General features: G+C 66.8%; 107 protein-coding genes, 1 tRNA gene, 2 rRNA genes and 2 riboswitches (2 of these 112 running past the window's edge). Of the genes, 42 read left to right on the top strand and 68 right to left on the bottom strand.

Going from position 1 to position 110,090, the window contains the following annotated elements; translation table 11 throughout:
- Positions 1 to 228, bottom strand: partial view of a hypothetical protein gene (locus tag ACSFA8_RS18090; protein ID WP_435480865.1) — the 5' portion only. 1,002 nt of this gene lie to the left of the window's left edge; the window shows 228 of its 1,230 coding nt (coding positions 1–228); its start codon is at positions 226 to 228; its stop codon lies beyond the left edge, outside the window.
- Entirely contained in the window at positions 225 to 890 is a 666-nt protein-coding gene (locus ACSFA8_RS18085) for a sigma-70 family RNA polymerase sigma factor (protein WP_435480864.1), read from the bottom strand. Before ACSFA8_RS18085 ends, ACSFA8_RS18090 begins: the two co-directional genes overlap by 4 nt.
- A 125-nt stretch (positions 891 to 1,015) precedes the next feature.
- Between ACSFA8_RS18085 and ACSFA8_RS18080 the strand changes: the two genes are divergently transcribed.
- Positions 1,016 to 1,092, top strand: a tRNA-Met gene (locus ACSFA8_RS18080).
- Positions 1,093 to 1,214: 122 nt separating this feature from the next.
- On the opposite strand, the gene ACSFA8_RS18075 is transcribed toward ACSFA8_RS18080, so the two are convergent.
- From ACSFA8_RS18075 to ruvB, 3 genes are all read right to left on the bottom strand, one after another.
- Entirely contained in the window at positions 1,215 to 2,081 is an 867-nt protein-coding gene (locus ACSFA8_RS18075; protein ID WP_435480863.1) for a UDP-2,3-diacylglucosamine diphosphatase, read from the bottom strand.
- Positions 2,082 to 2,245: 164 nt separating this feature from the next.
- Entirely contained in the window at positions 2,246 to 3,250 is a 1,005-nt protein-coding gene (gene dmeF / locus ACSFA8_RS18070) for a CDF family Co(II)/Ni(II) efflux transporter DmeF (protein ID WP_435480862.1), read from the bottom strand.
- A gap of 30 nt (positions 3,251 to 3,280) precedes the next feature.
- On the bottom strand, positions 3,281 to 4,336 hold the full coding sequence (gene ruvB, locus ACSFA8_RS18065) for a Holliday junction branch migration DNA helicase RuvB (RefSeq protein ID WP_286539468.1): 1,056 nt from the start codon (positions 4,334 to 4,336) through the stop codon (positions 3,281 to 3,283).
- A gap of 82 nt (positions 4,337 to 4,418) precedes the next feature.
- Here ruvB and ACSFA8_RS18060 point away from each other — a divergent pair, with 82 nt between their 5' ends.
- From ACSFA8_RS18060 to ACSFA8_RS18030, 7 genes are all read left to right on the top strand, one after another.
- The gene (locus tag ACSFA8_RS18060) at positions 4,419 to 5,039 is read left to right on the top strand and encodes a CDP-alcohol phosphatidyltransferase family protein (protein ID WP_435480861.1); all 621 of its coding nucleotides are present in this window, start codon (positions 4,419 to 4,421) and stop codon (positions 5,037 to 5,039) included.
- Positions 5,040 to 5,094: 55 nt separating this feature from the next.
- The gene (locus ACSFA8_RS18055; protein ID WP_435480860.1) at positions 5,095 to 6,855 is read left to right on the top strand and encodes a bifunctional alpha/beta hydrolase/class I SAM-dependent methyltransferase; all 1,761 of its coding nucleotides are present in this window, start codon (positions 5,095 to 5,097) and stop codon (positions 6,853 to 6,855) included.
- A complete protein-coding gene (locus ACSFA8_RS18050; RefSeq protein WP_435480859.1) occupies positions 6,852 to 8,189 on the top strand; it encodes a phosphatase PAP2/dual specificity phosphatase family protein in 1,338 nt (445 codons plus the stop codon). Before ACSFA8_RS18055 ends, ACSFA8_RS18050 begins: the two co-directional genes overlap by 4 nt.
- Positions 8,182 to 8,616, top strand: a complete 435-nt coding sequence (locus ACSFA8_RS18045) for a hypothetical protein (RefSeq protein ID WP_435480858.1) — start codon at positions 8,182 to 8,184, stop codon at positions 8,614 to 8,616. Before ACSFA8_RS18050 ends, ACSFA8_RS18045 begins: the two co-directional genes overlap by 8 nt.
- A gap of 31 nt (positions 8,617 to 8,647) precedes the next feature.
- A complete protein-coding gene (locus ACSFA8_RS18040; protein ID WP_435480857.1) occupies positions 8,648 to 9,337 on the top strand; it encodes a lysophospholipid acyltransferase family protein in 690 nt (229 codons plus the stop codon).
- Positions 9,338 to 9,460: 123 nt separating this feature from the next.
- Positions 9,461 to 10,414 (top strand): phosphatidate cytidylyltransferase, encoded by a 954-nt coding sequence (locus tag ACSFA8_RS18035; RefSeq protein WP_435480856.1) that lies wholly within the window; start codon positions 9,461 to 9,463, stop codon positions 10,412 to 10,414.
- Positions 10,402 to 11,034, top strand: coding sequence for a YdeI/OmpD-associated family protein (locus tag ACSFA8_RS18030; RefSeq protein ID WP_435480855.1), 633 nt, complete (start codon positions 10,402 to 10,404; stop codon positions 11,032 to 11,034). The genes ACSFA8_RS18035 and ACSFA8_RS18030 overlap by 13 nt, the downstream gene beginning before the upstream one ends.
- Before the next feature lie 12 nt (positions 11,035 to 11,046).
- Here the strand turns inward: ACSFA8_RS18030 and ACSFA8_RS18025 are convergent, their stop codons facing one another.
- Positions 11,047 to 11,667 carry a hypothetical protein gene (locus ACSFA8_RS18025; protein WP_435480854.1) on the bottom strand — a complete coding sequence of 207 codons (621 nt, stop codon included), beginning with the start codon at positions 11,665 to 11,667 and terminating at the stop codon, positions 11,047 to 11,049.
- A 26-nt stretch (positions 11,668 to 11,693) separates the two neighbouring features.
- Complete coding sequence (gene ruvA, locus ACSFA8_RS18020) at positions 11,694 to 12,266, bottom strand: Holliday junction branch migration protein RuvA (protein ID WP_435480853.1); 573 nt, start codon at positions 12,264 to 12,266, stop codon at positions 11,694 to 11,696.
- Between the two features lie 42 nt (positions 12,267 to 12,308).
- Between ruvA and ACSFA8_RS18015 the strand changes: the two genes are divergently transcribed.
- Together ACSFA8_RS18015 and ybeY are read left to right on the top strand one after the other, a co-directional pair.
- Positions 12,309 to 13,256: a PhoH family protein gene (locus tag ACSFA8_RS18015; RefSeq protein ID WP_435480852.1), complete on the top strand. Its 948-nt coding sequence runs from the start codon at positions 12,309 to 12,311 to the stop codon at positions 13,254 to 13,256.
- Between the two features lie 8 nt (positions 13,257 to 13,264).
- Positions 13,265 to 13,714: an rRNA maturation RNase YbeY gene (gene ybeY / locus ACSFA8_RS18010; protein WP_435480851.1), complete on the top strand. Its 450-nt coding sequence runs from the start codon at positions 13,265 to 13,267 to the stop codon at positions 13,712 to 13,714.
- A gap of 7 nt (positions 13,715 to 13,721) precedes the next feature.
- Here ybeY and dtd read toward each other — a convergent pair whose 3' ends face one another.
- Positions 13,722 to 14,159, bottom strand: coding sequence for a D-aminoacyl-tRNA deacylase (gene dtd, locus ACSFA8_RS18005; RefSeq protein WP_435480850.1), 438 nt, complete (start codon positions 14,157 to 14,159; stop codon positions 13,722 to 13,724).
- Complete coding sequence (locus tag ACSFA8_RS18000) at positions 14,156 to 15,103, bottom strand: cation diffusion facilitator family transporter (protein WP_435480849.1); 948 nt, start codon at positions 15,101 to 15,103, stop codon at positions 14,156 to 14,158. The genes dtd and ACSFA8_RS18000 overlap by 4 nt, the downstream gene beginning before the upstream one ends.
- Before the next feature lie 86 nt (positions 15,104 to 15,189).
- Here ACSFA8_RS18000 and ACSFA8_RS17995 point away from each other — a divergent pair, with 86 nt between their 5' ends.
- Both ACSFA8_RS17995 and ACSFA8_RS17990 read left to right on the top strand, forming a co-directional pair.
- Positions 15,190 to 15,675 (top strand): FecR family protein, encoded by a 486-nt coding sequence (locus tag ACSFA8_RS17995; RefSeq protein WP_435480848.1) that lies wholly within the window; start codon positions 15,190 to 15,192, stop codon positions 15,673 to 15,675.
- Entirely contained in the window at positions 15,672 to 16,280 is a 609-nt protein-coding gene (locus ACSFA8_RS17990; protein ID WP_435480847.1) for an OmpA family protein, read from the top strand. The genes ACSFA8_RS17995 and ACSFA8_RS17990 overlap by 4 nt, the downstream gene beginning before the upstream one ends.
- A gap of 16 nt (positions 16,281 to 16,296) precedes the next feature.
- On the opposite strand, the gene tyrS is transcribed toward ACSFA8_RS17990, so the two are convergent.
- The gene (gene tyrS / locus ACSFA8_RS17985; protein WP_435480846.1) at positions 16,297 to 17,529 is read right to left on the bottom strand and encodes a tyrosine--tRNA ligase; all 1,233 of its coding nucleotides are present in this window, start codon (positions 17,527 to 17,529) and stop codon (positions 16,297 to 16,299) included.
- Positions 17,530 to 17,686: 157 nt separating this feature from the next.
- On the opposite strand from tyrS, the gene ACSFA8_RS17980 reads away from it, so the two are divergent.
- Both ACSFA8_RS17980 and ACSFA8_RS17975 read left to right on the top strand, forming a co-directional pair.
- On the top strand, positions 17,687 to 19,036 hold the full coding sequence (locus ACSFA8_RS17980; RefSeq protein ID WP_435480845.1) for a peptidoglycan DD-metalloendopeptidase family protein: 1,350 nt from the start codon (positions 17,687 to 17,689) through the stop codon (positions 19,034 to 19,036).
- A gap of 23 nt (positions 19,037 to 19,059) precedes the next feature.
- A complete protein-coding gene (locus tag ACSFA8_RS17975; protein ID WP_435480844.1) occupies positions 19,060 to 20,187 on the top strand; it encodes an anhydro-N-acetylmuramic acid kinase in 1,128 nt (375 codons plus the stop codon).
- A gap of 81 nt (positions 20,188 to 20,268) precedes the next feature.
- On the opposite strand, the gene erpA is transcribed toward ACSFA8_RS17975, so the two are convergent.
- The 3 genes from erpA to rplM all read right to left on the bottom strand — a co-directional run bounded on the left by erpA (position 20,269) and on the right by rplM (position 21,609).
- Positions 20,269 to 20,634: an iron-sulfur cluster insertion protein ErpA gene (erpA, locus tag ACSFA8_RS17970; protein ID WP_213957393.1), complete on the bottom strand. Its 366-nt coding sequence runs from the start codon at positions 20,632 to 20,634 to the stop codon at positions 20,269 to 20,271.
- Positions 20,635 to 20,749: 115 nt separating this feature from the next.
- Positions 20,750 to 21,142 carry a 30S ribosomal protein S9 gene (rpsI, locus tag ACSFA8_RS17965; RefSeq protein ID WP_435480843.1) on the bottom strand — a complete coding sequence of 131 codons (393 nt, stop codon included), beginning with the start codon at positions 21,140 to 21,142 and terminating at the stop codon, positions 20,750 to 20,752.
- Entirely contained in the window at positions 21,139 to 21,609 is a 471-nt protein-coding gene (rplM, locus tag ACSFA8_RS17960; RefSeq protein WP_286539501.1) for a 50S ribosomal protein L13, read from the bottom strand. The genes rpsI and rplM overlap by 4 nt, the downstream gene beginning before the upstream one ends.
- A 163-nt stretch (positions 21,610 to 21,772) precedes the next feature.
- Between rplM and ACSFA8_RS17955 the strand changes: the two genes are divergently transcribed.
- Positions 21,773 to 22,720, top strand: coding sequence for a 23S rRNA (adenine(2030)-N(6))-methyltransferase RlmJ (locus ACSFA8_RS17955; RefSeq protein ID WP_435480842.1), 948 nt, complete (start codon positions 21,773 to 21,775; stop codon positions 22,718 to 22,720).
- Between the two features lies 1 nt (position 22,721).
- Here ACSFA8_RS17955 and ACSFA8_RS17950 read toward each other — a convergent pair whose 3' ends face one another.
- The 4 genes from ACSFA8_RS17950 to ahcY are packed head-to-tail and all read right to left on the bottom strand — an operon-like array spanning position 22,722 to position 26,463.
- Complete coding sequence (locus tag ACSFA8_RS17950) at positions 22,722 to 23,405, bottom strand: septal ring lytic transglycosylase RlpA family protein (protein ID WP_435480841.1); 684 nt, start codon at positions 23,403 to 23,405, stop codon at positions 22,722 to 22,724.
- The gene (gene metF / locus ACSFA8_RS17945) at positions 23,402 to 24,226 is read right to left on the bottom strand and encodes a methylenetetrahydrofolate reductase [NAD(P)H] (protein ID WP_435480840.1); all 825 of its coding nucleotides are present in this window, start codon (positions 24,224 to 24,226) and stop codon (positions 23,402 to 23,404) included. Before metF ends, ACSFA8_RS17950 begins: the two co-directional genes overlap by 4 nt.
- Entirely contained in the window at positions 24,204 to 25,013 is an 810-nt protein-coding gene (locus tag ACSFA8_RS17940; RefSeq protein WP_435480839.1) for a TlyA family RNA methyltransferase, read from the bottom strand. The genes metF and ACSFA8_RS17940 overlap by 23 nt, the downstream gene beginning before the upstream one ends.
- A gap of 10 nt (positions 25,014 to 25,023) precedes the next feature.
- Positions 25,024 to 26,463, bottom strand: coding sequence for an adenosylhomocysteinase (ahcY, locus tag ACSFA8_RS17935; protein WP_435480838.1), 1,440 nt, complete (start codon positions 26,461 to 26,463; stop codon positions 25,024 to 25,026).
- Between the two features lie 80 nt (positions 26,464 to 26,543).
- Positions 26,544 to 26,611: riboswitch (S-adenosyl-L-homocysteine riboswitch) on the bottom strand.
- 118 nt (positions 26,612 to 26,729) lie between these two features.
- On the opposite strand from ahcY, the gene ACSFA8_RS17930 reads away from it, so the two are divergent.
- Complete coding sequence (locus ACSFA8_RS17930) at positions 26,730 to 28,364, top strand: peptide chain release factor 3 (RefSeq protein ID WP_435480837.1); 1,635 nt, start codon at positions 26,730 to 26,732, stop codon at positions 28,362 to 28,364.
- A 343-nt stretch (positions 28,365 to 28,707) separates the two neighbouring features.
- Positions 28,708 to 29,526 carry an HAD-IIB family hydrolase gene (locus tag ACSFA8_RS17925; protein WP_435480889.1) on the top strand — a complete coding sequence of 273 codons (819 nt, stop codon included), beginning with the start codon at positions 28,708 to 28,710 and terminating at the stop codon, positions 29,524 to 29,526.
- Between the two features lie 32 nt (positions 29,527 to 29,558).
- On the opposite strand, the gene ACSFA8_RS17920 is transcribed toward ACSFA8_RS17925, so the two are convergent.
- The 3 genes from ACSFA8_RS17920 to uvrA all read right to left on the bottom strand — a co-directional run bounded on the left by ACSFA8_RS17920 (position 29,559) and on the right by uvrA (position 37,640).
- Entirely contained in the window at positions 29,559 to 30,530 is a 972-nt protein-coding gene (locus ACSFA8_RS17920; RefSeq protein ID WP_435480836.1) for a tripartite tricarboxylate transporter substrate binding protein, read from the bottom strand.
- Between the two features lie 90 nt (positions 30,531 to 30,620).
- A complete protein-coding gene (locus ACSFA8_RS17915) occupies positions 30,621 to 31,664 on the bottom strand; it encodes a histone deacetylase family protein (protein WP_435480835.1) in 1,044 nt (347 codons plus the stop codon).
- 48 nt (positions 31,665 to 31,712) lie between these two features.
- Complete coding sequence (gene uvrA, locus ACSFA8_RS17910) at positions 31,713 to 37,640, bottom strand: excinuclease ABC subunit UvrA (RefSeq protein ID WP_435480834.1); 5,928 nt, start codon at positions 37,638 to 37,640, stop codon at positions 31,713 to 31,715.
- A gap of 185 nt (positions 37,641 to 37,825) precedes the next feature.
- Here uvrA and ACSFA8_RS17905 point away from each other — a divergent pair, with 185 nt between their 5' ends.
- Positions 37,826 to 38,938: an ABC transporter substrate-binding protein gene (locus tag ACSFA8_RS17905; protein ID WP_435480833.1), complete on the top strand. Its 1,113-nt coding sequence runs from the start codon at positions 37,826 to 37,828 to the stop codon at positions 38,936 to 38,938.
- Positions 38,939 to 38,976: 38 nt separating this feature from the next.
- Here the strand turns inward: ACSFA8_RS17905 and ACSFA8_RS17900 are convergent, their stop codons facing one another.
- The 13 genes from ACSFA8_RS17900 to ACSFA8_RS17840 form a co-directional block, all read right to left on the bottom strand.
- Entirely contained in the window at positions 38,977 to 39,138 is a 162-nt protein-coding gene (locus ACSFA8_RS17900) for a hypothetical protein (RefSeq protein ID WP_435480832.1), read from the bottom strand.
- A 163-nt stretch (positions 39,139 to 39,301) separates the two neighbouring features.
- Positions 39,302 to 40,996, bottom strand: coding sequence for an MFS transporter (locus ACSFA8_RS17895; RefSeq protein WP_435480831.1), 1,695 nt, complete (start codon positions 40,994 to 40,996; stop codon positions 39,302 to 39,304).
- A gap of 153 nt (positions 40,997 to 41,149) precedes the next feature.
- Positions 41,150 to 41,791 (bottom strand): 2-hydroxychromene-2-carboxylate isomerase, encoded by a 642-nt coding sequence (locus ACSFA8_RS17890; protein ID WP_435480830.1) that lies wholly within the window; start codon positions 41,789 to 41,791, stop codon positions 41,150 to 41,152.
- Positions 41,788 to 42,021: a DUF1289 domain-containing protein gene (locus ACSFA8_RS17885; RefSeq protein ID WP_435480829.1), complete on the bottom strand. Its 234-nt coding sequence runs from the start codon at positions 42,019 to 42,021 to the stop codon at positions 41,788 to 41,790. The genes ACSFA8_RS17890 and ACSFA8_RS17885 overlap by 4 nt, the downstream gene beginning before the upstream one ends.
- Before the next feature lie 163 nt (positions 42,022 to 42,184).
- Complete coding sequence (locus tag ACSFA8_RS17880) at positions 42,185 to 43,105, bottom strand: hydroxymethylglutaryl-CoA lyase (protein WP_435480828.1); 921 nt, start codon at positions 43,103 to 43,105, stop codon at positions 42,185 to 42,187.
- A gap of 24 nt (positions 43,106 to 43,129) precedes the next feature.
- Positions 43,130 to 44,056, bottom strand: a complete 927-nt coding sequence (locus ACSFA8_RS17875; protein WP_435480827.1) for a 2-hydroxyacid dehydrogenase — start codon at positions 44,054 to 44,056, stop codon at positions 43,130 to 43,132.
- Positions 44,057 to 44,077: 21 nt separating this feature from the next.
- On the bottom strand, positions 44,078 to 46,081 hold the full coding sequence (locus tag ACSFA8_RS17870) for an acetyl/propionyl/methylcrotonyl-CoA carboxylase subunit alpha (RefSeq protein ID WP_435480826.1): 2,004 nt from the start codon (positions 46,079 to 46,081) through the stop codon (positions 44,078 to 44,080).
- A complete protein-coding gene (locus ACSFA8_RS17865; RefSeq protein ID WP_435480825.1) occupies positions 46,074 to 46,745 on the bottom strand; it encodes a DUF4126 domain-containing protein in 672 nt (223 codons plus the stop codon). Before ACSFA8_RS17865 ends, ACSFA8_RS17870 begins: the two co-directional genes overlap by 8 nt.
- A complete protein-coding gene (locus tag ACSFA8_RS17860) occupies positions 46,742 to 47,536 on the bottom strand; it encodes an enoyl-CoA hydratase/isomerase family protein (RefSeq protein ID WP_435480824.1) in 795 nt (264 codons plus the stop codon). The genes ACSFA8_RS17865 and ACSFA8_RS17860 overlap by 4 nt, the downstream gene beginning before the upstream one ends.
- A complete protein-coding gene (locus ACSFA8_RS17855) occupies positions 47,533 to 48,045 on the bottom strand; it encodes a DinB family protein (protein WP_435480823.1) in 513 nt (170 codons plus the stop codon). Before ACSFA8_RS17855 ends, ACSFA8_RS17860 begins: the two co-directional genes overlap by 4 nt.
- A gap of 7 nt (positions 48,046 to 48,052) precedes the next feature.
- A complete protein-coding gene (locus ACSFA8_RS17850) occupies positions 48,053 to 49,672 on the bottom strand; it encodes a carboxyl transferase domain-containing protein (protein ID WP_435480822.1) in 1,620 nt (539 codons plus the stop codon).
- Positions 49,673 to 49,754: 82 nt separating this feature from the next.
- On the bottom strand, positions 49,755 to 51,419 hold the full coding sequence (locus ACSFA8_RS17845) for an AMP-binding protein (RefSeq protein WP_435480821.1): 1,665 nt from the start codon (positions 51,417 to 51,419) through the stop codon (positions 49,755 to 49,757).
- Between the two features lie 10 nt (positions 51,420 to 51,429).
- On the bottom strand, positions 51,430 to 52,602 hold the full coding sequence (locus ACSFA8_RS17840) for an isovaleryl-CoA dehydrogenase (RefSeq protein WP_435480820.1): 1,173 nt from the start codon (positions 52,600 to 52,602) through the stop codon (positions 51,430 to 51,432).
- A 127-nt stretch (positions 52,603 to 52,729) separates the two neighbouring features.
- Here ACSFA8_RS17840 and ACSFA8_RS17835 point away from each other — a divergent pair, with 127 nt between their 5' ends.
- On the top strand, positions 52,730 to 53,794 hold the full coding sequence (locus tag ACSFA8_RS17835; protein WP_435480819.1) for an AraC family transcriptional regulator: 1,065 nt from the start codon (positions 52,730 to 52,732) through the stop codon (positions 53,792 to 53,794).
- On the opposite strand, the gene ACSFA8_RS17830 is transcribed toward ACSFA8_RS17835, so the two are convergent.
- The 4 genes from ACSFA8_RS17830 to ACSFA8_RS17815 form a co-directional block, all read right to left on the bottom strand.
- On the bottom strand, positions 53,749 to 54,213 hold the full coding sequence (locus ACSFA8_RS17830) for a phage tail protein (protein ID WP_435480818.1): 465 nt from the start codon (positions 54,211 to 54,213) through the stop codon (positions 53,749 to 53,751). The genes ACSFA8_RS17835 and ACSFA8_RS17830 overlap by 46 nt on opposite strands.
- Positions 54,210 to 54,659, bottom strand: coding sequence for a phage tail protein (locus tag ACSFA8_RS17825; protein WP_435480817.1), 450 nt, complete (start codon positions 54,657 to 54,659; stop codon positions 54,210 to 54,212). The genes ACSFA8_RS17830 and ACSFA8_RS17825 overlap by 4 nt, the downstream gene beginning before the upstream one ends.
- Positions 54,660 to 54,743: 84 nt before the next feature.
- A complete protein-coding gene (locus tag ACSFA8_RS17820; RefSeq protein ID WP_435480816.1) occupies positions 54,744 to 55,592 on the bottom strand; it encodes a PA4780 family RIO1-like protein kinase in 849 nt (282 codons plus the stop codon).
- A 34-nt stretch (positions 55,593 to 55,626) separates the two neighbouring features.
- The gene (locus tag ACSFA8_RS17815; protein ID WP_435480815.1) at positions 55,627 to 56,271 is read right to left on the bottom strand and encodes a hypothetical protein; all 645 of its coding nucleotides are present in this window, start codon (positions 56,269 to 56,271) and stop codon (positions 55,627 to 55,629) included.
- A gap of 169 nt (positions 56,272 to 56,440) precedes the next feature.
- On the opposite strand from ACSFA8_RS17815, the gene ACSFA8_RS17810 reads away from it, so the two are divergent.
- A complete protein-coding gene (locus ACSFA8_RS17810) occupies positions 56,441 to 56,698 on the top strand; it encodes a hypothetical protein (RefSeq protein WP_435480814.1) in 258 nt (85 codons plus the stop codon).
- A gap of 25 nt (positions 56,699 to 56,723) precedes the next feature.
- Here the strand turns inward: ACSFA8_RS17810 and thiC are convergent, their stop codons facing one another.
- The 11 genes from thiC to ACSFA8_RS17755 form a co-directional block, all read right to left on the bottom strand.
- The gene (thiC, locus tag ACSFA8_RS17805; RefSeq protein ID WP_435480813.1) at positions 56,724 to 58,607 is read right to left on the bottom strand and encodes a phosphomethylpyrimidine synthase ThiC; all 1,884 of its coding nucleotides are present in this window, start codon (positions 58,605 to 58,607) and stop codon (positions 56,724 to 56,726) included.
- Between the two features lie 72 nt (positions 58,608 to 58,679).
- A riboswitch (TPP riboswitch) is annotated at positions 58,680 to 58,792 on the bottom strand.
- A 29-nt stretch (positions 58,793 to 58,821) separates the two neighbouring features.
- Positions 58,822 to 59,523: an HAD family hydrolase gene (locus ACSFA8_RS17800; RefSeq protein WP_435480812.1), complete on the bottom strand. Its 702-nt coding sequence runs from the start codon at positions 59,521 to 59,523 to the stop codon at positions 58,822 to 58,824.
- Positions 59,524 to 59,543: 20 nt separating this feature from the next.
- Positions 59,544 to 60,494 carry a rhodanese-like domain-containing protein gene (locus ACSFA8_RS17795; RefSeq protein ID WP_435480811.1) on the bottom strand — a complete coding sequence of 317 codons (951 nt, stop codon included), beginning with the start codon at positions 60,492 to 60,494 and terminating at the stop codon, positions 59,544 to 59,546.
- A gap of 23 nt (positions 60,495 to 60,517) precedes the next feature.
- The gene (locus ACSFA8_RS17790; RefSeq protein ID WP_435480810.1) at positions 60,518 to 61,312 is read right to left on the bottom strand and encodes a DUF3047 domain-containing protein; all 795 of its coding nucleotides are present in this window, start codon (positions 61,310 to 61,312) and stop codon (positions 60,518 to 60,520) included.
- 154 nt (positions 61,313 to 61,466) lie between these two features.
- Entirely contained in the window at positions 61,467 to 61,889 is a 423-nt protein-coding gene (locus tag ACSFA8_RS17785; protein ID WP_435480809.1) for a YchJ family protein, read from the bottom strand.
- A gap of 7 nt (positions 61,890 to 61,896) precedes the next feature.
- Positions 61,897 to 63,027: an acyl-CoA dehydrogenase family protein gene (locus ACSFA8_RS17780; RefSeq protein WP_435480808.1), complete on the bottom strand. Its 1,131-nt coding sequence runs from the start codon at positions 63,025 to 63,027 to the stop codon at positions 61,897 to 61,899.
- 15 nt (positions 63,028 to 63,042) lie between these two features.
- Positions 63,043 to 64,293 (bottom strand): glutamate carboxypeptidase, encoded by a 1,251-nt coding sequence (locus ACSFA8_RS17775; RefSeq protein WP_435480807.1) that lies wholly within the window; start codon positions 64,291 to 64,293, stop codon positions 63,043 to 63,045.
- Between the two features lie 23 nt (positions 64,294 to 64,316).
- Positions 64,317 to 65,501 carry an acetyl-CoA C-acyltransferase gene (locus ACSFA8_RS17770; protein ID WP_435480806.1) on the bottom strand — a complete coding sequence of 395 codons (1,185 nt, stop codon included), beginning with the start codon at positions 65,499 to 65,501 and terminating at the stop codon, positions 64,317 to 64,319.
- Positions 65,502 to 65,524: 23 nt separating this feature from the next.
- Positions 65,525 to 67,345, bottom strand: coding sequence for a bifunctional isocitrate dehydrogenase kinase/phosphatase (gene aceK / locus ACSFA8_RS17765; RefSeq protein ID WP_435480805.1), 1,821 nt, complete (start codon positions 67,343 to 67,345; stop codon positions 65,525 to 65,527).
- 18 nt (positions 67,346 to 67,363) lie between these two features.
- Positions 67,364 to 68,107 (bottom strand): carbonate dehydratase, encoded by a 744-nt coding sequence (can, locus tag ACSFA8_RS17760; RefSeq protein ID WP_435480804.1) that lies wholly within the window; start codon positions 68,105 to 68,107, stop codon positions 67,364 to 67,366.
- A gap of 41 nt (positions 68,108 to 68,148) precedes the next feature.
- Positions 68,149 to 68,553 (bottom strand): MerR family transcriptional regulator, encoded by a 405-nt coding sequence (locus ACSFA8_RS17755; protein WP_435480803.1) that lies wholly within the window; start codon positions 68,551 to 68,553, stop codon positions 68,149 to 68,151.
- Between the two features lie 103 nt (positions 68,554 to 68,656).
- Between ACSFA8_RS17755 and ACSFA8_RS17750 the strand changes: the two genes are divergently transcribed.
- Complete coding sequence (locus tag ACSFA8_RS17750) at positions 68,657 to 69,721, top strand: MBL fold metallo-hydrolase (protein ID WP_435480802.1); 1,065 nt, start codon at positions 68,657 to 68,659, stop codon at positions 69,719 to 69,721.
- Positions 69,722 to 69,730: 9 nt separating this feature from the next.
- Positions 69,731 to 71,044: a leucine-rich repeat-containing protein kinase family protein gene (locus ACSFA8_RS17745; protein ID WP_435480801.1), complete on the top strand. Its 1,314-nt coding sequence runs from the start codon at positions 69,731 to 69,733 to the stop codon at positions 71,042 to 71,044.
- A gap of 25 nt (positions 71,045 to 71,069) precedes the next feature.
- Here the strand turns inward: ACSFA8_RS17745 and ACSFA8_RS17740 are convergent, their stop codons facing one another.
- On the bottom strand, positions 71,070 to 71,774 hold the full coding sequence (locus tag ACSFA8_RS17740) for a GNAT family N-acetyltransferase (RefSeq protein WP_435480800.1): 705 nt from the start codon (positions 71,772 to 71,774) through the stop codon (positions 71,070 to 71,072).
- Between the two features lie 125 nt (positions 71,775 to 71,899).
- Here ACSFA8_RS17740 and ACSFA8_RS17735 point away from each other — a divergent pair, with 125 nt between their 5' ends.
- From ACSFA8_RS17735 to ACSFA8_RS17725, 3 genes are read left to right on the top strand one after another with little or no spacing between them, the layout of a single operon-like run.
- Positions 71,900 to 72,529: a response regulator gene (locus ACSFA8_RS17735; protein ID WP_435480799.1), complete on the top strand. Its 630-nt coding sequence runs from the start codon at positions 71,900 to 71,902 to the stop codon at positions 72,527 to 72,529.
- Complete coding sequence (locus tag ACSFA8_RS17730; RefSeq protein ID WP_435480798.1) at positions 72,522 to 74,348, top strand: sensor histidine kinase; 1,827 nt, start codon at positions 72,522 to 72,524, stop codon at positions 74,346 to 74,348. The genes ACSFA8_RS17735 and ACSFA8_RS17730 overlap by 8 nt, the downstream gene beginning before the upstream one ends.
- 11 nt (positions 74,349 to 74,359) lie before the next feature.
- Positions 74,360 to 75,943 (top strand): phospholipase D family protein, encoded by a 1,584-nt coding sequence (locus tag ACSFA8_RS17725; RefSeq protein WP_435480797.1) that lies wholly within the window; start codon positions 74,360 to 74,362, stop codon positions 75,941 to 75,943.
- On the opposite strand, the gene ACSFA8_RS17720 is transcribed toward ACSFA8_RS17725, so the two are convergent.
- Genes ACSFA8_RS17720 through ACSFA8_RS17710 form a run of 3 tightly spaced genes read right to left on the bottom strand, consistent with a single transcriptional unit; the run spans position 75,944 to position 77,788 of the window.
- On the bottom strand, positions 75,944 to 76,588 hold the full coding sequence (locus ACSFA8_RS17720) for a YceI family protein (protein WP_435480796.1): 645 nt from the start codon (positions 76,586 to 76,588) through the stop codon (positions 75,944 to 75,946).
- 31 nt (positions 76,589 to 76,619) lie between these two features.
- Entirely contained in the window at positions 76,620 to 77,201 is a 582-nt protein-coding gene (locus ACSFA8_RS17715) for a YceI family protein (protein WP_435480795.1), read from the bottom strand.
- Entirely contained in the window at positions 77,198 to 77,788 is a 591-nt protein-coding gene (locus ACSFA8_RS17710) for a cytochrome b (RefSeq protein WP_435480794.1), read from the bottom strand. The genes ACSFA8_RS17715 and ACSFA8_RS17710 overlap by 4 nt, the downstream gene beginning before the upstream one ends.
- Here ACSFA8_RS17710 and ACSFA8_RS17705 point away from each other — a divergent pair.
- Complete coding sequence (locus ACSFA8_RS17705) at positions 77,787 to 78,776, top strand: LysR family transcriptional regulator (protein ID WP_435480793.1); 990 nt, start codon at positions 77,787 to 77,789, stop codon at positions 78,774 to 78,776. The two genes, ACSFA8_RS17710 and ACSFA8_RS17705, sit on opposite strands and share 2 nt — an antisense overlap.
- On the opposite strand, the gene cuyB is transcribed toward ACSFA8_RS17705, so the two are convergent.
- Both cuyB and ACSFA8_RS17695 read right to left on the bottom strand, forming a co-directional pair.
- Positions 78,773 to 79,522 (bottom strand): cysteate racemase, encoded by a 750-nt coding sequence (cuyB, locus tag ACSFA8_RS17700; protein ID WP_435480792.1) that lies wholly within the window; start codon positions 79,520 to 79,522, stop codon positions 78,773 to 78,775. The two genes, ACSFA8_RS17705 and cuyB, sit on opposite strands and share 4 nt — an antisense overlap.
- Before the next feature lie 5 nt (positions 79,523 to 79,527).
- Complete coding sequence (locus tag ACSFA8_RS17695; protein WP_435480791.1) at positions 79,528 to 80,436, bottom strand: amino acid ABC transporter substrate-binding protein; 909 nt, start codon at positions 80,434 to 80,436, stop codon at positions 79,528 to 79,530.
- Between the two features lie 183 nt (positions 80,437 to 80,619).
- On the opposite strand from ACSFA8_RS17695, the gene ACSFA8_RS17690 reads away from it, so the two are divergent.
- On the top strand, positions 80,620 to 81,390 hold the full coding sequence (locus ACSFA8_RS17690; RefSeq protein WP_435480790.1) for an SDR family oxidoreductase: 771 nt from the start codon (positions 80,620 to 80,622) through the stop codon (positions 81,388 to 81,390).
- Between the two features lie 3 nt (positions 81,391 to 81,393).
- Here ACSFA8_RS17690 and ACSFA8_RS17685 read toward each other — a convergent pair whose 3' ends face one another.
- The 7 genes from ACSFA8_RS17685 to glyQ are packed head-to-tail and all read right to left on the bottom strand — an operon-like array spanning position 81,394 to position 87,581.
- Entirely contained in the window at positions 81,394 to 82,314 is a 921-nt protein-coding gene (locus ACSFA8_RS17685) for a M48 family metallopeptidase (protein WP_435480789.1), read from the bottom strand.
- An 11-nt stretch (positions 82,315 to 82,325) separates the two neighbouring features.
- Positions 82,326 to 83,060 carry a lysophospholipid acyltransferase family protein gene (locus ACSFA8_RS17680; protein ID WP_435480788.1) on the bottom strand — a complete coding sequence of 245 codons (735 nt, stop codon included), beginning with the start codon at positions 83,058 to 83,060 and terminating at the stop codon, positions 82,326 to 82,328.
- A 4-nt stretch (positions 83,061 to 83,064) separates the two neighbouring features.
- Positions 83,065 to 83,649, bottom strand: a complete 585-nt coding sequence (gene gmhB / locus ACSFA8_RS17675; protein ID WP_435480787.1) for a D-glycero-beta-D-manno-heptose 1,7-bisphosphate 7-phosphatase — start codon at positions 83,647 to 83,649, stop codon at positions 83,065 to 83,067.
- Positions 83,646 to 84,179, bottom strand: coding sequence for a DUF6036 family nucleotidyltransferase (locus ACSFA8_RS17670; protein WP_435480786.1), 534 nt, complete (start codon positions 84,177 to 84,179; stop codon positions 83,646 to 83,648). The genes gmhB and ACSFA8_RS17670 overlap by 4 nt, the downstream gene beginning before the upstream one ends.
- Positions 84,176 to 84,505 carry a hypothetical protein gene (locus tag ACSFA8_RS17665; protein WP_435480785.1) on the bottom strand — a complete coding sequence of 110 codons (330 nt, stop codon included), beginning with the start codon at positions 84,503 to 84,505 and terminating at the stop codon, positions 84,176 to 84,178. Before ACSFA8_RS17665 ends, ACSFA8_RS17670 begins: the two co-directional genes overlap by 4 nt.
- A 25-nt stretch (positions 84,506 to 84,530) precedes the next feature.
- Positions 84,531 to 86,663, bottom strand: a complete 2,133-nt coding sequence (glyS, locus tag ACSFA8_RS17660; protein WP_435480888.1) for a glycine--tRNA ligase subunit beta — start codon at positions 86,661 to 86,663, stop codon at positions 84,531 to 84,533.
- Positions 86,664 to 86,672: 9 nt separating this feature from the next.
- Positions 86,673 to 87,581, bottom strand: coding sequence for a glycine--tRNA ligase subunit alpha (gene glyQ / locus ACSFA8_RS17655; RefSeq protein WP_435480784.1), 909 nt, complete (start codon positions 87,579 to 87,581; stop codon positions 86,673 to 86,675).
- A 261-nt stretch (positions 87,582 to 87,842) separates the two neighbouring features.
- Between glyQ and ACSFA8_RS17650 the strand changes: the two genes are divergently transcribed.
- The 3 genes from ACSFA8_RS17650 to ACSFA8_RS17640 are packed head-to-tail and all read left to right on the top strand — an operon-like array spanning position 87,843 to position 90,446.
- Complete coding sequence (locus tag ACSFA8_RS17650) at positions 87,843 to 88,802, top strand: diacylglycerol/lipid kinase family protein (protein WP_435480783.1); 960 nt, start codon at positions 87,843 to 87,845, stop codon at positions 88,800 to 88,802.
- Positions 88,799 to 89,635 carry a metallophosphoesterase family protein gene (locus ACSFA8_RS17645; RefSeq protein WP_435480782.1) on the top strand — a complete coding sequence of 279 codons (837 nt, stop codon included), beginning with the start codon at positions 88,799 to 88,801 and terminating at the stop codon, positions 89,633 to 89,635. Before ACSFA8_RS17650 ends, ACSFA8_RS17645 begins: the two co-directional genes overlap by 4 nt.
- Positions 89,625 to 90,446, top strand: coding sequence for a phosphatase PAP2 family protein (locus ACSFA8_RS17640; RefSeq protein WP_435480781.1), 822 nt, complete (start codon positions 89,625 to 89,627; stop codon positions 90,444 to 90,446). Before ACSFA8_RS17645 ends, ACSFA8_RS17640 begins: the two co-directional genes overlap by 11 nt.
- Before the next feature lie 6 nt (positions 90,447 to 90,452).
- Here ACSFA8_RS17640 and ACSFA8_RS17635 read toward each other — a convergent pair whose 3' ends face one another.
- Positions 90,453 to 91,520 (bottom strand): type II asparaginase, encoded by a 1,068-nt coding sequence (locus ACSFA8_RS17635; protein WP_435480780.1) that lies wholly within the window; start codon positions 91,518 to 91,520, stop codon positions 90,453 to 90,455.
- A 159-nt stretch (positions 91,521 to 91,679) separates the two neighbouring features.
- Here ACSFA8_RS17635 and ACSFA8_RS17630 point away from each other — a divergent pair, with 159 nt between their 5' ends.
- The 9 genes from ACSFA8_RS17630 to ACSFA8_RS17590 all read left to right on the top strand — a co-directional run bounded on the left by ACSFA8_RS17630 (position 91,680) and on the right by ACSFA8_RS17590 (position 100,420).
- Positions 91,680 to 92,363: a TetR family transcriptional regulator C-terminal domain-containing protein gene (locus tag ACSFA8_RS17630; RefSeq protein ID WP_435480779.1), complete on the top strand. Its 684-nt coding sequence runs from the start codon at positions 91,680 to 91,682 to the stop codon at positions 92,361 to 92,363.
- 438 nt (positions 92,364 to 92,801) lie between these two features.
- A complete protein-coding gene (locus tag ACSFA8_RS17625; protein WP_435480778.1) occupies positions 92,802 to 93,389 on the top strand; it encodes an NAD(P)H-dependent oxidoreductase in 588 nt (195 codons plus the stop codon).
- 360 nt (positions 93,390 to 93,749) lie between these two features.
- Positions 93,750 to 95,006: an amidohydrolase family protein gene (locus ACSFA8_RS17620; RefSeq protein WP_435480777.1), complete on the top strand. Its 1,257-nt coding sequence runs from the start codon at positions 93,750 to 93,752 to the stop codon at positions 95,004 to 95,006.
- A gap of 14 nt (positions 95,007 to 95,020) precedes the next feature.
- Positions 95,021 to 95,899 carry a creatininase family protein gene (locus ACSFA8_RS17615; protein ID WP_435480776.1) on the top strand — a complete coding sequence of 293 codons (879 nt, stop codon included), beginning with the start codon at positions 95,021 to 95,023 and terminating at the stop codon, positions 95,897 to 95,899.
- An 80-nt stretch (positions 95,900 to 95,979) separates the two neighbouring features.
- Entirely contained in the window at positions 95,980 to 96,984 is a 1,005-nt protein-coding gene (locus tag ACSFA8_RS17610) for an ABC transporter substrate-binding protein (RefSeq protein ID WP_435480775.1), read from the top strand.
- Positions 96,984 to 97,781 (top strand): ABC transporter ATP-binding protein, encoded by a 798-nt coding sequence (locus ACSFA8_RS17605; RefSeq protein WP_435480774.1) that lies wholly within the window; start codon positions 96,984 to 96,986, stop codon positions 97,779 to 97,781. Before ACSFA8_RS17610 ends, ACSFA8_RS17605 begins: the two co-directional genes overlap by 1 nt.
- A complete protein-coding gene (locus tag ACSFA8_RS17600) occupies positions 97,778 to 98,590 on the top strand; it encodes an ABC transporter permease (protein ID WP_435480773.1) in 813 nt (270 codons plus the stop codon). Before ACSFA8_RS17605 ends, ACSFA8_RS17600 begins: the two co-directional genes overlap by 4 nt.
- A 10-nt stretch (positions 98,591 to 98,600) precedes the next feature.
- Positions 98,601 to 99,962: an FAD-binding oxidoreductase gene (locus tag ACSFA8_RS17595; protein ID WP_435480772.1), complete on the top strand. Its 1,362-nt coding sequence runs from the start codon at positions 98,601 to 98,603 to the stop codon at positions 99,960 to 99,962.
- A complete protein-coding gene (locus tag ACSFA8_RS17590) occupies positions 99,959 to 100,420 on the top strand; it encodes a RidA family protein (RefSeq protein WP_435480771.1) in 462 nt (153 codons plus the stop codon). Before ACSFA8_RS17595 ends, ACSFA8_RS17590 begins: the two co-directional genes overlap by 4 nt.
- Here the strand turns inward: ACSFA8_RS17590 and lnt are convergent.
- From lnt to ACSFA8_RS17570, 4 genes are all read right to left on the bottom strand, one after another.
- A complete protein-coding gene (lnt, locus tag ACSFA8_RS17585) occupies positions 100,405 to 101,976 on the bottom strand; it encodes an apolipoprotein N-acyltransferase (protein ID WP_435480770.1) in 1,572 nt (523 codons plus the stop codon). The genes ACSFA8_RS17590 and lnt overlap by 16 nt on opposite strands.
- Positions 101,973 to 102,851: an HlyC/CorC family transporter gene (locus ACSFA8_RS17580; RefSeq protein WP_435480769.1), complete on the bottom strand. Its 879-nt coding sequence runs from the start codon at positions 102,849 to 102,851 to the stop codon at positions 101,973 to 101,975. The genes lnt and ACSFA8_RS17580 overlap by 4 nt, the downstream gene beginning before the upstream one ends.
- Before the next feature lie 71 nt (positions 102,852 to 102,922).
- Positions 102,923 to 103,651 carry a GNAT family N-acetyltransferase gene (locus ACSFA8_RS17575; protein ID WP_435480768.1) on the bottom strand — a complete coding sequence of 243 codons (729 nt, stop codon included), beginning with the start codon at positions 103,649 to 103,651 and terminating at the stop codon, positions 102,923 to 102,925.
- A 115-nt stretch (positions 103,652 to 103,766) separates the two neighbouring features.
- Positions 103,767 to 104,240, bottom strand: a complete 474-nt coding sequence (locus ACSFA8_RS17570) for an Lrp/AsnC family transcriptional regulator (RefSeq protein ID WP_286539611.1) — start codon at positions 104,238 to 104,240, stop codon at positions 103,767 to 103,769.
- A gap of 219 nt (positions 104,241 to 104,459) precedes the next feature.
- Here ACSFA8_RS17570 and ACSFA8_RS17565 point away from each other — a divergent pair, with 219 nt between their 5' ends.
- From ACSFA8_RS17565 to ACSFA8_RS17555, 3 genes are all read left to right on the top strand, one after another.
- Positions 104,460 to 105,248: a transporter substrate-binding domain-containing protein gene (locus tag ACSFA8_RS17565; protein ID WP_435480767.1), complete on the top strand. Its 789-nt coding sequence runs from the start codon at positions 104,460 to 104,462 to the stop codon at positions 105,246 to 105,248.
- Positions 105,249 to 105,466: 218 nt separating this feature from the next.
- Complete coding sequence (locus ACSFA8_RS17560; protein WP_435480766.1) at positions 105,467 to 107,158, top strand: AMP-binding protein; 1,692 nt, start codon at positions 105,467 to 105,469, stop codon at positions 107,156 to 107,158.
- Between the two features lie 50 nt (positions 107,159 to 107,208).
- Positions 107,209 to 108,078 carry an MBL fold metallo-hydrolase gene (locus ACSFA8_RS17555; RefSeq protein WP_435480765.1) on the top strand — a complete coding sequence of 290 codons (870 nt, stop codon included), beginning with the start codon at positions 107,209 to 107,211 and terminating at the stop codon, positions 108,076 to 108,078.
- Between the two features lie 71 nt (positions 108,079 to 108,149).
- Here ACSFA8_RS17555 and rrf read toward each other — a convergent pair.
- Positions 108,150 to 108,262, bottom strand: a 5S ribosomal RNA gene (rrf, locus tag ACSFA8_RS17550).
- Between the two features lie 142 nt (positions 108,263 to 108,404).
- Positions 108,405 to 110,090: ribosomal RNA gene (locus ACSFA8_RS17545) — 23S ribosomal RNA — on the bottom strand (it continues 1,187 nt past the right edge of the window).

The raw sequence follows: 110,090 nt of genomic DNA, 5'->3' as shown, positions 1-110,090 counted from the left end.
ACCGCTGCCGAACAGCAGACGGTGCCACCAGGGCCGGCCGTCCGGCAACATCGGCAACAAGTCCTGCGCGCCTTCATCGGACGCCACCGCCTGGTGCGCCATGCGGCGGATCGCCTTGCCGATCCGGAAGTCGGGCACGGCGCCGTGATCGGGCGCGTTCTCCAGCGCGCGGCGCAGCGCCGGGTCAGGCCGGTCGTCGTCTTCGGGCGGCAGGACTTTGTCGTTCATGCCCGATGCTCCAACGCTGACAGGTAGCGCTCCATGCAGCCGCGCAGCTTCTGCAAGGCGTAGCGCAGCCGGCTGCGCACGGTTTCGAAGCCAACGTCGAGGCTTTGCGCAATTGCCTCGACGGTGAAACCCTCTTCCTGCTGCAGCAGGAACGCCGCACGCTGCTCGTCGGGCAGTTCGTCCAGGCAGGCGAGCAGGCGGCGGCCCGCGGCGCGCCAGAAGGCCAGCTCTTCGGCCGACGCGTGGCTGGCCTCTGGCCGCAGCAGGCCGCGGCTGAACAGCACCCCGGCCTCGAGCCCGTCGCCGTCTTCGTCGTGCGCGTAGTACGACACCTCGCGCCCGCTCTGGCGCAGCCGATCCATCGCGAGGTTGTGCGCGATCGTGAACGCCCAGGTGCGCCAGCTCGCGCCCTGCGGCGAGAAGCTGGCCCGCGCCTTGATGATGCGTTCCCAGGTTTCCTGGAACACCTCGTCCACCTCGGCCGACAGCCGCACGCCCATCAGCCGCCGCACGAAGCGGAACAGGCCGCCCTCGTGGCGCGCATAGAGCAGATCGAACGCGGCCGTGTCGCCGCCGGCATAGGCAAGCATCAGCTGATCGTCGGGCACGGCGGCGCTGTCGGCAGGGTCGTCGGCAGGGCTGTCGGGAGAGACCGGAGGCATGAAGGGATTTTCACCCGAGGTTGTACGGGCGACGGCGCCGATCGGGGTTAACGAATCCGGCCTTTGCACAGTGGCTCGCCTGGTGAAGATGACGGCGCCAGAGTCCGGGCTATAATCTCGGGCTCGGCTCTTTAGCTCAGTCGGTTAGAGCGATGGAATCATAATCCACAGGTCCGCGGTTCGAATCCGTGAAGAGCCACCAGATCGTTGTTCGCCGCTGCACCGGCGTTCGCAAAACCCGAAGCCCCTGCCGCCTTCAAAGCGCCAGGGGCTTCTTGTTGTCCTGAACTTCGGACACCCACTCCAGGTGCGCACGCCCCGGCCTCAAACCGCTGCCGGCTCCCGCCGCCGCGACAGCACCGGCGTGCGCGCCTCCACCGGCATGTGCTCGCCCCAGTGGATGATTTCGAGCGTGCCGTCGGCCTGCTCTGCGAGCGCGGTCAGGCTCTCGACCCAGTCGCCGTCGTTGCAATACAGGACGCCGTCGATATCGCGCATCTCGGCATGGTGGATGTGGCCGCAGACCACGCCCTGCACCCCGCGCTTGCGGGCTTCGCGTGCCACCGCCACTTCGAAATCGCCGACGTAGCTCACGGCGCGCTTCACCTTCTGCTTGAGGTAGTTCGACAGCGACCAGTACGGCAGCCCCATGCGCGCGCGCAGCGAATTCAGGTGGCGGTTCAGCTTGAGCGTGAATTCGTAGAGCGAGTCGCCGACGTGCGCCAGCCACTTGGCGCACTGGATCACGCCGTCGAACAGGTCGCCGTGGATGATCCACAACTTGCGGCCGTCGGCGGTCTCATGGATCCACTCTTCGGCCACTTCGATGCCGCCGAAATTGTGGTTGAGGTACTTGCGCGCAAACTCGTCGTGGTTGCCCGGGATGAAGATCACGCGGGTGCCGTTGCGCGCCTTGCGCAGGAGCTTCTGCACCACGTCGTTGTGCGCCTGCGGCCAGTACCAGTGCCGCTTGAGCTGCCAGCCGTCGATGATGTCGCCGACCAGGAACAGCGTCTCGCACTCGGTGTGCTTCAGGAAGTCGAGCAGTGCGCGGGCCTGGCAGCCGGGCGTGCCGAGGTGCAGGTCGGAGATCCACAGCGAGCGAAAACGCTGCCGCGGCCGCGTCCCCTCGTCGGTGTCGGGGCCGGCTGTGTCGCGCCATGCGCGGATGAAAGCATCGTCGCGTTGCATGGGCGGATAGGCTCGCAGGGCCCCATGACGGCGGCATGGCAATGGGGTGACACCCGCGTGACCGTGGGCGCGGCACCGGGCCGACCCCAGTCGTCGGGCCGATGCCCTCCACAACATCGGCCTGGGCATGCGCCGAGCGAGTGACCCCGCTGCCGCTGGCGCCACTATGGGTGCTGGGAACCTACTACGTGGCGCAGATGCTCATCGTCCGGCATGCAGCGCTGGATCTCCACGGTGGAGTGCCGGATCTCCTCGTGCATCGAGAAGCAGGCCCGCACCTCGTCGGCGCTCAGCGTCGGTGAGTGGGTGACGACGGTGACGGCGCACGCATAGGCGCCGCGGCCGACGCGCCACACGTGCAGGTCGGCCACGCGCGTTTCCGATGCCGCCAGTCCGCACTCGATGCCGTCGCGGATCTCGCCGACCACCGGATGGTCCATTTCGCGGTCGAGCAGCACGCGGCCCGTCTGGAGCAGCAGCCCCTTCGCCCAGACCGCTACCAGCACCGCGCCGACGATCCCCATTGCCGGGTCGAGCCAGGCCCAACCGTAGAGCCAGCCGCCGGCCAGCGCGACGATCGCAAGCACCGAGGTAGCGGCGTCGGCCAGCACATGCATGTACGCGGACTTGAGGTTCAGGTCTTCACCATGCGCGTGCGGGGCGTCGTGTGCATGCGCATGGTCGTGGTCGTGGTCGTGACCATGTCTGTGCCCGTGCGCCGTGCCCAGCAGGCGGGCGCAGACCAGATTGACGATCAGCCCGAGCACGCCGATCGCCATCGCCTCGCGGTAGTGGATCGGGGCCGGCGACCAGAGCCGTTCGACCGAACCGAACACCATCAGCGCGGCCACGCCGAGCAGGAACAAGGCGCTCGCAAAGCCGCCCAGCACCTCGATCTTCCAGGTGCCGAAGGCGAAGCGCGGGTCGTGCGCATAGCGGCGCGCGGCGGCGTACGCGAAGGCGCTGAGGCCGATCGCCACCGCGTGCGAACTCATGTGCCAGCCGTCGGCCAGCAGCGCCATCGAGTTGAACCACCAGCCGGCGCCGATCTCGACCACCATCGTCACGGCGGTGATCCACATCACGAGCCGCGTGCTCCGCTCGGCGTGCTCGTTCTCCTCGCCGAAGCGATGGTCGTGGCGCCAGGCGCTCAGGTCATGCGTGTGCATTGCAATCTTTCGCGAAGACTGGGGGGGCGCTCATACACCGAACATGTCGCCGTCGCGGTTCGGCGGCGCGATTCCGAGATGGCGGTAGGCGGCCAACGTGGCGATGCGGCCGCGCGGCGTGCGCTGCAGGTAGCCCTGCTGGATCAGGTAAGGCTCGATCACGTCCTCGATTGTGTCGCGCTCCTCGCCGATGCTGGCCGCAATATTGTCGAGGCCGACCGGGCCGCCGTCGAAGCGGTGGATCACGGCTTCGAGCAGCTTGCGGTCCATCAGGTCGAAGCCTTGCGGGTCGACGTCGAGCATCGCCAGCGCCTTGTGCGCCACGTCTTCGGTGATGCGGCCATCACCCTTGACCTCGGCGTAGTCGCGCACCCGGCGCAGCAGCCGGTTGGCGATGCGCGGCGTGCCGCGCGAGCGGCGCGCGATCTCGAAGCCGCCGGCTTCGTCCATCGCGACCTTCAGCAGGCCCGCGCTGCGCCGCACGATGTGGGCCAGTTCGTCGGCCGTGTAGAACTCGAGCCGCGCGACGATGCCGAAGCGGTCGCGCAGCGGGTTGGTCAGCATGCCGGCGCGCGTGGTGGCGCCGACCAGCGTGAAGGGCTGCAGGTCGAGCTTGATGCTGCGCGCGGCCGGGCCCTCGCCGATCATGATGTCGATCTGGTAGTCCTCCAGCGCGGGGTAGAGGATTTCTTCGACCACCGGGCTCAGGCGGTGGATCTCGTCGATGAAAAGCACGTCGTTGCGCTCGAGATTGGTCAGCAGCGCCGCCAGATCCTTCGGCTTCTCGAGGACCGGGCCCGAGGTCTGGCGCAGGTTGACGCCGAGTTCGGCCGCGATGATGTGGGAGAGCGTGGTCTTGCCGAGGCCGGGCGGACCGAACAACAGCACGTGGTCGAGCGCTTCTTCGCGCTTGCGCGCCGCACCGATGAAGATCCCGAGTTGTTCGCGCACCTTGGCCTGCCCCACATACTCCTGCAGCAGCTTGGGGCGCAGCGCCCGCTCGATCGCTTCTTCATTCGGCGAAGCCGGGGCGGCGGAGACCACGCGTTGCGGGGCCGGGGCGAAGTCATCGGTCTGGATGGTCATAGGGCATAGGGCGGATGGGGCAGTTTAGCCATGTGCCCCGCTGGCAGAATGCGGCACCGAAGAAGGGGAAGAGGCCCGCAGCGTGTCGATCTACGAACTGAAACCGCGTTTCCAGGCCCTGCTGCGGCCGATGGTGGTGCGCCTGCACGGCCAGGGCGCAACGGCCAACCAGGTCACGCTGGCGGCCTGCGTCATCTCGGTGGCGCTGGGCCTGTGGCTCTTCTTCGCGCTGCCGGCGCGCGCCGCCTTCGCGCTGATCCCGCTCTGGATGTTCCTGCGCATGGGCCTCAACGCCATCGACGGCATGCTGGCGCGCGAGTTCGGTCAGCAAAGCAGGCTCGGCGCCTTTCTGAACGAGCTGACCGACGTGGTATCCGACGCGGCGCTGTACCTGCCATTTGCGCTGGTTGCGCCGTTCAGCCCGTTCTGGGTCGGCGCCGTGATCGTGCTGGCCGGCCTGAGCGAGTTCGCCGGTGCGCTGGGGCCGACGGTCGGCGCCTCGCGCCGCTACGACGGGCCGCTCGGCAAAAGCGATCGCGCCTTCGTGTTCGGCGCGCTCGGGCTCTACGTGGCGCTCGGCTGGCCGCTGCCGGACTGGTCCGGCTTGCTCATGCCCCTGCTGGCAGCGCTGGTGGCATGGACCATCGTCAACCGCGTTCGCCGCGCGCTGGACGAAGCCGCCGCCACACCGCAGAATTCATAAGAAACCGGCTTGCAGTGCCCGTCCTGCGGGCGCGAGAAGCTATCAAATTCATAGCATGAAAACTTCCCGCATCGCGCACGAGCACCACTTCAGCACGCACGACGAGGTCGCGCTGTTCTATCGGCACTGGCCGGCAACCGGCGAAACACGGCGCGGCGCCATCGTGCTGTTCCACCGCGGCCATGAACACGGCGCGCGCATGGCGCACCTGGTCGACGAGTTGGATCTGCCCGACTTCGACTTCTTCGCCTGGGACGCGCGTGGCCATGGCCAGTCGCCCGGCCAGCGCGGCTACAGCCCCAGCTTTGCGACCTCGGTGCGCGACGTGCAGACCTTCATCGACCACATCGGCACCACGCACGGCGTGCCGCCCGAAGACATTCACGTGATCGCGCAGAGCGTGGGCGCGGTGCTGATCGCGACCTGGGCGCACGACTACGCGCCCAGGGTGCGCGGCCTCACGCTGGCCTCGCCGGCGTTCAAGGTCAAGCTCTACGTGCCGTTCGCGCGGGCCGGCCTGGGGCTGATGCACAAGCTGCGCGGGCTGTTCTTCGTCAACAGCTACGTCAAGGCGAAGTTCCTCACGCACGACCGCGAACGCATTGCGAGCTACGAGAGCGACCCGCTGATTTCGCGGCCGATCGCCGTCAACATCCTGCTCGGGCTCTACGAAGCGGCCGACCGCGTGGTGGCCGACGCCAACGCGATCACGCTGCCGACGCAGTTGCTGATCTCTGGCGCCGACTGGGTGGTGCACCACAAGCCGCAGCACCAGTTCTTCGAGCGGCTCGGCAGCGCAGTGAAGACCAAGATGGAGCTGCCCGGCTTCTTCCACGACACGCTCGGCGAGAAAGACCGCGCACCGGCCGTTGCCGCAATCCGCGCCTTCGTGCTGCAACTGTTCGACGCGCCGCCGGTGCCGGTCGACCGGCGCAGTGCGCACCTGGCCGGCGAAACGGCCGACGAGTCGCGCGCACTCGCCGCGCCGCTCTCGCCGCTGTCGCCGCGCGGCGCCTACTGGGCGATGACGCGCGGCGGCCTGCGCTTCGGCGGGCTGCTGTCGCGCGGCGTCGCACTCGGCCATGCAACGGGTTTCGATTCGGGCAGCACGCTCGACTATGTCTATCGCAACGCACCGCAGGGCATGGGCCCGCTCGGCCGTTCGATCGACAAGACCTATCTCGGCTCGATCGGTTGGCGCGGCATTCGCCAACGCAAGATTCATGTGGAAGAACTGCTGTGCGAGGCGATGGAGCGGCTGGCCGAGCAGCACCGTGAAGTGCGGTTGATGGACATCGCGGCCGGGCATGGCCGCTACGTGCTCGACGCCGTGGTCGCCAGCCCGGTCAAGGCCGCGTCGATCCTGCTGCGCGACTACAGCGAGATCAACGTGCGCGACGGCCGCAGGCTGATCGCCGAAAAGGGCCTCGAAGACGTGGCGCAGTTCGTGCAGGCCGACGCCTTCGATCGCATGAGCCTCGCCAGCGTGTTGCCGCGGCCGACGCTGGCAGTGGTGTCGGGCCTGTACGAACTGTTCCCCGACAACGAGATGGTGAGCCGCTCGCTCGCGGGCGTCGGCGATGCGGTGGAAGACGGCGGCTACCTGGTCTACACCGGCCAGCCCTGGCATCCGCAACTCGAGATGATCGCGCGCGCGCTCACCAGCCACCGCCAGGGCGAGGCATGGGTGATGCGCCGCCGCACGCAGGCCGAGATGGATCAACTGGTCGAAGCCGCGGGCTTCCGCAAGATCGCGCAGCGCGTCGACGAGTGGGGCATCTTCACGGTATCGCTCGCGGTACGGGTCGAGGAATGATCGCTGCATGGTTCGCTCGACGGCCTTGGAAACGCGCAGCCGCCTGGCTCGCGCTGCTCGGGCCGCTGTTCTACGCGACCTACGGTTTTGCCAACTGGTGGGCGACCACGCGTGCCCAGGTGCCGAGTGCGGCCTTCGAATGGGAACGGCAGATTCCGTTCTGGCCCTGGACGATCTTTCCGTACTGGACGATCAATGTGTTCTACGCGCTCTCGCTGTTTCTGGTGTGCAGTAAACACATGGTCGACCGGCATGCCTTGCGCCTCGTCACGGCGACTGCCATCGCCGTCACCTGCTTCGTGCTGTGGCCGCTGCACTTCAGCTTCGGACAGCCACCGGTAGACGGCGCGCCGGCGTTTCTGTTCAATGCGCTGCGCGGTTTCGACCAGCCCTACAACCAGGCGCCCTCGCTGCACATCGCGCTGGCCGTGATCCTCTGGGATTGGTACCGGCGGCTCATCACGGCGCGCTGGGCGCGTGCGGTGATGCACGTGTGGGCGTTCGCGATCTGCGCGTCGGTGCTGACGACATGGCAGCACCATTTCATCGACATCCCGACCGGCGCCCTGCTCGGGATCGTCTGCGTCTGGCTCTGGCCGCTGGAGCGCGTGGTGTCCCTGCCGCGGGCCTGGAAGCTGGCGCGCGATCCGCAGCGCTGGAAGCTCGCCGGCTTCTATGCGGCCGGCGCGGCGCTCTGCCTGGCGCTGGCGCTCGCCATCGGCGGCATCGCGCTCTGGCTGGCCTGGCCGGCGGCGTCGCTCGCTGCCGTGGCGCTCAACTACATCGGCTTCGGTGCGCGCGGCTTCCAGATGGACGCGCGCGGCCGCATGGCCTGGCCGGCGCGCTGGCTACTGATGCCCTACCGCGCCGGCGCCGCCCTGAACGCCTGGCTCTGGACGCGCAAGCTGCCGGCCTCGGTCGAGGTGCTGCCGGGCCTGCGGCTGGGCCGCATTCCGAACGCCGCCGAATGGCAGGCCGCCGGCCGGCCGCGGCTGCTGAGCCTGAGCGCCGAGCTGCAATTGCCACCGGTCGCCGGCGCGCGCTGCGTGCCCATGCTCGACCTTGTGGTGCCGCCACCCGCGCGACTGCGGCGCGCGGCCGCCGTCATCGAAGCGCAGCGCCGCAGCGGCGAAGCCGTCTGGGCCTGCTGCGCACTCGGCTTTTCGCGCAGCGCAGCATCGTTGATCGGCTGGGTCGCGACGCATGGCGACAACGCACCCGCACTGGCCGAGGCGGAGAAGCTGGTGCGGCAGGCACGCCCGCAGATCGTGCTGCGCCCGGCCTGGCACGCGGCGCTCGAACAAGCCACGCGAGGCGTGCGACACCATGAATGACGACGACCGCGCCCTGTGCACCGGCACCGCGAGCCTGCTGCGCGCGAACGGCGTCATCGCCGCCTTCGGCTTCGCGCTGAGCGGCATCGCGCTCGGCGTGCTGGCGTTGACCGCGCGCTCGCTCCCGTTGACCTCGTGCCTAGCCTTCGGCGCGGTCGCGGCACTCGGCGTGCTCGAGCGCTACCTGGCGCTGCGCCTGCAGTTCGACATCGGCCTCTTCGAAGGCCTGGCGAACGGCCGCATCGGCTCGCCGGGCATGCTCGACAACGCGCTGCAGCGGCTCGGCATGCGCAACGCGCCCGACGAGCCGCGCGCACTGGCCGATCGCGTGCTCGGCACGCGTCAATTGATGCAGCGCCACGCCATCGTGGTGGCCTGCCAGATCGCGGTGTTCGTGCTGGCCTTGCTGACAGAGGATTTGCGATGAACAAAAAAAGATTCAGGAGCGAGGCGTTGTCATGAATGCATCCGTGGAAGGCGAAAGCCGCAAGGCCGCCGCCGTCATCTCGGCCTGGCTGATCGTCGGCGCCGCGAAGCTGCTGACCGGCGTGCGAGCGATCTGGAGCGGCACCCAGCCCAAGGCCGAGCAGACGCTCTACTTCGCCAACCACACGAGCCATGGCGACTTCGTGCTGCTGTGGGCCACGCTGCCGGCCGACCTGCGCGCGCTGACGCGGCCGGTCGCCGGGCAGGACTACTGGCTGGCCTCCAAGCTGCGCCGCTTCATCGGCGAAGAGGTGTTCAACGCGCTGATGATCAAGCGGGACGGCTCGGCGGCACCCGGCAGTGAGGCCGACGGTGCAGCTGCCAGCAATCCGGTGCAACAGATGGCCGACGCATTGCAGGCCGGCGACTCGCTCATCATGTTTCCCGAAGGCACGCGCAACATCGGTGACGAGGTGCTGCTGCCGCTGAAGAGCGGGCTCTATCACCTGGCGCGCGCCTGCCCCGACGTGCGGCTGGTGCCGGTGTGGATCGAGAACCTGAAGCGCGTGCTGCCCAAGGGCACGCTGGTGCCGATCCCGCTGGCCTGCACGGTGCGCTACGGCACGCCGATCGTGCTGGCCGAGGGCGAAGACAAGAACACCTTAATGGCGCGTGCCCGCGCCGCGATGCTCGACCTGCAGCCCGAGTACGACAAAGTATGAAGCACACCCCCAGGCTTCGCGCACTTCGTGTCGCTTCGCCCACCCCCTTGCAGGGGGCAACACCAGCGGCCCGGCAGAGCCGGTTCCGCGGTGTTCCGCGAACAATCCCAACCAAGCGCTGATATGAACCTTTCTCCCTTTGCTTGGATCACTTTGCAGCTCTTCGGTGGCGTTTTCGGCGTTCTGCTGCTGGCCTCGGCCATCGGCGCGCTGCTCAAGTGGCGGGTGGCGCAGGGCCAGCCGCATTCGGTGATCGACAACCTCAACTCGCGCGTCAACGCGTGGTGGGTGATGGTGGCAGTCATCGGGCTCGCCTTCGCGTTTGGCAAGGGCGGCGTGATCGTGCTGTTTTATCTGATCTCGTTCTATGCGCTGCGCGAGTTCATCAGCCTGGCCTACACGCGGCGCGGCGATCACCATGCGATTGCGCTCGCGTTCTTCGTGGCGCTGCCGGTGCAGTACTTCCTGATCTGGATTGACTGGTACGGGCTCTATTCGATCTTCATTCCGGTCTATGCGTTTCTGGTGCTGCCGATCCTCGCGGCCGTGGGCGGCGACACGCAGCGCTTTCTGGAGCGCACCTCGAAGATCCAGTGGGGGCTGATGGTGTGCGTGTTCTGCATCAGCCATGTGCCCGCCCTGCTCACCCTGCAGATTCCCGGTTTCGAAGGGCGCAACCTGTTGCTGATCGCCTTCCTGGTGATCGTGGTGCAGGGCAGCGACGTGCTTCAGTACGTGTGGGGCAAGCTGTTCGGCAAACGCAAGGTCGCGCCCGAACTCTCGCCCTCCAAGACCTGGGAAGGCCTGATCGGCGGCGTGGCGAGCGCCACCGCGCTGGGCGCCGCGCTCTCGTGGGCCACGCCGTTCAACGCCTGGCAAGCCGCGCTGATGGCGCTCACGATCTGCCTCATGGGATTCTTCGGCGGCCTGGTGATGTCGGCCATCAAACGCGACCGCGGCGTGAAGGACTGGGGCACCATGATCGAGGGCCATGGCGGCATGCTGGATCGGCTCGACTCGGTGGTCTTCGCGGCGCCGATCTACTTTCACGCGCTGCGCTACTGGTGGGTGCCGTGAGCGCGGGCAGCAGCACGCGCGAAAAAAAGCCCGCAGCCGCCGAGCGCGCCCCGCACAACACGCCGGTCGAATGCACCACCCCCGCCGCATGGGAGCGTTGGCTCAAGCGGCACCATGCCACCGCAGCCGGCGTGTGGCTGCGCATGGCGAAGAAGGCCAGCGGCATCGCCTCCATCGACCATCCCGGGGCGCTCGAAGTCGCGTTGTGCTACGGCTGGATCGACGGCCAGCGCAAGAGCGACGACGCGCAGTATTTCCTGCAGCGCTTCACCCCGCGCACGCCGCGCAGCACCTGGTCGCGGATCAACCGCGCCAAGGCGCTGAAGCTGATCGAGGAAGGCCGCATGCAGCCGGCCGGGCTGGCCGAAGTGGAGCGCGCCCGCGCCGACGGCCGTTGGGAAGCGGCCTACGAAGCCGCGAGCGTGGCGACAGTGCCGCCCGATCTGCAGGCCGCGCTGGACGCGAACAAGAAAGCTGCGAAGTTCTTCGCCACGCTGGATGCGCGCAACCGCTTTGCGGTGCTGTTCCGTACGCAGGGTGCGAAGAAACCTGAAACCCGGGCGCGCCGCATCGAGAAGTTCGTCGAGATGCTGGCCAGGGGCGAGAAGATCCATCCCTGAGCGGCGAGAACGCTACGCGTCCGTTCGCTGGAGTTCGTACTCTACGGGCTTGTAGGGGCCCATGGCCACGCCGATGTCCCACAGCTTCAGCGCACCAGGCAACACGGCCTGGCTGCCAATCTTGGCAACACCGCGTTTTCGGATTTCGCGGTTGAGGCGGGACGAGAAGGACGTGATCCTGCCGAAGTCCCAGGCCTCGACCCCGCCGAGAACGTCCACAGTGTCCGACCACGCCTGTGCACGCTTCATCGAGTTGTGGTTGGTGTGCGAGTTTTCCAGTCGCGCATCGCCCGCGGAGGCCGAGCCCAGGTACAGCTGCACCAGGCCCCAGCCATCGGCGTTGTAGCGGAATGTGGCACCACCGCAAGCCTCCGGGTTCAGCGTCACGCGGCGCGGCACGAAGGCGGGGCCCGCGCCGCGCACATACAGCTGCAGATGCACGGCATGCCACCTCCTGCCGTTGGGATAGCTGCGATCGAACTGCGCCAGCACTTCGGCCGCCGAGCGGAAACATCTCAGCGGTTGCTCGAAGTCAGACGCAAGTTCGTACACCTCGCAGCTTTCTTCGGCGAACAGCCAAGAGAGCAGGCTGTCGTGGTCTTCCTTCGTGGCGTAGAAGTCGCAGTTGGGCATGCCCTCGGTCCCGTGCTTGTTACGGCCTACTTCGCCAGTGCTTTCAGCGCCAGCTTGATGCCTTCACTCACCGTTGCGTCCTTGGGCAGTGCCTTGAGCGCCAGCGCGGCTTCCTTGTCGCTGTATCCCAGCGCGACCAGCGCCTGCAGGATGTCGGCCTGCGCGTCGCTCGCCGCGTGTGTCGGCAGCGCGATGTCGGCGCCGAGCTTGCCCTTGAGTTCGAGCAGCAGCCGTTCGGCGGTCTTCTTGCCGATGCCGGGGATCTTGACCAGGCGCCCGGCGTCCTGCAGCGTGACCACCTGGGCCAGTTCCGCCACGCTCAGGCCCGACAACACGCCGAGCGCCATGCGCGGGCCGACGCCGGAGATCTTGATGAGCTGGCGGAACGCCACGCGTTCTCCGGCGGTGCCGAAGCCGTAGAGGATCTGCGCGTCCTCGCGCACCACGAAATGCGTGAGCAGGGACACGCGTTCGCCGGTGGGCGGCAGGTTGTAGAAAGTGCTCATGGGCACGTCGACCTCGTAGCCGACCCCGTTGCAGTCCACCACCACTTGCGGTGGATTGCGTTCGGCCAGCGTGCCGGTCAACTTGCCTATCATGGGAGCCCTTCTTGTTGTCTTCTTCGAGCCGGAATTATCCCCTTGATCATTCGCCACACCTTCAAGCCGCTCAACAACGCACGCCTTGGCCATCTCTGTGGCCCGCTCGACGAGCATCTGCGCCGCATCGAAGAGGCGCTGGGCGTGACGATCGCGCACCGGCACGAACAGTTCAAGGTCGAGGGGGCCAAGGCCAGGGCGCAGGAGGCGATGGACGTGCTGCAGGCGCTCTACGAAATCGCCGAGCGGCCGATCGACCCGGCCGTAGTCCAGCTCACGCTGGCCAGCGATTCGGGCATGACCGACGACGGCGAAGCCGGCCCGATGCTGGTCACGCGCCGGGCCGACCTGCGCGCCCGCACGCCGACCCAGGCGGCCTACCTCGAGAACATCGCGAACCACGACATCACCTTCGGCATCGGCCCGGCCGGCACCGGCAAGACCTACCTCGCGGTGGCCTGCGCGGTCGATGCGCTGGAGCGCAGCGCGGTGCAGCGCATCGTGCTCACGCGGCCTGCAGTGGAGGCCGGCGAGCGGCTCGGCTTTCTGCCGGGCAACCTGTCTGAAAAGGTCGACCCCTACCTGCGCCCGCTGTACGACGCGCTCTACGACCTTATGGGCTTCGACAAAGTCCAGAAAGCCTTCGAACGCAACGCACTGGAGATCGCGCCGCTGGCCTTCATGCGTGGCCGCACGCTCAACAACGCCTTCGTGATCCTCGACGAAGCGCAGAACACCACGCCCGAGCAGATGAAGATGTTCCTGACGCGCATCGGCTTCGGCGCCAAGGCGGTGGTGACGGGCGACGTAAGCCAGATCGATCTGCCCAAGCACCAGCTCAGCGGACTGATCGACGCCGAGCGCGTGATGAAGCGCGTCCAGGGCATTGCGATCACTCGCTTCACCTCGGCCGACGTGGTGCGGCATCCGCTGGTGGCGCGCATCGTCGACGCCTACGACGGCCAGCGCAAGCGCGCGGACGCGCGGTGAGCCGGGCGATGCTGCCAGCGCTCTCGCTGTCCCTGCAGTTCGGCCGCTTCAAGGGTGTGGAGCGCCACCGTGCGGCGCTGCCGCGCCACAGCGTCGTTCGCTGGATTCGCCATGCGCTGGAATGCGATGGCGAACTGGCCGTGCGCATCGTCGACGCCGACGAAGGCCAGCGCCTGAACCGCGAATTCCGCGGCAAGGACTACCCGACCAACGTGCTTACCTTCGACTATGCACAAAGCCCGCTGGTGATGGCCGACCTGGTGCTGTGCGCACCGGTCATCGCACGCGAGGCGAAGGAGCAGCGCAAGACGCTGGCCGCGCACTACGCGCACATGGTCGTGCACGGCACGCTGCATGCCCAGGGCTGGGATCACGAGACCGGCGAGGCGGACGCCGAAGCGATGGAAGCGCGCGAGATCGAGATCCTCTCCCGGCTCGCCATCCGCAACCCCTACTGAACGGTCATCAGGTTTGCAGCGCGATGGTGACCGGGCCGTCGTTCACCAGGTGCACCTGCATGTCGGCGCCGAACTCGCCGGTCGCCACATCCGGATGTGCGGCACGGGCCTGCGCCACAAAGTAGCCGTACAGCCGCCGCCCTTCGTCCGGGGGCGCAGCCTGCGTAAAGCTCGGCCGGTTGCCGCCGCTGACATCGGCCGCCAGAGTGAACTGGCTCACGATGAGCAGCCCGCCACCGACGTCCTGCACGCTGTGGTTCATCTTGCCGGCCGCGTCGGAAAAGATGCGCAGCTTGAGGATCTTGGCGAGCAGCCTGTCGGCCGCCGCGTCGCTGTCGCCGCGCTCGGCACACACCAGCACCAGCAGCCCGGCGCCGATCCGGCCCACAGTCAGGCCGGCGATGTCGACGCGCGCGTCGCCAACACGCTGCAGTACGGCCTTCATGCGGCCGGCTCCGCGATTTGCGTGGCACGGGCTTCCATGCCGAGCGGCAGCAACTGGATCGTCACGCGCAGGCCGGGCACGGCGTCCATCAGCGACTGCTCGAGCGCGTCACGCAATGACGCGGCACGTTGCAGCGACCAGTCGCCGGGCACGTGCATGTGCAAGTCCGCAAAGCGGCGCTGGCCGGCGCTGCGCGTCACGATGTCGTCAAAGCGCAGCTGCGGGCCCTCGGGCACTGTGGCCTTGAAACGGTCGAGCGTCGCGAGCAGCGCGGCTTGCGATTCGGCATCGAGCGCCGCGTCCATCAACCCCTGCGACGAGCGCCAGACCAGCCGCACGCCCTCGCGCGCGATGTTCAGCGCCACACCGATCGCGAGCACCGGGTCGAGCCAGAGCCAGCCAGTGAAATGCACGGCAATGATGCCGAGCACCACGCCGACCGACGTCCACACATCGGTGACCAGATGCCGCCCGTCGGCCTCGAGCGCAATCGAGCGGTGTTCCCGCGCTGCGCGGAACAGCGCCCAGGCCAGTGCGCCATTGAAAACCGAACTCGCCACCGATAGCGCCAGACCCCAGCCCAACTGCTCGATCGGCTGGGGCGACAGCAGGCGTTGCACCGACACCCAGAGGATCGCGAGCGCCGCACCCACGATCAGGATGCCCTCGAAGCCGGACGAAAAATACTCGGCCTTGTGATGACCGTAAGGATGGTCTTCGTCGGCCGGGCGTGCCGCGATGGTCACCATCGCCAGCGCGAACATGGCGCTGGCGAGGTTGACAAAGGACTCCATCGCGTCCGAAATGAGCCCCATCGAATTGGTCACGTAGCCTGCCAGGCCCTTTAGCACGATGGTGAGCAGCGCGACCGCAATCGACCAGCGCAGCCAGGCCTTGGGGCTCAGCGTGGCGGACTTGCGGGGAACGTGGGAGCGGGGAGGCAACACAAACAACGGCACGAGGCCTCGAAACGAGGTCTGAATTATGGCCGGCGGCCTTGATGCGGCGTGGCTCGCGTACCATCCGAGCCATGAGACTGAAGTTCTGGATGACCTTTGCCGGCTCCTTCTGGGTGGCCACGACCGCGCTGGCGCAAGCACCCGCTGCCACGGCCCCCGCGGCGCCCTCTGCAGAGCATGCGGGCTTTATCAAGATGGTGCGCGGCGACGTCCAACTGCTCAACGCCGGCGGCGTACTCCGGCCTGCCCGCGCGGGTGACGAAGTGGCGCCGATCGAGCGCCTCGTCACCGGCCCCGAGGCGGCGGCCAGCGTCGTGCTGCGCGACGGCAGCACGCTGGTGGTTGGCCCTTCGTCGCGGGTCGACTTGAAAGAATTCAGCTTCGACGCGACCACACAGGACGGCAACATGCTGGTTGGCCTGCTGCGTGGTTCGCTGCGCATGATCACCGGCTTGATCGGCAAGAGACACCCCGACGCGGTGCGCATCGAAACACAAACCGCCACCATCGGCATCCGCGGTACCGACTTCATCGTGCAGGCGGACGCACAGCAGTGACCGCACGTCGCCTCGGCCTTTGCCTCGCTGCCGCCTGCGCGGTGTTGCTCGCTGCCTGCTCCACGCCCGCCACCCGCGTCGTCTTGCTGCCGCAGGAAGATGGCCGCCCTTCGGCCGTGGTGGTGCAGTCCAAGGGCGGCGAGCAGACGCTCTCCAAGCCCTATGCCCGGGCCACTGCCGCCGTCGGCGCCAGCGGCGCGCCGGTCGTCGACCAAGCCGACCCGGCGCAGATCCGGAGAGACAACAAGGCGCTGTTCGAACTCGCCCCGCCTCGTGCGCAGAACTATGCGCTGTACTTCAATGCCGGCGGCACGGCGCTCACCCCTGCCTCAGATCAAACCATGCAGGAGGTGATCGCCGCAGCGCTCGCGCGCAGTGGCGGCGACATCGTCGTGACCGGCCACACCGACACAACCGGCACGCCGTCGCAAAACGACGAGCTGTCGCGCCGGCGCGCGCAGGAGATCCGTCAGATGCTGGTGACACGCGGCTTTCCGGCCGCGCGCATCGAGGCAGTCGGCCGCGGACTGCGCGACCTGGCCGTGCCGACCGGCCCAGACGTGGACGAGCCGCAAAACCGGCGCGTGACGGTCGAGGTTCGCTGAGAGGCCTGCCTGAGCCTCAGTTCAGGGTAACCCGGGCGAACTTCCGCTTGCCGACCTGGAGCACGTAGATGCCGGCTGCAAGCTTCAGGCCCTTGTCGCTGACCACCACCGAATCGATTCGCACGCCGCCGCCGTCTATGAGGCGATTGCCCTCGCCGCTCGACTCCACCAGCCCGGCCTGCTTGAGCAGTTGCCCGATGCCCAGCGGCGCGCCCGCGACGGCACGTTCGGGGATTTCATCGGGCACACCGCCCTTGCTGCGGTTGACGAAGTCCTGCTCGGCCGCGTCGGCTGCCGCCACGCTGTGGAAGCGGGCCGTGATTTCCCGGGCCAGCGCCACCTTGGCATCTTTTGGGTTGCGCCCGGCCTCCACCTCGGCCTTGAGCGCCGCGATCTCTGCCAGCGACTTGAAGCTCAGCAGCGTGTACCAGCGCCACATCAGCACGTCGGAGATCGACAGCACCTTGGCAAACATGGTGGCGGGCGCCTCGCTGATGCCGATGTAGTTGTTCTTGCTCTTCGACATCTTTTCGATGCCGTCGAGCCCCTCCAGCAGAGGCATAGTGAGTATGCACTGCGGCTCCTGACCGTATTCCTGCTGAAGATGGCGGCCGACCAGCAGGTTGAACTTTTGGTCGGTGCCGCCCAGTTCGAGGTCGCTTTTCAGCGCCACGGAGTCGTAGCCCTGCATCAGCGGGTAGAGGAATTCGTGCACCGAGATCGACTGGCCGGCCTTGAAGCGCTTGCTGAAGTCGTCGCGCTCCATCATGCGGGCCACCGTGTATTTGGCCGCCAGTTGGATCATGCCGCGGGCGCCGAGCGGGTCGCTCCACTCCGAGTTGTAGCGAATCTCGGTTCGCGCCGGATCCAGCACCAGGCTGGCCTGCCGGTAGTAGGTCTGGGCGTTGGCCTCGATCTGCTCGCGCGTCAGCGGCGGCCGGGTGCTGTTGCGGCCCGAGGGGTCGCCAATGGTGGTCGTGAAGTCGCCGATCAGGAAGATCACCGTATGGCCGAGATCCTGCAACTGGCGCATCTTGTTCAGCACCACGGTGTGGCCGACATGGATGTCCGGCGCCGTCGGATCGAGCCCGAGCTTGATGCGCAACGGCTGTCCGGTGGCCTCGGAGCGTTGCAGTTTCCTGACCCATTCGTCTCGGGGCAGCAACTCGTCCGCGCCCCGGAGCGATACTTCGAGAGCCCGTCCTACACCATTGGACAGGGTTACGGATGTAACAAATTCGGCATTCATTGGGCTTTTGGCTGGTTTTTCTATGGCCGAAGCTATACTCAAGGCCGACTTTTCATGCGCCGGATTCTAATCGGCGCTTTTTCCGCACCGTCCTGCCCGCCTTCACGCAAGGCCCTTGCAGCGCGGATTTGCCGAACCGATTTGGGAACCGACAGATTTGATTAACGGCATTCTCGCTGCCGAGGAGCTTCTTGCTTCCCGCCTAGCCTACACGTTCCGAACCTACCCGAAGCAGATCAGCACCGCGATCGGCGCGCTGCTGCTGTTCGCAGGCGGCGGCGCCTTCGCCGTGGCCTCCCTGGGGCCCGATGCGGCCGATTTGCCGGTGAAGCAGGTGCTGGAAGCCGTCAGCCCGCTGCCGGTGGCCGCCCAGACCGATGCGTTGGACGCGTTCGGCTTCACGCTGTTTCGCAGCGACCTCACCCGCTCCAGCGACACGGCCGAAGCGCTGCTCAAGCGCCTCGGCATCGCCGATGCAGGCGCGGCCGCCTTCGTGCGCTCCAATGCCGAAGCCCGCGCCGCCCTGCTCAGCCGCCCTGGCCGCAGCGTGACGGCCGAGGCCAGCCACGAAAACCAGCTGCAGAAACTCAGCGCACGCTGGATTCCGGACGGCGACGGCGCTTTCAAGCGCCTGGTGATTGTCAAGACACCCACTGGCTTTGTCGCGCGCTCCGAAGCCGACACGCTGACGCCGGGCACGCGCCTGGCCAGCGGCGTGGTGCGCAGTTCGCTGTTCGCCGCGACCGACGAGGCCCGCATTCCCGACGGCGTCGCCAGTCAGCTGGCCGACATCTTCTCGGGCGATGTCGACTTCCGCCAGCTGCGCAAGGGCGACCGCTTCGCCGTGGTCTACGAAACCTTCGAAGCCGACGGCCAGTCGCTGCGCAGCGGCCGCGTGCTTTCGGCCGAGTTCGAAAGCAACGGAAAGCTGCACCAGGCGCTGTGGTTCCAGGAACCCGGCCAGAAGGGCGGCTACTACCGCCCGACCGGCGACAGCCTGCGCAAGGCCTACCTGAGCTCGCCGGTCGAGTTCTCGCGCATCTCCAGCGGTTTCGCGATGCGCCTGCACCCGATCCTCAACAGCTGGCGCCAGCACAACGGCATCGACTTTGCGGCGCCTACCGGTACCGCAGTGCGCGCCGTGGGTGACGGCGTGGTCGAGTTTGCGGGCACACAGAGCGGCTACGGCAACATCGTCATCGTCAAGCACCGCAACAACCAGAGCACCGCTTACGCGCATTTGAGCCGCATCGACGTCAAGGTCGGTCAGGCCGTCACGCAGAGCCAGTTCATCGGCGCGGTCGGCTCGACCGGCTGGGCCACCGGCCCGCACCTGCACTTCGAATTTCGCGTCAATGGCGAGTACACCGACCCGAGCACCATTGCCCAGCAAGACGGTGGCGCCCCGATCGCAGCCGCGTCACGGCCTGCCTTCGAGCGCATTGCCAAGGCCACTCGCACTGAGTTGGCAGCGGCCTTTTCGGTCGTTCAAGCCAGCGCCGATTGAGCCCGCAGCCGGGCGGTTCAGCCATGGCTAGCGAGCTTTTCATCGGGCTGATGTCGGGTACCTCGCTCGATGGGGTCGACGGCGTGCTGGCCGATTTTTCGGGCGGCCGCATCGCGGTTCTGGCGCATGCAGCAGCCCACTTCCCGGTGACGCTGCGCGCCGAACTGCTGGCCCTTAACACGCCGCACGGCGACAACGAGCTACATCGCGCGGCGCTGGCCGGCAACGGCATTGCGCGCCTCTATGCGGACGTCACCCAGCAATTGCTCGCCGACACCCGCCTTGCCGCGAAGGCGGTGCGCGCCATCGGCGCCCACGGCCAGACCGTGCGGCACCGTCCCGGGGAGTTCGACGATGTGGGCTACACCCTGCAGATCAACAGCCCCGCTGCGCTGGCGGAATGGGCAGGCATCGACGTGGTGGCGGATTTCCGCAGCCGCGACCTCGCCGCGGGCGGCCAAGGCGCGCCCCTGGTTCCGGGATTCCACCGCGCGCTGTTTGGCCAGGCCGACCGTGCGATCGCCGTTCTCAACATCGGTGGCATCGCCAACCTGAGTTTGCTGCCCGCCAGCGGCGACGCCGATCCTGTCGTGCTGGGCTTCGACTGCGGCCCGGGCAACGGACTGATGGACCACTGGTGCCAGAGCCATGTCGGCGAGCCTTTCGATCGCAGCGGCGAATGGGCTGCCAGCGGTCGCGTGCTGCCCGATCTGCTGTCCCGGCTGCAGGCCAGCCCCTGGTTCACCAAGCTGCCGCCCAAGAGCACGGGCCGCGACCTGTTCAACCCCGCATGGCTCGCCTCCCATCTCGGTGCCGCCACCGACGCGGCGCCGGCCGATGTCCAGGCCACGTTGGCCGAATTGACCGCCCGGGCTTGTGCAGAGGACGTGAGACGCTATGGAATTGATAGCAAAGAGCTGATCGTTTGCGGTGGCGGCGCCCTGAACGCCCATCTCATGGCACGGCTGCAGGCGTTGCTGCCGGATCTGGCGGTCGTGTCTTCCGCCGAGCGTGGCCTGCCGCCGCAGCAGGTCGAGGCCGCCGCGTTCGCCTGGCTGGCTCGCGCCACGGTGCGGCGCGAGCATGGCAACCTGGCCAGCGTCACCGGTGCGCAGGGCGGCCGGGTGCTGGGCGCGATTTACCCGGCCTGAAGCAGGCCGAAAGAATGACGGGCAACAAAAAACCGCCCGTAGGCGGTTGTTTCGTGGCGCCGGTACGGCGCAAGAGAGGGATCAGGCGGAGAAGCTCGATCCGCAGCCGCAGGTGCTGGTGGCGTTCGGATTCTTGATCACGAACTGGGCACCCTGCAGATCTTCCTTGTAGTCGATCTCGGCGCCGACCAGGTACTGGTAGCTCATCGCGTCGATCAGCAGCGAGACACCGTTCTTGGTCATGGTGGTGTCGTCTTCGTTGGTGATCTCGTCGAAGGTGAAACCGTACTGGAAGCCCGAGCAGCCCCCGCCCTGCACGAACACGCGCAGCTTGAGATCGGGATTGCCTTCCTCGGCGATCAGGTCGGCCACCTTGGCCGCCGCGCTGTCGGTGAAGACGATCGGGGCGGGCATTTCGGTCTGGATTTGTTCGGCAACAGCGCTCATGGGGAAACTCCATTAGGGCCGAAGAAACGGCCAGTTGAGGGTCATGCTACTGCAAGCAGCAAAAAACCGCCCGAAGGCGGTTCTTTGTCGGTACGGGCCGTAAGCCCAAAACGCCTTAGCGCTTCGAGAACTGCTTGCGGCGGCGTGCAGAGTGCAAACCGACCTTTTTACGCTCGACTTCACGCGCATCGCGCGTCACGAAACCGGCCTGGCTCAACACCGGCTTGAGGGTCGCGTCGTAGTCCAGCAGCGCACGGGTGATGCCGTGGCGGGCCGCGCCTGCCTGGCCCGACTCGCCACCGCCAGCCACGTTGATCATGATGTCGAAGGTTTCGACGTGGTTCGTCAAAAACAGCGGTTGTTTGGCAATCATGATCGACGTTTCGCGGCCAAAGTAGGACTGGATGTCCTTGCCATTGACCGTGATCTTGCCGGTGCCCTTTTTCATGAACACACGGGCGACGCTCGATTTGCGACGGCCGGTGCCATTGTTCCATTCACCGATCATTTGGCGGCCTCCCGTTGGGCGTTGGTGGACAAGCCTGCAATTTCCAGCACCTTGGGTTGCTGGGCGGTATGCGGGTGCTCGGCACCACCGTAAACCTTGAGTTTCTTGATCATCGCGTAGCCGAGCGGGCCCTTGGGCAGCATGCCCTTGACGGCCTTTTCCAGGGCGCGGCCCGGGTGCTTGGCTTGCATGTCGCGGAAGTTGGTCGACGAGATACCGCCCGGGTAGCCCGAGTGACGGTAGTAGATCTTGTCGATCGGCTTGGCGCCGGTGACGCGCAGTTGCGATGCGTTGATGATGACGATGAAGTCACCGGTATCGACGTGAGGCGTGTAAATGGCCTTGTGTTTGCCGCGCAAACGGAGAGCAACTTCGCTGGCTACTCGTCCGAGGACCTTGTCGGTCGCGTCAATCACAAACCACTCGTGCGTCACGTCAGCGGGCTTGGCGCTGAACGTTTTGGTCATGAGTTTTCTCTTTTGTAAGAGGGTTTGGCGGGCCCTTTTCCACGGTCGGCGTTCCTCTGACGGGAATCTCTTAGGTGGGGGATAAACTTCGCCGCGGGGCCACAAAAGCGCTGCGAAGCCTTCGATTATATAAAGAATCCGGAGCAGCGGGTACCATTCACACATGTTCAGTTACCGCCACGCCTTCCACGCCGGCAACCACGCCGACGTGCTCAAGCACACGGTGCTGATTGCCACGCTCGACCATTTGCTCGAAAAAGAGGCAGCGCTGACGGTGGTCGACACCCACGCCGGCGCCGGGCTCTACCGGCTCGACGGCGACTATGCCGGCACCAGCGGCGAGGCGGCCGAAGGCATTCTTCGGCTTTTGGCACCAAAACCGGCTGCCGCGGCCGTCCCGCCTGCTCAAGTTGCTACCAAAAAGATAGCGAAACCGGTCGATGCGACGCTGGCACCAGCGCTCCAGCACTACCTTGACGTGGTGCGCGCCTTCAATCCCAACGGCGGCGCGCGCGTCTACCCGGGCTCGCCTTTCATCATCCAGCACCTGCTGCGCGAGCACGACAAGCTCAAGCTGTTCGAACTGCATCCGACCGACTCGCGCACGCTGGACGCCAACATCGCGCAACTCGAAGCCGGCCGCCAGATCGCGGTGCTGCATGAGGACGGCTTCGGCAGCGCCACCAAGTTCCTGCCGCCGCCGTCGCGCCGCGCCCTGGTGCTGATGGATCCGAGCTACGAAATCAAGAGCGACTATGGTCGCGTACTCGACTTCACGGCCGAGGCGCTGAAACGCTTTGCCACCGGCACTTACGCGATCTGGTACCCCATCATTCCGCGGCCCGAGGCGCACGACCTGCCGCGCCGGCTCAAGACCATGGCAACCAAGGCTGGCAAGTCATGGCTCCATGCCACGCTGACCGTCAAGTCGAGCAAGCTGCTGACCACGGACAGCGGCGAAACCAAGCGGCCGGGGCTGCCGGCCAGCGGCATGTTCCTGATCAACCCGCCCTACACCCTCAAGGCTTTGCTGCAACCGGCGCTGGAGCAGGCCAAAGATCTGCTGGCACAAGACCGGCACGCGGCGTTCTCGCTCGACAGCGGCGGCTGAGCTATCGACGGCTGCGCGGGTTGACGACGGCCTTGCCGGGCCGCGCGCGCATCCGCTGCGGCGCCGGCTCCACAGCGGGCTCGGCGGCATCGAGATCGGCCGCCGCACCGCCGCAGCGTTGCTCCTTGCGATCGATCACCGACAACGCGACCTGCTTGATGCCCATCGAGGTCAGGCCGATCGCATCGGCCGCGGCACGGCTGAGGTCGATGATGCGGCCCTGCGCGTAGGGGCCGCGGTCGTTGATGCGCACCTGCACCTCGCGACCGTTGACCAGGCTGCGCACGCAGACGCGGGTGTTGAAGGGCAGCGTCTTGTGGGCCGCCGTCATGGCGCCCATGTCGAAGCGCTCGCCGTTCGCGGTCTTTTTCTGGTGGAACTGAATGCCATACCACGACGCGCCGCCGCGCTCGAAGATCTCGCGCGGTCCGCCGTCACCGGGCGCGCCGTCGTCCTGCGGCAGGTCGCCGGCGCCGCCACTGCTGAGGCCGTAATCGACGCCGGGAACCAGAGAGCGGGGCGCGGCGCCCGGCGGCACTGCCAACGCAGGCGCGAGCGGCCGCAGGCGGGAACGCGCCGCCGTCGTCGCTCCCTCCCCGGTGGCCGGCGCCGCCCCCTCCGGCGGCACGGCGCAGGCGGCCATCATGCAACTGGCCACGAGCAGCGCTGCGCGCTGGATCTTCACCCGAGCCGCTCCAGTACCCCCAGGGTCGCTTGCGACTGGTTCATGGTGTAGAAGTGCAGCGCCGGTGCGCCGCCATCGCGCAGGCGCGCGCAAAGGTCGGTCACCACGTCGAGGCCAAAGGCCTTGATCGAAGCCGTGTCGTCGCCATAGGCCTGCAGCCGCAGCCGGATCCAGCGCGGGATTTCGGCCCCGCAGGCATCGGAAAAGCGCATCAGCTGCGTCGAGCTGATGATCGGCATGACACCCGGCACTACCGGCACGTCCAGCCCCAGCTTGCGGCTTTCGTCGACGAAACGGAAGTACGCCTCGGGGCTGAAGAAGTACTGCGTGATGGCCGAGTCCGCACCCGCCTTCACTTTGGCGGCATAGGCCTGCAGATCGGCTTCCGGCGAGCGGGCCTGCGGGTGCACTTCGGGGTAGCAGGCCACCTCGACGTGAAAATCGCGCCCGGTCTCCTCGCGGATGAAGGCCACCAGATCGCTCGCGTAGTGGAACTCGCCGCCGATGCCATAGCCACTCGGCAGGTCGCCGCGCAAGGCCACCAGCCGCTTGACGCCCATCGCCTTGAGTTCCGCAAGCTGCGCCCGTACGGTCTCCCGGGTGGCGCCGATGCAGGAAAAATGGCTGGCCGCATCGCAGCCCTCATCGAGGATCTCGCGCACTGCATTGAAGGTGCCATCGTGCGTGGAACCCCCGGCGCCATAGGTCACCGAGCAAAACTCGGGCTTGTGCACATAGAGCTGCTGCCGCACCGCGCGCAGCTTGACCGCGCCTTCGGGCGTCTTGGTCGGGAAAAACTCAAAGCTGAGTGGCAGGCGCACGGCCGACTCCTGTTGCACCGCTCGTCTCCCGAACGGCATGAATGAAAAACTCGTGGTTGCCATCGCCGCCCTCGATCGGGCTGTCGAACCACTGCACGACGCGCAGCGAGAGTGCGGCGCAAGCATCGCGCAGGCGCTGCTCGACCACCGCATACATCGCGTCATCGCGCACGATGCCGCCTTTGCCGACCTGGCCCGGCTGCAGTTCGAACTGCGGCTTGACCAACATCAGCAAGTGGCCGTCCGCAGCGAGAAAGGGCACCACGGCGGGCAGCACCAGCGTCTGCGAGATGAACGACAGGTCGCCGACCACCAGGTCGAAGCGCGGCTCGGCCTCGGCCTCGGCTGCCAGATCCGCAGCCACAAGGCTGCGCGCGTTGACCTTTTCAATCGCGGTCACGCGCTCGTCCTCGCGCAGCCGGGCGTGCAGTTGCCCGTGGCCGACGTCAACGCCGGTCACATGCGCCGCGCCGTGCTGCAGGAGGCAATCGGTAAAGCCGCCGGTCGACTGCCCGATGTCGAGGCACTGCAGCCCCGTCGCATCGATGCCGGTAACGCGCAGCGCGCCTTCGAGCTTGAGCCCGCCGCGCGACACGTAACGCGCCTCGGCTGCATCGGCCAGTTCCAGTTCGGCCGTTTCGGGCAGATCGTCGCGGTTCTTGCCAACGGCACGCCAGGCGCCCTGCGTCCCCGCGTCGCGCCAGCGCATACCGCCCGCAATCAGCCGGACGGCCTGCGAGCGTGACGCGGCGAGGCCGCGTTCGACGAGCAATTGATCGGCGCGCACAGCGCTTCGATCAATAGCGGTAGGTGTCCGCCTTGTACGGGCCGTTCTTGTCGACGCCGATGTAGGCGGCCTGCGCATCCGTCAGTTCGGTCAGCATCGCGCCGACCTTCTTCAGGTGCAGGCGGGCGACCTTCTCGTCCAGGTGCTTGGGCAGCACGTAGACCTTGCCGGCTTCGTAAGCGTCGGGCTTGGTGAAGAGTTCGATCTGCGCGATCGTCTGGTTGGCGAACGACGACGACATCACGAAGCTCGGGTGGCCGGTGCCGCAGCCCAGGTTCACCAGGCGGCCCTTTGCCAGCAGGATGATTTTCTTGCCATCGGGGAAGGTGATGTGGTCGACCTGCGGCTTGATCTCTTCCCATTCGTACTTTTCGATCGAGGCGACGTCGATCTCGTTGTCGAAGTGGCCGATGTTGCAGACGATGGCCTGGTCTTTCATCGCGGCCATCGTGTCGTGCGTGATCACGTCCTTGTTGCCGGTGGTCGTCACGAAGATGTCGGCCTTGTCGGCGGCGTACTCCATGGTCACGACCTTGTAGCCTTCCATCGCGGCCTGCAGCGCGTTGATCGGGTCGATCTCGGTGACCCAGACTTGCGCCGACAGTGCGCGCAGTGCCTGGGCCGAGCCCTTGCCCACGTCGCCGTAGCCGGCCACGCAGGCGACCTTGCCGGCGATCATCACGTCGGTCGCGCGCTTGATGCCGTCGACCAGCGATTCGCGGCAGCCGTAAAGGTTGTCGAACTTGCTCTTGGTGACCGAGTCGTTCACGTTGATGGCGCGGAAGAGCAGCGTGCCCTTGGCCGACATCTCGTTCAGGCGGTGCACGCCGGTGGTGGTTTCCTCGGTCACGCCGATGATCTCGGCCGACTTGCGGGTGTACCAGGTGCCGTCGACCGCCAGCTTGGCCTTGATCGCGGCGTAGAGGATGCGTTCTTCTTCACTGGTCGGATTGGCGAGCACCGATTGATCCTTCTCGGCGCGCTGGCCCAGATGCATCAGCAACGTGGCATCGCCACCGTCGTCCAGGATCATGTTCGGGCCTTCGCCCTTCGAACCCTTGGGGCCGAAGTCGAAGATGGCGTGGGTGTAGTCCCAGTAGTCGGTCAGCGACTCGCCCTTGATCGCGAACACCGGCGTGCCGGCGGCAGCGATGGCGGCGGCGGCATGGTCTTGCGTCGAGAAGATGTTGCACGAAGCCCAGCGCACGTCGGCACCGAGCGCCTGCAGCGTCTCGATCAGCACGGCCGTCTGGATCGTCATGTGCAGCGAACCCGTGATGCGCGCGCCCTTGAGCGGCTGGCTCGTGGCGAATTCCTGGCGGATCGCCATCAGGCCGGGCATTTCGGTTTCCGCAATGCGGATTTCCTTGCGGCCCCAGGCGGCAAGGGAGAGGTCGGCGATTGCCTGGTCGGCGGAAGTGACGGGGGTGGGCTTGAGAACAGCGCTCATGAGAACTCCAACAAAACAAGTTGTTTGAAAAGTGCCACTGCGTTCGGGGGTCTGACGAGACAGCAACTCACCGCGAGAACAGCAGGTGAGCGTGGTTGCGAAGGTGTCCGAGCCTCACGCCTTTGGCGCTGCAACGCTCCTCGGAACGGCGGATTTTAGCGCAGGCCGCCGCGCCGCGCGCAAGACATGCCGGCGGCCCGCCATGCCGGTGGCAGCAGCCTGCTCTTGCGCGTCTGCGAAAATCGGCGGTTCTCCTGGAGCCCCGTGTGTCATCCCCCTTCCTTGCCGAAACCCGCCGCCGTCGCACCTTCGCGATCATTTCTCACCCCGATGCCGGCAAGACCACGCTGACTGAGAAGCTGCTGCTGTTCTCGGGCGCAATCCAGATCGCAGGCTCGGTCAAGGCGCGCAAGGCGACGCGGCATGCCACCTCGGACTGGATGGAGATCGAAAAGCAGCGCGGCATTTCGGTGGCCTCGTCGGTCATGCAGATGCTCTACCGCGACCACGTGATCAACCTGCTCGACACACCGGGCCACAAGGACTTCTCGGAAGACACCTACCGCGTGCTGACGGCCGTGGACTCTGCGCTGATGGTGATCGACGCGGCCAACGGCGTCGAAGCGCAGACGCGCCGCCTGATCGAAGTCTGCCGCCAGCGCGACACGCCCATCATCACCTTCGTCAACAAGATGGACCGCGAGGTGCGCGAGCCGCTCGACATCCTCGACGAGATCGAGCGCGAGCTCGGCATGCCCTGTGTGCCGATGACCTGGCCAGTCGGCCAGGGCAAAGTCTTCGGCGGCATCATGAACCTGCGCACGCAGACCATGACGGTGTTCGATTCGGGCAAGGAGCGGCTGCCGCAGGAGTTCGAGACCATCGCATTGAGCGACCGCGACGCGCTGCTCAAGCGCTTCGGCCATGAGTTCGAGATCGCCGAGCAGAGCATGGAACTGGCGGCCGGGGCCTCGCCCGAATGGGATCGCGCCGCCTTTCTCGCCGGCAAGCAGACCCCGGTGTTCTTCGGCTCGGGCGTCAACAACTTCGGCGTGATGGAAGTGCTCGACGCGCTAGTCGACCTCGCGCCCTCGCCGCAGTCGCGCACCAGCACCACGCTGGTCAACCGCCAGCCGGTCGTGAAAGAGATCCAGCCCGAGGACAAGGATTTCGCCGGCGTCGTGTTCAAGGTGCAAGCCAACATGGACGCCAACCACCGCGACCGCATCGCCTTCGTGCGCATGGCCTCGGGCAAGTACACGCCGGGCATGCGGCTCAAGGTGCAGCGCACCGCCAAGGAGTTGCGGCCGACCAGCGTCGTCACCTTCATGAGCCAGCGCCGCGAGGCGGTGGAGGAAGCCTATGCCGGTGACATCGTGGGCTTCACCACGCATGGCGGCGTGCAGTTGGGCGACACCATCACCGACGGCGCCTCGCTGCAGTTCACCGGCCTGCCCTTCTTTGCGCCCGAGCTGTTCATGACCGTGATCCTGAAGAACCCGCTGCGCACCAAGCAGTTGCAGCAAGGCCTGGCGCAACTCGGCGAGGAGGGTGCGATCCAGGTGTTTCGCCCCGAGATGGGCGGGCCGATGCTGCTCGGCGCGGTCGGGCAACTTCAGTTCGAAGTGGTGCAGCACCGCCTGAAGGCCGAGTACGACGCCGACGTGAAGCTCGAAGGATGCCAGTACACCGGCGCCCGCTGGATCACGGCCGACACGCCGGCCGAGCTGCGCGAATTCGTCAACGCCTACCCGGCGCGCATGGCGCTCGATGCGGCCAACACGCTGGCGTACCTGTGCACCTCGCCGTACGACGTGCGCCTCGCGCAGGAGCGCTTTCCGAAGATCCATTTCCATCCGCTGCGGGAGCACGCGGGGCTGGCGCTGCAGACGGCGGGGTGATGTGACCCCCACGCTCGGCACTGCCGTGTCCTCGCTGCCCCCCGAGGGGGCGCAGCCCGCCTTGGGGCGGCCCGGCGGCGGGCTGATGTGACCCCCACGCTCGGCACTGCCGTGTCCTCGCTGCCCCCCCGAGGGGCGCAGCCCGCCTTGGGGCGGCCCGGCGGCGGGCTGATGTGACCCCCGCGCTCGGCACTACCGTGTCCTCGCTGCCCCCCGAGGGGGCGCAGCCCGCCTTGGGGCGGCCCGGCGGCGGGCTGATGTGACCCCCGCGCTCGGCACTGCCGTGTCCTCGCTGCCCCCCGAGGGGGCGCAGCCCGCCTTGGGGCGGCCCGGCGGCGGGCTGATGCTGCCGCTTGCGCAGTGGCCGACAGAGGCCCGCGGCGGTCTGCTCGGTGTCTTCACCGACATCGACGACACGCTGACCACCCATGGCGCGATCACGCCCGATGCGCTGCAGGCGCTGGCCGACCTGAAAACCGCCGGCCTGCACGTCGTCGCCATCACCGGGCGCCCGGTCGGCTGGAGCGAGCCCTTCGCGGCCGCCTGGCCGATCGATTCGATCGTCGCGGAAAACGGCGCGGTCGCATTGATGCGGCAAAGCGACGGCACGCTCGCCAGGCGCTACCAGCAGGACGCCGCTGCACGCGCCGCCAACTTCGCACGCATGCAGGAGGTGCTGGCGCGCATCGAGCGCGAAGTGCCCGGCGCGGTGCGTGCCACCGACTCGCCCGGCCGCGAATGCGACATCGCGATCGACCACAGCGAGTTCACGCAGCTGAGCGACGCCCAGATCGACAAGGTCGTCATGCGCATGCGCGGCGACGGCATGCATGCCACGGTGAGCAGCATCCACATCAACGGCTGGTATGGCGAGCACAACAAGCTCGAGGGCGCGCGCTGGATCGTGCGCGAACTGTGGGGGCGAGACCTCAATAAAGAGATGGATCGCTGGGCCTATGTGGGCGACTCGACCAACGACCAGCTGATGTTCGACACCTTTGTGCATAGCATCGGCGTGGCGAACATCGCCCGCTTCGTGCCGCACCTGGCGCACCTGCCGCGCTATGTGACGCAAGGAGAGCGCGGCGCGGGATTCACTGAAGTCGCGCGAGCAGTTCTAAGCCAGATCGCCCCCCAGCGCCCGTCCGATGGTCGCGAGTAGCCATCCATTCAACAGCGTTCGTGTGGACGCGCTCACTGGCCCTTGGCCAGCCCCAGCTTCTCGATGATCACCTTCTCGCGGGCCACAGTGTCCTTGGCGAACTGGGTGTACTGCGCCGAGCTCTTGTAGTCGGGCAGCATGTCGTACTTGCCCAGCACGCCGACGTAGCTGGGCTCTTCCATCGCCTGCTTGAAGGCGTCGTGCAGCTTCTTCACCACCTCGGGCGGCGTGCCCTTCGGCGCGCCGATGCCGAACGGCGAGTTCTGCACGATGTCGATGCCCAGCTCCTTCAGCGTTGGCGCGTCGGGGAACTTGGCCAGGCGTTTCTCGCCCCAGGTGTTGAGCACGCGCAGCTTGCCGGCCTCGACCTGCGGCGCAAAGCCGGTACTGTCGGCGGCCGCCATGAGCTGGCCGCTGAGCACCGCCAGCGACAGGTCGGCGCTGCCCTTGTACGGCACGTGCTGCAGTTCGATGCCTACCTTCTGTGCGATCAGCTCCGTGGTCAGGTGCGGGCTGGTCAGCGTGCCGGTGGAGCCGTAGGTGAGCTTGCCCGGGTTGGCCTTGGCATAGGCGACGAAGTCGCCCCAGTTCTTGAACGGGCTGTCGGTCGGCACCACGATGCCGAAGGCATAGCCGGTGACGTTGATGACGTAGCTGATGTCCTTGATCGGATCCCAGTTGATCTTGGTGGTGTAGCCGAGGCGGAACACGCCGAGAGGGATCTGGCCGATCGTGTAGCCGTCCGGCGCGGTGGTCTGCAGCGCCTGCGCTGGCAGGGTGCCGCCGGCGCCGGGCTTGTTTTCGATGATCACCGGCTGGCCGAGGATCTTCGAGGCGTTGTCGGCGAGCTGGCGCATCGTGATGTCGGTCGGCCCGCCCGCGGGGAAAGCGATCACCAGCTTGATCGGCTTGGCCGGAAAGGCTTGCGCCCAGGCGGCGAGGGGCGCGGCGGCGGTCAAGGCGACGAGCATCGTGGCGCGCAGCAACAGGGAGCGAGGAATCATGCGGAAGTCTCCAGAAAAGGTCACCAGCCATTGGGCCGGCTCAGGTGGCAACCAGCAATCCGTGAAGTCCCGGGGCGGGTCGCCCGCGCGTCATGCCGCCTGCTCGAAGCCTTCGAGCACGTTGACGGCGTTCACGCCGACCTCGGCCACGGCATAGCCGCCTTCGAACACGAACACGGTCGGCAGGCCGGCGCGCGCCAGGTCTTCGCCGACCGCCAAATAGTCGGCGCTTTGCAGGGTGAAGCCGGCAATCGGATCGTTGGCGAAGGTGTCGAGGCCGAGTGACACCACCAGGGCATCCGGCCTGAACGCGGCAATTCCTTGCAGCGCCGTCGCCAGTGCTTCGCGCCATGCGGCAAAGCCGGTGCCGCGCGGCAGCGGCAGGTTGCGGTTGCAGCCCAGCCCGGCGCCGGCGCCCTGCTCGTCCGCATAGCCGAGGTAGTACGGGTACTCGGTGTGCGGATCGCCGTGCAGGCTGGTGAAATGCACGTCGGCCCGTTCCCAGAAGATCGCCTGCGTGCCGTTGCCGTGGTGGTAGTCGATGTCGAGCACCGCAACCCGCGCCATGCCGGCGTCGCGCAGGGTCTGCGCCGCGATCGCCGCGTTGTTCAGAAAGCAGTAGCCGCCGAAGAAGTCGGCGCCCGCATGGTGGCCGGGCGGGCGCGTCAGCGCGAAAGCGGCGCGGTCGCCGGCCAGCAGGCGCTGCGCCGCGGCAATGGCACAGCCCGCGCCTGCATGCGCCGCAGCCCATGTGCCGGAGGTCAACGGCGAACCCGCGTCGTACGAGAACAGGCCCATGCGCGCCGCAAAGCTCGCCGGCAGCACGTCGCTGCGGAAGGTGCGGATCGGCCAGTACGAGGGAAACGCGTCGCGCCCCGCGTTGGCCGGATCCAGCGCCACCCACTCGGCCCAGGCGCCGCGCAGGAAATCGACATAGCGCGGCGCATGCACCCGCGCGATGACCGTGTCGTCGAACATGCCCGGCGTTTCGATCGCACCGAGTCCGCGCCGCTTCAGTTCCTGCAACACGAAGTCGGCACGCGCCGGCACTTCGAAACACGGCACCAGTTCGCCGCGGAACATCTCGAGCTTGCCGTGGTGCAGGGTGTGCTGGTCGTTGTAGAGCGTGCGCATGCGGTGGTGCCGGTCAAAGCACCGCAGTTTATCGACGCACCCCTCACATCACGCCCGCGCCAGCACCGGCCCGAGCGCCACCCCCGTGTGTGTGCCGATCCGCACCACCTCTTCGGGCGGGGCCGCGGCGACGATGCGGCCGCCGGCATTGCCGCCTTCGGGCCCGAGATCGATGATCCAGTCGGCCTCGGCGATCACGTCGAGGTCGTGCTCGATCACCACCACGCTGTGGCCGCCGTTCACCAGGCGGTGCAGCACGTGAATGAGCTTCTCGACGTCGGCCATGTGCAGGCCCACGGTGGGTTCGTCCAGCACGTAGAGCGTGTGCGGCGCCTTGTTGCCGCGGCGCGTGACGTCGTCGCGCACCTTGCTGAGTTCGGTCACCAGCTTGATGCGCTGCGCCTCGCCGCCGCTCAGCGTCGGTGACGGCTGGCCAAGCGTTAGGTAGCCCAGCCCGACGTCCTTCAGCAGTTGCAGCGGATGGCTGATGTTCGGCATGGCCGCAAAGAAGTCGACCGCCTCGTCCACCTCCATCTGCAGCACCTCGCCGATGCTTTTTCCGCGCCAGCTCACGGCCAGCGTTTCGGGGTTGAAGCGCGCGCCGTGGCAGACCTCGCAGGGCACCTTCACGTCGGGCAGAAAGCTCATCGCGATGGTGCGGATGCCGGCGCCGTCGCAGCCCGGGCAGCGGCCTTCGCCGGTGTTGAAGCTGAAGCGCGCCGGGCCGTAGCCGCGCGCCCTGGCTTCGAGTGTGTCGGCAAACAGTTTGCGGATCGTGTCCCAGAAGCCGATGTAGGTGGCGGGGCAACTGCGCGGTGTCTTGCCGATCGGCGTCTGGTCGACCTCGAGCACGCGGTCGATGGTTTCGTAGCCCTCGACCTTGGCGCTGCCTGTCCAGGCCGGCCGCTTGCCCGCGGCATCGGCATCGCGCCCGGCCTTGGTCATGCGCTGGATCACGACCGCCTGCACGTTGGTCAGCAGCACGTCGCGCGCGAGCGTCGACTTGCCGGAACCGCTTACGCCCGTGATCGCGACCAGGCGGTGCAGCGGCAGGGTCGCCGTGATGTCCTGCAGGTTGTGCAGGTCGGCGCCGCGCACCGTCAGCCAGCTCTGAACTCCCTCCCCTTCCGGGGGAGGGAGCAAGACCAGACGCCGCGGTTGCAGCGGATGCCTGATCGCATCGCGCAGGTAGCGTCCGGTCTGCGAATCGGCGGCCGCCTGGATGTCGGCCACCGAGCCCTCGGCCACCAGCCGGCCGCCGCGCTTGCCGGCGCTCGGGCCGATGTCGATGATGTGGTCGGCGCGGCGGATGGTGTCTTCGTCGTGCTCCACCACCACCAGCGTGTTGCCCTTGTCGCCGAGCTTGTGCAGCGCGTTCAGCAGGATCTGGTTGTCGCGCGCATGCAGGCCGATGGTCGGCTCGTCGAGCACGTAGCAGACGCCCTGCAGATTGCTGCCGAGCTGCGCCGCCAGGCGGATGCGCTGCGCTTCGCCGCCACTCAAGGTCGGCGCGCCGCGGTCGAGCGTGAGGTAGCCGAGGCCCACTTCTTCCAGGAACTCGAGACGGCTCTTGATCTCGGGCACCAGGTCGCGCGCGATCTCGGCATCGCGGCCGACCAGCGCCAGGCCCTCGAACCATTTGCGGATGTCGGTCACGCTCATGCGCGCGATCTCGGTGATGCCGACGCCGCCCGTGCCGTCGGCGATCGACGCGCCGAAGCCCACCGCGCGTGCCGTCGCGTTCAGGCGCGTGCCTTCGCAGGTCGGGCACGCGGTGTCGCCCACGTCTTCGGCCTCGGGCTCGGCAAAGGTCTGCTCGCGCCCTTTCTGGTCGTCGGCCAGCACCGAGTCGTCGTACACCTTGCGTTGGTCTTTGGTGAGCTTGACGCCGGTGCCCACGCAGTCGGGGCACCAGCCGTGCTTGCTGTTGTAGCTGAACAGGCGCGGGTCGAGTTCCGCGTAGCTGGTGCTGCAGATCGGGCAGGCGCGCAGCGTCGAAAACACCTGCACCCGGCCGATGCCGGTGGTCGGCGCGCCGGCCATCATCGCGGCCTTGAGGCCGGTCAGCTCGCTCAGCACATGCAGCACGCCCTTGCCGTGCTCGAGCGCCCGGGCCAGCGCCTCGCGCAGCGACGTTTCGTTCTCGGGCAGCACATCGAGGCTGGCCACCGGCAGCTCGATGCTGTGTTCCTTGAAGCGGTCGATGCGCGGGAAATTGAGCGTCGGCAGGAAGCCGCCGTCCACGCGCAGGTGCGTGTAGCCGCGCGGCCGAGCCCAGTCGGCCAGCTCGGTGTAGACGCCCTTGCGGTTGCTCACCAGCGGCGCGAGCAGGCCGATGTGCTGACCCTTGAAGGTCTTGAGCAACTGCGCCGCGATGCTGTCCGGCGTTTGCGGCCGCACCGCCGCGCCGTCGTGGATGCAGTGCTGGATGCCGAGCTTGACGTACAGCAGGCGCAGGAAATGCCACACCTCGGTGGTGGTGCCGACCGTGCTCTTGCGCCCGCCGCGCGAGAGGCGCTGCTCGATCGCCACCGTGGGCGGAATGCCGTAGACCGCATCGACTTCCGGCCGGCCGGCCGGCTGCACGATGCTGCGCGCGTACGCGTTGAGCGATTCGAGGTAGCGGCGCTGCCCTTCGTTGAACAGGATGTCGAAGGCCAGCGTCGACTTGCCGGAACCGCTGACGCCCGTGACCACGCTGAACTTGCCGCGCGGGATGTCGACCGTGAGGTTCTTCAGGTTGTGCTCGCGCGCATTCACGATCTGAATGGCTCCCTCGCCACCGCTGCCGGCCCCCACCCCTGCCCTCCCCCGGGAGGGGAGGGAGTAAGAGGCGCGCGGCTCGGCGGCAAGGCGCGATGGCCCGAGCGCGAGCTCGTAGTCGCGCAGCGCGTCGCCGGTGAAGGAGCCCTTCAACTCGCGCACATGCTCCGGCGTGCCTTCGGCCACCACCTGGCCGCCGCCCTCGCCGCCTTCGGGCCCGAGGTCGATCAGCCAGTCGCTTGCGCGGATCACGTCGAGGTTGTGCTCGATCACCACCAGCGAATGGCCGGCGTCGAGCAGCTTGCGCAGCGCACGCATCAGGCGCGCGATGTCGTCGAAGTGCAGGCCGGTGGTCGGTTCGTCAAACAAAAACAGCGTGCCCTTGCGCGCCAGCGCCTGCTTGCTGGCGCTGCCATTCTTCGCGGCCTCGGCCAGGAAGCCCGCGAGCTTGAGGCGCTGCGCCTCGCCGCCCGACAGCGTCGGCACCGGCTGGCCGAGCTTCACGTAGTCGAGCCCGACATCGACGATCGGCTGCAGCACGCGCAGCACGTCGCGGTCGGCCACGAACAACACGGCGGCCTCGGCCACCGTGAGGTCGAGCACGTCCGCCACGTTGAGCGCGCGGCCCGCCCGTTCAATGGCCACTTCCAGAATCTCGGGACGGTAGCGCTTGCCGTCGCAGTCGGGGCAGCGCAGGTACACGTCGCTCAGGAACTGCATTTCCACATGCTCGAAGCCCGAGCCACCGCAGGTGGCGCAGCGGCCGTCGCCACTGTTGAAGCTGAACTTGCTCGCGGTGTAGCCGCGCTGGCGCGACAGCGGCGCGGTGGCAAAGATCTCGCGCACCGCGTCCCATGCGCCGACATAGCTCGCGGGATTCGAGCGCGCGGTCTTGCCGATCGGCGACTGGTCGACGAACACCACGTCGCTCAGGTGGTCGGCGCCCAGCAGCCGGTCGTGCGCTCCCGGTGTTTCGGTCGCCTTGCCGAAGTGGCGCATCAACGCCGGTGCCAGCACGTCCTGGATCAGCGTCGACTTGCCGGAGCCGCTGACGCCGGTGACGACCACCAGCCGCTGCAGCGGGATCTCGACCGTCACGTTCTGCAGGTTGTGCTCGCGCGCGCCTTCCAGGATGAGTCGGTGCGTGTTCTCGCTCACGAGGCGCTTGAAACCCATGCCGATCTGCTTGCGGCCGCCCAGGTAGGCGCCGGTGAGCGTGTCGGCGTTGCGCAGTGCGTCGACGCTGCCGTCGAACACGATCTGGCCGCCGCGGATGCCGGGGCCGGGGCCCATGTCGATCACGCGGTCGGCCGCCAGCATCACGGCCGGATCGTGCTCGACCACCACCAGCGTGTTGCCGGCATCGCGCAGCCGCAGCATCGCCTCGGTGATGCGGCTCATGTCGCGCGGATGCAGGCCGATGCTGGGCTCGTCGAGCACGAACAGGGTGTTGACCAGCGAGGTGCCGAGCGCCGTCGTGAGGTTGATGCGCTGCACCTCGCCGCCGCTCAGCGTGCGGCTCTGGCGGTCCAGCGTGAGGTAGCCAATGCCCACGTCGTGCAGGTAGCGCAGTCGCGTAGTGATTTCCTCGAACAGCAGCTTGAGGGCTTGCGCGTCGCCATGGCTTGCTCCTTCCCCCTTTGGGGGAAGGTTGGGATGGGGGTTGGCAGCGGACGATTCGAACGCCGCTTGCCCCCACCCCTGCCCTCCCCCGGCGGGGGAGGGAGCCTGCCTATCGAAGAAGCGCCGCAGCCGCTCGATCGGCAGCAGCATGAGGTCGTGCAGGCACAGGCCCGGCAGCGCCTCGAGCTGCGCACGCGTCCAGTCGACGCCGACTGGCATGTAGCGCTTTTCCGGCGGCAGCACCGCGTCGGCGTCTTCCTTGCTACCGATGCGCCACAACAGGCTATCAACCTTAAGCCGGGCGCCGGCGCAGGTCGGGCAGGGCGTATAGCTGCGGTATTTGGACAAGAGCACGCGGATGTGCATCTTGTAGGCCTTGCTCTCCAGATAGCCGAAGAAGCGCCGCACGCCGTACCACTGCTGGTTCCACTTGCCCTTCCAGTGGGGCGAGCCTTCGATGACCCAATGCTTCTGCTCGGCCGTGAGCTTGCCCCAGGGCGTGTCGCGCGGGATGCCCGCCGCCTCGGCGTGGTGCATCAGGTCGTCCTGAGCTTCTTTCCAGGCCGGCGTCTGGATGGTCTTGATGGCGCCAGCGCGCAGGGTGAGCTTGTCGTTGGGAATCACCAGGCCCAGGTCGACCCCGATCACGCGGCCGAAGCCGCGGCAGGTTTCGCAGGCGCCGACGGCCGAATTGAAAGAGAACATCGACGGGATCGGATCACCATAGCGGATGTCGCTCTCCGGGCAGTGCAGGCCGGTGGAGAACTTCCAGATCTCGCCGGATGTGGCCCCCACGCTCCCCACTGCGTGTGGTTCGCTGCCCCCCGCGGGGGCGACCCCGCCTTGGGGCGGCCCGGCGGCGGGGCGGGCGCCCTCTTCCGCCGCCAGCGCGTAGACCGTGAGGCGCCCTGCCCCGCGCTTCAACGCGGTCTCGATCGCCTCCAGCACCCGGACGCGCTCGGCGCCGGCGATGCGAAAACGGTCGGCCACCACGTCCAGCACCTTGCGCGGCCCGGTCGGCGTGGCGACCTCGCGCTCGGCCTGCACCCGCGTGAAGCCGCTGGCCGACAGCCACTGGGTCACCTCGTCGGCGGTGGTCGTGGCCGGCAGTTCGACCGGGAAGGTCAGCACCACGCGCGGGTCGCCGGCCGCGGCGGCCCGCTCCACCAGCGCCGCGTAGATCGAGTCGGGGGAATCGTGCCGCACCGGCAGCGCAGTCTTGCGGTCGAACAGCTGCGCCGCGCGCGCAAACAACAACTTCAGGTGGTCGTTCAGCTCGGTCATGGTGCCGACCGTGGAGCGCGAGGAGCGCACCGGGTTGGTCTGGTCGATGGCAATGGCGGGCGGCACGCCCTCGACCTTGTCGACGGCCGGTTTGTCCATGCGGTCCAGAAACTGGCGCGCATAGGCCGAGAAGGTCTCGACGTAGCGGCGTTGCCCTTCGGCATAGAGGGTGTCGAACACCAGGCTCGACTTGCCCGAGCCGCTGGGGCCCGTGACCACCGTGAGCTCACCAGTGCGGATGTCGAGATCGAGGTTCTGGAGGTTGTGCTGGCGCGCGCCGCGGATCCGGATGGAGCCCTGTGTCATGAGTGCCTTGGGGGTGGGGCAGACATTCTAGGAAGTGCGGGTGTCGTATTCGTGCGATGCGTCACATGCTGGGTCGGCGGGCAGGGGTTTTCCCGGATGGGCTGGAAGTGCGACTCGGTAACAAATACTCACACTTGCGCCGGCCGCGTCCGTCGCCCCCAAATTTCTCTTCTCAAAGGTACCCAATGAAGAAAGTGCGCGTTCTCTGCGCGGCCGGATTGCTAGGCCTCGGCGCCGTCAGCGCTGCCGCCCAGATCCTGATCGGCCAGACCGCCGCCATCACCGGCGCGGTGGCGGCCAACATGCAGGAAACCATTGCCGGTGCGCAACTGGCGATCGACCACGCCAACGGCCAGGGCGGCATCCACGGCGAGCAGATCGAGATCGTGCGCCTGGACGACGGTTTCGACGTCAAGCGCGCCGGTGAAAACGCCCGCGTGCTGATCGAGGAAAAGAAGGTCGTCGCACTATTCCTGAGCCGCGGCACGCCGCACACGCAGGCCATCATTCCCTGGCTCGATAAACACGGCGTGGCGCTGATCGGGCCGTCCACCGGCGCCATGGTGCTGCACAAGCCGGTGCAAAAGCATGTGTTCAACGTGCGCTCTACCTATCAGCGCGAAGCGGAAAAGGCGGTGACGCACCTGCACACCGTCGGCATCGAACGGATCGCCGTGGTGCACGCCTCCGACTCGTTCGGCAAGGACGGCCTCGACGGCGCCGCCACCGGCTTCACCAAGGCCAAGAAGGAGCCGGTGGTCGTGGTCCCCGCGGATCGCGACAAGCCCGACTACGCCGCCATCGTGGCGGCGCTGGCCAAGGCCAACCCGCAGGCCGTGCTGTGGATCGGTTCGGGCAGCGCGGTGGTCGACGGCATCAAGGCATTGCGCGCCTCCGGCTCGTCGGCGCAGGTCGTCACGCTGTCGAACAACGCATCGACCGGCTTCATCAAGCAGCTCGGCGAAGCGAGCCGCGGCGTGATCGTGACGCAGGTGTTCCCCTCGGAGCGCGCCACGGCCCAACCGCTGGTGAAGGAGGCGACGGCGCTGGCGCAGGCCAAGGGGCAAACCGAACTGTCGCCAGCCACGCTGGAAGGTTTCGCCGCCGGCAAGGTGCTGGTCGAGGCCCTGCGCCGCGCCGGCCCGAAGCCCTCACGCGCGAAGGTTCTCGCAGCGCTGGACACCATTCGCGGCTTCGACCTCGGCGGCGGCATGGAAATCAGCTACTCGCCGCAGGATCACTCCGGCATCGATTTCGCCGACCTGGCGATCATCAGCGACGGCCGCTTCAAGCGCTGAGGCCCGGCGCTACGGCGCTACCTGCTACCTACTACCTACTACTTGGGCGCGCTGGGGGCAGGCGCGGGCTCGGGCGCGTGCGTTGCCTCGGCCTCGGTGCCGTGCTTTTCGCCCGACATGTCGATCTTGTCGCCGCCCTTGCTGATGACGAACAGTGCGATGGCGGCAAAGATGACGAAGCCGACGACGAGTTTCCACATGGGTCTTATCTCCTGGATGGTTCAAGAAAAAGGCCTCATGCAGGTGGCATGAAGCCTTTTTGTTCAACAGTCAGGTGAAGCGTGAGTGCTTCGCCAGAACACCGCGGAACCGGCTTTGCCGGTCCGCGGGTGTTGCCCCCGGTGAGGGGGAAGGTCAGGTCAGTTAATCATTCGCGTAGATGTCGACGTCCTTGGTCTCGCGCACGAACAGCGTGCCGATCACCAGCGTCATGGCCGCGATGATGATCGGGTACCAGAGGCCGTTGAACATGTTGCCGGTGCTGGCCACGATGGCGAACGAGATGGGTGGCAGCAACCCGCCGAACCAGCCGTTGCCGATGTGGTACGGCAGGCTCATCGAGGTGTAGCGGATCCGCGTCGGGAACAGCTCGACCAGCATCGCGGCGATCGGGCCATAGACCATCGTCACCAGCAGCACCAGCCAGAACAGCAGCGCGACCATCATTCCCTTGTTCATCTTGGCCGGATCCGCCTTGGACGGATAGCCGGCAACCTTGAGGTCGTCACCGACCACCTTCTTGAAGGCGGCGATTTCCTTGACCGAGGTTTCGTCGAACTTGGAGTTCACCACGTTGCCGATCGGCGCTTCGGCCGTCTTGTCGCCGATCTTGACGATCGCCTTGGAGCCCGGCGCACCCGCGATGTTCTCGTAGCTCACCGAGTTCTGCGACAGGTAGCGCTTTGCGATGTCGCAGGAGCTGCGGAAGTCGATTTCACGCGCCACCGGGTTGCCCTGGAACGAGCAGCTCGCCTGATCCGCCGTCACGGTCACTGCGGCCGTGGCCTGCGCCTTCATCAGATCCGGGTTGGCCGCTTCGGCCAGCATCTTGAACACCGGGAAATAGGTCAACACCGCCAGCAGACAGCCGGCCATGATGATCGGCTTGCGGCCGATCTTGTCGGACAGCGTCCCGAACACGACGAAGAACGGCGTGCCGAGCAGCAGCGAGGCCGCGATCAGCAGGTTGGCCGTGGTGTTGTCGACCTTGAGCTGTTGCGTCAGGAAGAACAGCGCATAGAACTGGCCCGAGTACCAGACCACGGCCTGGCCGGCGGTCAGGCCCACCAGCGCGAGGATGACGATCTTGAGGTTCTTCCACTGGCCGAACGATTCCGACAGCGGGGCCTTCGAGGTCTTGCCTTCGGCCTTCATTTTCTGGAAGGCAGGCGATTCGCTCAGGCTCAACCGGATCCACACCGAGATGCCGAGCAGTGCGATCGAGACGAGGAACGGAATGCGCCATGCCCAGTCGGCAAAGGCCGCTTCGCCAAGGCCGACCCGCACGCCCAGGATCACCAGCAGACTCAGGAACAGCCCGAGCGTGGCGGTGGTCTGAATCCACGAGGTGTAGGCACCGCGCTTGCCGTGCGGCGAATGCTCGGCCACATAGGTGGCTGCACCGCCGTACTCGCCGCCGAGCGCCAGGCCCTGCAGCATGCGCAGCGCGATCAGGATCACCGGCGCCGCGACGCCGATGGTCGCGTAGCTGGGCAGCAGGCCGACGATGAAGGTCGACAAGCCCATGATCAGGATCGTGACCAGGAAGGTGTACTTGCGGCCGATCATGTCGCCCAGACGGCCGAACACGATGGCGCCGAACGGGCGCACCAGGAAGCCGGCCGCAAATGCCAGCAGGGCGAAGATGAAGGCCGCGCCTGCATCCAGTCCGCTGAAGAACTGCTTGGCGATGATGGGTGCCAGCGAACCGTAGAGGTAGAAGTCGTACCACTCGAACACAGTGCCCAGCGAGGAAGCGAAGATGACCTTCTTTTCCTCCTTTGACATGGGTCGGGGCGCCGGATGCGGAACCCCCTTGGAATCCAGTGTGGCTGCCATTGCTTCGTCTCCTGTGGAAATGCGGGATGCAGGCCTCACCGCGAGACCGCCCCGCATTCTTGGAGAGACGACTGACCCGAGACTTTCGCCAAACTGACAGGCGCTTACAAACTAGGGTGAAACCCCCGCCGGCAATTTCAGGATGCAAGAAACTCAGCGATTGCTGCGCAGCGACGAAGGCCGCTGCGCCGCGGCGTGCCACTGCGGCCCGTCGAACCAGGCGTCGCCCATGAGTGCTGCGCGCAGCATCGCGAGGCCGTCGAAACCCCAGATCAGGCGATCGTCGACGGCAAAGGCCGGCACGCCGAACACGCCGCGCGCGATCGCCTCGTCGGTGTTGACCTTGAGCTGCGCCTTGACCGCATCGCTGCCGGGCTCGCGCTGCAGGGTGAGCCCGGCCTCGAGCGCCGCCAGCCGGCCGGCATCGGTGGCTTCGCCGCCGCCACGCCAGACATCACGAAAGAGGGTCTCGACCACATGGCGGCTCACCGTGCCATCGGGCGAGGTCGCGAGCGACAGCCGCAGGTGCGCGAGCGGGTTGTAGGGGTGCGACGCCGGCATCTCGATCGGAATGCCGTGCGCATGGCCGAGCCACAGCACCTGCCGGTACGTCCATTCGCGCTTGGACGGGATCTCGGCCGGGCCGAGCTGGCCATGGTGCTTGAGCACCGCACCCAGCAACAGCGGCTTGTAGGCCACGCTGTAACTCAGGCCCTCGAGCGCTTCGGGCAGCCGCTCGAACGCGAGGTACGCATAGGGCGAGATGAAGTCCAGATAGAAAGTAACGTGCTTCATGCCGTGGTCTCCGAGATGCGCTGCGCAATATGCACCCATACCTGCCGCTTGTCCGCTTCGCCCATGCGGCTCCACCCGGCAATCTCGCCGAGCGTGCGAAAGCAGCCTTCGCACAGCGAGGGCGTCGCTGCGCTCATGCGGCACACCGAGATGCAGGGCGACGGTATGGGTTCGGAGTCAAAGAGGCCTACAGCGCCAATCCGGTGGGCGCGCGCAACGAGCAGATCCATTGCGTCCTGCGTCGTCACACCACGTCCGCCACGGGGCCGCCGGTGAGGCGTTCGAGATCCTGCGGCGCGAGGCGCACCAACGCTTGCGGATGGCCGGCGCCCTGCAGCAGGCGGGCCACGCGTTGAACGGTTTCAGGCAGGGAATGGAGTTCGGCGCCGCACATCAGCCGGCCCGCTTGGTTCTGATCGCCTTCGACGCGCGCGAGTTCGGCTCGCGCCCCAGAGCCTGGCTGATGTAGACGCCTGCGTCGATCAGGCGGTCGAGGTCGATCCCGGTCTCGATGCCCATGCCGTGCAGCATGTAGACCACGTCTTCGGTCGCGACGTTGCCGGTGGCGCCCTTGGCATACGGGCAGCCGCCGAGGCCAGCCGACGAGGTGTCGAACTGCCACACACCCATCTCGAGGCTGGCCAGCGTGTTGCCCAGCGCCTGGCCGTACGTGTCGTGGAAGTGGCCGGAGATGTCGTCGATGCCGTAGTGCGCCAGCGTGGCCTCGACGGCGCGCTGCACCTTGACCGGCGTGCCGGCGCCGATGGTGTCGGCCACGCCGACATGCTGCACGCCGATGCCCTTCATCAGACCCGCGAGCCTGCCGACGGCTTCGGGGGCGACCTCGCCCTCGTACGGGCAGCCGACCGTGCACGACATCGCGCCGCGCACGTAAATGCCCTTCTCGCGCGCCGCTGCCACCACGGGCGCGAAGCGCTCGATGCTTTCGGCGATGGAGCAATTGATGTTCTTCTGGCTGAAAGCCTCGGTGGCAGCGCCGAACACCACGATCTCGTCGGGCCATTCGTTGCGCGGCGCGGCAATGGCGGCCTCGAAGCCCTTCATGTTCGGCGTGAGCACCGAATAGCGCACGCCCGGCTTGCGCGTGATGCCGTGCATCACGGCAGCGTTGTCGGCCATCTGCGGCACCCACTTGGGGCTGACGAAACTGGTGACCTCGATCTCGCGCAGGCCGGCGTCCTGCAGGCGGTGCACGAGGCCGATCTTGATGTCGGCGGCCACCGGCTGCTTCTCGTTCTGCAGGCCGTCGCGCGGGCCGACATCGACGATCTTGACTCTGGCTGGCAATTTCATAAACGTCTCCAAGAGAGTCCGGGTTCAGTATCCGCGGTTGGCGTCGACGACGCCGGGGAGGTCGTCGAAACCCGTACCCGCCTCCACGGCACGGATCTTGGCCGCGATCTGCGCGATCGACTCGTCGCGCAGGGTGCGGGCCGATGCATGCGGCGTCACCGTGATCTTCGGGTGGCGCCAGAACGGGTGCTCGGGTGGCAGCGGCTCCACCTCGAACACGTCGAGCGTGGCGCCGGCCAGCCGGCCTTCGTCGAGCAGGGGAATCAGTTCGTCTTCGGCCAGGTGGCCGCCGCGCGCGACGTTGATCACGTAGCCGCCGGGCAACAGCTTCGAAAGCGTTTCGCGCCGCAGGATGTGGCGCGTGTCGGGCGTCAGCGGCAGCAGGCACACCAGCACGCGGCTGGCCGCCAGGAATTCGTCGAGGCCCGCCTCGCCCGCGAAGCAGCGGATGCCTTCGATCTGCCTGGGGGAGCGGCTCCAGCCGTTGACCGGAAACTCGAACTGCGCCACCGCTTTCGCGACCCGCTCGCCCAGCACGCCCAGCCCCATGATGCCGACCGGAAAATCCCGCCGCAGCCTCGGTTTGCGAAAGCTCCAGCGGCCTTCGCCGGCGTCGGCTTGGTAGCCGTCGAACTCGCGGAAGTGCCGGATCAGTGCGTGGCACACGTACTCGGCCATCTGCACCGACATGCCGGCATCGTCGAGTCGCACGATGCGGGTCGATGCCGGCACGCGCAGCTTGAGCAGCGCGTCCACACCGGCGCCGATGTTGAAGATGCCGCGCAGCGCGGGCTGCTCGTCGATGAACTGCTGGGACGGCGCCCACACCACCGCGTGGTCGGCCGGCGCGGCGCCGGGCTGCCAGGCTTCGATGTCGGCATGCGGCAGTTCGCGGCGAAGGCCGGCGATCCAGGCGTCGGGGCGTTCGGGGATGGAAACGGTAATTCGCATGCCTGCGAGCTTAGCGATGACTCAGGCGGCGGGCGTCGCGATGCGCAGCAGCTCCGCGCCTTCGGTCACCTGGTCGCCCGGCGCATACAGCAGTTCCTCGACCGTGCCATCGGCCGGCGCGGCGATGGTGTGCTCCATCTTCATGGCCTCCATCACGGCCAGCGGCTGGCCTTTGGCGACCTTGTCGCCGGACTTGACCGCGAAGGACACCACCTTGCCCGGCATCGGCGCGGTGAGGCGGCCGCCTTCGGCATGTGTGTCGCCGGCATGCGCCAGGCGGTCGATCGCCAGGATTTTGGTGGCCCCGTGCGCCGCGAAGACGTGCGCGACGGCCTCGTTGGCATACACGTCCAGGGTGTGGCGCGCGCCGTTGAACGACACCTCGAACTGCCCGTCCGGCAGCCGCCCGATCTCGAGCGGCCCCGACACATCGCCCACGGCGAGCATCAGCGCGCCGTCGTGCAGGTAGCGCAGCGTGGCGCTCTGCGGCGCGCCGCGGAATTCGAACGAAAAGATGCGCTGCGCGACGCCCAGCGAGCGCCAGCCATCGCGGCGGCTGAACGGGTCGCCGGTGTTGGTCGCGCGTTCGTCCAGCAGCGTGCGCGCGATCGATGCGGCCGCCGCCAGCGGCAGGCCGAGCGGTTCGCGGTCGAACAGCACCGCGCGCTCGCGCTCGATCAGCGCCGTGTCGAGATTCGCGTTGGCGAACGAATCGGTGGCGAGGATGCCGCGCAGGAACTGCACGTTGGTCGACACGCCCACGATGTGCACCTGCGCCAGTGCCGCGTCGAGCCGCGCCAGCGCCTCGGTGCGCGTGCTGCCGTGCACGATGAGCTTGGCAATCATCGAGTCGTAGAACGGCGAGATCTCGCCGCCCTCGCGCACACCGTCGTCGATGCGCACGCGGCTGCGCTGGAACGCGGTGTGCTGCGGCTTGCGATAAACGTGCAACGAGCCGGTTGCGGGCAGGAAGTTGTTGTCGGGGTTCTCGGCGCAGATGCGCGCCTCGATCGCGTGGCCGTGGATCCGCAGTTCGCCCTGCTGCAGCGGCAGTGGCTCGCCGAACGCGACGCGCAGTTGCCACTCGACCAGGTCGAGCCCGGTGATGGCTTCGGTGACAGGGTGCTCGACCTGCAGCCGCGTGTTCATCTCCATGAAGAAAAAGTTCATGGCGCCGCCGTCACGCTGCTCCACGATGAACTCGACCGTGCCCGCGCCCACGTAGTTGACCGCCTTGGCAGCTGCCACCGCCGCCGCGCCCATCTCCTGGCGCATGGCCTCGGTCATGCCCGGGGCGGGCGCCTCTTCGAGCACCTTCTGGTGGCGCCGCTGCACCGAGCAGTCGCGCTCGAACAGGTAGACGCAATTGCCGTGCGTGTCGCCGAACACCTGGATCTCGATGTGGCGCGGACGCTGCACGTACTTCTCGATCAGCACCGCGTCGTCGCCGAAGCTGTTGATCGCCTCGCGCTGGCACGAGGCCAGCGCCGCCGCGAAGTCGGCGCTCTTGTCGACGGCGCGCATGCCCTTGCCGCCGCCGCCGGCGCTGGCCTTGATGAGCACCGGGTAGCCGATGCGGTCGGCCTCGCGCTGCAGCAGCGCCGGATCCTGGTCGGCACCGTGGTAGCCGGGCACCAGCGGCACGCCGGCCTTTTCCATCAGCTGTTTCGATTCGGCCTTGAGGCCCATGTCCTTGATGGCCGAGGGCGGCGGCCCGATGAAGACAAGACCCGCATCCGCGCAGGCCTGTGCGAACTCTTCGTTCTCGCTGAGGAAGCCGTAGCCCGGGTGGATCGCCTCGGCGCCGGTGGCCTTGGCCGCTTCGAGGATCTTTTCCCAGCGCAGGTAGCTGTCCTTGGGCGCGCTGCCGCCGAGATACACCGACTCGTCGCAGGCACGCACATGGTTGGCATGGGCGTCGGCATCGGAGTACACGGCCACGGTGCGGATCGCCATGCGGCGCGCGGTGGCCGCGACCCGGCAGGCAATTTCCCCGCGATTCGCGATCAGGATCTTCTTAAACATTGGGGGTGTCTCCAGGAGGGGTCTTCTTGAGTTGGAACGCGGGCGTCACGCCCGGGTCGGGCTTGCCGCTGAAGATGCGCGTGACACGGCTCACCAGCCCGCGCAGGAAGCGCCAGCTCTTGCGGATCAGCCAGACGCTGAGCACCAGCACGATCACGAACAGCACGAAGAACACCAGCGGATGTGCGACGGCGAGCCAGAGGCCGGCCGGCACCATGCTGTCTTCGATCAGCGAGGCGCCGACATTGCTGAACGGCTCGGGCGAGGTGTTGATCGCAGCGCGCGTGGTGGCCTTGGCCGTGTGCGCGGTCGCGGCCAGGCCGCCGCCGACGAGCGCGGCCACCAGCGCCAGCGCCGTGTGGTCGGCGCCGAACACGCCGGCCGCGAGCGCGGCGCCGGCCGGCACGCGGATCACCGTGTGCACCATGTCCCAGAGCGAATCGAGCCCCGGGATCTTGTCGGCGAAGAACTCGACGAACACCATGAAGCCGCTCGCCGCAATTACCACCGGGTGCGCCAGCATCTGCAGGCCGCCGGGCAGCGGCACCCAGCCCAGGTAGCCGGCCAGGCCCGTCAGCAACACCACGAGGTAGAGCCGGATGCCGCTGGCCCAGCCGATCGCGCCGGCGAGCGCAAGCAGTTGGGGCATGTCGAGGGCGTTCATTTCGGCAGCAACCAGGAAGGCTTGCGTTTCTGCAAGAAGGATTGAAGGCCTTCACGCGCCTCGTCGGTGGCGCGGATGGCGGCGATGCGCCGCACCGTTTCCCGGGTCAGTTCCTCGGTGATCGGCTGGCCCGTCACGTCGCGCAGCAGCCGCTTGCATTCGCCCAGCGCCGCCGGCGCAGCGCCGGCCAGCGACTTGACGATGTCGTCCACCTTGGCGTCGAGCGCCTCGGCCGCCACCACCTCGTGCACGAGGCCGATGCGGTGCGCCTCGGCGGCCGTGAAGCGCTCGGCCGTCAGGAAGTAGCGCTGCGCCGCGCGCGCGCCCATCGCGCGGATCACATAGGGGCTGATGGTCGCGGGGATCAGGCCGATCTTGACCTCGCTCAGGCAGTAGTTCGCGCTGTCGGCCGAGATGGCGATGTCGCAGGCCGACACGATGCCCATGCCGCCCGCGTACACATCGCCCTGGATGCGCGCGACCACCGGCTTGCTGCTGTGGTGCAGTGTCTGCAGCATCGTCGCGAGGCCGCCCGCGTCCTGCAGGTTCTGCGCCTCGGTGTATTCGGCCGCCTTGCGCATCCAGTTGAGGTTGGCGCCCGCGCAGAAGGCCGGGCCACGCGCGCCCAGCACCACCACGCGCACCTGCGGCGCCGCCTCGGCCTGCGCAAAGGCGGCCGACAGCTCGCCGATGAACACGTCGTCGATCGCGTTGCGCATCTCCGGCCGGTTGAGCCAGATGCGCGCGACCGCGCCGTCCAGAGCGAGTTCGAGGGTGGTGTAGGTGCTCATGGGTGACCTGCTTCCTCTTGGATGAGATGACGCCAGTCGAGTTCAGGGCCGGGCCGCCCCATGGCGGTCAGCGCCGCGGTGATCTGGCCGCGATGGTGGGTGGCGTGATTGAAGGCGTGGCCCAGGGTCGGCCCGAAGGGGATGCGGATCTGCTCGCCGTTGAAGCGTGTGTAGGCGACCTCGCCGTCCAGGCGCGTGGCATCCAGCCCGGCCAACCAGCGACTCCATCGCGGCATTGCCGCCTTCAACGCTGCGGCCACGTCGGCGCGCGCCGCATGCAGTTCGGTGTCGAGCGCGAGCGGCAGCGAAACCTTGTCCGCGAGCCGGCCGTACCAGATGTCGTCGGTGAGCAGCAGATGGTTGACCGTGCGGTGGATCGAGTGAAAGAACAGCCCGCAATCCCGATACCACTCGTCGTCCGTCAGGTCGGCGAGATGCTCATCGAGCAGGCGATGCGTGGCCCACGCGTGGTAGCGCGCCAACGCTGCAAAGTAGTGCGCCAGCTCCATAGGACGGTCACATCCGGAAGATGCCGAACTTCGGCTCGGGGATCGGCGCATTGCGCGCGGCAGCAAGCCCCAGTGCCAGCACGCGGCGCGTGTCGGCCGGGTCGATGATGCCGTCGTCCCACAGGCGCGCGGTCGCATAGTAGGGGTGGCCCTGGTCTTCGTACTGCTGGCGGATCGGCGCCTTGAAGGCCTCCTCTTCGTCCTTGCTCCAGCTGCCGCCCTTGAGTTCGATGCCGTCGCGCTTCACCGTGGCCAGCACGCTCGCGGCCTGCTCGCCACCCATGACGCTGATGCGCGCGTTGGGCCACATCCAGAGAAAGCGCGGGCTGTAGGCTCGGCCGCACATGCCGTAGTTGCCGGCGCCGAAGCTGCCGCCGATGATGATGGTGAACTTGGGCACGTTGGCGGTGGCCACGGCCGTCACCATCTTGGCGCCGTGGCGCGCGATGCCTTCGTTCTCGTACTTGCGCCCGACCATGAAGCCGGTGATGTTCTGCAAAAACACCAGCGGTGTCTTGCGCTGGCAGCAGAGCTCGATGAAGTGCGCGCCCTTCTGCGCCGACTCGCTGAACAGGATGCCGTTGTTGGCGATGATGCCCACCGGCATACCCTCGATCTCGGCAAAGCCGCAGACCAGCGTGGCGCCGAAGCGCTGCTTGAACTCATGGAACTCGCTGCTGTCGACGATGCGGGCGATGATCTCGCGCACGTCGAAAGGCTTGCGCGTGTCGGTCGGGATCACGCCATAGAGTTCCTCGGGCGGGAACGCAGGCGCCTGCATCGCCGCAGCGGTGGCCGGCGCCGCCGCCGCGTTCAGGTTCGCCACCGCCGAGCGCGCCAGCGCCAGCGCGTGCAGGTCGTTCTGCGCCAGATGGTCGACCACGCCCGACAGCCGCGTGTGCACATCGCCACCGCCCAGGTCTTCGGCCGTGACGACCTCGCCGGTGGCCGCCTTCACCAGCGGCGGGCCGCCCAGAAAGATCGTGCCCTGGTCCTTGACGATGATCGATTCGTCGCTCATCGCCGGCACATAGGCGCCGCCGGCCGTGCAAGAGCCCATCACCACCGCGATCTGCGCGATGCCCTGCGCGCTCATCTGCGCCTGGTTGTAGAAGATGCGGCCGAAGTGGTCGCGATCCGGGAACACCTCGTCCTGGTTCGGCAGATTCGCGCCGCCCGAATCGACCAGGTAGATGCAGGGCAGGTGGTTCTGCTCAGCGATCTCCTGCGCGCGCAGGTGCTTCTTGACGGTGAGCGGGTAGTAGGTGCCGCCCTTCACCGTCGCATCGTTGCAGACGATCATGCAGTCGACGCCGCTCACGCGGCCGATGCCGGTGATCAGCCCGGCGCCGGGCGCGGACTCTGCGCCCTTGCCGTCGAGGTACATCGCATGCGCGGCCAGCGGCGCGATCTCGAGAAAGGGCGTTCCGGGGTCGAGCAGTTCGGCCACGCGGTCGCGCGGCAGCAGCTTGCCGCGCGCCACATGCTTGGCACGCGCCGTCTCGCCGCCGCCCTGCTCCACTTTCGCGAACTGCCGGTGCAGGTCATCGACCAGCGCGCGCATCGCGGCGGCATTGGCCTGGAAGTCCGCAGAGCGGGCATTCAACTTCGTCTCGAGTTTGCTCATTGAGCCCCCTTGTTCGGCACTGTCGTGTCCTCGCTTCCCCGCAAGGGAGAGCGAGCTTGCTTGAAGCGGTTCTGCGCGGCGCTCATGCGGTCTTTTCCTCGTTCAGCCCGAGCTGATCTTTCATCGCGTCGCGAATCTTGAATTTCTGGATCTTGCCGGTCACCGTCATCGGAAACTCGGTGACGAATCGGATGTATTTCGGCACCTTGTAGTGCGCGATCTGGCCCTTGCAGAAATCGCGGATCTCGGCCTCGTCGACCAGCTGATTCGGCTTCGCGATGATCCAGGCGCACAGCTCCTCGCCGTAGCGCTTGTCGGGCAGGCCGACCACCTGCACGTCCTGCACCTTGGGATGGCGGTAGAGGAACTCTTCGATCTCGCGCGGGTAGATGTTCTCGCCGCCGCGGATCACCAGATCCTTGATGCGGCCGACGATGTTGACGTAGCCCTCGTCGTCCATCGTGGCCAGGTCGCCGGTGTGCATCCACTGCTCGGCGTCGATCGCCTCGCGGGTTTTCTCTTCGTCTTCCCAGTAGCCATGCATCACCGAATAGCCGCGCGTGAGGAACTCGCCCGAGCTGCCGCGCGGCACGGTGGCGCCGGTCTCGGGGTCGACGATTCTGATCTCGATGTGCGGCTGCACCGTGCCCACGGTCGACACGCGCTTGTCCTGCGGCGTGTCGGTGCTGCTCTGGCAGCTGACCGGGCTGGTTTCGGTCATGCCGTAGGCGATGGTGATCTCGCGCAGGTTCATCTGGTCGACCACGCGCTTCATCACCTCGGTCGGGCAGGGCGACCCGGCCATGATGCCGGTGCGCAGGGTCGACATGTCGAACTCCGCAAAGCGCGGATGGTCGAGCTCGGCGATGAACATGGTCGGCACGCCGTGCAGGCCGGTGCACTTCTCGGCCTGCACCGTTTCGAGCACCGTCAACGGGTCGAAACCGTCGTTCGGGTACACGATCGTGGCGCCATGCGTGAGGCAGGCCAGGTTGCCCAGCACCATGCCGAAGCAGTGGTACAGCGGCACCGGAATGCAGAGCCGGTCTTCGGGCGTGAGCTTCATGCACTCGCCGATGAAGAAGCCGTTGTTCAGGATGTTGCGATGCGTCAGCGTCGCGCCCTTCGGGAAGCCCGTGGTGCCGCTGGTGAACTGGACGTTGATGGGGTCGGTGGCCTTCAGCGTCCGGCCAATCTGCGCGATGCGCGCGTCGCCCGGGTCGCCGCTGGCGAGCAGGGCCGAGAAGCGCTGCATGCCGGGCTGGTCCGCATCGTCCGCCTTGTCGATCCACACGGTGTGCTGCAGCAGCGGCAGCCGCTTCGGACCCAGTTCGCGCAGCATGCCGAGGTAGTCGCTGGTCTTGAACCGCGCCATCGTCACAAGCGCCTTGACGCCGACCTTGTTGAGCGCGTACTCGAGCTCCGACGTGCGGTACGCCGGGTTGATGTTGACGAGGATCAGTCCGACCTTGGCGGTTGCGATCTGCAGCAGCACCCAAGGCACGTTGTTGTGCGACCAGATGCCGACACGGTCGCCCGGCAGCAGGCCCAGGTTCAGCAACGCGCTGGCGAGCCGGTTCGAATCGGTCTGCAGCGCACGGTAGCTGAAGCGCTGGCCCTCGTGACGGCTCACGAGTGCCTCGCGCTCCGGCTGCTTCGCGACCATGTCGTCGAAGAAGGCGCCGATCGGCTGTTCGATCAGCGGGACGTCGGTGGCGCCTTTGGCGTAGCTCGGGGTCGTTGCCATGGCGCGGGCCTCAGGAGGTTTCGGCGAACAGCTCGCGGCCGATCAGCATGCGGCGCACCTCGCTCGTGCCGGCGCCGATCTCGTACAGCTTGGCATCGCGCCACAGCCGCTCGACCGGGAAATCCTTGGTGTAGCCCACGCCGCCCAATGTCTGGATCGCCTCGCCGGCCATCCAGGTCGCCTTCTCGGCCGAATACAGGATGGCGCCGGCCGCGTCCTTGCGGAAGGTACGCGCATGGTCGTTGCGGTCGCAGGCCTTGCCCACGGCGTACACATAGGCCCGCGTGGCCTGCCACGTCGAGTACATGTCGGCCAGCTTGCCCTGCATCAGCTGGAACTCGCCGATGCTCTGGCCGAACTGCTTGCGCTCGTGGATGTACGGCAGCACCGCGTCCATGCAGGCGGCCATGATGCCGAGCGGGCCGCCCGAGAGCACGGCGCGCTCGTAGTCGAGCCCGCTCATCAGCACCTTGGCGCCCATGCCTTCGCCGCCCAGCACGTTCTCTTCGGGCACTTCGCAGTTGTCGAAGAACAGCGGATAGGTGTTGCTGCCGCGCATGCCGAGCTTGTCGAGCTTGGTGCCGGCCGAGAAGCCCTTGAAGCTTTTCTCGACGATGAAGGCCGTCATGCCGCGCGCGCCCATCTCAGGCTCGGTCTTGGCATAGATCACCAGCGTGTCGGCATCTCCGCCGTTGGTGATCCACATCTTGGCGCCGTTGAGTACGTAGCGGTCGCCCTTCTTCTCGGCCTTGAGCTTCATGCTCACGACGTCGGAGCCGGCGTTCGGCTCGCTCATGGCCAGTGCGCCGACGTGCTCGCCGCTCACCAGCTTGGGCAGGTATTTCTTCTTCTGGGCTGCGCTGCCGTTGCGGTGGATCTGGTTCACGCACAGGTTGGAGTGCGCGCCATACGAGAGGCCGACCGAGGCCGAGGCCCGCGACACCTCTTCCATCGCCACGATGTGCGCGAGGTAGCCGAGCTCGGTGCCACCATATTCCTCCTTCACCGTCATGCCGTGCAGGCCGAGGTCGCCCAACTTTTTCCAGAGGTCGTGCGGGAACAGGTTGTCGCCGTCGACCGCGGCCGCGCGTGGCGCGATCTCGTTGGCGGCGAAATCCTGGATCGCGTCGCGCAGCGAATCGATGGTCTCGCCCAGGTCGAAGTTGAGGCCGGGATCGTGCATGGGGCTTGTCTCCTCTGAGGGGTCTGGCGCGGCGGTAGCCCGCGCGCAAAACCGCAGCTTACGCCCTGCCGCATCGCATTTGGCGCCACAATGGTTGCAAATTGCGCCACCATTGGCATCGCGAACCATGGCCTCGTCCCCGCTTTCTCCATCCGGCCGCGCTGCCACGCCGATGGCCTTCGTGCGAGCGATCGTCCTGGCCTACGCGCGCTATGGCGTGGATCCGAAGGAGGCTCTGCAGCAGGCACAGATTGCGCCGCGCGATGTGGCCCGACCGCTGGCCCACGTGACCGCCGCGCAGTTCGAGGCATTGAACGCGCACGCCATGCAGGAGCTCGACGACGAGGCGCTTGGCTGGTTCGCGCGCAAGCTGCCCTGGGGCAGCTACGGCATGCTGTGCCGCGCGTCGCTGGGGTCGCCCGATCTCGGCGTGGCCATCAAGCGCTGGTGCCGCCATCACCGCCTGCTGACCGACGACATCGTGCTCGACCTGCAGGTAGCGGGCGGCGTCGCCACGGTGACGGTCGCCGAGCACCGGGAGTTCGGCGCCTTGCGCGAGTTCTGCCTGGTGTCGAGCCTGCGCTTCCTGCACGGCTACGCCTGCTGGGCGATCGACTCGCGCATCTCGCTGCGCGAAGCGCGCTTTCCATTTGCCGCACCGCCCCACCGCGAGGCCTATCCGTTGATGTTCAGCGGCGCGCTGCAGTTCGATGCCGCTCGGGCGGGCTTCAGCTTCGACGAACGCTACCTGGCGCTGCCGCTGCAGCGCGACGAGCGCGCGCTGCGCACGATGCTCAAGCGCGCGCTGCCGCTGACGGTGCTGCAGTACCGGCGCGACCGGCTGCTCGGTCAGCGCGTGCGCGAGCTGCTGCGTGCGCGGCCCGCCGAGGCCGCGAACGCCGACGCACTCGCGACGCTGCTGCACCTGTCGACCCGCACGCTGCATCGGCAGTTGCAAGAGGAAGGCGTGTCGCTGCAGGCGCTCAAGGACGAGGTGCGGCAGGCGCAGGCAGTCGATCAGTTGCGCCGCACGACGCGGCCGATCAAGCAGATCGCGCTGGCCGTTGGTTTTCGCAACGAAAAGAGCTTTTCGCGCGCGTTTCGCGGATGGACGGGCGCTACGCCGGGCGAGTTCCGGCGCAGCCCTCAGCCCATCTCCACCTTGTCGAAGGCCAGCGACAAGGTTTCGTAGAGCAGCCCCGGAAACTGCGCATTGAGCGGCGAATAGGCCAGGCTCACCGGCGACGCCTTCAGGAAGCGCCAGCGCATCACCGTCACCGTCATGTCGGCGGCGAGCAACTCGACCGTGACCGTGCGTCGCGGCGGCGGCTTGCGGGCATCGCGCGCCAACACCCACCACTGGTAGAGATCCAGGGCGCCGGTGGCTGCCCGGCGCAGCACCAGGTACGGAGGTATCGGCGCCGCCAGCGCCGGGTTCGCCGTCGGGCTCGCCTCCGGGTGCGCGAGCGTGAACTCCGGAAACACCACCTCGCAGAATCCGGCCTCCGGCGCGCGCGGGTCACCCATGCCGAGATCGACCAGAAAGTTGCCGCCGGTCAGCGGCCGCTGCAACGCGGCCCGGGTGTCCGGCCGCCGGGCCCTGGGGCTCATTCGAGTTCCAGGCGCTCGCAGGCCAGCACCATCTCCTCCATCGCCACGTCGCTCGACTGCGCGTTGAAGGGGCCGCTGGTGTGTTTGATGATGCGCGCACGCAGCAGCTTCCAGGTTTGCACCGGCTCGTGCGCTTCGTTCAGCAGATGGACGACGACGGTACGCGTCGCGTTGGCGTCGCCGTTGCGAATCTGGTCGAGCCATTGGTAGAGCTGGAGCGAGCCCATCAGGCCGCGCCGGAAATGCACGTCGCCCACCTTGTTCAGCCCGGTCAATTTGGTGACGCTGTTCTCTCTGGCGTTGCCGTTGCGGTACTCGATGACGGCCACTTCCATCCCGATGCCGCTGACTTCCTGGAAGCCGGCGGCCGGCCCGCCGGTCTCGCCATCGCCGAGGTTGACCAGAAAATTGAACCCTGCATACGGTTTGTCGCGCAGTGTGGCCATGCGGTGCTCCTTCTTGCGCCTGCCGGGAGGCGGCGAAAGGCGAGCGTAACGAGGCGCCGCCTTCGCGGCGACATGTCTTGCGCCCTAGGCCGGTCGTACCATTCGCAGGCGCCGCGCAGTCTCTTCGGCCCGTGCATCGTCCACTTCGCGCAGCACGCCGCCCACGTCCACCGGGCCGGCCGCACGCTCGAAGGCACCCGTCAGCGCCGTTTCGGGCGACAAGACGCCGCGCTCGTAAAGGTGCCAGATCTCCTCGCCGAAGCGGCTGCGCAGCAGCTCGGGCGCGAACTGGCCGAAGAAGCCCTTGAGGTTGTCCACGTCGCGCAGCAGCATGCGCCGGGCGTGGTTGTTGCCTGCGGCGTCCACCGCCTGGGGAAGGTCGATGATGACCGGGCCGTCGGCCGCCAGCAGCACGTTGAACTCCGACAGGTCGCCGTGCACGACGCCGGCGCAGAGCATACGCACCACTTCCCGGATCAGCGTGGCGTGGTGCCGGCGCGCATCGTCGGGCGAGAACACCACGTCGTTCAGGCGCGGTGCGGCATCGCCTTCGGCGTCAGTCACCAGTTCCATCAGCAGCACGCCGTCGCAGAAGTTGTGGGGCTCGGGCACGCGCACGCCGGCAGCGGCCAGGCGGTAGAGCGCATCGACCTCGGCGCTTTGCCAGGCGGCCTCGGTGGCCTGGCGGCCGAACTTGGTGCCCTTGGCCATGGCGCGCTGAAGACGCGAGTTCTTGACCTTGCGGTTCTCGGTGTAGTCGACGGCCTGGCGAAAGCTGCGTTGCGTCGCTTCCTTGTAGATCTTGGCGCAGCGCGTTTCGTCGCCGCAGCGCACCACGTAGACCATGGCTTCCTTGCCGCTCATGAGCTGGCGCACCACACTGTCGATCAGGCCCTCTTCGATCAGCGACTGGAGTCTGGGGGGTGCTTTCATCGGCCCATTTTGCCCCGGGTCGGCGCGGGCGCCGCTACGTGCCGAACAACTTGCCGCCCAGTGCGAACGCCCCGCCGACCAGAACCGCCACGGCACCGAGCACGCTCCACAGTTGCGTCGGTTTGAGCCCGGCGACCAGTTCGCCGACCGTCATCTCGGTGGGCGCCTTGGCCGCCGAGACCTTTTTCGATGGCTGCAGCATCTTCTGCTTCCAGCTGGCGAGCACGCCGTTGAACTCCGTGGTCGCCAACGCCCCCGCTTCGGGCTTGACCCATTGCACGTACCAGTCGTTGCCGCGTTCCAGCAGGCCTTCGCTCCGGATGCCGGCCTCCACGACCACCAGCAGGGGATGGCCGCGGCTGTAGGCCATCGCAGCCTCGATCTGGTTCCAGGGCGTGGGCAGCCGGATGTCGGCCAGTTCGGCCTGCTTCGGCCCTCCGCGCTTGTCCAGCCCGGTGGCGAAGTACGAACGCTCCAGCGCGATCACGACGGTGCCGGCGCACTTGTCGAGCAGCTCGGTCACGGCTTTCAGCGGTGCATCGGCGCTGAAGGCGTTCCGGCCGACCGTGTGCGGTATCAGCCCCTCGCTTCGAAGCCGGTCTTCGACCGCACGCACGAAGGCCTCCTGCTGGTCATTGGCGGTTCCGCCGACGCTGACGAAGACATTGAGCTCGTTCATGGAGGCACCCGTGGCTGCATGCGCACCGGCGCATGTGTTGGCGCTCCCTTGTTGGGGGCCGACTTTGCCTTGGCTTCGGGCCTTCGGCAAGTGTGGGTACGCGCCGCAGAGCGCGGCCGGCCGCGCCAGAATGGTGGCTTCACCCTTCTCCCGCGTTGGAGGATTTGCGATGACCATCCGGATCGGCACGCTGTGCTACGTCGACAGCAGCTGCGAGGCGAGCCCCGCCACCCGCGATGCGGTCGGGCGCATCGTCGAGGTGGTGTCGGCGCCCTACGAGGCGCCCGATGAAAGCTACCTGCCCGGCACCTACTACGACGTGGCGTTCGAAGGCTGGACTTACTTCTGCCGCAGCGACAAGCTGCATCCGATTTCCGATCCGGGTGCAGACGTTGGCGAGTGGCAGGAAGAGACGCTGAAAGCCTGAGCCCGCGTGGCGCCGCCCTGGCGGCTCAGGCCTGCGGCTGGATCGGGATGTAGATCTCGCCGCCACCGGCCTTGAACTCGGCCGACTTGCCGACCATGCCCTGGGCCAGCGCCTCGCTTTCGGCCAGCCCCTTGGCCGCCGCGTACTCGCGCACCTCCTGCGTGATCTTCATCGAGCAGAACTTGGGGCCGCACATCGAGCAGAAGTGCGCCGTCTTGCTCGCGTCCTTGGGCAGGGTTTCGTCGTGGAAGTCGCGCGCGGTATCCGGGTCGAGGCCCAGGTTGAACTGGTCCTGCCAGCGGAACTCGAAGCGAGCCTTGCTGAGCGCGTCGTCGCGCGAGCGCGCGCCGGGGTGGCCCTTGGCGACATCGGCCGCATGGGCCGCGATCTTGTACGCGATGATGCCCTGCTTGACGTCGTCGCGGTCCGGCAGGCCCAGGTGCTCCTTCGGCGTGACGTAGCAGAGCATCGCGGTGCCGGCCCAACCGATCATCGCGGCGCCGATGGCGCTGGCGATGTGGTCGTAGCCCGGCGCGATGTCGATGGTCAGCGGGCCGAGCGTATAGAACGGCGCCTCGTGGCAGGTCTTGATCTGCTCGTCCATGTTGGCCTGGATCATGTGCATCGGCACATGGCCGGGGCCTTCTATCATGGTCTGCACGTCGTGCTTCCAGGCCACCTGCGTGAGTTCGCCGAGCGTGCGCAGCTCGGCGAACTGCGCCTCGTCGTTGGCGTCGGCGCCCGAGCCGGGGCGCAGGCCGTCGCCGAGCGAGAAGCTCACGTCGTAGGCCTTCATGATGTCGCAGATGTCCTCGAAGTGCGTGTAGAGAAAGCTCTCCTGGTGGTGCGCGATGCACCACTTGGCCATGATCGAGCCGCCGCGCGAGACGATGCCGGTCATGCGGTCCGCGGTGAGGTGGATGAAGGGCAGGCGCAGCCCGGCATGGATGGTGAAGTAGTCGACGCCCTGCTCGGCCTGCTCGATCAGCGTGTCGCGGTAGATCGGCCAGGTGAGGTCTTCGGCCACGCCGCCCACTTTCTCCAGCGCCTGGTAGATCGGCACCGTGCCGATGGGCACCGGCGAGTTGCGCACGATCCAGTCGCGCGTGGTGTGGATGTTCTTGCCGGTGGACAGGTCCATCACGTTGTCGGCACCCCAGCGGATCGCCCACACCAGTTTTTCAACTTCTTCCTCGATGCTCGAGGTAACGGCCGAGTTGCCGATGTTGGCGTTGATCTTCACCCTGAAATTGCGCCCGATCGCCATCGGCTCGACTTCGGGGTGGTTGATGTTGGCCGGAATGATGGCGCGGCCGCGTGCCACTTCGTCGCGCACGAACTCGGGCGTGATGATGCGCGGAATGCTTGCGCCCATGGGGTTGCCGGCGACGCGCCTTGCGCGCTCCTCGTTGGCCAGGTACTCGGCCATCCACTCGCGCTTGCCGTTCTCGCGCAGCGCGACGTATTCCATCTCGGGCGTGACGATGCCGCGGCGCGCGTAGTGCATCTGCGTGACATTCGCGCCGCTTCTGGCGCGGCGCGGCGTGCGCTGCAGCGCGGCGGCCTCGGCACGCAGCTGCGCGATGCGCTCGGCCTCGCGGTCTTCATTCCTGGCGCCGTCGTCGAGCGCCGCGCGCAGGCGGCCGTCGTAGCTTTCGGTGTCGGCGCGTTCGGCGATCCAGGCGGCACGCACGTCCGGCAGGCCGCGCCGCACGTCGATCGCCACCGCGGCGTCGGTGTACGGCCCCGAGGTGTCGTAGAGCGAGACGACTTCGCCGTTGGTCAGCGCCACGTCGCGCACCGGCACGCGCAGATCGGGCCGGCTGCCGGCAATGGCGGACTTGGTGGATGCGGGAAAGGGCTCGCGCGTCAGCGTGAGCAGCGAGGCGAACTTGTCGATGGCATTCATGGGGCACTCCTGTTTTGAAAAGGGGTGCTCCGCAATCGCTCGACGGATCCCGGGCCCGAATGGACTCCCGGATCGGGGAACTGCAGCTCTTCTTCCGCCGGTACTAACCGGTTCAAGTTCGCGGGTTCGGCCTGGTGGATGGCCATCTCAGCACGCTGTCTTCGCGTGCACCCCGGAGCGAGGAGGATTCTAGTCCCGCCCCGGCGAATGCCGATCAGTCGGGTTGCGGCACCGCACGCCAGGCCGCCAGCAGTGCCGGCAACTGCGCCATGTCGACGAACACCTCGCGCACGCCGATGGCACGCAGCGCGTCGGCACTGCTGTGGCCGAGCCCGCCCGGGCTGTAGCCGAACACCGTGGCGCCGGCCGCAATGCCGGCGGTGGCGCCGGTGACCGTGTCTTCGACCACCGCGCAGCGCGTTGGGTCGACGCCCAACGCCGCTGCCGCGGCCAGGTACACGTCCGGGAACGGCTTGCTGCGCGGCGTTTCGTGGCCGCTGAAGATGCGGCCCTCGAACGCATCGAGCAGGCCGATTTTTTCGAGCTGCAGGACCACCTTGCCGCGGTCTGCGCCCGAGGCGCAGGCGATGCGCCCGTCCAGCGTGGCATGCAAGGCCCGCACGGCGGCCGGCGCGCCGGGGATTTCGACCAGGTCGCGATCGAGCGCGGCATTGCGACGCGCCCAGAACCCCTGCAGCCAGTCTTGCGTGACCGCGACGCCGGTGCGTTGGGCGATCAGCCCGGCCTCGTCCTTGACCGCCTTGCCGACGAAGATGCGCATGCACTCGTCACGCGTGAGCACCCAGCCGAGCTCTTCCAGCATGTCGCGCAGCACGCCGTTGGTGATGGGTTCGGAGTCGACCAGCACGCCGTCGCAGTCGAACAGTACGGCCTCGAAAGGGAAATGATGGGGCATCCGCCCATCGTAGCAACCGATCAGGCCGCGACAGGGTCGGCGTCCGGCGACAGGGCGGCCTCGGCGGCCATCCAGGCGTCGAGCCCGCCCGCGAGCACACGCACGCGCGGCAGGCCGGCAGCCAGCAGCACGCGCGCGGCGGCGATCGCCGAGGCGTCGTCGGGGCAGTCGCAGAACACCACGAGTTCACGGCCATCGGCCAGCGCGCCGAGGTCTTTCGGCAGGCGCTTGAGTTCGATTCCGACCGCGCCCGGAATCGCGCGGTCGTCGAGGGCGCGCGACGCCGCACCGCGCACGTCGATCAGCGTGGGGCCGTTGCTGCCGGCCAGCGCCTCGCGCAGCACGTCGATGTCGATGTGCTCGATGTCGTCGGCCCGCAGCGCCATGCTGCGCATGTAGTAGCGCCACATCAGGAACAGCGCGAGCATCGCGGCGCAGAACACCGCCGCCGTGAGCCCGATGTTCGACAGCACCGTGAGCACGTCGTTGATGGCCGAATGGAAGATGCGGCCGACCAGCAGGAAGCCGAGCGTCCAGATCAGTGCCGCCGCCGTCTCGTACGACAGGAAGCGCGTGTTCGACATGCCGAGCGCACCGGCCATCGGCGGCGCCACCACCGACACGCCCGGCACGAACTTGGCGGCGATCAGGGAAAGCCCGCCCCAGCGGCCGAGGATCGCCTCGCTGCGCCGCACGCAGGAGTCGGCCGAGAGCGAAATGCGGCACAGCAGGCGCATCACGCGATAGCCCCAGCGCCGCCCGGCCAGGAACCACACGCCGTCGCCGAGGATGTTGCCGAGCACGGCGGCCAGCACCGCCGCCGCGAACGACACCTGCCCGCCGACCGAAAGCCCACCCGCCACGATCAGGAAAGGCACCGCCGGCACCGGCGCACCGAGGCGCGCCGCGAGTGTGGCGGCGAACACCACGGCTGCGCCCTGGCTGGCGAGAAGTGCGACGAGATCGTTCATGTGAAAAGCGTAGGGCCGGACGCTCACTCCGCCGTGGCAGCGACCGGCGAAGGTGGCGCAGAGGCATTCTGCGCGGGAGTGGCGGAGCGCAGGTCGAGGTCGGAGAAATAGGCCAGGCCATGACCATGGGTGTTGTCTGCATCGGCCGACACCGCGACCGCCACCACATCGGGCATGGTGCTGCCGGCTTCCTGGCCGAACGCGCGCCGGTAGTCGGCCAGCAGGTTGCGGCGCTCGGGCAGCCAGCCGCCCGGCGCGGCGGTAACGCCGGATTCGAGCACCACCATGCGCATGCGATTGGTGAATGCGTTGACCAGCGAAGTGCCCTTGGGCTCCTTGTTGTCCCAGACGTAACAGAGTACTTCGCTCGGCACCTCCTCGCCGCTGGCAGCGCGGGCCAGCGTGAGCTTGGCGCGCTCGGCAAACGAGAGCCGGTCGGCCGGGAAGTCGAAAAACACGCAGAGCTTGGCCGCGCCGTCGTCGCCGGCCTTGGTGCGCAGGTCGGCGCCCTGCACGAACTGGTCGACCCGCCAACGCCAGGCCAGCGTCGGTTCGCTCTGCAGCGGCACCTGCGTGCGGTGCACCAGGTTGCCATACGACTGGTCGGCCTCGACCTTGAGCACCCGCTGGTTGCCCTGCTGCACGACTTCGAAGCGGGTCGGTGTCTTGTTCGGCAGGCTGATGAAGTGCCAGGGTGCGGGTGGCTGCTCGCTGCGGGCGTTGGAAAACGGCCGCAACACCTCGGCCGAATCGGCCTGCGCGAGCGTACAGACCGCCAGCGCGGCGGCGCAAAGGAAGGGTTGGATTCTGCTGGCCATGGCCAAGCGTCTTTCGGATCGTGCTGTGTTGTGGTTCTAGCAGGCGCCTGCGGTGCCTGCATCGTCACCGGAGGGGAGTTTGCGCCTTGCGGCGGGCCAAATAAAGCCCCTGATTGGAATCAATCTGTCTCTGCGTTGCAAACAATGCGCTGGCTCAGAGCAGCGCGCCGTCGAGGTAGTACCAGCGAATCAGCGCATCCGGCGCGCTGGCTTCGCGCACGAAGCGGCTGCGCTCATGCAGCCGGCTGGCCCGGCCCGAGGCATCGCGCTGGCGCGCGACGAACTCGACTTCGGCATGCTCGCCGTCGCTCATGCTGCGCGAGCGCACTTCCAGGCCCAGCCAGCGCACGTCGGGATCGAAGCTCAGTTGCGGGGGCCGCCGGCTCGCGTGCCAGGTCGCCAGCAGGTAGTCGGCGCGCTCGCGCACGAAGGCGGTGTAGCGCGAACGCATCAGCGATTCGGCATCGGGCGCGGGCACCGTGTCGAAGTGGTCGAGGTAGCGGCCACAGCACTGGCCGTAGGGCAATGGCCGGGCACGCTGGTCGCTACGGCCGCAGGGGCAGGAAGGGTCGGCCATCGCGGGTTCAGGCCAGGGCGCGCTGAATCAGGAGTTTCTGGATGTCCGACGTGCCTTCGTAGATCTGGCACACGCGCACGTCGCGGTAGATGCGCTCCAGCGGAAAGTCGTTGACATAGCCATAGCCGCCCAGCGTCTGGATCGCGGCGCTGCAGACCCTTTCGGCCATCTCGCTGGCGAACAGCTTGGCCATTGCCGCTTCTTTCAGGCACGGGCGGCCGGCATCACGCAGGCTCGCGGCGTGCCAGATCAGCTGGCGCGCAGCTTCGAGCTGCGTGGCGCATTCCGCAAGACGAAAACCGACGGCCTGCTGGTTGAAGATGCTGCCGCCGAACGCCTGGCGTTCCTTGGCATAGGCCAGCGCCACGTCGAACGCACTGCGCGCCATGCCCACGCTCTGCGCGGCGATGCCGATGCGGCCGCCTTCGAGCGCGCCCAGCGCGATCTTGTAGCCCTCGCCTTCCTGGCCGATCAGGTTTTCGGCGGGAACGCGGCAGGCGTCGAAATTGATCTGCGCCGTGTCGCTGCTGTGCTGTCCCAACTTGTCCTCGAGCCGCGCCACGTGGTAGCCCGGCGCATCGGTGGGCACGAGGAAGGCGCTCATGCCCTTCTTGCCGGCCGCCTTGTCGGTCATCGCGATCACGATGGCGACCTGGCCGCTCTTGCCGCTGGTGATGAACTGCTTGACGCCATCGATGACGTAGCCGTCGGCATCGCGCTTTGCGGTGGTGCGCAGGCTCGATGCATCGCTGCCGGCCTGCGGCTCGGTCAGGCAGAACGCGCCGAGCATGCGGCCCTGCGCGAGCGGCTGCAGCCACTGCTTTTTCTGCTGCGCATTGCCGTAGCGCATGAGGATCGCATTGACCGGGCAATTGGTGACGCTGATGGCCGTGCTGGTGCCGCCATCGCCGGCCGCGATTTCTTCGAGCACCAGCGCGAGCGTGAGGTAGTCGAGCCCGGCGCCCCCGTCTTCCTCGGGCACGCAGATGCCGTAGGCGCCGAGTGCGGCGAGCCCCTGGTGCGCTTCTTTCGGAAAGCTGTGCTCGCGATCCCACAGCGGCGCGTTCGGCCAGAGTTCAGCCTGGGCGAAGTCGCGCACCGCTTCGCGGATGGCTTCCTGGTCGGGGGTCAGCAGCATGGCGCTTCTTTCATATCACTTGCCCTGGCCCAGTTCCATGATGAGGCGCGCCGCCATGTACAGGCGGCGCGGGATCGCATCGATCATCACGTACTCGGCCTTGTCGGAGTGATAGCCGAAGCCCGGCAGGCCCAGGCTCTCGATCACAGGCTTGCCCGACAGCGACGCATACGCGGCGTCGGTGCCGCCGCCGGCGCGCTCCTCGACCTCGACGATGCCGCCGGCCTCCTTGTAGAAGCCCATGGCCTTTTCGATCAACTTCTTGCCGCCCTCGCCCGCGTTGAAGGCCGGCCGCTCCCGCGTGACGACGATCGCGACTTCGGAGCCCGGCACTTTTTTCTTCTGTGCGCGTTCTTCGAGCGTCTTCATGGCGGCCTCGAAGTCCTCGTTGCGCGCATAGCGCACGTCGGCGTTCACCGTGGCGCTGTCGGGAATGATGTTGTTGACGGCGCCACCCTTCGCGATCGTCCAGTTGAAACGCAGCCCCTTGGCCTTGTCGTCGATGTCCATGGTGCGCAGCACCAGGTCGGCAGCCTCGACCACCGCGTTGACGCCGAGCTCGGGCGCGGCGCCCGCGTGCGAGGCCTTGCCCTTGATGTTGGCCTGCACGTAGGCGATGCCCGAGGTGCCGAGTGAGAATTTCTCGCTCTCGGCGCTGGTCGGCTCGAACGAGAGGATGTAGTCGGCCTGCCTGGCCTCTTCCTGGATCAGGTCGCGCGAGCCGAACGAGCCTTTTTCCTCGTCGGTGTTGAACAGCACGGTGATGGTGCCGTAGTCGCGTACGCCATAGGTCTTGAGCAGCTTCAGCGTGTGCAGGATCACGGCATTGCCGCCCTTGTCGTCGGCGATGCCAGGGCCGTAGGCCTTGTTGCCCTCGACGCGGAACGGTGCCTTGGCCAGCGTGCCCTTGAGATAGACGGTGTCCATGTGCGACATCAGGAGCAGGTTCTTGCCGCCCCTGCCCTTGAGCTTGCCGACGATGTTGTCGCCGACCACGAGGCCGGCCGACTTGCTGCGCGCGACGGTGAAGCCCAGTGCCTTGAGTTCGTCTTCGAGGTACTTGCCGGCGGCGGCCAGGCCTTCGGCGTCACCGGTGCCGGTCTCGATGTTGACCAGCTTTTCGAGCGTCTTGATCACGGCCGGCTGCTCGGCCGTGGCCGCATCGAACAGCGCGTTGTCGCGCTTCTGCTGGGCGAAGGCGGCCGGCGCCAGCAGGGCCGCGCCCATCAGGGCGGGGAGCAGGAAGCGCTGAAAAGGCAGGTGCATGAATTTCTCCGCAAGCGGTCGGATCAGATCAGTTCGAGCGCAACGGCCGTGCCTTCGCCCCCGCCGATGCACAGCGTGGCCACGCCGCGCTTCAGCCCGCGCGACTTCAGCGCGTGGATCAGCGTGACCATGATGCGCGCACCGCTGGCGCCGATCGGATGGCCCAGCGCGCAGGCGCCGCCGTGCACGTTGACGATGTCGTGTGAAACGTTGAGCTCGTGCATCAGCGCCATCGGCACCACGGCGAACGCCTCGTTGACCTCCCACAGGTCGACGTCTTTCACGCTCCAGCCGGTCTTCTTGAACAGCTTGTCGACGGCACCGACCGGTGCGGTGGAAAACCACTCGGGCTGCTGCGCATGCGTGGCATGGCCGACCAGCCGGGCGATCGGCTTTGCACCGATCTTCTTCGCGTGCGATTCGGTCATCATCACCAGCGCCGCGGCGCCGTCGTTGATCGACGAACTCGATGCGGCGGTGATGGTGCCGCCGTCTTTCTTGAACGCAGGCTTGAGCGTGGGGATCTTGTCGAGCTTGACCTTGCCCGGGCCTTCGTCGATCTCGATCACGTTGTCGCCGCTGCGGCCCTTGACGGTAACCGGCGTGATCTCGGCCCTGAAGGCGCCCGAGGCGGTGGCAGCCTTGGCGCGCTCGACACTGGCAATCGCAAACGCATCCTGCTGTTCGCGCGTGAACTTGTACTTGGCCGCGCAGTCCTCGCCGAAGGTGCCCATGGACCGGCCCGGCTGGTAGGCGTCTTCAAGGCCGTCGAGCATCATGTGGTCGAAGATGCGGTCGTGGCCCATGCGATAGCCGCCGCGGCCCTTCAGCATGAGGTAGGGCGCGTTGGTCATGCTCTCCATGCCGCCCGCGACCATCACCTCGTGCGTACCTGCCAGGAGCATGTCGTGCGCGAGCATCGCGGCCTTCATGGCCGAGCCGCACATCTTGCTGAGCGTGACTGCGCCGGCGCTGTCGGGCAGGCCGCCCTTGTAGGCCGCCTGGCGCGCCGGCGCCTGGCCCTGGCCGGCCATCAGGCAGTTGCCGAACAGCACCTCGCCGACGCTGTCGGGCGCGATGCCGGCGCGCTCGACCGCCGCCCTGATCGCGGCGCCGCCGAGGTCGTGCGCCGCAAGGGAAGAAAAGTCGCCCTGGAAGCCGCCCATGGGGGTGCGTGCGGCGCCGACGATGACGATGGATTCGGACATGAAAATGGTCTCCTTCGGATTCTTCAGAAATACGGCACATGGCCGTCATGGTGAAAGCGCTGCGCCTCGTCGTACGGAAAGACGTCCAGCATCTGGCCGGCCTGGATGCGTTCCTTGTGGCTTTGCCAGAAAGTGGCTTCGAGCAGGTCGGCGTGGTGCGCCATGAAGGCCTCGCGCACATGGTCGTTGCCGAGCAGAAACGGGCCGAAGGTCTCGGGGAACACGTCTTTCGGGCCGACCGTGTACCAGACCTCGCCGCTCATCTCGTCTTCCTCGTTGCGCGCCTCGGGCACCTTGCGGAAATTGCAGTCGGTGATGTACTCGATCTCGTCGTAGTCGTAGAACACGACCTTGCCATTGAGTGTGACGCCAAAGTTCTTCCACAGCATGTCGCCCGGGAAGATGTTGGCCGCCACCATGTCCTTGATCGCATTGCCGTACTCGACCACCGCATGCTCGAGCTGGTCTTTCGCACGCCGAGCATGGGCCGCGTTGTCGGGCTGGGCCAGTTGGTCGAAGGCTTCCTGCAGGTAGATGTTGAGCGGGATCATGCGGCGCTCGATGTAGACGTGCTTCAGCACCACTTCCATCTCGCCGTTGCCGTCGCGGTCGCCGATTTCGAGCTGGCTCGGCGCGAACTTCTCGATCTCGGCGATCAGTTCGGGCTCGAAGCGGTCGAGCGGAAAGCCCACGTCGCTGTATTCCAGCGTGTCGGCCATGCGGCCGACGCGGTCGTGGTGCTTCACGAGCATGTACTTGCCCTGGATCTGCTCGCGCGTGGTGTCCTTCTGCGGCGGGTAGTAGTCCTTGATGACCTTGAACACGTAGGGAAACGACGGCAGGTCGAACACCAGCATCACCATGCCCTTGATGCCGGGCGCAATGCGGAAGCGGTCGCTCGAGTAGTTGAGGTGCGACAGGAAGTCGCGGTAGAACAGCGTCTTGCCCTGCTTGGCCAGACCCAGCGCGTTGTAGATCTCGGCGCGCGGCTTGCGCGGCATCAGCGAGCGCAGGAACTGCACGAAGGCCGAGGGCACTTCCATGTCAACCATGAAGTAGGCGCGCGCAAAGCTGAACAGCATCTGCATGTCGTCTTCGCCGAACAGCGCTGCGTCGACGTAGAACTTGCCGGCCTTGTCGTGCAGGATCGGCAGCGCGAACGGCATTTCGATGAAGCCGTTGATGATCTTGCCGACGAGGTAGGCGCCCTTGTTGCGGTAGAACAGGCCTGACAGCACCTGCAGCTGGAAGTTGGCGCGCAGCTTGACCTGGTGAAAGCGCCCGAGGATGGCCGCCGCCACGCGCTCGGCGTCGCGCCGGCGGTTGGCAAACGCACCCAGCAAGGCGTAGTCGTCGATCACGCGCTCGATCGTGTCGGCCAGCGTCTCGTGCCGCGGGTAGTAGGCGCGGTAGGTCGGTGCGCCGCGCGGCTCGATGTACTCGGTGCTGATGGCCGGCCGCACAAAGATGAAATCGTTCTGGAAGTAGGCGCGGTGCAGGATCTTGGTGGTCACCGAGTTGAAAAAACTCTCGGCCAGCTCGGGCTGGTGGTGGTTCACCAGCAGGCCGATGTAATGCAGCTTGACCTGGTGCCAGACATCCATGGGCTGGTCGTCGGCCTTGAATTCCTTCTCGAGCCGGGCCACAGCCTCGCTCACCCGCAGGTCGTAGAACTCGATGCGCTCGCGCTGGGCCCGCTGCTGGCCGTGCCAGTCGGCGGTTTCGAAGCGGTGCTTGGCACGCGCCGACTCGGCCCGGAACAGCCGGTAGTGCCGGTTGAACCCATCCATCATCGCCTTGGCGATGTCGTAGGCGAGCGGCGAGTCAAGGCGTTGCGGGAACATGCGGCGATCACTCGGCGATCAGTCGGCGGCGGGTTGGACGGTGGGAGGCTGGATGACGGCAGGGTGGATGACGGCAGGGTGGTGCTGCACCGGCGCCTCGGGCGGCTTGCTCCACTTGTAGCGAATCCGCTGCACGGCGGCGCGGTAGACCGTGTCGAGCGGCTGGCTGCCGTTGACCGTCAGCCCCAGGTCTTGCAGCAGGCCGTCGTGCACACCGAATGCCCAGCCGTGGATGCTCACGTCCTGGCCGCGGCTCCAGGCGTCGACCATGACCGTGCTGACCGCCACATTGACCACCTGCTCGGCGACGTTGAGTTCGCACAACGCATCGGCGCGCGCCGCTTCGGGGAAAGTCTTCAGCATGACCCGATGCCGGTCGCGCACGTCCTGGATGTGGCGGATCCAGTTGTCGGCCAGGCCGATGCGCGCGCCTTCGAGCGCCGCCTGCACGCCCGAACAGCCATAGTGGCCCACCACCATGATGTGCTTGACCTTGAGCCGTTCCACCGCGAACTGGATCGCCGACAGCGCGTTCAGGTCGGAGTGCACCACGATGTTGGCCACGTTGCGGTGCACGAACACCTCGCCCGGCTCCAGTCCGGTGATCTGGTTGGCCGGCACGCGGCTGTCGGAGCAACCGATCCACATGTACCGGGGCGTCTGCTGCTTCACCAGGCTGGTGAAGAAGCCGGGGCGATCGCGCTCCATTTGCGAGGCCCATGCACGGTTGTGCGCGAAGAGGTCTGGGAGGGTGTCTGACATGGCGGTATTGTCGATGAGCAAAGGAAATGGTGCGGCAGGGTTCAGCCCGCCCTTGTCTTGAGTGCGCGCGCCAGGGTGGCCTTGGTCTTTTTCTCCTGCGTGCGCACTTCGTCGAGGTTGGCCTGCAGCTCGGCGAGCCGGCCTTCGAGTGTGGCCCGGTGCGCGCCCAGCACCCCCAGAAAGCGCTGCAATTGCGCCACCGTATCCTGCGGGCTGTCGTACATGTCGAGGATGTCTTTCGCCTCGGTCAGGCTCAGGCCGAGCCGCTTGGCGCGCAGCGTGAGCAGCAGGCGTGCCCGATCGCGCGCCGCGTACACGCGCTGGCGCCCGCCCGGGCCGGAGCGCGCGGGCGTGAGCAGGCCCATGTCCTCGTAGAAACGGATCGCACGCGTGGTGAGATCGAACTCGCGAGCCAGTTCGCTGATGGTGAAGGTCTGCGGATCCATTCGGGTGGGTGGGGCGGGTCGTTGCGGGGGCGACAGCAGGTTCGGGCTGCAATCCCTACAATGGGCGCTCCACCCATGACGTTTACGTAAACGTCAATCCTACATGAACCTGCTCGAACGCGAACTGAATTACCCACTCGGCGACCTGCTGCCCGAGCCGGGCACCACCCACGAAGTGCGCCCCGGCGTGCGCTGGATCCGCATGGCGCTGCCCTTCGCGCTCAACCACATCAACCTCTGGCTGCTGCGCGACACCCAGGGCGGCATCGAGGGCTGGACAGTGGTCGACTGCTGCATCTCGCGGCCGGAGTCGAAGGCCCAATGGGAGCAGATTTTCGCAACCCAGCTCGAAGGCATGCCAATCCTGCGCGTGATTGTCACGCACATGCACCCCGACCATATCGGGCTGGCAAGCTGGCTCTGCGAACGCTGGAACGCGCCGCTGTGGATCAGCGCCACCGACTACCACGTAGCGCGCCTTCTGAGCAGCCCGAACGCCAGCGACAACCTGGCCGGCGGCGACGAGGCGGCCGCCTTTTTCGTGGCGCACGGGTTGACCGACCCGGTCTCCGTCGAAAAAATCCGCAGCCGCGGCAGCTACTACCGCGACATGGTGCCGGGCGTACCCGGTCAATTCGTGCGCATGCTCGACGGCGATACCGTTCACATCGGCGGGCGCGACTGGCAATGCATCAGCGGCTACGGCCATGCGCCGGAGCACATCTCGCTGTATTGCGAGGAGTTGCACGCGCTGATTGGCGGCGACATGATGCTGCCCCGCATCTCCACCAATGTGAGCGTGCACGCGGGCGAGCCCCAGGCCAACCCGCTGCGCCTGTTCCTCGACAGCATCGAGCGCTTTCTGGCATTGCCCGAAGACACGCTGGGCCTGCCCTCGCACGGCAAGCCCTTCACCGGCGTGCACCGCCGCGTAGGGCAGTTGCAGGAACATCATCGCGATCGCCTGGCCGAAATGTTGGCGGCCTGCACCGAGCGGCCGCACACCGCGGCCGAGGCGCTGCCGATCATGTTCAAGCGCGAACTCGACCTGCACCAGATGACCTTTGCGATGGGCGAAACGGTGGCGCATTTGCACCTGCTGTGGTTTGCCGGCCAGCTCAAGCGCACGGTCGATGCGGCGGGGGTCTATCGCTTCGGCGCGGCCTGAGGTTGCGCCGTGGGACACACGCTCGCGCAGCTGCGCAACGGTGAGCTGGCGGGCCTGCGCCGGCTCGACCTCTGCGGCGGCCTGACCGAATTTCCGCGCGAGATCTTCGATCTCGCCGACTCTCTCGAGGTCCTCAACCTCTCGGGCAATGCGCTCGACCGCCTGCCGGACGACATCGCTCGGCTGCACCGCCTGCGCGTGCTGTTCTGCTCCGACAACCAATTCACCGCGCTGCCCGCCTCACTGGGCGCCTGCCCCGCGCTGGAAATGATCGGCTTCAAGGCCAACCGCATTCACACGGTGCCGGCCGCCGCCCTGCCCGACCGCCTGCGTTGGCTGATCCTCACCGACAACGCGATCGACGCGCTGCCCGCCGGCTGGGGCCGCTTTGCCCGGCTGCAAAAGCTGATGCTGGCCGGCAACCGCCTGCGCGCCCTGCCCGACGACCTGGCCGGCTGCCGCCAGCTCGAACTGCTGCGCATCGCCGCCAACCGCTTCGAATCGCTGCCGGACTGGCTGCTGCAGATGCCGCGGCTCGCCTGGCTGGCCTGTGCCGGCAACCCCTTCAGCGATGCGAACGAGGCGGCCGCCCTGTCGGCGCAAACGGTCCCGCGGATCGATTGGTCGCAACTCGCACCGCAGCAACGCCTCGGAGAAGGCGCCTCGGGCGTGATCCACCAGGCCCTGTGGCAGCGCGGGCCGGGCGCGGGCGACCCGGTGGCAGTGAAACTGTTCAAGGGCGCCGTCACCAGCGACGGCTTGCCGCACAGCGAGATGGCGGCTTGCATGGCGGCCGGCGGGCACCCGGGGTTGATCCCGGTGCATGGCCGCGTCGCCGGCCACCCGCAGGGCACGGACGGCCTTGTGCTGTCACTGGTGGCGCCGAGCTTCGGGAATCTGGCCGGCCCGCCGAGCCTGGACTCGTGCACGCGCGACATCTACGCCGACGAAGCGGGCTGGCCGATGCCGACAGCACTGGCGATGGCCCGCCGGATCGCTTCGGCCGCGCGGCAGTTGCATGCGCGCGGCATCCTGCATGGGGACCTCTACGCCCACAACATCCTGCACGACGGACGGGGACAAGCGCTGCTCGGCGACTTCGGCGCGGCATCGTTCGTCGGCCTGGGCCCGCAAGCGGCGGCGCTCGAACGCATCGAGGCGCGTGCCTTCGGTTGCCTGCTGGAAGAACTGCTGGACCGGTGCACGGGAGCCGACCCCGGCGCGCTAGCACCGTGGCGAGCATTGCAGCAGCGCTGTCTGGGTGAAGCAGTGGAACTTCGACCCGGCTTCGAGGCGATCGAAGCCGCACTGGCGGCCGGCTGAAACGCGCGCCGGGCGCAGCAAGGCGTCAGTACTGCGTCACGGGCGCCGGCCCGTTGTCGAGCCCGAGCCAGCGTTGCACCCAGCCGAACACCCTGGCCGGCGGCGCTGGCCGCCACGCATTGAGCGCACGCGCCCGCGTTTCGGCGTGCACGATCGCCTGATCGCTGCGGTCGACCGTGCAGCAGAAACGGCAGCGCTGCATCAACGCCAGCATGGGCTCGTTGTCGGCCATCAGATCGCAATGCAGCCAGGCCACTCCCGCTGCGCCGGCTGCGCGGCTCAGCGCAAACATGGCCCAGGTCCCGATGCCGTTGCGCTGCCATGGGTCGTCCACCACCAGCGCGAACTCGGCGCTGTGGCCGTCCGGGGCGATCAGGAAGCGGGCCTCGGCCACCAGCCGCTCGCGGCCGTTTTCCTGGATGCCGACGACCAGCGCCAGATGGCGGCGGTAGTCGATGCAGCTCAGGCTCGCCAGTTCGTCGGCCGAGGCCGGCTGCTGGGCGCTCGGAAAGCGCCGTGCACGCGAACGATCCGACAGCCGGTTGACCAGGTCGGCCAGCAGCCGGTTGTCCTGCGGCAACACCGGGCGCAGCGTGAGCCGCCGCCCGTCGCGCAGGGTGCGCACGTCGATCAAGCCGGTGGGGTAGTGGCTGATCAGATACGAATCAACCACTTCGGCCGGCCCCCGCGATTGCGGTGCCAATGTCAGGATGTCTGTGCGCGCGTTCATGGAGCGAAGCTTAAAAAGCTACGGGGGTTTTTGCCTCCCCCAAGGGTAGTGTTGACAGTAAGACCAAAGTATGAGCAGACGCCAACAGCGCCCGATCTGGTCAATACTCCACCCAAGAGGTAACCATGAACGTACTGATGGTCGACGACCATATGATGTTTTTGCAGGGCATGAAGAACCTGCTTTGCGTATTGGTGCCCGAACTGCGCATCGAAACCACCAGCGACATCGGCAATGCAGCGCAACTGGTGCAACTGACCGATTTCGACCTGGTGCTGCTCGACTGGCACCTGAACGACAACGACGGCGCGGAATCGATCCGCCGTCTGCGCGACGCCGGCTGCATGGCGCGCGTGGTGGTGTTGTCGGGTGAAACCAACGCCGCGCTGATCCGCCAGTCGGTCGAACTCGGCGCGGCCGGATTCATTCCCAAGAAATACAGCTCCGAAATGATGGTGGCGGCGTTGCGGCACGTGCTGGCCGGCCGCATTTTTCTGCCGTCCGAGACGGCACAGGCACGCGACCTGCACCCGGCCGCCCCCACCGACCCCAGGTTGGCCGGCCTCACCGCGCGCCAGATGGACGTTTACCGCGCCGCCACCCGCGGATTGCCCAACAAGCTGATCGCGCGCCAGCTCGACATTGCCGAATCGACCGTCAAGGCGCATCTCACGGCGGTCTACAGCGCACTCGGCGTGCGCAACCGCACCGAGGCCGCCTACCAGGCCTCGCGCGAGGGGATGCGTGTTGACTGAAGCAACAAGCCCCCCCGCCGGACATGCCGAGCCCTCGCGCGAAGAACGGGTCGAACGCCGCATTGCCGAGCGCCGCGTGGCCCTGATGACGCAATACTCGCGCCGCCTGCCGGCCGTGTACGTGGGCTACATCATCATCGCGATCGTCGCGTGGCGGCAGGGGCTGCACACCTGGCCCTGGGTGTGGCTGGCCTGTACCGGTGCCGTGATGGTCTACCGCCTCCAGCTCGGGCGTGCCATCGAGAAGAAATCCGTCGACGAGCGAATCGCCGCGCTGCCGAAGCTGGTGCTCGGCTTCACGCTGAACGGACTGACGACGGCGCCCATCGTGCCGCTTTCCTTCACCGCGCCCGACAACGTCACGCCCCTGCTGATCGGCATCATGCTGATGGCCGGCTGTGCCGTGGGCGCGGCCTCGGTGGCCGGCTCGCAGCGCGCCTTCATGGGATTTTGCAGCCTGACCTTTCTGCTCATGGCCGGCGGCTGGTTCTGGCGCGGCGAAACACTGGGCATCGCGCTGGGCATCGGCATCGTGACCATGTATCTGGTTCTGCTGGCGAGCGTGCGCGACCACGGCCGCAACCTCAAGGAGCTGATGGGGCTGGTCGAAGACAACGCGCAGCTGTCGGAATCGGTCGAACTCGAGCGGGATCGCGCCGAGGCCGCGAGCGAGGCCAAGACCCGTTTCTTCGCGGCCGCCAGCCACGACCTGCGGCAGCCGCTGCATGCCCTGTCGATCAACGCGACCACCCTCGACATCCTCGCGCAGCGCGGCAGCGACACCTTGCTCAAGGAGGTCAGCCGCGGCATCGGCAGTGCGCTGCGCCAGAGCAGCGGCCTGCTCGACGGGCTGCTCGACATCTCGCGCCTCGACGCGCATTCGATCAAGGCGAATTTTGCGCCGCACGACGTCGGCCTGCTGCTGCGCGGGGTGCGCGACGAATACACGGCGCTGGCGGCACAGCAAGGACTGTCGCTCGAGATCGAACTGCCGGCTGAGCCGCTCTGGGCCCGAACCGACAGCGACCAGTTGATGCGCATCATCGGCAACCTGGTGAACAACGCGATCAAATTCACGCAACGCGGCCGCATCACGCTGGTTGGCCGGCACGGGCCGGACGGGCATGTGCTGGTGCAGGTGGTCGACACCGGCGCCGGGATCGCGGCGGATCAGCGCGAGCGCGTGTTCGAGGAGTTCTACCAGATCGGAAACCCCTCGCGCGACCGCTCGCAGGGCCTCGGGCTCGGCCTGGCGATCGTGCGGCGCACGGCCGCGCTGCTGCACATTGCCCTGCGCCTCGAGAGCGAACCGGGCCGCGGCACCACCTTCGAACTGCAGATCGACCCGGCGCCGGCGCCGGCGCACGATGTGGCGGGGAGTGCGATGCCGCCGGCGCGCGCGGCCGACGGCCACCGGCTCGCGGTGTTGCTGGTCGACGACGAGGCCGAAGTGCTGTCGGCCCTGTGCACCTACCTCGACCAGCTCGGCTGGTCGGTCAAGGGCGTGACCAGCGGCGAGCAGGCCGAACGCGCATTGCTTGCCGGCTTCGCGCCCGACGTGATGGTGGTCGATTTCCGGCTGCGCGACGAAACCGGCCTCGACGTGATCGACCGGGTGCGCGAGCGGCAACCCGGCCTGCCAGCCGTGATCGTCACCGGTGAAACCGCGCCCTCGCGCTTTGGCGAGCTCTCCGGCGCGGCCGAGCGTGTGCTGCACAAGCCGGTGGCCGGCGAGCTGTTGGCCCGCACGCTGCAGGAGGTGGTGATCGAGCTCGACGCGCAGCCCGCCGCACCCGCCGCTGCGGCGACCGCCTCCTGAAGGGGCCGACCTTGTTGCGCCGCTGGTTGCTGCCGACGACGCTCTGGCTCGTGGCGTTGATCGCCACCGGCTGCGCCACCCTGCCCGATGGCCTGACCGGCCCTCCATCCAAGGCCCTGCGGGCCTCGGCTGACACCACGCTCGGCCGCATCGCCCAAGCCGCATCGCCCGATCCCGACCTGAGCGGCTTCCGGCTCATGCCGGGCGGGGATTTCGCACTCAGCACGCGGCTCGAACTCGCGCGCCGCGCGGAGCGCACGCTCGACGTTCAGTACTACCACATCGAAAACGACGAGACCGGCCGCTACTTCCTGCGCACGCTGCGCGATGCGGCGCAACGCGGCGTGCGCGTGCGGCTGCTGATGGACGATCTCTACACCTCGGGCGAGGACGCGTTGCTGCTCGGCCTGGCCGCCACGCCCAACCTCGAGCTGCGGCTGTTCAACCCCTTTCCGGCCGGGCGCGGCAGCCTGCGCATGCGTTTCGCGGCGTCGCTGCTCCACTTCGACCGGGTGCAGCGGCGCATGCACAACAAGCTGTTCATCGCCGACGGCGCGATGGCCGTGGCCGGTGGCCGCAACATCAACAACCAGTACTTCACGCGCACCGCGGGCCCGAACTTCCTCGATCTCGACACCTTCGTGACCGGCGCATTGCTGCCGCGGCTGGGCAACCTGTTCGACCAGTACTGGAACAGCGAGTACGTGTTGCCGGTGCATGCGATCGTGAAGAGCGGCGCAACGCGCGAAGAACTGCAGGCCGGCTTCGAACGGATGACCGGCCCCGACAGCACCCCGCCGCCGCCTCGACCGGCACCCAACGACCTGCTCGGCTACGGCCCGATCGTCGAAGAACTCAACGCGGGCCGGCTCGGCCTGATCTGGAGCCGGGCGGAGGCCTATGCCGATTCGCCCGACCGCGTGGTCGGCAAGACGGTGTCGTATGGCGGCGTGCCGCTGCTCGACGTGGACAGCGTGCGCTACAACGTGCTGGAGCAGATCCGCCGCGCGCGCAGCGAGGTCAGCATCACTTCGCCTTATCTGATCCCCGGCAAGGGCGGCCTCGAGGTGATGCGGGAGGTGCACGGCCGCGGCGTCAAGATGAGCGTAGTCACCAACTCGCTCGCCGCCACCGACGAGCCGCTGGTGCACACCGCCTATCGGCGCTACCGGCCCGATATGCTGAAGCTCGGCATCGACCTGTACGAGCTGAGTTCGGTGCGAACGCGCGCCAGCGTGCGGCTCGGCCTGTTCGGCTCCTCGATCGGCCGGCTGCATGCCAAGTCGGCCGTGATCGACCGGCGCATCCTTTTCATCGGCTCGATGAACTTCGACCCGCGCTCCGACATGCTCAACACCGAGATCGGCCTTTTCATCCAGAGCGCCGAGATGGCGCAACAGGCGCTGAAACTGGTCGAGGTGCTCAAGCAGCAGGGCTCCTACCGGCTGCGCTTTGCCGAGGGCACGCAGAACATCGAGTGGGTCAGCGGCCCGGCCGGCGCGCAGGAGGTGCTGAGCGTCGAGCCCGACTCGGACTTCTGGACCCGCACGGTGCTGGAAATCCTGGCGCCGCTGACACCAGAGAGCTTTCTGTGATCAGGGCTTGAGGTTGATCGCTTCGACCTGAACCAGCAACTTCACCTTGTCTTCGAAACCGAAGTTGAGGCCCCACACAATCCCCCACTGGCTGCGCTCGACCGTGGTTTCGAAGTCGCCGCCGCACACCTGGCGCTTGATCAGCGGGTTCAGGTAACAGTTGAACCGGCTGGCCCTGAGCAGGATCGGCTTGGTCTGCCCCATCAGCGTGAGCGTGCCGCCGACCTCGGCGACCTTGTCGCCGTTGAACGCGATCTTGTCGGCCTGGAAACGCGCGGTCGGGAATGCCGCCACGTTGAAGAAGTCCTTGCTCTGCACGTGCCGGTTCAGCAGGTCGACGCCTGTGTTGATGGAGGTCATGTCCATCGTGATGTCGATCTTGCCGTTGGCACCCGCAGGATCGATCTGCACCATGCCCTCGGTGGTGCTGAAGCGGCCACGGTTGGTGGTGGTGCCGTAGTGGCCCATTTCGTAGTTGACGAAGGTGTGGGTCGGGTCGACCACGTAGTTCGCACCCTTGGCCGGGCCGCCCGAGGGCAGCATGGCGACCGCCGGTGCGGTGAAGTCGGGCCTGAGCGGGGCCTGGGCCTGGGCCGCTGCAGCCAGCGCGAGCGCCGCTGCCATGGTGATGAGCTTGTGGGTCATTGGCGTCTTTGCGATGTGGTGAGGCGGGGGTTCAAAGCGGGCCGAGTCCAGACAGCGTGAGCTTGAAGCGCACCTGGACGTCGTTGGCCACCATCGAGGTGTCCGTCCATTCGCCGTCGCCGACCTTGAACGTCAGGCGCTGGATGGTAAAGCTTCCACTCGCGACCGACTGGCCGTATCCCTGAGTGATCGTCACCGGCACCACGAGTTCCTGCGCCTGCCCCTTGATCGTGAGCTTGCCCGCGATCTCGAAGCGCCCGCCGCCCAGCCCCTTGATCGAACTCGACTTGAAGTTGGCCTGCGGAAACTTCAGGGCATCGAACCAGTCGGGCTTGGGCAGTTCGGCGTCGGTCTGCGGCACGCCGAGCGAGGCGCTGCCCATGTCGACCGACAACGCCACGCTGCCGCCCTCGGGCTTTCTCGGGTCGAATGCAACCCGTGCCGTGAACTTGCCGAACGCACCCTCGACCGGCACACCCATCTGCTTGCTGACGAAGACGATCTGGCTCTTGTCGGCGATCAGTTGCGTGGCCGTCTCGGCCGCCGGCGCGCTGGCGCCGGCCAGCCAGCCTGCAACGGCAAAAACCAGGCCTGCGAAGCGGTGTGAAATCATGAGGTGTTCCTGGTGCGCCTTGCCGGCCACATACGGTTGAGCAGGTCGTCGCGGTCGACGAAACGATGCTTCAACGCGCCGGCCGTGTGCGCGATGACGAGTGCAGCGAGCAAAAAGGCGCTGCCGCGGTGCAGCGGCAGCAGAACGGTCTCGGCCAGCGCCTTGTCGACGGGCACGAAATCCGGCAGCGGCAGCACGCCGAACCAGACGATCGGGAAACCCAGCGCCGAGCTGTAGGCCCAGCCGAACAGCGGCACCGCGAAGAACAGGACGTAGAGCAGCCCGAGCGTGCGGTGGTGGACGAAGCGCTGCCAGCGCGGCATCGCGCACTCGATCGCATCGGGCAACGGGGGCGGGCGGTGCGTGAGCCGCCACAACAGCCGCACCGCCGAGAGCGCGAGGATCGTGACGCCGGCCCATTTGTGCCAGTTGAACAGCCGGATGCGCAGCGGCGAGAACGGCAGATCGACCATGTAGAGCCCCACGCTGAACGAGCCCACGATCATCATCCCCAGCAGCCAGTGCAGGGCCATCGCGACAGGGCCGTAACGGCCGGCGCCGGGTTCCGCGGAAAACGCTGTGGACATGACGCTGACTCTGCGAGTGGACAGAAAGATCGGGCTCGGCAGCCATGCTACAGGCAAGAACGGTGCCGCACCGCCGGCTGCGCATTCATGCATCATCCGGCGCATGCGGCTCAAGCACATCGAGGTCTTCAACGCCATCATGCTGACCGGCACCGTGAGCGCCGCGGCGCGGCTGTTGCATGTCACGCAGCCGGCCGTCACGCAGACGCTCCAGCATGCCGAACTGCAGCTCGGCTATGCGCTGTTCACACGGCAGCGCCGGCGGCTGGTGCCGACGCGCGAGGCGCAGGCGCTCTATCCGGAGGTGCAGCACCTGGTGTCGCAGCTCGAATCGGTGCGCCGCATCGCCCATGCGCTGCGCAGCGACGGCGAGGCGCAACTGCGCGTGCTGGTGGTGCCTTCGCTCGCGGTGCGCGCGCTGCCCGACGCGCTGCAGGCCTTCCGGGCCCGCCATCCGGCGATGCCGGTCGCGATCCGGGTGCTGCACTCGCGCGAGATTGCCCAGGCCATCGCGCTGCAGGAGGGCGATGTGGGTATCGTCTACGGCAGCGTGCGGCACCCGGCGGTGCACGAGGAACCGGTCGCCACCGGCCGGCTGGTCTGCGTCTCGCGCGTGGGCACGCCGGGCGCCGACCGGCGCAGCACGGTGGCGCTCGAGGATGTGCTGAAGGAGCCGTTCACCCGCATCGACGAACGCGACCCTATCGGCGCCATGCTGGCCGAGCAGTTTTCACGCTCCGGCCACGCGCCGCGCGCCGACATCACGGTGCAGACGCATCACATCGCGATGGTGCTCGCGGAGCAGGGTTTCGGTCCTGCCATCATCGACTCGTTCACCGCCCAGGCCAGCCGCAGCGACACCCTGCACGTGCGCACGGTGCTGCCGGAGGTCCCGGTCGAGGTGCGTGCGCTGTTGCCGCAGGGCGTGCGGTCGCCGAAGCCGGTGGCCGATTTCATCAAGGCCTTTCGCGCGGCGGTCGGCACTTAGGCCGCCATCGCTCCGGCAGCCCGCTGCCCGCGCGACCAGGCCACGCAGCGTTGCGCCAGCGCCGCGGTCGCGTCGATCGTCGGCACCGGCGAGCAACCGTCGTCCAGCACCAGTGGGATCTCGGTGCAGCCCAGCACCAGTGCCCCGGCGCCGCGCGTGGCCAGCGCGGCGCCGGCGGCTCCGAGCAGCGCCGCGCCGCGCACCCGGTCGCCGGCCTTGACGGCTTCGATGCCGGGCATCACCTGCTCGATCATTTCGCGCGCCGTGGGCAGCAGCCAGTGCAGACCCGCGCCGGCCGGCGCCCGGTTCAGGTAAAGGCCCGAAGCGATGGTGGCGTCGGTGGCGAGCAGCCCCAGCGGGGCGCCGGCACCGGTGCGCGCGATGGCCTGCTCGATGGCCGCGTCGACCAGATGCAGCATCGGCAGCCCGAGCGCCTGCTGCAACGGCTCGAACCAGAGGTGCGCGGTGTTGCATGGCATCACGATCAGCCCGGCACCCGCGTCGACAAGGCGACGGCCGCTCTCGATCATCGCGGGCAGCGGCGACGCACCTTCGCCGCGAAACGCCGCGGTGCGGTCGGGCACCTGCGGTATCGAACTCACCAGCACCGGCACATGCTCCTGGTCGCTCGCGGCCGGCGTGGCCGCCAGCAGCTTGTGCATGAAATCGAGCGTGGCCAGCGGCCCCATGCCGCCGAGCACGCCCAGCAGGCCGGGCGCGGCGGCGCCGGTCTTTGCCATGTCCATGGCACTCACTCCGCCGGCTTGTCGGACAGCGCCTTGAGATTGGCGAGCAGTTCCTTGCTCATCGGTGCGTTGAGGTTGATGCCCTTGGGCGGAATCGGCGACTGGAACCACTTCCTGTAGAGCCGTTCGAAATCGCCGGTCCGGATGAGCCCGGCCAGGGTGTCGTCCACCAGCTTCTTGAAGACCGGGTCGTCGCGCCGCAGCATGATCGCGTAGGGCTCGACCTGCAATGGCTCGCCCACTACCGCGAGCTCGGCCGGGTTCGCCGCGTTGGCGCGGATGCCGTAGAGCAGGATGTCGTCCATGGCAAACGCATCGGCGCGGTCGCTCTGCACCACGAGGGCCGATTCGGCATGGTCCTTGGCGCCGAACAGGTCGATGTCTAGGTTCTGCTCGCGGCTGATCTTGCGCATCACCAGCATGTTGGTGGTGCCGGTGGTCGAAACCACCTTGCGGCCCTTGAGATCGGCCAGCGACTTGACCGGCGAGCCGGCCTTCACGAGGAAGCGGGTGCCGGTGTAGAAGTAGTTGGTGGCGAAGGCCACCTGCTTGGCACGCTCGGCATTGTTGGTGGTCGAGCCACATTCGATGTCGATGGTGCCGTTCTGCAGCAGCGGGATGCGGTTCTGCGAGGTCACCGCCTGGGTCTTGACCGCCAGGGTGGCGAGGCCGGTGGCCCGGCGAACCTCGTCGACGATGAGGTTACAGATCTCCCACCCGAAGCCGGTTGGCTGCCCGTTGCTGCCGAGGTAGGAAAACGGCAGCGACGCGTCGCGGTAGCCGACGCCGATGCTGCCGCCGGCCTTGACCTTGTCGAGCGTACCGGTGGAGGTCTGGGCGGCGACGGGAACGGAACAGGCGGCGACAAGCACCGCGACGAGGGCGAACGGAATGCGCATGGCGTGGACTTTCATGATGAGACGGATGGAAAGAGGAAGAACAAGGCAAGTCGATGCTAGGAGCGCACCCCACCGCCATGTCATCGCTTCTGCGGCCGCTTCCATAAGGCTGGCTGATGGTCGTGGCTGGCGCCTTGGTGACGGCGCCCAGTGCCGCAGCACACTAAGCTGCGCCGATATTTCAGGAGACACCCGCACATGGACACCACCCGACTCTTCTCGCTCGACGGCCGCACGGCACTCATCACCGGCGGCTCGCGCGGCATCGGCCGCATGATTGCCGAGGGCTATCTGGCGCAGGGCGCTCGCGTCTACATTTCGGCGCGCAAGGCCGCGGCCTGCGACCAGACTGCCAAAGAGCTTTCGGCCTTCGGCCACTGCGTCTCGCTGCCGGCCGACGTGTCGACGCTAAAAGGCGCGCAGGCGCTGGTCGCCGCGTACGGCAAGCACGAGAAGACGCTCGACATCCTCGTCAACAACGCCGGGGCCGCCTGGGGTGCGCCGTACCACGAGTTTCCGGAAAGCGGCTGGGACAAGGTCGTCGACCTGAACCTGAAAACCCCGTTCTTCCTGACCCAGGCGCTCACGCCGATGCTCAAGGCCGCCGCCGCCGACCACCTGGCCAAGGTGATCAACATCGCGTCGATCGACGGCGTGTCGGTCAACCCGCAGGAAACCTACTCGTACGCGGCCAGCAAGGCCGGCCTGATCCACCTCACGCGCCGCATGGCGCTGCGGCTGGCGCAGGAGCGCATCGTGGTCAGCGCGATCGCGCCCGGCGCGTTTGCCTCCGACATGAACAAGGACGCGCGCGACCACGGCGACGAAGTGAAGGGCCGCATTCCTGCGGGCCGCATCGGCACCCCCGAAGACATGGCCGGAGCCGCGATCTACCTGGCCTCGCGCGCCGGCGACTACGTGATGGGCTCGACCTTGATCGTCGACGGCGGCGTCACCTACGCGCGCTGAACTTCAGCTCCAGCGCGGTATCGACTCGTCCTTGAGCTGCTTGCGCAGCGTGCCGTAGTCCGGCACCACGCTCTCCACCGTTTCCCAGAAGCGCGCGCTGTGGTTCATCACGCGCAGGTGGCTGAGTTCGTGCGCCACCACGTAGTCGATCACCGGCATGCGGAAGTGGATCAGCCGCCAGTGCAGGCGGATCGCACCGTCGGCACTCGCACTGCCCCAGCGCGTGGAGGCGTTCGACAGCGACAACCTGTTCCAGCGGACGCCGAGTTGCGGCGCGAAATGGTCGAGCCGCTCGATGAAGATGCGCCGCGCCTGCCGCGTGAGCCACGCCTGTGAGGCATCGCGGATCTGGGCCGGCGTGGCGTTGTTCGCCAGCGCCATGCGCAATACGCGTGGTGCATCCGGGTCGGTTGTCTCGAGCACCGCGCCGACGCCCTTGAAACCATGCTTCGGGTCGAGCCGCACCACCACGGGCTCGCCCAGAAACGGAAAGCTCACGCCATCCCGCCACTCGATGCGCGTGGCTTCGAGCCTGGCGTGGCGCTGATCCGCCTCGGCCAGCTTGCGCAGGATCCAGCCCGACTTTTCCTGCAGCGCCGTATCGACGTCGCGCAGCGCCACCCAGCGCGGCGCCCGCACCGACAGCCCCTCGGCGCCCACCACGAAGCCGATGGTGCGGCGCTGCCCGCGCGTGAACTCATAGGCGACCCGGGCGTTGCCAAACTGCACCTCCCGGCTCGCGCGCGGATGGGCGAAACGCGCGGGAGTCAGTGCGTCGGCCAGCGACAGCACCGGGTCTGCGGGCAGAACGGGCGCTGGAGGCCGATCCGGCTTGAATTTCTCGCCCGACGGAACGGGCGTCTCGGGTGCATCCGCTGACAACCCGTCGAACAGGTCGAGCGTGAAATGCAGCAGGCCGCGCATGGTCGTGCTCTCTACGAGTACGCCTCGGGATCGAGCCGGCGCATCTCGGCTTCGATCCACGCTTCGACTTCGCGCATCAACTCGTCAGGCTTGCGCCCGGTGCTCGGAATCGCGGGGCCGATCGACACGTCGACGATGCCGGGCCGTTTGACGAACGCCTTGCGCGGCCAGACCTTGGCGGAGGTGACGGCGATCGGGATCACCGGTGCGCCGGTTTCGCAGGCTAGCCGCGTGCCGCCCGACTTGTAGGTGCCCTTCTGGCCGCGCGGGATGCGCGTGCCTTCGGGAAACATGATGATCCAGATGCCTTGCGCCAGCAGCAGCTTGCCCTGGGCCACCACCTTGTTGAACGCCTGCGCTTTCTGGCTGCGGTCGATGTGGATCATGTCGAGCCGCGCCATCGCCCAGCCGAAGAACGGCACGTAGATCAGCTCTTTCTTGAACACATAGGCCAGCGGGTGCGGCATCAGCGTCGGCATCAGGAAGGTTTCGTAGGTCGACTGGTGCTTGACCAGCAGGATCGCGCCGGCCTTCTTCTCGGTCGGCAGGTTCTCCATGCCGGTGACGCGCGTCTGGATGCCAAGGATCAGCCGCGCCCCGCCGATGGCCCAGCTCAGCCAGCGCTCGGCCATCCAGTAGAGCGGAATGCCGCGCCTCCAGAGCGAGCTGACGACCATGATGATTCCCCAGGGAATCACGGTGATGAGCATCCACAGTGCATGGATGACGGAGCGGATCAGGGCCATCGGTTCAAGCTTCTTCTTTGGCTTCCAGCGCCCGCCGCTCCTCGCGCGCGAGCACGAAGTCGACAAAGGCGGCAAGGTTCTCGTGCACGCGCGTGCCGGGCGGATACTCCGGGGGCAGCGGGTCGACGTTGCGGCAGGCCTCGCCCATGCCGGTCAGCAACAGGTGCGGCTCGCAGCCGGCGGCGGCGCTTGCCAGCGTGTCGCGCAGGCTGTCGCCCGCGGTCGGCACGCCGGCCAGGTCGATGCCGTAGCGCTCGCCGATCTGGTGAAACAAGCCCGGGCGCGGCTTGCGGCATTCGCAGTCCTCGTCGGGGCTGTGCGGGCAATAGAACACCGCATCGACGCGCCCACCCACCGCGGCCAGCATCTTGTGCATCTTGGCGTGCATCGCGTTGAGCGAGGCCACGTCGAACAGGCCGCGGCCGAGCCCCGACTGGTTCGATGCAACCACCACATGCCACCCGGCGTGGTTGAGCCGTGCGACGGCCTCGAGCGCGCCGGGCAGCGGCGTCCATTCGACGTCGCTCTTGACGAAGTCTTCTCGGTGCACGTTGATGGTGCCGTTGCGGTCGAGGATGACGAGTTTCATGGTGTGGCTTTCGCTTCGATCGCGCGGCGATCGATCCATGCAAGGATATGCGCCAGCGGGTGTCTCGCGCCGTCCAGCATCGCGACCCGTTCACGCAGCGTGGTGATCGAGACCAGGTCGCATCTCAGCAACTCGCGAACGAAGTCGGCATCCTTCTCGCGACCGGCCACGCATTTCGAAACAACGAGGTCATGCAATTCAGGGCAGATCGCCGTGACATCGCCGATGTAGTGAAGACTCGATCGGGTCATCCAGTCCGCAGGCATCACGGCCGTTTCGGGGCCCACGCCGTCGGCGAAGTAGCCGAAGGTCTCGTGAAAACTGGAATGCATGCCGATCGCCCCGTCGATCAGATCGGCCCGCTCCGGATGGAGGGCGGGATAAAGATCGACCTCACGCGACACCAGCAATGCCTCGGGCGGCACATCCATCAACAGCAGGATTGCCTGGCTGCCGACGACAACCATCGAGTTTTCTCTCGCTATGGCAGCCGAGGCGCGAAGCACGTGATGCAATTCGTCGAGCTTCATTGCGCGGCGGCCTGTGCGCGCGCGTGCCGGAGCAGCGCCATCCGCTCGTGCTGATCGACGAGACTGCCCAGAGGCGACACGCTGCGCAGCAACTGGCCATGATCCGATTCGGCGAGTGCGGCCTGTTCGAGCAGCGCGAAGTCCCCCCCGAGAAGCTGCTCCCATTCGCCCCAAAGCGCATCGGATCGCGTGGCGCCGGCCTGTCGCTGCCAGCGGTGCAATGTGTCCAGTGGCCGCGCACGCATACCGGGCTCGCGACGAAGCATGGCGATGGCGCTTCGATGCAGGGCCAGGGAAAACTGATCCAGTTGCTGCTGCCGGTTCATTGCGTCGATTATTGAGCGCCCGACTTCAGGTTGCCAGCCGCTCCAGCTGGGCCACGCGGTTCATGGCTTCGTGCAGGGATTTGAGCAGGCCCAGACGATTCAGTCTGAGATCGGCCTGCTCGGCATTGACCATCACGCCGTCGAAGAAGGCGTCGACCGGTGCGCGCAGTGCGGCCAGGCTTTGCAGCGAGGCGGTGTAGTCGCCCGCGTCGAACCGGGCGTCGGCGGCGGGCACGACCTGCTGCATCGCTGCGAAGAGCGCCTTTTCGGCCGGCTCTTGCAACAGCAACTCGCTCACATGGGCGTCGGCTGCTTCGGGCGACTTCTTGAGGATGTTGCCGATGCGCTTGTTGGCCGCGGCGAGCGCTGGCGCCTCGGGCAATGCGGCGAAGGCGCGCACGGCCGTCAGCCGCTTCGGCAGGCTCGACCATTCGGTGAGCTTGCGGGCATAGACCGCAGCATCGACTTCCGATACCGAGTGGCCCGTGTCCTTCAGATAACCCTTGAGCCGCTCGACCAGGAACTCGTCGAGTTCGACCGACGGATTCTTCGCCAGCAACGGCCCGAAGGCCTCGAACGCCAGCCGGGTGAGTTCGTAGTAATGGAGCGGCAGCGCGCGCTCCACCAGCATGCGCACCACGCCGAGTGCATGGCGCCGCAGCGCGAATGGGTCGCGGTCGCCGGTCGGCAGGTTGCCGATGCCGAACATGCCGACCAGCGTCTCGAGCTTGTCGGCCAGCGCCACCACGACGCCGACCTCGCCGCGCGGCAGCGTGTCGCCGGCAAAGCGGGGCTTGTAGTGGTCTTCGATGGCATCGGCCACGGCCGCGTCGAGGCCGTCGTGCAGCGCGTAGTAGCGGCCCATCGTGCCCTGCAGCTCGGGAAACTCGCCGACCATGTCGGTCACCAGATCGGCCTTGGCCAGGTGCGCGGCCTGGGTGGCCTGCGCCGCGAGCTTCGCGTCGCCGAGCTTCTCGGCGATGGCGCGCGCGATGTGCATCACGCGCGTCACGCGCTCGCCCTGCGTGCCGAGCTTGTTGTGATAAACCACCTTGCCGAGCGACTCGACGCGCGAGGCCAACGACTTCTTGCGGTCCTGGTCGAAGAAGAACTTGGCATCGGCCAGGCGCGGGCGCACCACGCGCTCGTTGCCTTCGATCACCGCGCTTGCATCGTCGGGGGTGATGTTGCTCACCACCAGGAACCGGTTGGTGAGCTTGTCCTGCGCATCGACCAGTGGAAAGTACTTCTGGTTGGCCTTCATCGTGAGGATCAGGCATTCCTGCGGCACCGCCAGGAATTCGGATTCGAAGGCGCAGGTCAGCACGTTCGGGCGCTCGACCAGCGCCGTCACCTCGTCGAGCAGCGCATCGTCCTCGATCGGCCTGGCACCGCCGCCGACCTTCGCCGCGGCCGCGGCCAGCTGGCGCGCGATCTCGCTGCGGCGCATGCCGAAGCCGGCGATCACCGAGCCCTCGTCGGCGAGCTGCTGCGCATAGCTGTCGGCATCGCGCAGCACCACCGGATCGACCTTGGCTTCGAAGCGGTGGCCGTGCGTGTCGCGGCCCGACTGGAGCCCGAGCGCTTCGACCGCGATCACCTCGCTGCCGTGCAGCGCGACCAGGCCATGCGCCGGCCGCACGAAGCTCACGCTGCTCCAGCCCGGCAGCTCGCAATTGGTTTCGAGCTGGTAGCTCATGACCTTGGGGATCGGCAGTTTCGCGATGGCCTCGGCCAGCGCCTTCTGCAGGCCTTCGGCCAGCGTCGCACCAGTAACGGTGCTTTCGTAGAACAGCGCTTCGGCCTTGCCATCGGGCGCACGCTTGAGGCCGGCAACCGCCGAGGCGTCGGCGCCCAGCGCGCCGAGCTTCTTGAGCAGTGCGGGCGTGGCGTTGCCTGCTGCGTCGAGCCCCACCGTCACCGGCATGAGCTTTTGCGAGACGGCCTTGTCGGCGGCCTGCGCCGCGACATCGGTCAGGTGCGCAGCGAGGCGGCGCGGCGAGGCGAAAGCGGTCAGCACCGAGGCCGTACCGACCAGGCCTTGCGCCAACAGATGGTCGCGCAGCACGCCGGCAAAGGCGTCGCCAAGCTTCTTCAGTGCCTTCGGCGGCAGTTCCTCGACGAACAGTTCGACCAGCAGGTTCTTGTTGTTGTGCATGCTCATCGCTCAGGCTGCTTTCTTCTGCGGGATCTGGGCTACCCACTCACGCGGCGCCATCGGGAAGCCGAGCCGTTCGCGGCTCTCGTAGTAGCTTTGCGCGACGCTGCGCGCGAGGTTGCGGATGCGGCCGATATAGGCCGCGCGTTCGGTCACGCTGATGGCACCGCGCGCGTCCAGCAGGTTGAAGCTGTGGGCGGCCTTGAGCACCTGCTCGTAGGCCGGCAGTGCAAGCTGCACTTCCATCAGGTGCCTGGCCTGCTTCTCGTGCGCGTTGAACGCGGTGAAGAGGAACTCGGCATCGGAATGCTCGAAGTTGTAGGTCGACTGTTCGACCTCGTTCTGGTGGTACACGTCGCCATAGGTGACGCCCGGCGCCCATTCCAGTTCGTAGATGCTTTCCTTCGCCTGCAGGTACATCGCGAGGCGTTCGAGCCCGTAGGTGATCTCGCCGGTGATCGGCTTGCAGTCGATGCCGCCAACCTGCTGGAAATAGGTGAATTGCGTCACTTCCATGCCGTTGAGCCAGACCTCCCAGCCCAGGCCCCAGGCGCCGAGCGTGGGGTTCTCCCAGTCGTCTTCCACGAAGCGGATGTCGTTCTTCTTCAGGTCGAAGCCCAGCGCCTCGAGGCTGCCGAGGTACAGCTCGAGGATGTTCGACGGTGCCGGCTTCAGCACCACCTGGTACTGGTAGTAGTGCTGCAGGCGGTTGGGGTTCTCGCCGTAGCGGCCGTCCTTGGGGCGGCGGCTCGGCTGCACGTAGGCGGCCTTCCACGGTTCCGGGCCCAGCGCGCGCAGGAACGTGGCCGTGTGCGAAGTGCCGGCGCCCACCTCCATGTCGTAGGGCTGAAGCAAGGCGCAGCCCTGGTCGGCCCAGTACGACTGCAATTTGAGAATGATTTGCTGAAAGGTCAACATGAGGCTGGCCGGCGTGGCCGGGCATGGAACGGGAGCACGGGCGTCGCCCGCGAAGGGGGTGATTTTAGGGGGGTGGCCACGCAGGCCCGATGGCCAGTCTGCCTGCCAGGCCGACACGCCGGTGTGCAGGGGCGCTGAAAGCCTCAAGCGATTGGCAGCGGGGCAACTCTCCGACAAGCGGTTGCGCCATTGCCCGCCGCGGCGGGGCCGGCGGCGCTGCGATAAACAGCGGCTTTGACAGCGCCTTTGGCGCGCCCGCCCATGACGCCGCTCAACATTGCCCCCCGCCCTCCCTTGCTGATCGTGCTGAACGCCGGCTCGGGCAGCGGCGCGGCTTCCGACGCGCGGCTGGCCATCGAAACAGGGTGTGCGGCCGCGGGCCGGGACTACCGCATCTACCAGGTTGACTCGCCCGGTCGGCTGCAGGCATTGGCGCGCGAGGCGGTCGACCGCGCCCGCGAGTTGCACGGCGTGGTCGTGGCCGCGGGGGGCGACGGCACCATCAACGCCGTGGCCCAGGCCACGCTCGGCAGCGGCTGCGCGTTCGGCGTGCTGCCGCAGGGCACCTTCAACTATTTCAGCCGCACGCATGGCATTCCGTCGGACACGGCCGAAGCGCTCCAGGTGTTGCTGAACGAATCGCCCTGCGCGGTGCAGGTCGGCCTTGTAAACGACCGCGTGTTCCTGGTCAATGCGAGCATGGGCCTCTACGCCAAGCTGCTGGAAGACCGCGAAGCCTTCAAGGCGCAGTATGGCCGGCACCGCTGGGTGGCCTTGTGGTCGGCCCTGGTCACCGTGCTGCGCGGCGAACGGCCCTGGCATCTGCACATGGCCTGGCACGGGCAGCAGCGCGACATCCGCACGCAGACCTTGGTCGTGGCCAACAACGCCTTGCAGATGCACCAGGTCGGCCTGGCCGAAGCCGACGCGCCGGAGCAGGGGCAACTGGCGGCCATTGCGCTGAAGCCACGGAGCGCGTTCACAATGCTCGGACTCGTGGCGCGCGGGGCGCTGGGCCGGCTCGGCGAGGCCGAGAGCGTCGAGAGCTTCTCTTTTGAGGCGTTGACGGTGCAGCCAATGCGCAACCGCCGCCGCGTGAAGGTCGCGACCGACGGAGAAATCGGCTGGATGCAGATGCCGCTGCAGTTTCGGGTCTCGGCCGAACCGCTCTGGCTGGTGCGCCCGGACGTCGCTCCCGAACTGGAGGCTGCGCGCCAATGAACCCGGTATTGCTGCAGATTTCCGACACGCACTTCGGCACCGAGCAGGCACCGGTGGTGCGGGCGCTCGCGCGACTGGCGCACGCAGAGGCGCCCGAGCTGGTGGTGCTCTCGGGCGACATCACGCAGCGCGCCACGCGCGCCCAGTTCAGCGCAGCGCGCGCCTTTGTCGATTCGCTCGGCGCGCCGGCCGTGCTGGCCTTGCCGGGCAATCACGACATTCCGCTGTTCGCGCTCGGCACGCGGCTGCTTGACCCCTACGGGCGCTACAGCGAAGCCTTCGGGGCTGAACTGGAACCGGTGTTCGAATCGGCCGGGTGCCTGGCCATCGCGGTCAACACCACGCGCTGGTACCGCCACGAAGACGGTGAGGTGTCGGCCGCGCAGGTCGAGCGCGTCGCGGCCCGGCTCATGCGTGCCACGCCGCAGCAACTGCGCGTGGTGGTGGTGCACCAGCCGCTCGCGGTGACGCTGCCCGAGGACGCATCGAATCGCCTGCACGGGCGCGAGGCGGCGGTGGCGCGCTGGGCCGCAGCGGGGGCCGACCTCGTGCTGGGAGGACACATCCATCTGCCGTTTGTGTGGCCCCTCCATGAGACGTTTGCGGACTGCGCACGCGCGCTGTGGGCCGTGCAGGCCGGCACGGCCGTTTCGACGCGGGTGCGCGCCGGCGCGCCGAATTCGGTGAACCTCATCCGCTATGCGAGCGGTGTGGCGGCGCGTCACTGTACGGTCGAGCGCTGGGACTGCGCGCGAGGCGCCGAGCGTTTCGAGCAGGTGGCCTCGCACACGCTCCCGCTGGCCGACATGGCCACGGTCCCGCATGCCGGCTGACGCAGCACCGCTGGTCGGGTTCGCGCAGCAATGGGGCGAACATGCCCTGCCCGCGTTCCTTGCGACGTTGGCCGTCGCGGTGGCGCTGGCCGGCCTGGCCGGTTGGCTGCTGCACCGGCGCCGCGCCCGCCGCAGCGCGGCCGAGGATGCCCCACCGCCCACTCTCGTGCGGCTGGTCGCGGCGTTCGCCGCCGGCTTCGCGCTGATCGTCTGTGCGGCCAGCCTGTTCGCTGCCATCGCCCGCCGGCTCGGCCCCGGCAACACCATGGGGCTGGCCGATCAGGCGCTGGCCGACGCGATCGCGCAGCACACGCCTGCGACCGCCTTGCGCGTGTTCGCGCTGCTTACGCACCTGGGCGACCCGCTGGCGCTGGCCCTGCTCGGAGTGGTCGTGACCGGGTGGCTGTGGTGGAAGCGCGCGCGCCTGCTGGCCGTCGGCTGGCTGTTGGCGCTGGGCGGCAACGCAGTGCTGAACCCGGTGCTCAAGGGTGTGTTCGAGCGCACCCGGCCGCTGCACGACGACGGGCTGGCACAAGCCACCGGCTTCAGTTTCCCCAGCGGACACAGCTCGGGCGCCATGGTGGCCGGCGGCATGCTGCTCTACGTGGCGCTGCGCATGCTGCCGCCACGCTGGCATGCGGCAGCGGCGATGGCCGCCGTGGCGCTGGTGCTGGGCATCGCATGCAGCCGCGTATTTCTGCGGGTGCACTTTGCGAGCGACGTGGCCGCCGGCCTGCTCTCGGGCCTTGCATGGGCTGGCGTTTGCGTGGCCGGCCTCGAGTTCGCGCGGCACCGGCAAGGCCGGCGCTGACGGGACTCAATACTCCCAGAAGATCCGCTGCAACTCTTTGGTGTCGTTGGTCTTGGTGAGCGCCACCATCGCCAGGATGCGCGCCTTCTGCGGACGCAGGTCGTGCGCCACCACCCAGTCGTACTTGTCGTCGGGCTGCTCTGCATTGCGGATCACGAAGCCGTCCGGCACGCGCGAAGCGCGGATCACCACGATGCCGTCACCGCGCACCTTCTGCAGGCTGGGCACGATGCGGTCGGCGACCGAGCCGTTGCCCGGGCCGCCGTGGATCAGTGCCTTGATGCCGCTCTTGCCGAGCGCATCGATCGCGGTGGAGGCCACGCCTTCGTAGCCCATCGCGATTTCGACCGGCGGCAACGCCGTGATCTTGTCGATGTCGAACTCGGAGTTCATGGTGTGGCGCTTGACCGGTGCGCGGAACCAGTAGTTCTTGCCCTCCACCACCATGCCGAGCGAGCCCCACTGGCTGACGAATGCGCTGGGCTTGATGTTGAAGTTCTTGCTGACGTCGCGGCCGCTCTCGATGCTGTCGTTCATGGTCAGCAGCACGCCCTTGCCCATCGCGTCCTTGCTGCCGGCCACGCTGACTGCGTCGTACAGGTTCAGTGCGCCGTCGGCCGACAGCGCAGTGCCCGGACGCATCGAGGCGACCATCACGATGGGCTTGTTGGTGTGCACCGTGAGCGTCAGGAAGTAGGCGGTTTCTTCCACGGTGTCGGTGCCGTGGGTGATGACGATGCCGTCGACGTCGGGTTGCTTGGCCAAGGCCGACACGCGCTTGGCCAGCGTGAGGAGGTTGTCGTTCGTGAGGCTTTCCGAAGCGACCTGGAACACCTGCTCGCCACGCACGTTGGCGACCTTCGAGAGCTCCGGCAGACCGGCGATCAGCTTCTCGACACCGACCTTGGCGGCCGCGTAGGTGGCGCTATTGACTGCCGAAGCGCCGGCACCCGCGATGGTGCCGCCGGTGGCGAGGATCACCACGTTGGGCAGCGACTGGGCATGCGCCAGCGCGCCGGCGGCCAGCAGCGCGGCCCCTGCGGCGAATGCACGGAAACGGGGAGAAAGGTACATAAAAGCTCCTGTGAATATGTTCGGAATGTGTCGGGCGCCGAGGAAGATACAGGAACCGTGCCGCGATGCGCCTGCCTTCGATGCCGAGCGCACATGCAGCCATGCCGCCGCGGAATCGGGAGGGATTACCATCGTCTGCGCCTTGCCCAAATCGTCACCATGAACGTCGACACCGCTTCCACCCCCGCGATCAGCGCGCAGCAGATGCCTGCGCCCGACGGCCCGCTGTCGCGCGCGCGGCCTGGGCGCGAGCGCATCCTCGCGGCGATCCGCGAGGCGGCGGTGACGGAGTTCAGCCTGCACGGACTCAAGGGCACCTCGACGCAGGCGATCGCGGCGCGGGCCGGGCTGACCAAGCCCCAGCTGCACTACTACATCGCCGGCAAGGAAGAGCTGTACGAAGAGTTGCTGATGCAGGTGCTGCACGACTGGAAGGTGGTGTTCGCGTTCGAAGACCATGCCAAGGATCCCGGCCTGGTGCTCGGCGACTACATCCGAAAGAAGCTGGATCACGCGTTCGACAACCCCGAGATCTCGCGCATCTTCACGCGCGAGGTGCTCGATGGCGGCCGCAACCTCGACCGCTACTGGCCCAACGCGCGGGCCTGGACGCAGAAGAAGGTCGACATCATCAACGGCTGGATCGCGCGGGGCCAGATGCGCCCGCTCGATGCCCGGCTGCTGTTGATGCACATCTGGGCCATGACCCAGAGCTACGCCGACTACGCGCTGCAGACGCGCGTGATGCTTGGCCTGCCGGCTGACGCGCCACTGGATCGCGAGCCGATCGCGCGCGAGCTGGTGGCGTTCGTGCTCGCGGGCGCCGGTATTCCGCAGGCCTGACGGTCTCGCGCTCACAAAGTCCGCCATTGGTTTGAGCGCTGGGGTTCCGGGGCGGCCGAGGGTCCGGGGCGGGATCAGGGCGGTGGGGCACGCTGCTCCGCGAATGTCCCCCGGCCTGCGGCCTCCTCCTTTATTTCGCTGCGCAGCGTGCCCCACCGCCCTGATCCTGGACGCAGCGTGACCGTTTCGCGCTGAACATTCAGAGCGTGCCCTGGCCGCTGGTGGTGGGTGGCCCCTGCAGCGAAATAAAGGAGGAGCCGAAGGCGGGGGACATTCGCGGAAGGGGCCACCCGCCGCCAGCGGCCTACCCCGCAACCACACCCAGCCCTGACACGCGCCCCCACGCCGCCGCAGCGGTTCCCCGATCCGGTGCACAGGCGCTGGCACGCACTTTGCATAAACCTGACCACTTGCTCTGATTAAGCGGTCAAACACACCATGCGCGTGCTCGTCGTCTACTGCCACCCGGTCGAAACCAGCTTCCATGCGGCCCTGCACCAGGAGGTGCTGAAGAACCTGCGCGCGGCCGGGCACGAGGTGGACGACTGCGACCTGTACGCCGAAGGCTTCAACCCGGTGATGTCGCGCGAGGAGCGGCTCGGCTATCACGACGTGCCCGCCAACCGCACGCCGGTGCAGGGCTACATCGACCGCCTGCAGTGGGCCGAGGGCATCGTGTTCTGCTTTCCGACCTGGTGCTTCGGCCTGCCGGCCATGCTCAAGGGCTACTTCGACCGGTTGCTGATGCCGGGCGTGGCCTTCGACATGAGCGACCCGGCCGATGTGAAGCCGATGCTCACCAACATCCAGCGCATCAGCGCCGTCGTCACCTACGGGCGGCCGCGCTGGATGGCCTGGTACATGGGCGACCCGCCGCGCAAGATGGTCACGCGCTACATGAAGCGGCTGACCGCACAGAAGGCGCGCGTGGACTACCACGCCCACTACCACATGAACGTGGCGACCGAGCCCCAGCTCAAGCGCTTCATGGCGCGCGTCGGTCAGGCCATGGCGCGGTTTGCCTAGGATGAAACCGAACGCTTTGATTCGATGCGGGCTGCGTGACTTAGGTTGCTGGGGGCGCCGGGGTCGCTGTGGGCGGGATCACGCCGACGGCGTACTCTGCTCCGCGAATGTCCCCCGGCCTGCGGCCTCCTCCTTTATTTCGCTGCGCAGAGCACACCATCGACGTGATCCGTCAGAGCGGTGGTTGATCCGGCGGAACTGCCGCAGCGTGTCCCGTGCCGAGGGCATCGGGTGCCTCCCGCAGCGAAATAAAGGAGGAGGCGAAGCCGGGGGACATTCGCGGAGGGAGGTACCCGGTGCCCTCGGCACGCGCCCTGAATGCAGGCCGCCGCCAACACAACGCACGGCGGAGCAACTGAGATGCAGCAGCCCCCCCACCTGCTGAACGACGCACGGCTGCCGCGCTGGCTGTTGCCGTCCGACTGGCCCACCTCCAGCGGCGCGCCCGTGCTGGCGCGGATCGTCCTGCAGGGCGGGCGAGTGCAATCGGTGGCGCCAGCCGGCGCGCCGGTGCCGGGCGGCTGGAACCTCAGCGGCGCACTGCTGCTGCCAGGCTTCGTCGATGCGCACACGCACCTCGACAAGGCCTTTACGCTGCCGCGCATGAAGAACGTGCAGCCCGGCCTGCTCGGCGCGATCGACGCGATGCTGCACGACCGCGCCGGGTGGAGCACCGACGACGTGCGCGAGCGCGCCGGGCGTGGCCTGCAGTGGGCCTGGGAAAGCGGCAGCCGCTGGTTGCGCACCCATGTCGACTGGTGGGAGCCCGACGCGGTGCCACTGGCCTGGCCGGTGATGGCCGAACTCGCACAGGAGTGGGCCGGCCGCGTGCGGCTGGAACAGGTCGCCCTGATCAAGCTCAGCCTGTTCGAGGACGCCGACCAGGCCCTCCGGCTGGCCCGCCTCGTCGCCGCGACCGGGCCGTATGCGCTGCTCGGCGGCTTCGTGCACTCGACCAACTGGAGCGAGCGGGCGCTGCGCAACCTGCTGCTCGCCGCGCAGATCTGCGACCTCGATGTCGACCTGCATGTCGATGAGGAACTGAACGCCGACGCGGTCGGCCTCGCGACCACCGCGCGCATCCTGCAAGAGATCGGCTTCGAAGGCCGCGTGGTCTGCGGCCACACCTGCGCGCTCGCGGCGCAGCCCGAGGCGCAGGCGCTGGCCACGCTCGACGCGGTGGCGCAGGTTCCGATCACCATGGTCTCGCTGCCCGCCACCAACCTGCTGCTGCAGGACGCCGTTACCGGCCGCACGCCGCGCCAGCGCGGCATCACGCTGGTGAAGGAGGCGCGGGCGCGCGGCATTCCGCTGCTATTCGCGAGCGACAACGTGCAGGATCCGTTCTGCCGGCTCGGCAGCTTCGACCCCGTAGAGGCCCTCGCCACCGCGACGCTCGCGGCGCAACTCGACGATCCGTTCGACACCTGGTCGGAGACGCTGTGTCGCGGCGACTGGCTGCGGCGCGGCACCGCGGGCCCGCCCACCCTGGTCGGCGCACCCGCCGACCTGGTGCTCTTCACCGAGGCCGACATCCACGGCTGGCCCTCGCGCGCCGCCGCGCGCGTGGTGCTGCGCGACGGCGTCTGCGTGCGCGGCCGGCCGGCTTTCCACTGACCCCAAGGACACCCATGCTGCATGGCTACATACCGCCCCATCGCTTTCTGCCCTACCTGAGCTGGACGGAAATCAACGCGCTGCCCGACCGCGAGAACACGGTGATCGTGCTGCCCTGCGGCGCCATCGAACAGCACGGCCCGCACCTGCCCTGCTCGGTCGACAGCGTCATTTCGTCAGGTGTGATGGGCCGCGCGCTCGACAAGCTGCCGGCCGAGGTGCGCGCCTTCGCGCTGCCGACCATCACCTACGGCAAGTCCGAAGAGCACCTGCACTTTCCCGGCACGATGACGCTGACCGGCCCGACCCTGCTGGCCACCGTGATCGAGATCGGCGAGTCGGTCTACCGCTCGGGCTTTCGCAAGCTCCTGTTTGCCAACGGCCACGGCGGCCAACCGCAGGTGCTGGAGATGGCAGCGCGCGAACTGCGCCTGCGCCATGGCGACTTCGTGGTGGTGCCGCATGGCGTCTCGCGCCTGCCCAACGCATCTAGCAAGCAGGTGAGCGACCAGGAAAAGCGCCTGTCGATGCATGCCGGCCATTCCGAGACCGCGCTGATGCTCGCGCTGGCGCCCGACACCGTGCACATGGAGCACGCCGCGGCCAACTACCCGCCGCCGTTTCCGATCAAGCTGCTGTCGCCCGACGGCCGGCCGGCCTGCGCCTGGTCGGCGCGCGACTTCGGCCCGAGCGGCGTGATCGGCGACCCGACCAGCGCCACGCGCGAACAGGGTGTCGAGATTCTCGAGACGCTGTCCGACAGCTGGGTGCAGGCGCTGACCGAGCTTTACGCGCTGCGCTGGGTGGTGCGCGAGGAAGCGACCTGGGGCCTCGGGCACCAGAGCGGCTTCATCCAGTCCTCGCCGCCGCAGGCCGCGGGGGCGGCGCTCTGAGGCGCGCTCCTTGCATTGACCCGTCCGTTCGTTCCTTCTTCTTCTTTTTCTTCCTCCCTCCTGCCTGAAAGGTTCACACCATGCGCAAGCACCCCGCCTTCCGTCCCGCATCGCTCGCCGGCGCCGCCGCGCTGGCCGTCTCTGCCCTCGCCATGCCGGCGCATGCACAGGCGACCGAACCCTTCACCTACATGACCAACTGGTACGCGCAGGCCGAGCACGGCGGCTTCTACCAGGCGGTGGCACAGGGCATCTACAAGAAGTACGGCCTCGACGTGACCATCAAGATGGGCGGCCCGCAGGTCAACATCACGCAGATGATGGCGGCCGGCCAGGCCGACTGCATCATGGGTTCGAGCGACATCCAGATGATGCAGACGCGCGAAGGCGGCGTGCCGGTGGTCAACGTGGCCGCCTTCTTCCAGAAAGACCCGCAGGTGCTGATCGCGCACGACGACGTCAAGAAGTTCGAAGACCTCAAGGGCAAGACCATCCTGATCGGCGCGCAGGCCAACCGCGGCTACTGGCCGTGGCTCAAAGCCAAGTTCGGCCTCACCGACGAGCAGACCCGGCCCTACACCTTCAACATCCAGCCCTTCGTCGCCGACAAGAACGCGGCCCAGCAGGGCTACCTGACCTCCGAGCCCTATGCAATCCAGAAGGCCGGCGTGAAGAGCACGGTGCTGATGTTCAGCGACCACGGCTTCCCGGCCTACGCGACCACCGTGTCGTGCATGGAAAAGACGGTGAAGGATCGCAGCAAGGCGGTGGCCGCGTTCGTCAAGGCCTCGGCCGAAGGCTGGAAGAGCTACCTGGCCGATCCGGCGCCGGCCAATGCGCTGATCAAGAAGGACAACCCCAACATGACCGACGACCAGCTCGCCTACAGCGTGGCCAAGCTCAAGGAAATGGGCATGGTCACCGGGGGCGATGCGGCCACGATGGGCATCGGCGTGATGACCGACGCCCGTGCCAAGGCGAGCTATGACTTCCTCGTCAGCGCCAAGCTGCTCGATCCGGCCAAGGTGGCCCTGGCCAAGACCTACACCACCGACTTCGTGAAGGACGCCAAGGTTCTGCCGTGATGGAGCCGGTGACCATCCCCGCGGTCGAGATCCTTTCGGCCGAGAAGACCTATCCGAACGGCACGCAGGCGCTGCTGCCGGTCGACCTGAGCATCGCCGAAGGCGAGTTCATCACCCTGCTCGGGCCTTCGGGCTGCGGCAAGAGCACGCTGCTGAAAATGGTGGCGGGCATGCTCGATGCCACCGACGGCCGCCTGCTGGTGTGGCGCAAGCCGGTCGCGCAGATCGACCAGAGCGGCCGCAAGATGGCCTTCGTGTTCCAGGCGCCCACGCTGATGCCGTGGGCCAGCGTGCAAACCAACGTGCGGCTGCCGCTCGACCTGGCCGGCATACCGCGCGCCGAAGCCGATGCGCGCGTGGCCGAGGCACTCGCGCTGGTGGGCCTCGACAAGTTCGCCGGCGCGCTGCCGCGTGCGTTGTCGGGCGGCATGCAGATGCGCGTGTCGATTGCGCGCGGCCTCGTGACGCAACCCGACCTGCTGCTGATGGACGAGCCCTTCGGCGCGCTCGACGAGATCACGCGGCATCGGCTCGACGCCGACTTGCTCGACCTGTGGCGCAAGAAAAAGCTCACCGTGATCTTCGTGACCCACTCGATCCACGAGGCGGTGTTCCTGTCGAACCGCGTCATCATGATGGCGGCTCGGCCGGGCCGCGTGGTCGAGCAGTTCATCATCGACGAGCCCTACCCGCGCAGCCCCGACTTCATGGTGTCGCCGCAGTTCAGCCGCTACGCGAAGCAGTTGCAGGACAGCCTGCTGCGCGCCAGCAGCGCGCATGAGGAGTTGGTGCCATGAAGGCCGCACCGACTCTTCCGCTGCTGCAGCAGCCGCGCGTGCAGCGCGTGTTCTACCCCCTGCTGGTCGGCGTGGTGCTGGTGGCGCTCTGGCAATGGCTGGTGACGGCGATGGAGCTGCCAGCCTATCTGGTGCCCTCGCCCTTCCTCATGATGCAGACACTGGTGACCGACTGGGTGCCGCTCGGCAATGCGCTGCTGGTCACGCTGAAGATCACGGTGCTCTCGTTCATCGTGGCCACGATCGCAGGCGTGCTGATCTCGTTCCTGTTCGTGCAGAGCAAGCGGATCGAGACGGCGCTGTTCCCATACGCCGTGCTGTTGCAGGTCACGCCGATCGTCGCGGTGGCGCCGCTGATCATCATCTGGGTCAAGAACCCCACCGCGGCGATGACGGTGTGCGCAGCGCTGGTGGCGCTGTTTCCGATCATCAGCAACACCACGCTCGGCCTGCGCAGCATCGACCCGGATCTGCAGAGCTACTTCAAGCTGAACCGCGCCACGCGCTGGCAGCAACTGGTGCGGCTGCGCATTCCGAGCGCGCTGCCGTATTTCTTCGGCGGGCTGCGCATCTCGAGCGGGCTGGCGCTGATCGGTGCGGTGGTGGCCGAGTTCGTGGCTGGCACCGGCGGCTCCGGCGCAGGCCTGGCCTACCAAATTCTGCAGGCCGGCTTCCAGCTCAATATCCCGCGCATGTTCGCGGCCCTGTTGCTCATTTCGCTCACCGGCGTCGCGCTGTTCGTGCTGATGGCCTGGCTCAGCAAGCTGGCGCTGGGCTCGTGGCATGCGAGCGAACTTTCCAACGATTGACTTGACGACCATGAACGCGCCCGCAACTGCCATCGAACAACTTCTGCTCGAGCTGCCCGACCTCGACTGGATCACCGACGAGAGCCGGGTCGCGCGCCTGTCGCAGGACTTCGCATGGTTCAGCCCGGTGCTGAACCGCCAGCTCAAGGACAAACGCGCCGACGCCGCAGTGCGGCCTCGCACCGAAGACGAAATCCGCGCGCTGGTGAGCGCCTGCGTGAGGCGCAGGGTGCCGATCACTATCCGGGGCAGTGGCACCGGAAACTACGGCCAGACCACGCCGCTCGCAGGTGGCGTGGTGCTCGACATGACCGGCTACAACGCACTGCAGTGGGTGCGCCCCGGCGTGGCCCGCGCACAGGCCGGCATCCGGCTCGGCGAGCTCGAGAAACAGACGAAGCCGACCGGGCAGGAGCTGCGCTGCCTGCCATCGACCTACCGCAGCGCCACGCTGGGCGGCCTGTTCGGCGGTGGCTTCGGCGGTGTCGGCTCGATCAACTTCGGGCCGCTCGGCGCACCCGGCAATGTGCTCGGCGTCCGCGCGATGACGATCGAGGCCGAGCCGCAGGTGGTGGAACTGCGCGGCGCCGAGGCGATGCGCATGCACCACCTCTGGGGCACCAACGGGCTGGTGCTGGAACTCGAAGTCGGTCTCGCGCCGGTGCATCCCTGGCTCGAAACGCTGGTGACTTTCGGCGATTTCGACCAGGCGCTCGCGTTCGGCGACGCGCTGGCGCACGCGCCCGGCATCGTGAAGCGCGAGGTCGCGTTCTTCGCAAGCCCGGTGCCCGATCATCTGGCGCAACTCGCCAACCACCTGCCCGCGGGCTGTCATGCGGTGCTGTCGCTGGTCGCCGAATCCTGCGAAGAACCGATGCTGGAACTGGCCGCCCTGCACGGTGGCTCGGTGAGCTATCGCAAGACAGCGGCCGAGGTGCACAAGAGCAACCGCACGCTGATGGAGTTCACCTGGAACCACACCACGCTGCATGCGCTGAAGGTCGACAAGACACTGACCTACCTGCAGAGCAGCTTCGTGCCTGGGCAGCATGTGCAGCAGATCACCGAAATGGAGCGGCTGCTAGGCGGTGAGGTGCTGATGCATGTGGAGTTTCTGCGCAATCTCGAAGGCCTCATCACGTGCAGCGCGCTGCAGCTGGTGCGCTTCACCAGCGAGAAACGGCTCGACGAGATCATCCACATTCACCGCGAGCGCGGTGTGCGCATCAACAACCCGCACACCTTCATCGTCGAAGACGGAAAGGCCGGTGGCGCGCTACCGCCCGAGATCGTTGCGATGAAGCAGCGCTTCGACCCGCACGGGCTGCTCAATCCGGGCAAGCTGCGCGACTGGCCGGTGGCGGCGACATGAGCGCCGTGCCGGGCCAGCCGATGGCGAACTACGCAGCCTCCAAACGCGTGGGCGACTTCCTGTTTCTGAGCGGCGTGGTCGCGGTCGACCCGGCACGGCGCGCGGTGCTCGACCGCTACGAAGATCTGCCCGACAGCGCGCGCTCGGCGTTGGGCGGGCTGGGCTATGTCACGGGGCAGCTCAGCGTCGACGTGTTCGAGGCGCCGATCGTGGCGCAGAGCTGGTTCGTGCTCGAGCGCATCCGCCAACTGGCGGCGGAGCACGGCGGCACGATGGACGATGTGGTCAAGCTGGTGCAGTACTTTCGCGATCTGCGCCACTACCCGGCCTACAACCGCGTGCGAGGCCTTTTCTATCCGGGCGAGCCGCCGGTCAGCACGGTGGTCGAGGTTTCGCGTTTCCTGCCGGGCGACGGCGCACTCATCGAGGTGGAGGCGACCGTCTACCTGCCGCGCTGACGCCGGCGCAGCAGCACGGTGGTCGCAACCACCGCCAGGGCCGCGATCCACAAGGGCCAGAGCCCCAGGTGCGAAACCCAGCGCGCATAGGGCGTAAGGCCGTGTCGGCCCTCGACCTCCGCCACCAGCACCCCTCGCGTGAGGCGCGGCAGCGATTGCGTCACATGCCCGCGGTGGTCGATCACCACCGTGGCACCGGTGTTGGTGGCACGCACCATAGGCCGCCGAAATTCGAGCGCGCGCATGCGCGAGATGGCCAGATGCTGGTCGATCGCCACGGAGTCGCCGAACCAGGCGATGTTGCTGACGTTGAGCAGGATGGTCGGGGCCGTTGCCTCGTCGCGGAAGTTGGCGCCGATCTCCTCGCCGAACAAATCCTCGTAGCAGATGTTGGGGGCGATGCGCTGGCCCTGCCAGTCGAACGCTGGCTGCGCCAGGCCGCCGCTGCGAAAATCCGCCAGCGGGATGTTCATCATGGCGGTGAACCAGCGAAACAGCCCCGGCACGAACTCGCCGAACGGCACCAGGTGGTGCTTGTCGTAGCGGTAGGCGGCCGGCGCGCCGGGCTTGAAACCGAGCACGGTGTTGGTGTAGCCGCGGCGGTCACCCATCGGCAAACCGACGATGGCCGCCTGATTGCCCTGGCCGTAGCGCGCTGCGACGGCCTCGAGGTAACCGGGCGGCAACTGCACCGGCAGCAACGGCAAGGCGGTTTCAGGCGTGACGACGAGCGACGCTGTGGCGTCGCGCAGTTGCGTGCCGTACCAGTCGAGCGCGGTGGCGATGCCGCCGCCGGGAATGAACTTTTCGTCCTGCGGGATGTTGCCCTGGAGCAGCGCCATCCGCAGTCGCGGCGGCGGTGCTACCAAATCGGAGGCGGCGGGATCGACGCTGTCGACGGAAGCCAGCCCGAGGCCGACCGCCACCGCTGCCGGCGCCAGCCAGGCCAGCTTGCGGCGGTAGTCGAGCCGCAGGCACTGGGCCAGCGCCACCGCGACCAGCGCGGCCACCGCGCCGATGCCATAGACACCGACCAGCGGTGCAAACAGCGCCAGCGGCCCGTCGACGTGCGCGTAGCCACCTGCGCCCCAGGGAAAGCCGGTGAACCAGCTGCCGCGAACCAGCTCGGCCGTTGTCCAGAGTGCTGCGAAGAACAGGGCACGCCACGCCCAGCGGGCGGGCGCAAACGCCACAAAAAATGCACAGGCAGCCGCGTAGTAGAGGCCGAGCGCTGCGGCCAGTGCGAACACGGCAACGGCGGCCAATGGCGCTGCCAGTCCGCCATAGGTGTGCATCGAAATGAACAGCCACCAGAAAGTGCCGCAAAGCCAGGCGGTGGAAAAAATCCAGCCGAACAGGAAGCCGCTGCGCCATGCCCGGGGGTGGGCGCCGAGGCGTAGCGCGTCGAGCTGCCAGACCAGCGCCGCCAGCGACAGCAATTGCAGCCACCAGAGCGGTTGCCCACCGAAGTGTCCGGCGAACGGCCAGGCGATCGACGCGGCCTGGGCCAGCCCCGCGAGCCCGAAGCCCAGCGCGCGAACCAGGGCCGTCTTCAATCGGATGCGTCGTCGCCGCGGGCCGGCGAGACCTTGAACCAACGCACGGCACCGCCCTTGGTGTGCAGCACGACAAAGTCGAAACCGCCCAGCGCATGGTGCTCGCCGCGCTTGGGCACGTGGCCCATCTCGTGCGCGACGAGTCCGCCGATGGTGTCGAAGTCTTCGATCAGGGCCTCGTCGTCGAAGGTGATGCCGAAGGCTTCGGCCACGCGCTCGATCGGGGTGTCGCCGGAGACACGGTAGGTGTGGTCGGCCAGGCCGAAGATGTCGCCCTCGTCTTCAGGGATGTCGAACTCGTCTTCGATCTCACCGACGATCTGCTCCAGCACGTCTTCGATGGTGATGAGCCCTGCGACGCGACCGAACTCGTCAATGGTGATGGCCAGGTGGTTGCGGTTGCCGCGAAACTCGCGCAGCAGGTCGTTCAGGCCCTTGCTCTCGGGCACGAAGGTGGCGGGACGCAGCAGCGCGCGGATATTGAGGCCCGGCGCGCGCTGCAGCTTGAGCAAATCCTTCGCCAGCAGGATGCCGATGATGTTTTCCTTCTCGCCCTCGTACACCGGAAAGCGCGAGTGCGCGGTATCGATCACCAGGTTGATCAACGCGTCGAGCGGCGCGTCGATGTCCAGCAGATCCATGCGGGGGGCAGCGACCATCACGTCACCCGCCGTCATGTCGGCCATGCGCAGCACCCCCTCGAGCATCACGCGCGACTCGGCGCCGATCACGTGGTTGTCTTCGGCATCGGCCAGCGTCTCGATCAGTTCGTCGCGCGAGTCGGGACCGGGGTGGATGAATTCGGCCAGCTTCTGGAGAAAGCTGCGCTTGTCTTCCCGTTCAACGGGGATGCGCTCGGAATGAGGTTCGGCCACTGCGGGAGGGCGGAGTTGGGGAAGCGCAAGGATACCGGAAAGGCCAGCGCCCTCCGGGAAAGCGCGGGGCCCTATTGCGCCGACTTTTCGCGCGCGGCACGCACGCCGCTTCGAACTTCCTGCACGCTGGCGAGGAACGACCAGAACTGCTTGGCACGAGTCTTCAGCTGGAAGTCGACTTCGGCGAAGTGATCCAGCGCGATCTCGCTGATACGGCTGTCGAAGGTGGCCAGCGGCAGTTGCAGATGCGCCTCCGATTCTGAACCGCTGCGCACCACGGTGGCACCGGCCTTCCGCGCGATCTTGAGCATGGCGGCGTTCTCGCTCAGCGCGTGGATGAACAGCATGCCGACACCTTCGTTGCGCGCGGTGACGACCGCACGCTCGAACAAGCGTGCGCCGTAGGCGCGGCCACGGGCGTGCTTGGCCACCGAAACGCCGAACTCGGCGCAGTCGTTGGGCTGGTCGGCCGGCGCGAAGGCGACGTGCGCCATGGCGATGAGTTCGAGCCGGCGGTTGTAAATGCCGAACATTTCGTCGCGGTCGAAGTCGAGTGCGTCGACGTAGCGCTGAACCTGCTCGTCCGAAGCCGAGTAGCCGAAGCGCAGATAGCGGTCATGAACGTCGAGATCGAGCAGGTGGCGCGCGATCCGTTCGCGTTCACCGGGCCCGATCGAGCGGATCGGCACCAGCACGGGTTGCTGGACCGGCTCGCCGGGCGGACGCGACTCAAGCATCGGCGCCTTCAGAAAGGAGCCGGCACCGAGCGAGGCCTTGAGGATGGAACTTGCGTAGAGCATGCATACAATGTAAGGGTTTTCCCTTAAGACGCAAGTCAGCCGAGGCCGATAACCCGCGCCGGCGTGACGGATTACCGGTAACTGTGGCGCGCATACAAACGCAGGCGGTCGTTTTTTACACAGGCACAGCCGTGGTTGTCTTGACCCGATCCAGCACGAAGCTGGTCTTGCAATCTTCGACGCTGGGGTGCTTGAGCAGGGTGTCCATGATGAAACGGCTGTAATGCGACATGTCCGCAACCACAACGCGCAGCAAATAGTCCATTTCTCCAGTCAACGCCGCACATTCGACCACTTCGGGCCAGGTTTGCACGCTGGCGCGGAACAAGTCCATCGGATTGCGCTTGTGGCTTTCGGTGTGCTTTTCGAGCCGGACGTTGAGGTAGGCGGTCAGTCCGAGCCCAACGGCTTCGGGTTTCACCAAGGCGACATATCGGTCAATGACGCGATTTTCCTCGAGTCGCTTGACCCGGCGCAACACCGCACTGGGCGACAGGCTGACCTGCTCCGCAAGCTGCTCATAGGTAGCGCGGCCATCTGCTTGCAGCGTGCGCAGAATCAAACGATCGAGCTTGTCAAGTGCATCCATTTGTTCATTTTCACAGTTTTGCTGCGCAAGGGCATTCTCTTTCGCGCGAGAACGCTGAAAAGCTGCAGTGCTTTGCACCTACATTGCAACACTGGGCTCGCGCAGCGCTCCCAAGGTGCTGTTCGACAGCATCGAACTTGATCAGATGCACCGTGGCGTATCGAGCGCCGCACAATAAGAGTCCCTCGACCCTTCCTTCACTACTGTTTGGAGCCTTGCATGCGGAACGCGCTTTCGATTTCTTCCATCCTGGTGTCGGCCGCCGTGCTCGGCGGCTGCGCCGTCGCGCCGGCGCCGGCCCCGGTATCGCATCTGGACGCGGTTCAGAAGGCGGCCACGCTGCGCATTTGCACACCGGGCGACTACAAACCCTTCAGCTTCCAGAAGCCGGACGCAAACTACGAGGGCATCGACGTCGACCTCATGGCGAGCTTCAGCGCCAGTCTCGGTGCGAAGCCCGTGTGGGTGAAGACAACCTGGGCCAACCTGCTGCCCGACCTCACGGCCGGCAAGTGCGACATTGCGGTGGGCGGTGTCTCGGTCACGACCGAGCGGCAGAAGCGCGCATTTTTCAGCGCCCCGTACATGGTGAACGGCAAAGCGCCGATCGCACGCTGCGCCGATGTGGCGAAGTACCAGAGCGTGGCGGCAATCGACCAGCCCGCAGTGCGCGTGATCTTTAATCCGGGCGGCAGCAACGAACGCTTTGCGCGCACCAACTTCAAGCAGGCCAAGCTCACGATGCATGGCGAGAACGTGACCATCTTCGACGAGATCCTGGCCAACCGCGCTGATGTCTTCGTCACCGAATCGGCCGAGGCCATCACGCAGCAAAAGCTCAAGCCCGGTCTGTGCGCCATCAACCCGGACAAGCCGCTGCAATACGGCGAAATGGGCTGGATGCTGCCGCGCGACGACGTGGCGTTCAAGGCGTACGTCGACCAGTGGCTGCACCTGTCGCAGGCCGGCGGCGAGTTCCAGCGCGTGATGGATCGCTGGCTCAAGTAGCCGCAACGGAGTTGCCATGCAAAGGGTTGCCGTGAATGGCGACTCCGCCCGCCCGCCGAGTGGTGATTGCTTAGTTGCCGGAGTTGGCTTGCTGCTGCCGGGCGAAACCAACCTCCGCTGAGGCTGCTGCGCTATCGCGGTGGCGACAGGCTTACTAGGACAAGCCCGCTGGCGGCGGGCACCGATGCGCTCCGACAATCCGCGCCACAGGAGATTGCATGCAGACATCGGCGCCCATCCAGAACTACCCGGCCAACGTGCCACGCGACATCGATCCCGGGCAATACCGCTCGCTCGGGCAAATGTTCGACGAATCCTTTCAGCGCTACGCCGCACGGCCGTTTTCGGTCTGCATGGAGAGCTGGATGTCCTATGGCGAGCTCGATCAGCAGTCGAAGGCGCTCGGCGCCTGGTTGCAATCGCTCGGACTGGAGCCTGGTGCGCGGGTTGCGATCATGCTGCCCAACGTGCCGCAGTTCGCGGTGACGATGAGCGGAATCCTCCGCGCGGGCTACACCTGCGTCAACGTCAACCCGCTCTACACCGCCCGTGAGCTCGAGCATCAACTCAGGGACTCGGGCGCGATCGCGATCATCATTCTCGAAAACTTCGCGGCCACGCTCGAGAAGGTGATCGACCGCACGCCCATCAAGCACGTGGTGGTGACCGCGATCGGAGACATGCTTGGCGGGCTCAAAGGCACAGTGACTACGCTGGCCGTCAGGCACCTCAAAAAGCTGGTGCCGCCTTACAAGCTTCCGCTCGACAACGGACGCACTGTGACGCCGTTCCCCCGTGTGCTGAGCGAAGGCCGAGGGCGCAAGCTGGGGCCGGACACCTCCACCCTGGACTCGATCGCGTTCCTTCAATACACCGGCGGAACAACGGGCCTGTCGAAAGGCGCCGTGCTGAGCCATCGCAACATCATCGCGGCCACGCTTCAGGCCGAAGCCTGGTTCACACCGGCATTGGCGCGCGCCGGCGACCTTGCCAAGGTCAACAGCATTGCGGCGCTGCCGCTGTATCACATCTTCGCACTCACGCTCTGCCTACTCGCCATCCGCCAGGGCTCGCACCTGACGCTGATTCCGAACCCGCGCGATTTCGATGGTTTCATCGCCACGCTAAAGAAACGCCCATTCCACATGTTGCCGGCGGTGAACACGCTGTTCAACGCGCTCCTGGTGCATCCACAGTTCAAGACCATCGACTTCTCGACGCTCTTTGTGTCCCAGGCGGGCGGCATGGCAGCTTCGGAAGGCACGGCGAAGAAATGGTTCGAGGTCACCGGGTGCCCGATGATCGAAGGCTGGGGCATGAGCGAAACCTGCGCGATCGGCACCAACAATCCGGTCATGAACACGGCGTTCACCGGCACCATTGGCTTGCCGTTGTCGAGCATTGAGATCGCGATCAAGGACGATGACGGCAATTCGTTGCCGGATGGTGAATCTGGCGAGCTCTGCATCAAGGGCCCCAACGTGATGGTGGGCTACTACAACCAGCCCGCCGAAACGGCCGAAGCCTTTACCGCAGATGGATTCATGCGTACTGGAGACATTGCCATCAAGCTCCCGGATGGCACGAGCAAGATTGTCGACCGCAAGAAGGACATGATTCTCGTGAGCGGCTTTAACGTTTTTCCAAATGAACTGGAGAACGTGATCTCGCTTTGCCCTGGTGTTTTGGAATGCGCAGCCATCGGTGTAGCCGACAGCAAACAGGGTGAGGCGATCAAGGTGTTTGTGGTGCGCAAGGACCCGTCCTTGAACGAGGAGTCGGTGATGCGCTTCTGCGAGGATCAGTTGACCGGCTACAAACGACCCAAATTCATCGAGTTCCGGGATTCACTGCCCAAGACGAACGTCGGAAAGATCTTGCGGCGCGAGCTGCGAACTGCCGCGCATTGAAGAGGTCGCGAAAACTTCCACCCAGCCTCCAGGTTCTGGAGCGCGGGTGGTTGTCTGCGAACAACATCCTTCTGATCGGGCCGGACGACACGGCATTGATCGACAGCGGTTACTGCACGCACTCTGAGCAGACACTCCTGCTGGTGGGTGCTGCACTCGGCGCGCGTGCGCTCGACCGCCTGTTGAACACCCATTTGCACAGCGATCACTGTGGGGGAAACGCTGCCCTTCAACTGAAATTCCCCGAGCTGCAAACGCACATCCCGCCTGGAGAGGCGGCAGCTGTAAGACAGTGGGACGAAGATGCCCTCAGCTATCGCGCCACGGGGCAGCAGTGTCCGCGCTTTGAATTTCAGAATGTGCTGGAGCCCGGCAGCGAGAAATATCTGGGTGGCTTGCTTTGGCTGGTGTTCGCTGCGCCTGGCCATGACCCGCATTCGGTGATCCTGTTCAGTCCAGAGACACGCACACTGATTTCAGCGGATGCGCTGTGGGAAAAAGGCTTCGGGGTGGTGTTCCCGGAACTGGTCGGTGAACCTTCTTTCGGTGAGGTCGCAGCGACATTCGATCTGATTGAAAGTCTCGCGCCGCAGACGGTGATCCCGGGGCACGGATCAGTGTTTCACGACGTGCGCGGCGCGCTGGAAGGCGCACGGAATCGCCTCGATCGCCAAGCGGCAGATCCGTCAAAACACGCGCGGCATGCATTGAAGGTTCTTATCAAGTTCAAGCTGCTCGAGGCCCAGTCAATCTCGATCGAGAACCTGTGCGAATGGGTGCGCAACACACCCTATTTCGAGCTGGTTCGGGCGCGCTTTTTTGTCGATGAGGATTTGAGCGCGATCACCCGGGAATTGCTCGATGAACTCGTGCACTCGGGCGCAGCGGCTATTTCGAGAACCAGCATTGTCGACCGCTGACCTGCAGCGATCGACCTGCTTTCACTAAAAAGAAAGCCCAACCGATTGGTTGGGCTTTCTAGGCTGTAAGAGCCTGACGATGACCTACTTTCACACGGGAACCCGCACTATCATCGGCGCTGACGCGTTTCACTGTCCTGTTCGGGATGGGAAGGAGTGGTACCACGTCGCTATGGTCATCAGGCATAACTTGTTGTCTGACTGATCGCACGATCAATCAAACGAATTCATAGAGTTTGGAATCAGCACGCAATGACTGCGCTGCTTGAATGTATTTTGAATGCGTCAACTTGGCATAACACCTTGATCTGATTGATCAAAGTTATAGGGTCAAGCCGCACGAGCAATTAGTATCAGTTAGCTTAACGCATTACTGCGCTTCCACACCTGACCTATCAACGTCCTGGTCTTGAACGACTCTTTAGGGGGCTCAAGGCCCCGGCAGATCTCATCTTGAAACGAGTTTCCCGCTTAGATGCTTTCAGCGGTTATCTCTTCCACACTTAGCTACTCGGCAATGCCACTGGCGTGACAACCGATACACCAGAGGTGTGTCCACTCCGGTCCTCTCGTACTAGGAGCAGGCTTCCTCAAATCTGCAGCGCCCACGGAAGATAGGGACCAAACTGTCTCACGACGTTTTAAACCCAGCTCACGTACCTCTTTAAATGGCGAACAGCCATACCCTTGGGACCGGCTACAGCCCCAGGATGAGATGAGCCGACATCGAGGTGCCAAACACCGCCGTCGATATGAACTCTTGGGCGGTATCAGCCTGTTATCCCCAGAGTACCTTTTATCCGTTGAGCGATGGCCCTTCCATACAGAACCACCGGATCACTATGTCCTGCTTTCGCATCTGCTCGACTTGTCAGTCTCGCAGTTAAGCACGCTTATGCCATTGCACTATCGTCACGATGTCCGACCGTAACTAGCGTACCTTCGAACTCCTCCGTTACGCTTTGGGAGGAGACCGCCCCAGTCAAACTGCCTACCATGCACTGTCCCCGATCCAGATAATGGACCTAGGTTAGAACCTCAAACACACCAGGGTGGTATTTCAACGTTGGCTCCACAAGATCTAGCGACCCTGCTTCAAAGCCTCCCACCTATCCTACACAGATCTGTTCAAAGTCCAATACAAAGCTACAGTAAAGGTTCATGGGGTCTTTCCGTCTTTCCGCGGGGAGATTGCATCATCACAAACATTTCAACTTCGCTGAGTCTCAGGAGGAGACAGTGTGGCCATCGTTACGCCATTCGTGCAGGTCGGAACTTACCCGACAAGGAATTTCGCTACCTTAGGACCGTTATAGTTACGGCCGCCGTTTACTGGGACTTCAATCAAGAGCTTGCACCCCATCATTTAATCTTCCAGCACCGGGCAGGCGTCACACCCTATACGTCCACTTTCGTGTTTGCAGAGTGCTGTGTTTTTAATAAACAGTCGCAGCCACCGATTTTTTGCAACCCATTCATGCTTCGTTGTTCACTACACACTAATAGGGCACACCTTCTTCCGAAGTTACGGTGTCAATTTGCCGAGTTCCTTCTCCTGAGTTCTCTCAAGCGCCTTAGAATACTCATCTCGCGCACCAGTGTCGGTTTGCGGTACGGTCGTATATAGCTGAAGCTTAGTGGCTTTTCCTGGAACCTCGTTCAGTCACTTCACCAGCAAGCTGGCTCGATCATTGGCCTCGGTATATGTGCACCGGATTTGCCTAGTGCACGCCTACATCCAACTAAACCGGGATATCCAACACCCGGATGACCTATTAAGATCCGTCCCCACATCGCACTATATATCGGTACAGGAATATTGACCTGTTTCCCATCAGCTACGCATCTCTGCCTCGCCTTAGGGGCCGACTCACTCTACGCCGATGAACGTTGCGTAGAAAACCTTGCGCTTACGGCGAGGGGGCTTTTCACCCCCTTTAACGCTACTCATGTCAGCATTCGCACTTCTGATACCTCCAGCACGCTTTACAACGCACCTTCACAGGCTTACA

The organism is Variovorax nitratireducens, assembly GCF_051216545.1.
GTDB lineage: Bacteria > Pseudomonadota > Gammaproteobacteria > Burkholderiales > Burkholderiaceae_C > Variovorax.
The sequence above is the reverse complement of the archived record's forward strand: the minus strand, read 5'-3'. Positions and strand labels throughout refer to the sequence as shown.

Excerpts from the sequence above, each read along its gene's own strand:
- ACSFA8_RS18085 (WP_435480864.1), bottom strand. The coding sequence starts at position 890 with ATGCCTCCGGTCTCTCCCGACAGCCCTGCCGACGACCCTGCCGACAGC.
- ACSFA8_RS18075 (WP_435480863.1), bottom strand. The coding sequence starts at position 2,081 with ATGCAACGCGACGATGCTTTCATCCGCGCATGGCGCGACACAGCCGGC.
- dmeF (WP_435480862.1), bottom strand. The coding sequence starts at position 3,250 with ATGCACACGCATGACCTGAGCGCCTGGCGCCACGACCATCGCTTCGGC.
- ruvB (WP_286539468.1), bottom strand. The coding sequence starts at position 4,336 with ATGACCATCCAGACCGATGACTTCGCCCCGGCCCCGCAACGCGTGGTC.
- ACSFA8_RS18055 (WP_435480860.1), top strand. The coding sequence starts at position 5,095 with ATGAAAACTTCCCGCATCGCGCACGAGCACCACTTCAGCACGCACGAC.
- ACSFA8_RS18050 (WP_435480859.1), top strand. The coding sequence starts at position 6,852 with ATGATCGCTGCATGGTTCGCTCGACGGCCTTGGAAACGCGCAGCCGCC.
- ACSFA8_RS18045 (WP_435480858.1), top strand. The coding sequence starts at position 8,182 with ATGAATGACGACGACCGCGCCCTGTGCACCGGCACCGCGAGCCTGCTG.
- ACSFA8_RS18040 (WP_435480857.1), top strand. The coding sequence starts at position 8,648 with ATGAATGCATCCGTGGAAGGCGAAAGCCGCAAGGCCGCCGCCGTCATC.
- ACSFA8_RS18035 (WP_435480856.1), top strand. The coding sequence starts at position 9,461 with ATGAACCTTTCTCCCTTTGCTTGGATCACTTTGCAGCTCTTCGGTGGC.
- ACSFA8_RS18025 (WP_435480854.1), bottom strand. The coding sequence starts at position 11,667 with ATGCCCAACTGCGACTTCTACGCCACGAAGGAAGACCACGACAGCCTG.
- ruvA (WP_435480853.1), bottom strand. The coding sequence starts at position 12,266 with ATGATAGGCAAGTTGACCGGCACGCTGGCCGAACGCAATCCACCGCAA.
- ybeY (WP_435480851.1), top strand. The coding sequence starts at position 13,265 with ATGCTGCCAGCGCTCTCGCTGTCCCTGCAGTTCGGCCGCTTCAAGGGT.
- dtd (WP_435480850.1), bottom strand. The coding sequence starts at position 14,159 with ATGAAGGCCGTACTGCAGCGTGTTGGCGACGCGCGCGTCGACATCGCC.
- ACSFA8_RS17995 (WP_435480848.1), top strand. The coding sequence starts at position 15,190 with ATGAGACTGAAGTTCTGGATGACCTTTGCCGGCTCCTTCTGGGTGGCC.
- tyrS (WP_435480846.1), bottom strand. The coding sequence starts at position 17,529 with ATGAATGCCGAATTTGTTACATCCGTAACCCTGTCCAATGGTGTAGGA.
- ACSFA8_RS17975 (WP_435480844.1), top strand. The coding sequence starts at position 19,060 with ATGGCTAGCGAGCTTTTCATCGGGCTGATGTCGGGTACCTCGCTCGAT.
- erpA (WP_213957393.1), bottom strand. The coding sequence starts at position 20,634 with ATGAGCGCTGTTGCCGAACAAATCCAGACCGAAATGCCCGCCCCGATC.
- rpsI (WP_435480843.1), bottom strand. The coding sequence starts at position 21,142 with ATGATCGGTGAATGGAACAATGGCACCGGCCGTCGCAAATCGAGCGTC.
- rplM (WP_286539501.1), bottom strand. The coding sequence starts at position 21,609 with ATGACCAAAACGTTCAGCGCCAAGCCCGCTGACGTGACGCACGAGTGG.
- ACSFA8_RS17955 (WP_435480842.1), top strand. The coding sequence starts at position 21,773 with ATGTTCAGTTACCGCCACGCCTTCCACGCCGGCAACCACGCCGACGTG.
- ahcY (WP_435480838.1), bottom strand. The coding sequence starts at position 26,463 with ATGAGCGCTGTTCTCAAGCCCACCCCCGTCACTTCCGCCGACCAGGCA.
- ACSFA8_RS17925 (WP_435480889.1), top strand. The coding sequence starts at position 28,708 with ATGCTGCCGCTTGCGCAGTGGCCGACAGAGGCCCGCGGCGGTCTGCTC.
- ACSFA8_RS17920 (WP_435480836.1), bottom strand. The coding sequence starts at position 30,530 with ATGATTCCTCGCTCCCTGTTGCTGCGCGCCACGATGCTCGTCGCCTTG.
- ACSFA8_RS17915 (WP_435480835.1), bottom strand. The coding sequence starts at position 31,664 with ATGCGCACGCTCTACAACGACCAGCACACCCTGCACCACGGCAAGCTC.
- uvrA (WP_435480834.1), bottom strand. The coding sequence starts at position 37,640 with ATGACACAGGGCTCCATCCGGATCCGCGGCGCGCGCCAGCACAACCTC.
- ACSFA8_RS17905 (WP_435480833.1), top strand. The coding sequence starts at position 37,826 with ATGAAGAAAGTGCGCGTTCTCTGCGCGGCCGGATTGCTAGGCCTCGGC.
- ACSFA8_RS17900 (WP_435480832.1), bottom strand. The coding sequence starts at position 39,138 with ATGTGGAAACTCGTCGTCGGCTTCGTCATCTTTGCCGCCATCGCACTG.
- ACSFA8_RS17895 (WP_435480831.1), bottom strand. The coding sequence starts at position 40,996 with ATGGCAGCCACACTGGATTCCAAGGGGGTTCCGCATCCGGCGCCCCGA.
- ACSFA8_RS17890 (WP_435480830.1), bottom strand. The coding sequence starts at position 41,791 with ATGAAGCACGTTACTTTCTATCTGGACTTCATCTCGCCCTATGCGTAC.
- ACSFA8_RS17885 (WP_435480829.1), bottom strand. The coding sequence starts at position 42,021 with ATGGATCTGCTCGTTGCGCGCGCCCACCGGATTGGCGCTGTAGGCCTC.
- ACSFA8_RS17880 (WP_435480828.1), bottom strand. The coding sequence starts at position 43,105 with ATGAAATTGCCAGCCAGAGTCAAGATCGTCGATGTCGGCCCGCGCGAC.
- ACSFA8_RS17875 (WP_435480827.1), bottom strand. The coding sequence starts at position 44,056 with ATGCGAATTACCGTTTCCATCCCCGAACGCCCCGACGCCTGGATCGCC.
- ACSFA8_RS17870 (WP_435480826.1), bottom strand. The coding sequence starts at position 46,081 with ATGTTTAAGAAGATCCTGATCGCGAATCGCGGGGAAATTGCCTGCCGG.
- ACSFA8_RS17865 (WP_435480825.1), bottom strand. The coding sequence starts at position 46,745 with ATGAACGCCCTCGACATGCCCCAACTGCTTGCGCTCGCCGGCGCGATC.
- ACSFA8_RS17860 (WP_435480824.1), bottom strand. The coding sequence starts at position 47,536 with ATGAGCACCTACACCACCCTCGAACTCGCTCTGGACGGCGCGGTCGCG.
- ACSFA8_RS17855 (WP_435480823.1), bottom strand. The coding sequence starts at position 48,045 with ATGGAGCTGGCGCACTACTTTGCAGCGTTGGCGCGCTACCACGCGTGG.
- ACSFA8_RS17850 (WP_435480822.1), bottom strand. The coding sequence starts at position 49,672 with ATGAGCAAACTCGAGACGAAGTTGAATGCCCGCTCTGCGGACTTCCAG.
- ACSFA8_RS17845 (WP_435480821.1), bottom strand. The coding sequence starts at position 51,419 with ATGGCAACGACCCCGAGCTACGCCAAAGGCGCCACCGACGTCCCGCTG.
- ACSFA8_RS17840 (WP_435480820.1), bottom strand. The coding sequence starts at position 52,602 with ATGCACGATCCCGGCCTCAACTTCGACCTGGGCGAGACCATCGATTCG.
- ACSFA8_RS17835 (WP_435480819.1), top strand. The coding sequence starts at position 52,730 with ATGGCCTCGTCCCCGCTTTCTCCATCCGGCCGCGCTGCCACGCCGATG.
- ACSFA8_RS17830 (WP_435480818.1), bottom strand. The coding sequence starts at position 54,213 with ATGAGCCCCAGGGCCCGGCGGCCGGACACCCGGGCCGCGTTGCAGCGG.
- ACSFA8_RS17825 (WP_435480817.1), bottom strand. The coding sequence starts at position 54,659 with ATGGCCACACTGCGCGACAAACCGTATGCAGGGTTCAATTTTCTGGTC.
- ACSFA8_RS17820 (WP_435480816.1), bottom strand. The coding sequence starts at position 55,592 with ATGAAAGCACCCCCCAGACTCCAGTCGCTGATCGAAGAGGGCCTGATC.
- ACSFA8_RS17815 (WP_435480815.1), bottom strand. The coding sequence starts at position 56,271 with ATGAACGAGCTCAATGTCTTCGTCAGCGTCGGCGGAACCGCCAATGAC.
- ACSFA8_RS17810 (WP_435480814.1), top strand. The coding sequence starts at position 56,441 with ATGACCATCCGGATCGGCACGCTGTGCTACGTCGACAGCAGCTGCGAG.
- thiC (WP_435480813.1), bottom strand. The coding sequence starts at position 58,607 with ATGAATGCCATCGACAAGTTCGCCTCGCTGCTCACGCTGACGCGCGAG.
- ACSFA8_RS17800 (WP_435480812.1), bottom strand. The coding sequence starts at position 59,523 with ATGCCCCATCATTTCCCTTTCGAGGCCGTACTGTTCGACTGCGACGGC.
- ACSFA8_RS17795 (WP_435480811.1), bottom strand. The coding sequence starts at position 60,494 with ATGAACGATCTCGTCGCACTTCTCGCCAGCCAGGGCGCAGCCGTGGTG.
- ACSFA8_RS17790 (WP_435480810.1), bottom strand. The coding sequence starts at position 61,312 with ATGGCCAGCAGAATCCAACCCTTCCTTTGCGCCGCCGCGCTGGCGGTC.
- ACSFA8_RS17785 (WP_435480809.1), bottom strand. The coding sequence starts at position 61,889 with ATGGCCGACCCTTCCTGCCCCTGCGGCCGTAGCGACCAGCGTGCCCGG.
- ACSFA8_RS17780 (WP_435480808.1), bottom strand. The coding sequence starts at position 63,027 with ATGCTGCTGACCCCCGACCAGGAAGCCATCCGCGAAGCGGTGCGCGAC.
- ACSFA8_RS17775 (WP_435480807.1), bottom strand. The coding sequence starts at position 64,293 with ATGCACCTGCCTTTTCAGCGCTTCCTGCTCCCCGCCCTGATGGGCGCG.
- ACSFA8_RS17770 (WP_435480806.1), bottom strand. The coding sequence starts at position 65,501 with ATGTCCGAATCCATCGTCATCGTCGGCGCCGCACGCACCCCCATGGGC.
- aceK (WP_435480805.1), bottom strand. The coding sequence starts at position 67,345 with ATGTTCCCGCAACGCCTTGACTCGCCGCTCGCCTACGACATCGCCAAG.
- can (WP_435480804.1), bottom strand. The coding sequence starts at position 68,107 with ATGTCAGACACCCTCCCAGACCTCTTCGCGCACAACCGTGCATGGGCC.
- ACSFA8_RS17755 (WP_435480803.1), bottom strand. The coding sequence starts at position 68,553 with ATGGATCCGCAGACCTTCACCATCAGCGAACTGGCTCGCGAGTTCGAT.
- ACSFA8_RS17750 (WP_435480802.1), top strand. The coding sequence starts at position 68,657 with ATGAACCTGCTCGAACGCGAACTGAATTACCCACTCGGCGACCTGCTG.
- ACSFA8_RS17740 (WP_435480800.1), bottom strand. The coding sequence starts at position 71,774 with ATGAACGCGCGCACAGACATCCTGACATTGGCACCGCAATCGCGGGGG.
- ACSFA8_RS17735 (WP_435480799.1), top strand. The coding sequence starts at position 71,900 with ATGAACGTACTGATGGTCGACGACCATATGATGTTTTTGCAGGGCATG.
- ACSFA8_RS17720 (WP_435480796.1), bottom strand. The coding sequence starts at position 76,588 with ATGACCCACAAGCTCATCACCATGGCAGCGGCGCTCGCGCTGGCTGCA.
- ACSFA8_RS17715 (WP_435480795.1), bottom strand. The coding sequence starts at position 77,201 with ATGATTTCACACCGCTTCGCAGGCCTGGTTTTTGCCGTTGCAGGCTGG.
- ACSFA8_RS17705 (WP_435480793.1), top strand. The coding sequence starts at position 77,787 with ATGACGCTGACTCTGCGAGTGGACAGAAAGATCGGGCTCGGCAGCCAT.
- ACSFA8_RS17710 (WP_435480794.1), bottom strand. The coding sequence starts at position 77,788 with ATGTCCACAGCGTTTTCCGCGGAACCCGGCGCCGGCCGTTACGGCCCT.
- cuyB (WP_435480792.1), bottom strand. The coding sequence starts at position 79,522 with ATGGACATGGCAAAGACCGGCGCCGCCGCGCCCGGCCTGCTGGGCGTG.
- ACSFA8_RS17695 (WP_435480791.1), bottom strand. The coding sequence starts at position 80,436 with ATGAAAGTCCACGCCATGCGCATTCCGTTCGCCCTCGTCGCGGTGCTT.
- ACSFA8_RS17690 (WP_435480790.1), top strand. The coding sequence starts at position 80,620 with ATGGACACCACCCGACTCTTCTCGCTCGACGGCCGCACGGCACTCATC.
- ACSFA8_RS17685 (WP_435480789.1), bottom strand. The coding sequence starts at position 82,314 with ATGCGCGGCCTGCTGCATTTCACGCTCGACCTGTTCGACGGGTTGTCA.
- ACSFA8_RS17680 (WP_435480788.1), bottom strand. The coding sequence starts at position 83,060 with ATGGCCCTGATCCGCTCCGTCATCCATGCACTGTGGATGCTCATCACC.
- gmhB (WP_435480787.1), bottom strand. The coding sequence starts at position 83,649 with ATGAAACTCGTCATCCTCGACCGCAACGGCACCATCAACGTGCACCGA.
- ACSFA8_RS17670 (WP_435480786.1), bottom strand. The coding sequence starts at position 84,179 with ATGAAGCTCGACGAATTGCATCACGTGCTTCGCGCCTCGGCTGCCATA.
- ACSFA8_RS17665 (WP_435480785.1), bottom strand. The coding sequence starts at position 84,505 with ATGAACCGGCAGCAGCAACTGGATCAGTTTTCCCTGGCCCTGCATCGA.
- glyS (WP_435480888.1), bottom strand. The coding sequence starts at position 86,663 with ATGCACAACAACAAGAACCTGCTGGTCGAACTGTTCGTCGAGGAACTG.
- glyQ (WP_435480784.1), bottom strand. The coding sequence starts at position 87,581 with ATGTTGACCTTTCAGCAAATCATTCTCAAATTGCAGTCGTACTGGGCC.
- ACSFA8_RS17650 (WP_435480783.1), top strand. The coding sequence starts at position 87,843 with ATGACGCCGCTCAACATTGCCCCCCGCCCTCCCTTGCTGATCGTGCTG.
- ACSFA8_RS17645 (WP_435480782.1), top strand. The coding sequence starts at position 88,799 with ATGAACCCGGTATTGCTGCAGATTTCCGACACGCACTTCGGCACCGAG.
- ACSFA8_RS17640 (WP_435480781.1), top strand. The coding sequence starts at position 89,625 with ATGCCGGCTGACGCAGCACCGCTGGTCGGGTTCGCGCAGCAATGGGGC.
- ACSFA8_RS17635 (WP_435480780.1), bottom strand. The coding sequence starts at position 91,520 with ATGTACCTTTCTCCCCGTTTCCGTGCATTCGCCGCAGGGGCCGCGCTG.
- ACSFA8_RS17630 (WP_435480779.1), top strand. The coding sequence starts at position 91,680 with ATGAACGTCGACACCGCTTCCACCCCCGCGATCAGCGCGCAGCAGATG.
- ACSFA8_RS17625 (WP_435480778.1), top strand. The coding sequence starts at position 92,802 with ATGCGCGTGCTCGTCGTCTACTGCCACCCGGTCGAAACCAGCTTCCAT.
- ACSFA8_RS17620 (WP_435480777.1), top strand. The coding sequence starts at position 93,750 with ATGCAGCAGCCCCCCCACCTGCTGAACGACGCACGGCTGCCGCGCTGG.
- ACSFA8_RS17615 (WP_435480776.1), top strand. The coding sequence starts at position 95,021 with ATGCTGCATGGCTACATACCGCCCCATCGCTTTCTGCCCTACCTGAGC.
- ACSFA8_RS17610 (WP_435480775.1), top strand. The coding sequence starts at position 95,980 with ATGCGCAAGCACCCCGCCTTCCGTCCCGCATCGCTCGCCGGCGCCGCC.
- ACSFA8_RS17605 (WP_435480774.1), top strand. The coding sequence starts at position 96,984 with ATGGAGCCGGTGACCATCCCCGCGGTCGAGATCCTTTCGGCCGAGAAG.
- ACSFA8_RS17600 (WP_435480773.1), top strand. The coding sequence starts at position 97,778 with ATGAAGGCCGCACCGACTCTTCCGCTGCTGCAGCAGCCGCGCGTGCAG.
- ACSFA8_RS17595 (WP_435480772.1), top strand. The coding sequence starts at position 98,601 with ATGAACGCGCCCGCAACTGCCATCGAACAACTTCTGCTCGAGCTGCCC.
- ACSFA8_RS17590 (WP_435480771.1), top strand. The coding sequence starts at position 99,959 with ATGAGCGCCGTGCCGGGCCAGCCGATGGCGAACTACGCAGCCTCCAAA.
- ACSFA8_RS17575 (WP_435480768.1), bottom strand. The coding sequence starts at position 103,651 with ATGCTCTACGCAAGTTCCATCCTCAAGGCCTCGCTCGGTGCCGGCTCC.
- ACSFA8_RS17570 (WP_286539611.1), bottom strand. The coding sequence starts at position 104,240 with ATGGATGCACTTGACAAGCTCGATCGTTTGATTCTGCGCACGCTGCAA.
- ACSFA8_RS17565 (WP_435480767.1), top strand. The coding sequence starts at position 104,460 with ATGCGGAACGCGCTTTCGATTTCTTCCATCCTGGTGTCGGCCGCCGTG.
- ACSFA8_RS17560 (WP_435480766.1), top strand. The coding sequence starts at position 105,467 with ATGCAGACATCGGCGCCCATCCAGAACTACCCGGCCAACGTGCCACGC.